At 59.4% G+C, this 91,524-nt stretch carries 86 protein-coding genes and 1 pseudogene (1 of these 87 cut by a window edge); 18 read left to right on the top strand and 69 right to left on the bottom strand.

The features are described 5' to 3' along the window. Positions 1-85, top strand: an 85-nt coding sequence (locus ABRP95_RS02450; RefSeq protein ID WP_239317516.1) for an IS3 family transposase, incomplete at its 5' end; no start/stop codon positions are given. A gap of 79 nt (positions 86-164) precedes the next feature. On the opposite strand, the gene tsf is transcribed toward ABRP95_RS02450, so the two are convergent. Next, on the bottom strand, positions 165-977 hold the full coding sequence (tsf, locus tag ABRP95_RS02445; RefSeq protein ID WP_349838897.1) for a translation elongation factor Ts: 813 nt from the start codon (positions 975-977) through the stop codon (positions 165-167). 305 nt (positions 978-1,282) lie between these two features. Next, positions 1,283-2,116 (bottom strand): 30S ribosomal protein S2, encoded by an 834-nt coding sequence (rpsB, locus tag ABRP95_RS02440; RefSeq protein ID WP_284769593.1) that lies wholly within the window; start codon positions 2,114-2,116, stop codon positions 1,283-1,285. 391 nt (positions 2,117-2,507) lie between these two features. On the opposite strand from rpsB, the gene ABRP95_RS02435 reads away from it, so the two are divergent. After that, on the top strand, positions 2,508-3,029 hold the full coding sequence (locus ABRP95_RS02435) for a M23 family metallopeptidase (RefSeq protein WP_284796013.1): 522 nt from the start codon (positions 2,508-2,510) through the stop codon (positions 3,027-3,029). Between the two features lie 7 nt (positions 3,030-3,036). Here ABRP95_RS02435 and ABRP95_RS02430 read toward each other — a convergent pair whose 3' ends face one another. The 15 genes from ABRP95_RS02430 to rimM form a co-directional block, all read right to left on the bottom strand. Beyond that, on the bottom strand, positions 3,037-3,954 hold the full coding sequence (locus tag ABRP95_RS02430; RefSeq protein WP_284850024.1) for a tyrosine recombinase XerC: 918 nt from the start codon (positions 3,952-3,954) through the stop codon (positions 3,037-3,039). Positions 3,955-3,976: 22 nt separating this feature from the next. Beyond that, a complete protein-coding gene (gene dprA, locus ABRP95_RS02425; RefSeq protein ID WP_284796011.1) occupies positions 3,977-5,158 on the bottom strand; it encodes a DNA-processing protein DprA in 1,182 nt (393 codons plus the stop codon). Next, on the bottom strand, positions 5,155-6,720 hold the full coding sequence (locus ABRP95_RS02420; protein ID WP_284864393.1) for a YifB family Mg chelatase-like AAA ATPase: 1,566 nt from the start codon (positions 6,718-6,720) through the stop codon (positions 5,155-5,157). Before ABRP95_RS02420 ends, dprA begins: the two co-directional genes overlap by 4 nt. Then, complete coding sequence (locus ABRP95_RS02415) at positions 6,707-7,105, bottom strand: YraN family protein (protein WP_284864394.1); 399 nt, start codon at positions 7,103-7,105, stop codon at positions 6,707-6,709. The genes ABRP95_RS02420 and ABRP95_RS02415 overlap by 14 nt, the downstream gene beginning before the upstream one ends. Before the next feature lie 183 nt (positions 7,106-7,288). Continuing rightward, a complete protein-coding gene (locus ABRP95_RS02410) occupies positions 7,289-7,594 on the bottom strand; it encodes a DUF2469 domain-containing protein (protein WP_005278666.1) in 306 nt (101 codons plus the stop codon). Between the two features lie 62 nt (positions 7,595-7,656). Next, on the bottom strand, positions 7,657-8,307 hold the full coding sequence (locus ABRP95_RS02405; protein WP_284864433.1) for a ribonuclease HII: 651 nt from the start codon (positions 8,305-8,307) through the stop codon (positions 7,657-7,659). Next, the gene (lepB, locus tag ABRP95_RS02400; RefSeq protein WP_284864395.1) at positions 8,285-9,022 is read right to left on the bottom strand and encodes a signal peptidase I; all 738 of its coding nucleotides are present in this window, start codon (positions 9,020-9,022) and stop codon (positions 8,285-8,287) included. The genes ABRP95_RS02405 and lepB (ABRP95_RS02400) overlap by 23 nt, the downstream gene beginning before the upstream one ends. Continuing rightward, positions 9,000-9,695, bottom strand: a complete 696-nt coding sequence (lepB, locus tag ABRP95_RS02395; RefSeq protein ID WP_349838898.1) for a signal peptidase I — start codon at positions 9,693-9,695, stop codon at positions 9,000-9,002. The genes lepB (ABRP95_RS02400) and lepB (ABRP95_RS02395) overlap by 23 nt, the downstream gene beginning before the upstream one ends. 245 nt (positions 9,696-9,940) lie before the next feature. Beyond that, positions 9,941-10,285, bottom strand: coding sequence for a 50S ribosomal protein L19 (rplS, locus tag ABRP95_RS02390; RefSeq protein WP_284864396.1), 345 nt, complete (start codon positions 10,283-10,285; stop codon positions 9,941-9,943). A gap of 172 nt (positions 10,286-10,457) precedes the next feature. Then, positions 10,458-12,665 carry a YhgE/Pip family protein gene (locus tag ABRP95_RS02385; protein ID WP_349838896.1) on the bottom strand — a complete coding sequence of 736 codons (2,208 nt, stop codon included), beginning with the start codon at positions 12,663-12,665 and terminating at the stop codon, positions 10,458-10,460. Between the two features lie 255 nt (positions 12,666-12,920). Next, positions 12,921-15,245, bottom strand: a complete 2,325-nt coding sequence (locus ABRP95_RS02380; protein WP_349838895.1) for a Tex family protein — start codon at positions 15,243-15,245, stop codon at positions 12,921-12,923. A 159-nt stretch (positions 15,246-15,404) separates the two neighbouring features. Then, positions 15,405-15,995: a hypothetical protein gene (locus tag ABRP95_RS02375; protein ID WP_284782175.1), complete on the bottom strand. Its 591-nt coding sequence runs from the start codon at positions 15,993-15,995 to the stop codon at positions 15,405-15,407. 97 nt (positions 15,996-16,092) lie between these two features. Beyond that, positions 16,093-16,467 carry a hypothetical protein gene (locus ABRP95_RS02370; RefSeq protein WP_284796006.1) on the bottom strand — a complete coding sequence of 125 codons (375 nt, stop codon included), beginning with the start codon at positions 16,465-16,467 and terminating at the stop codon, positions 16,093-16,095. 5 nt (positions 16,468-16,472) lie between these two features. Next, positions 16,473-17,363, bottom strand: coding sequence for a tRNA (guanosine(37)-N1)-methyltransferase TrmD (gene trmD, locus ABRP95_RS02365; RefSeq protein WP_284851982.1), 891 nt, complete (start codon positions 17,361-17,363; stop codon positions 16,473-16,475). Beyond that, positions 17,360-17,857, bottom strand: coding sequence for a ribosome maturation factor RimM (rimM, locus tag ABRP95_RS02360; protein ID WP_284853292.1), 498 nt, complete (start codon positions 17,855-17,857; stop codon positions 17,360-17,362). The genes trmD and rimM overlap by 4 nt, the downstream gene beginning before the upstream one ends. Positions 17,858-18,398: 541 nt before the next feature. Here rimM and ABRP95_RS02355 point away from each other — a divergent pair. Then, entirely contained in the window at positions 18,399-19,097 is a 699-nt protein-coding gene (locus ABRP95_RS02355) for a TetR/AcrR family transcriptional regulator (protein WP_284853293.1), read from the top strand. A 150-nt stretch (positions 19,098-19,247) separates the two neighbouring features. Here the strand turns inward: ABRP95_RS02355 and rpsP are convergent, their stop codons facing one another. Next, on the bottom strand, positions 19,248-19,748 hold the full coding sequence (rpsP, locus tag ABRP95_RS02350) for a 30S ribosomal protein S16 (protein WP_005283672.1): 501 nt from the start codon (positions 19,746-19,748) through the stop codon (positions 19,248-19,250). Between the two features lie 357 nt (positions 19,749-20,105). Between rpsP and ABRP95_RS02345 the strand changes: the two genes are divergently transcribed. Beyond that, on the top strand, positions 20,106-22,373 hold the full coding sequence (locus ABRP95_RS02345) for an acyltransferase family protein (protein WP_284805802.1): 2,268 nt from the start codon (positions 20,106-20,108) through the stop codon (positions 22,371-22,373). Positions 22,374-22,455: 82 nt separating this feature from the next. Here ABRP95_RS02345 and ffh read toward each other — a convergent pair whose 3' ends face one another. From ffh to ABRP95_RS02265, 16 genes are all read right to left on the bottom strand, one after another. Continuing rightward, positions 22,456-24,096, bottom strand: coding sequence for a signal recognition particle protein (ffh, locus tag ABRP95_RS02340; RefSeq protein ID WP_284851454.1), 1,641 nt, complete (start codon positions 24,094-24,096; stop codon positions 22,456-22,458). 51 nt (positions 24,097-24,147) lie between these two features. Continuing rightward, the gene (locus ABRP95_RS02335) at positions 24,148-26,280 is read right to left on the bottom strand and encodes a [protein-PII] uridylyltransferase (protein ID WP_349838894.1); all 2,133 of its coding nucleotides are present in this window, start codon (positions 26,278-26,280) and stop codon (positions 24,148-24,150) included. Positions 26,281-26,286: 6 nt separating this feature from the next. Continuing rightward, positions 26,287-26,625, bottom strand: a complete 339-nt coding sequence (locus ABRP95_RS02330; RefSeq protein ID WP_023022932.1) for a P-II family nitrogen regulator — start codon at positions 26,623-26,625, stop codon at positions 26,287-26,289. Positions 26,626-26,852: 227 nt separating this feature from the next. Continuing rightward, positions 26,853-27,221 carry a Na+/H+ antiporter subunit G gene (locus ABRP95_RS02325; protein WP_005283678.1) on the bottom strand — a complete coding sequence of 123 codons (369 nt, stop codon included), beginning with the start codon at positions 27,219-27,221 and terminating at the stop codon, positions 26,853-26,855. 3 nt (positions 27,222-27,224) lie between these two features. Further along, complete coding sequence (locus ABRP95_RS02320; RefSeq protein ID WP_005278611.1) at positions 27,225-27,515, bottom strand: cation:proton antiporter; 291 nt, start codon at positions 27,513-27,515, stop codon at positions 27,225-27,227. Further along, entirely contained in the window at positions 27,512-28,045 is a 534-nt protein-coding gene (locus ABRP95_RS02315) for a monovalent cation/H+ antiporter subunit E (protein WP_349838893.1), read from the bottom strand. The genes ABRP95_RS02320 and ABRP95_RS02315 overlap by 4 nt, the downstream gene beginning before the upstream one ends. Next, positions 28,046-29,587 carry a monovalent cation/H+ antiporter subunit D family protein gene (locus tag ABRP95_RS02310; protein ID WP_284851452.1) on the bottom strand — a complete coding sequence of 514 codons (1,542 nt, stop codon included), beginning with the start codon at positions 29,585-29,587 and terminating at the stop codon, positions 28,046-28,048. It lies immediately after the preceding gene. Next, complete coding sequence (locus ABRP95_RS02305; protein ID WP_284769575.1) at positions 29,587-30,063, bottom strand: sodium:proton antiporter; 477 nt, start codon at positions 30,061-30,063, stop codon at positions 29,587-29,589. Before ABRP95_RS02305 ends, ABRP95_RS02310 begins: the two co-directional genes overlap by 1 nt. Then, entirely contained in the window at positions 30,063-33,044 is a 2,982-nt protein-coding gene (locus ABRP95_RS02300) for a DUF4040 family protein (protein WP_284851451.1), read from the bottom strand. Before ABRP95_RS02300 ends, ABRP95_RS02305 begins: the two co-directional genes overlap by 1 nt. Before the next feature lie 249 nt (positions 33,045-33,293). Continuing rightward, on the bottom strand, positions 33,294-35,261 hold the full coding sequence (gene ftsY, locus ABRP95_RS02295) for a signal recognition particle-docking protein FtsY (RefSeq protein ID WP_349838892.1): 1,968 nt from the start codon (positions 35,259-35,261) through the stop codon (positions 33,294-33,296). Positions 35,262-35,315: 54 nt separating this feature from the next. Next, positions 35,316-38,828 (bottom strand): chromosome segregation protein SMC, encoded by a 3,513-nt coding sequence (gene smc, locus ABRP95_RS02290; protein ID WP_349838891.1) that lies wholly within the window; start codon positions 38,826-38,828, stop codon positions 35,316-35,318. Positions 38,829-38,885: 57 nt separating this feature from the next. Beyond that, positions 38,886-39,164 (bottom strand): acylphosphatase, encoded by a 279-nt coding sequence (locus ABRP95_RS02285; protein ID WP_023022945.1) that lies wholly within the window; start codon positions 39,162-39,164, stop codon positions 38,886-38,888. Positions 39,165-39,194: 30 nt separating this feature from the next. After that, positions 39,195-40,697, bottom strand: a complete 1,503-nt coding sequence (locus ABRP95_RS02280; RefSeq protein ID WP_349838889.1) for an alanine/glycine:cation symporter family protein — start codon at positions 40,695-40,697, stop codon at positions 39,195-39,197. Positions 40,698-40,750: 53 nt separating this feature from the next. Further along, the gene (gene mutM, locus ABRP95_RS02275; RefSeq protein WP_284850010.1) at positions 40,751-41,566 is read right to left on the bottom strand and encodes a bifunctional DNA-formamidopyrimidine glycosylase/DNA-(apurinic or apyrimidinic site) lyase; all 816 of its coding nucleotides are present in this window, start codon (positions 41,564-41,566) and stop codon (positions 40,751-40,753) included. Between the two features lie 3 nt (positions 41,567-41,569). Continuing rightward, complete coding sequence (rnc, locus tag ABRP95_RS02270; protein ID WP_349838888.1) at positions 41,570-42,340, bottom strand: ribonuclease III; 771 nt, start codon at positions 42,338-42,340, stop codon at positions 41,570-41,572. Next, positions 42,337-42,885 (bottom strand): YceD family protein, encoded by a 549-nt coding sequence (locus tag ABRP95_RS02265; protein ID WP_284850009.1) that lies wholly within the window; start codon positions 42,883-42,885, stop codon positions 42,337-42,339. Before ABRP95_RS02265 ends, rnc begins: the two co-directional genes overlap by 4 nt. 150 nt (positions 42,886-43,035) lie before the next feature. Here ABRP95_RS02265 and ABRP95_RS02260 point away from each other — a divergent pair, with 150 nt between their 5' ends. After that, positions 43,036-43,653, top strand: coding sequence for a hypothetical protein (locus ABRP95_RS02260; RefSeq protein WP_284864406.1), 618 nt, complete (start codon positions 43,036-43,038; stop codon positions 43,651-43,653). A gap of 102 nt (positions 43,654-43,755) precedes the next feature. Here the strand turns inward: ABRP95_RS02260 and ABRP95_RS02255 are convergent, their stop codons facing one another. Both ABRP95_RS02255 and gdhA read right to left on the bottom strand, forming a co-directional pair. Then, entirely contained in the window at positions 43,756-44,535 is a 780-nt protein-coding gene (locus ABRP95_RS02255) for an SPFH domain-containing protein (RefSeq protein WP_284864407.1), read from the bottom strand. Positions 44,536-44,774: 239 nt separating this feature from the next. Continuing rightward, positions 44,775-46,121 carry an NADP-specific glutamate dehydrogenase gene (gene gdhA / locus ABRP95_RS02250; RefSeq protein ID WP_284769564.1) on the bottom strand — a complete coding sequence of 449 codons (1,347 nt, stop codon included), beginning with the start codon at positions 46,119-46,121 and terminating at the stop codon, positions 44,775-44,777. A 201-nt stretch (positions 46,122-46,322) separates the two neighbouring features. Between gdhA and ABRP95_RS02245 the strand changes: the two genes are divergently transcribed. Then, positions 46,323-47,408: a glycerate kinase gene (locus ABRP95_RS02245; RefSeq protein ID WP_349838887.1), complete on the top strand. Its 1,086-nt coding sequence runs from the start codon at positions 46,323-46,325 to the stop codon at positions 47,406-47,408. Here the strand turns inward: ABRP95_RS02245 and ABRP95_RS02240 are convergent. Continuing rightward, a complete protein-coding gene (locus tag ABRP95_RS02240; RefSeq protein ID WP_284769562.1) occupies positions 47,405-47,803 on the bottom strand; it encodes a hypothetical protein in 399 nt (132 codons plus the stop codon). The genes ABRP95_RS02245 and ABRP95_RS02240 overlap by 4 nt on opposite strands. A 37-nt stretch (positions 47,804-47,840) precedes the next feature. Here ABRP95_RS02240 and ABRP95_RS02235 point away from each other — a divergent pair, with 37 nt between their 5' ends. Beyond that, a complete protein-coding gene (locus tag ABRP95_RS02235; protein WP_296087532.1) occupies positions 47,841-49,043 on the top strand; it encodes an amidohydrolase in 1,203 nt (400 codons plus the stop codon). Between the two features lie 69 nt (positions 49,044-49,112). Here ABRP95_RS02235 and pyk read toward each other — a convergent pair whose 3' ends face one another. From pyk to hisD, 14 genes are all read right to left on the bottom strand, one after another. Beyond that, complete coding sequence (gene pyk / locus ABRP95_RS02230) at positions 49,113-50,531, bottom strand: pyruvate kinase (protein WP_284769797.1); 1,419 nt, start codon at positions 50,529-50,531, stop codon at positions 49,113-49,115. A gap of 124 nt (positions 50,532-50,655) precedes the next feature. Beyond that, positions 50,656-51,636 carry a prolipoprotein diacylglyceryl transferase gene (gene lgt, locus ABRP95_RS02225; RefSeq protein WP_284782196.1) on the bottom strand — a complete coding sequence of 327 codons (981 nt, stop codon included), beginning with the start codon at positions 51,634-51,636 and terminating at the stop codon, positions 50,656-50,658. Between the two features lie 53 nt (positions 51,637-51,689). Next, a complete protein-coding gene (locus ABRP95_RS02220) occupies positions 51,690-52,520 on the bottom strand; it encodes an indole-3-glycerol phosphate synthase TrpC (protein ID WP_284784483.1) in 831 nt (276 codons plus the stop codon). 86 nt (positions 52,521-52,606) lie between these two features. Further along, positions 52,607-53,242, bottom strand: coding sequence for a TIGR02234 family membrane protein (locus ABRP95_RS02215; protein ID WP_349838885.1), 636 nt, complete (start codon positions 53,240-53,242; stop codon positions 52,607-52,609). Beyond that, positions 53,242-53,604 carry a phosphoribosyl-AMP cyclohydrolase gene (hisI, locus tag ABRP95_RS02210; protein ID WP_296087522.1) on the bottom strand — a complete coding sequence of 121 codons (363 nt, stop codon included), beginning with the start codon at positions 53,602-53,604 and terminating at the stop codon, positions 53,242-53,244. Before hisI ends, ABRP95_RS02215 begins: the two co-directional genes overlap by 1 nt. Further along, positions 53,601-54,371, bottom strand: a complete 771-nt coding sequence (gene hisF, locus ABRP95_RS02205; RefSeq protein WP_284769556.1) for an imidazole glycerol phosphate synthase subunit HisF — start codon at positions 54,369-54,371, stop codon at positions 53,601-53,603. Before hisF ends, hisI begins: the two co-directional genes overlap by 4 nt. Positions 54,372-54,407: 36 nt before the next feature. After that, on the bottom strand, positions 54,408-55,178 hold the full coding sequence (locus ABRP95_RS02200) for an inositol monophosphatase family protein (RefSeq protein ID WP_349838883.1): 771 nt from the start codon (positions 55,176-55,178) through the stop codon (positions 54,408-54,410). A gap of 3 nt (positions 55,179-55,181) precedes the next feature. Beyond that, a complete protein-coding gene (gene priA / locus ABRP95_RS02195) occupies positions 55,182-55,970 on the bottom strand; it encodes a bifunctional 1-(5-phosphoribosyl)-5-((5-phosphoribosylamino)methylideneamino)imidazole-4-carboxamide isomerase/phosphoribosylanthranilate isomerase PriA (protein ID WP_284782200.1) in 789 nt (262 codons plus the stop codon). 13 nt (positions 55,971-55,983) lie between these two features. Continuing rightward, the gene (hisH, locus tag ABRP95_RS02190; protein WP_349838882.1) at positions 55,984-56,616 is read right to left on the bottom strand and encodes an imidazole glycerol phosphate synthase subunit HisH; all 633 of its coding nucleotides are present in this window, start codon (positions 56,614-56,616) and stop codon (positions 55,984-55,986) included. Between the two features lie 3 nt (positions 56,617-56,619). Next, positions 56,620-57,870, bottom strand: a complete 1,251-nt coding sequence (locus tag ABRP95_RS02185) for an MFS transporter (RefSeq protein ID WP_349838881.1) — start codon at positions 57,868-57,870, stop codon at positions 56,620-56,622. Beyond that, positions 57,867-58,025, bottom strand: coding sequence for a CG2302 family histidine operon protein (locus ABRP95_RS02180; RefSeq protein ID WP_034659193.1), 159 nt, complete (start codon positions 58,023-58,025; stop codon positions 57,867-57,869). The genes ABRP95_RS02185 and ABRP95_RS02180 overlap by 4 nt, the downstream gene beginning before the upstream one ends. A gap of 12 nt (positions 58,026-58,037) precedes the next feature. Then, positions 58,038-58,640 (bottom strand): imidazoleglycerol-phosphate dehydratase HisB, encoded by a 603-nt coding sequence (hisB, locus tag ABRP95_RS02175; RefSeq protein ID WP_284784493.1) that lies wholly within the window; start codon positions 58,638-58,640, stop codon positions 58,038-58,040. Between the two features lie 3 nt (positions 58,641-58,643). Next, positions 58,644-59,756 carry a histidinol-phosphate transaminase gene (locus tag ABRP95_RS02170; RefSeq protein WP_349838880.1) on the bottom strand — a complete coding sequence of 371 codons (1,113 nt, stop codon included), beginning with the start codon at positions 59,754-59,756 and terminating at the stop codon, positions 58,644-58,646. Continuing rightward, positions 59,757-61,067, bottom strand: a complete 1,311-nt coding sequence (gene hisD / locus ABRP95_RS02165; protein WP_284784640.1) for a histidinol dehydrogenase — start codon at positions 61,065-61,067, stop codon at positions 59,757-59,759. 137 nt (positions 61,068-61,204) lie between these two features. Here hisD and ABRP95_RS02160 point away from each other — a divergent pair, with 137 nt between their 5' ends. After that, positions 61,205-62,104: a YbjN domain-containing protein gene (locus ABRP95_RS02160; RefSeq protein WP_349838879.1), complete on the top strand. Its 900-nt coding sequence runs from the start codon at positions 61,205-61,207 to the stop codon at positions 62,102-62,104. On the opposite strand, the gene ABRP95_RS02155 is transcribed toward ABRP95_RS02160, so the two are convergent. Then, positions 62,091-62,522 carry a hypothetical protein gene (locus tag ABRP95_RS02155; RefSeq protein ID WP_349838878.1) on the bottom strand — a complete coding sequence of 144 codons (432 nt, stop codon included), beginning with the start codon at positions 62,520-62,522 and terminating at the stop codon, positions 62,091-62,093. The two genes, ABRP95_RS02160 and ABRP95_RS02155, sit on opposite strands and share 14 nt — an antisense overlap. Positions 62,523-62,640: 118 nt before the next feature. Beyond that, entirely contained in the window at positions 62,641-63,402 is a 762-nt protein-coding gene (locus ABRP95_RS02150) for a hypothetical protein (RefSeq protein WP_284769547.1), read from the bottom strand. Positions 63,403-63,563: 161 nt separating this feature from the next. Here ABRP95_RS02150 and ABRP95_RS02145 point away from each other — a divergent pair, with 161 nt between their 5' ends. From ABRP95_RS02145 to ABRP95_RS02130, 4 genes are all read left to right on the top strand, one after another. After that, positions 63,564-64,097: a TetR family transcriptional regulator gene (locus ABRP95_RS02145; RefSeq protein ID WP_284795996.1), complete on the top strand. Its 534-nt coding sequence runs from the start codon at positions 63,564-63,566 to the stop codon at positions 64,095-64,097. A gap of 101 nt (positions 64,098-64,198) precedes the next feature. Then, entirely contained in the window at positions 64,199-65,578 is a 1,380-nt protein-coding gene (locus ABRP95_RS02140; protein ID WP_349838877.1) for a 3'-5' exonuclease, read from the top strand. Positions 65,579-65,650: 72 nt separating this feature from the next. Beyond that, positions 65,651-66,268 (top strand): hypothetical protein, encoded by a 618-nt coding sequence (locus ABRP95_RS02135; RefSeq protein WP_349838876.1) that lies wholly within the window; start codon positions 65,651-65,653, stop codon positions 66,266-66,268. A gap of 10 nt (positions 66,269-66,278) precedes the next feature. Next, positions 66,279-67,277 (top strand): GTP pyrophosphokinase, encoded by a 999-nt coding sequence (locus tag ABRP95_RS02130; protein ID WP_023017266.1) that lies wholly within the window; start codon positions 66,279-66,281, stop codon positions 67,275-67,277. On the opposite strand, the gene ABRP95_RS02125 is transcribed toward ABRP95_RS02130, so the two are convergent. The 5 genes and pseudogenes from ABRP95_RS02125 to ABRP95_RS02105 all read right to left on the bottom strand — a co-directional run. Next, the gene (locus ABRP95_RS02125) at positions 67,274-67,663 is read right to left on the bottom strand and encodes an RNA-binding S4 domain-containing protein (protein ID WP_284769542.1); all 390 of its coding nucleotides are present in this window, start codon (positions 67,661-67,663) and stop codon (positions 67,274-67,276) included. The genes ABRP95_RS02130 and ABRP95_RS02125 overlap by 4 nt on opposite strands. Continuing rightward, positions 67,663-67,902, bottom strand: coding sequence for a hypothetical protein (locus ABRP95_RS02120; protein ID WP_284769541.1), 240 nt, complete (start codon positions 67,900-67,902; stop codon positions 67,663-67,665). Before ABRP95_RS02120 ends, ABRP95_RS02125 begins: the two co-directional genes overlap by 1 nt. Beyond that, positions 67,899-68,543, bottom strand: a complete 645-nt coding sequence (locus tag ABRP95_RS02115) for a YigZ family protein (RefSeq protein ID WP_349838875.1) — start codon at positions 68,541-68,543, stop codon at positions 67,899-67,901. The genes ABRP95_RS02120 and ABRP95_RS02115 overlap by 4 nt, the downstream gene beginning before the upstream one ends. After that, complete coding sequence (gene ilvA / locus ABRP95_RS02110; protein ID WP_349838327.1) at positions 68,543-69,811, bottom strand: threonine ammonia-lyase IlvA; 1,269 nt, start codon at positions 69,809-69,811, stop codon at positions 68,543-68,545. The genes ABRP95_RS02115 and ilvA overlap by 1 nt, the downstream gene beginning before the upstream one ends. A 232-nt stretch (positions 69,812-70,043) precedes the next feature. After that, positions 70,044-71,223, bottom strand: a pseudogene (locus tag ABRP95_RS02105) (IS3 family transposase); the annotation flags it as partial. 72 nt (positions 71,224-71,295) lie between these two features. On the opposite strand from ABRP95_RS02105, the gene ABRP95_RS02100 reads away from it, so the two are divergent. Continuing rightward, entirely contained in the window at positions 71,296-73,131 is a 1,836-nt protein-coding gene (locus tag ABRP95_RS02100) for a choice-of-anchor I family protein (RefSeq protein WP_502880345.1), read from the top strand. Positions 73,132-73,380: 249 nt separating this feature from the next. On the opposite strand, the gene dnaE is transcribed toward ABRP95_RS02100, so the two are convergent. Next, complete coding sequence (gene dnaE, locus ABRP95_RS02095) at positions 73,381-76,953, bottom strand: DNA polymerase III subunit alpha (RefSeq protein ID WP_349838874.1); 3,573 nt, start codon at positions 76,951-76,953, stop codon at positions 73,381-73,383. 45 nt (positions 76,954-76,998) lie between these two features. On the opposite strand from dnaE, the gene rarD reads away from it, so the two are divergent. Then, positions 76,999-77,874 carry an EamA family transporter RarD gene (gene rarD / locus ABRP95_RS02090; protein WP_284795993.1) on the top strand — a complete coding sequence of 292 codons (876 nt, stop codon included), beginning with the start codon at positions 76,999-77,001 and terminating at the stop codon, positions 77,872-77,874. Between the two features lie 222 nt (positions 77,875-78,096). Here the strand turns inward: rarD and ABRP95_RS02085 are convergent, their stop codons facing one another. Genes ABRP95_RS02085 through lspA form a run of 5 tightly spaced genes read right to left on the bottom strand, consistent with a single transcriptional unit; the run spans position 78,097 to position 81,132 of the window. After that, positions 78,097-78,795 (bottom strand): HNH endonuclease signature motif containing protein, encoded by a 699-nt coding sequence (locus ABRP95_RS02085; RefSeq protein WP_349838873.1) that lies wholly within the window; start codon positions 78,793-78,795, stop codon positions 78,097-78,099. 45 nt (positions 78,796-78,840) lie between these two features. Next, positions 78,841-79,119 (bottom strand): hypothetical protein, encoded by a 279-nt coding sequence (locus tag ABRP95_RS02080; protein WP_284853319.1) that lies wholly within the window; start codon positions 79,117-79,119, stop codon positions 78,841-78,843. A gap of 60 nt (positions 79,120-79,179) precedes the next feature. Beyond that, positions 79,180-79,716, bottom strand: a complete 537-nt coding sequence (locus ABRP95_RS02075) for a hypothetical protein (RefSeq protein WP_349838872.1) — start codon at positions 79,714-79,716, stop codon at positions 79,180-79,182. Further along, on the bottom strand, positions 79,713-80,639 hold the full coding sequence (locus ABRP95_RS02070) for an RluA family pseudouridine synthase (protein ID WP_284769533.1): 927 nt from the start codon (positions 80,637-80,639) through the stop codon (positions 79,713-79,715). The genes ABRP95_RS02075 and ABRP95_RS02070 overlap by 4 nt, the downstream gene beginning before the upstream one ends. After that, the gene (gene lspA, locus ABRP95_RS02065; RefSeq protein WP_349838871.1) at positions 80,632-81,132 is read right to left on the bottom strand and encodes a signal peptidase II; all 501 of its coding nucleotides are present in this window, start codon (positions 81,130-81,132) and stop codon (positions 80,632-80,634) included. The genes ABRP95_RS02070 and lspA overlap by 8 nt, the downstream gene beginning before the upstream one ends. 32 nt (positions 81,133-81,164) lie before the next feature. Here lspA and ABRP95_RS02060 point away from each other — a divergent pair, with 32 nt between their 5' ends. Beyond that, positions 81,165-82,109 carry a hypothetical protein gene (locus tag ABRP95_RS02060; RefSeq protein WP_349838870.1) on the top strand — a complete coding sequence of 315 codons (945 nt, stop codon included), beginning with the start codon at positions 81,165-81,167 and terminating at the stop codon, positions 82,107-82,109. Positions 82,110-82,115: 6 nt separating this feature from the next. On the opposite strand, the gene ABRP95_RS02055 is transcribed toward ABRP95_RS02060, so the two are convergent. Beyond that, positions 82,116-82,751 (bottom strand): WKL family lipoprotein, encoded by a 636-nt coding sequence (locus ABRP95_RS02055; RefSeq protein WP_284769530.1) that lies wholly within the window; start codon positions 82,749-82,751, stop codon positions 82,116-82,118. Positions 82,752-82,865: 114 nt separating this feature from the next. Between ABRP95_RS02055 and ABRP95_RS02050 the strand changes: the two genes are divergently transcribed. After that, a complete protein-coding gene (locus tag ABRP95_RS02050; protein ID WP_284851959.1) occupies positions 82,866-83,780 on the top strand; it encodes an asparaginase in 915 nt (304 codons plus the stop codon). Here the strand turns inward: ABRP95_RS02050 and ABRP95_RS02045 are convergent. After that, a complete protein-coding gene (locus ABRP95_RS02045) occupies positions 83,777-85,162 on the bottom strand; it encodes a DNA polymerase IV (protein WP_284851958.1) in 1,386 nt (461 codons plus the stop codon). The two genes, ABRP95_RS02050 and ABRP95_RS02045, sit on opposite strands and share 4 nt — an antisense overlap. A 79-nt stretch (positions 85,163-85,241) precedes the next feature. Between ABRP95_RS02045 and ABRP95_RS02040 the strand changes: the two genes are divergently transcribed. Together ABRP95_RS02040 and ABRP95_RS02035 are read left to right on the top strand one after the other, a co-directional pair. Then, a complete protein-coding gene (locus ABRP95_RS02040; RefSeq protein ID WP_284769527.1) occupies positions 85,242-85,886 on the top strand; it encodes a GntR family transcriptional regulator in 645 nt (214 codons plus the stop codon). After that, a complete protein-coding gene (locus ABRP95_RS02035) occupies positions 85,883-87,115 on the top strand; it encodes an MFS transporter (RefSeq protein ID WP_349838869.1) in 1,233 nt (410 codons plus the stop codon). Before ABRP95_RS02040 ends, ABRP95_RS02035 begins: the two co-directional genes overlap by 4 nt. A 139-nt stretch (positions 87,116-87,254) precedes the next feature. On the opposite strand, the gene ABRP95_RS02030 is transcribed toward ABRP95_RS02035, so the two are convergent. The 3 genes from ABRP95_RS02030 to ileS all read right to left on the bottom strand — a co-directional run. After that, complete coding sequence (locus tag ABRP95_RS02030) at positions 87,255-88,616, bottom strand: hypothetical protein (protein WP_284849987.1); 1,362 nt, start codon at positions 88,614-88,616, stop codon at positions 87,255-87,257. A gap of 514 nt (positions 88,617-89,130) precedes the next feature. After that, complete coding sequence (locus ABRP95_RS02025; RefSeq protein ID WP_349835695.1) at positions 89,131-90,036, bottom strand: hypothetical protein; 906 nt, start codon at positions 90,034-90,036, stop codon at positions 89,131-89,133. A gap of 444 nt (positions 90,037-90,480) precedes the next feature. Next, on the bottom strand, positions 90,481-91,524 hold the 3' end of the coding sequence (gene ileS / locus ABRP95_RS02020) for an isoleucine--tRNA ligase (RefSeq protein WP_349838868.1). The gene runs 2,121 nt beyond the window's last position; only the last 1,044 of its 3,165 coding nucleotides appear in the window; its start codon lies off the right edge, out of view; it ends in the stop codon at positions 90,481-90,483.

The following is a 91,524-nucleotide window of genomic DNA, read 5'->3' as shown; positions in this document are numbered from 1 at the left end:
CAACACCGAACGCATCCAACAACGACTCAAGGGCCTGACCCCGATGCAATATCGGAATCAGACCCTTGAACCCCTCACCGCCTAGAATTAAACCAGTCCAACTTTCGGGGGCCAGTTCAGATATTCCTCCCGTGGGCTTTAAAGGCTAAAAAGCGGGCTTAAACTTAAGCGCCAACCTCGTAGCGGACGAAGCCGGTAATGGTGGTGCCGGCCTCTTCTGCGACCTGCTTGACGGTCTTCTTGTTATCGGACAAGGAAGCCTGCTCCAGCAAGACAACGGACTTGTAGAAGCCGTTCAGGCGGCCTTCCACGATCTTTAGAAGAGCAGCCTCAGGCTTGCCCTCCTCACGAGTGGTGGCCTCAGCGATGGAGCGCTCCTTCTCGACGATCTCTGCAGGAACGTCTTCGCGCTTCAGATACTCAGCGTTCATAGCTGCAATCTGCAGTGCGGCAGCGTGTGCGCCTTCCTTGTTGCCTTCGTAGGAAACCAAGACACCGACTGCAGGAGGCAGGTCAGCGGAACGCTGGTGCAGGTAGACAGCAACATTGTCGCCATCGACAGTGACTGCACGACGTGCCTGCAGCTTCTCACCGGTCTTTGCGGATTCCTGGTCAACGAACTCGGAGACCTTCTGGCCGTCGATCTCTACGTTGTTGAGTTCTTCCGGGGAGTTAGCCTTGGCTGCGGCTGCAGCTTCAACAATCTTGTTAGCGAAGGACTGGAAGCCTTCGTTCTTTGCCACGAAGTCGGTCTCACAGTTGATCTCAACCATGGTGTTGCCGGATACGGCAACGAGACCTTCGGTAGCCTCGCGGTCAGCACGCTTGGACACGTTCTTAGCGCCCTTGATGCGCAGGAATTCAACGGCCTTGTCGTAGTCGCCGCCGTTTTCTTCCAGGGCCTTCTTGCAATCGAGCATGCCGGAGCCAGTTGCTTCGCGCAGTGCCTTCACGTCTGCAGCAGTGTAGTTCGCCATAGTTAGGGCGATCCTCCTTGAAAATCAATCAGTGTTCGTTGAGACAGCGTAGCCGAAGTAGCGGTCTCGCGCCGTCTTTGGGTGGGGAAATCTACCCCATTTTGCCTTCATCAATGCGGTCGTACTGAGGCTAATTTTAGCCGCCTCCAGCATAGATAAAAGTAACCCCCACCGCCGTAGCACACGGTGGTAGGGGTCAGGTAAACAGCCTTGTACAGGAATTATTCCCTAGCTGCCCCACACCAAAATGTGCGTGGGGTATTCAATTAAGTGCAGTTAAGAAAGAATCCTCACAAGAGGCAGGCCTACTGTGCAGGCTTGTCTGCGGGTGCTTCCTCGGTCTTTTCTGCAGAAGCAGGATCGGATGCGGCTGCAGCAGCCTCAGCATCGCGCTGTTCCTTCTCTGCGGAATCGCCGGCAGCTTCCTTAGCGGCTGCAAGCTGACGCTCCTCGCGAGCCTTCTTACCTTCTTCGACGGCAGAAGCCACGATGCCGGACAGCAGCTTGGTGGAACGGATTGCGTCATCGTTGCCCGGAATCGGGAAGTCAACATCATCTGGGTCGCAGTTGGTGTCCAAGATGGCAACAACCGGGATGTTCAGCTTGTGAGCTTCCTTAACCGCGATGTGCTCCTTGTTGGTGTCAACAATCCACAGTGCGGACGGGGTCTTAGCCATCTCGGAGATGCCGCCCAGAACGCGCTCAAGCTTGGCGCGCTCGCGGTTAAGCATCAAAACTTCCTTCTTGGTACGGCCCTTGTAGCCGTCCTCACGCTCATCCATAGCCTGAAGCTCCTTCATGCGCTTCAGACGCTTGGACACGGTCTGGAAGTTGGTGAGCATGCCACCCAACCAACGGTGGTTGACATAAGGCATGCCGACGCGGGTTGCTTCTTCAGCAACTGCTTCCTGCGCCTGCTTCTTGGTGCCAACGAAAAGGATGGTGCCACCGTGAGCGACGGTTTCCTTAACGAATTCGTATGCCTCATCGATGTAGGTCAGCGTCTGCTGCAGGTCGATGATGTAGATGCCGTTACGGTCAGTGAAGATGAAACGACGCATCTTCGGGTTCCAGCGACGGGTCTGGTGGCCAAAGTGCACACCAGCGTCGAGGAGCTCGCGCATGGTTACAACTGCCATGATTCGCTCGCTTTCTTTTAATTGTCTTTCGGTTTTTCCAAATGTGCGGTGTTTTATTCCGCACCCTAGCAACGAAGGCCCTGCTAACACCTTGTTTCCAAGGACCACGTCAGCTATCGGACCGCCACATCCTTAATGCAGGATGCGACAACTTCGTCGCGCGTAGTCAATGCCTCCGTGATGATTACCACCCAGCGGACACACTGCTATAGAAGACAATAATCCCAGCCAGCTGGATTTTCCAAACCGAACGAGCACTTTTCCACAAGTTCCTCTGGCCGCTGCATCTCGATTGTCACTCGAGTTTCTTCCGCCCCAACGCTGTCAATTTATCCACAGCTAATCCACGCTTCGCAGGACAATATTGGCCCAACGCTTCACACTGTGCCCCATGAACCGTTTGCTACGACCACACAACAACGCCGCTTGCCGATGCCCCCTTCTCCCCTCCGTCACCACCATCCTGACTGGTGCGCTAGTGCTACTGTGCGCTGCGCCCGCTGCCGCATATGTCGATCCCGCCTCCGGAAAGACGCGCCCGGTTCGGGTGCTACGCGGCTTTGATAAGCCCGAGCATAAGTGGAGCGCCGGACACCGCGGCGTCGATATGGCCCTGCGAATAGGCGGTACCGTCGTCGCCGCCGAATCAGGCACCGTAGCTTTTGTCGGCACCGTAGCGGGCACCCCGGTTATTTCGATTGACCATGCCGATGGTATTCGCACCACGTATCAACCCGTGCACGCGAGCGTTACCCAAGGCCAAGAGGTGCGCGAGGGCCAAACTATAGGCAAGCTCGGCCACCCAGTAGACGGCACACCAGGGCTGCATTGGGGCGCCCGAATCGCCAAAGACAGCTATATCGACCCACTAAGCCTGCTAGATATGCCGGTCATCCGGCTTAAGCCTTTATGAGAATTACTCAGGCCCGCGGGTGCGCCTGGGAATAGACCTGCTTTAACCGCTTTGCGGAGACATGCGTATAAATCTGTGTGGTACTCAAGGATGAATGGCCCAGTAGCTCTTGGACCACGCGCAGATCCGCCCCGCCTTCTAGGAGGTGAGTAGCCGCAAGGTGGCGCACCCCGTGCGGTGTTAGCCCGCTTGTGCCCGTAACCGCTGCGGCTTTTTCCACGATACGTCGCACCTGGCGCTGATCAATGCGCGCTCCCCTACTGCCCACAAAAATGGCCTGGGTATCTCCCCGCGCCAGTTCTTTGCGCCCGCCATCTATCCACTGCTGCAGGGCATCGGTTGCGGCGGTACCGAAGGGCACGACCCTTTGCTTGTTTCCCTTACCAGTAACGCGCGCGGTGGAACGCTTAAAGTCCACGTCCCCGATATCGAGGCGGGCCAATTCCGCAACGCGCATTCCGGTGGCATAGAGCAGCTCCAAAATGGCGCTATCGCGCTGAAAATGGGCTTCATCGACTGAAACGGCGTTGCCCACAAGTTCACCCGCCTGTTGCGGCGCCATGACCGTTGGGAGATGCTGGCCCACCTTCGGTGTTACCAATCGTGCCGCGACATCACGGCTTAGGTAGCCTTCCCTTTCCGCCCAGGTAGAAAAGGCTTTAACTGAGGCAGTCCTGCGTGCCAGCGTTGCGCGCGCTTTGCCTTCTGCAACCGCGTTGCCCAGCCACCGCCGCAGGTTATTGAGATTAAAGTCCGCAAAAGTATCGATGTCTTGGGCCAGGTTTTTTAAGTCCGCGCGGTAGCCACGCACCGTGGCCTCCGCACGGCCTTTGACCTGGAGCTGGAAGTCCGCAAAATCCTCGATGGCCTCATCCATTTGTCCCACCGGAGCATTGCTTTCTGCAGCCTTCCGTTTATCACTCATACCCCATGAGTTTACTTCCTTTTCAGCCCATCTCTAAGCGAACCCAGTTATTTCCTTCCCGCACGATCACGCACATTTTCTCTAGGGTAAGCAATAAGTGGATAGTAAGAGGAAGGCGGAATCCCGCGTCGCGTGCAATATCTTCAGCGGTGGCTGCAGGGCGTCCCGGCGGCGGGGTAGCATCAAAAACACGTAACTCATTCCGCGATAGCCGCTGCGTTAAGGACGCCGCAAAATTCATCTCATATTGCGCCTCCGGATCGACCGTCCCGGCGCGGCTGACTAGGGCGCGAACTTCATCGGCGCTGGCGACCAACTGGGCCCGCCCGTCTTGGATGCGCTGGTGGCACCCGAGCGAGCCGCTCGTCGTAATTGGTCCCGGCACGGCCATGGCAACGCGCCCTAAAGCTTCCGCCCAGTTGAGGGTATTAAGCGCGCCGGAACGATACGCGGCTTCCATGACCACGATTCCTTGGCTCAGCGCTGCAACAAGGCGGTTGCGAATAAGGAAGCGATGCCGCTTGGGTGCTGTCTCGGGGGCAAATTCGGAGACGATGCAGCCATTATCGGCAATCTGATCGAAGAGTCCACCATTGCGGGCCGGATAATTCTTGTCGATTCCGCATGCGGCTACCGCAACGGTGCGCCCCGCATTGTGTAAGGCGGTCTCATGCGCCACCGTATCTACTCCCAAGGCGCCGCCGGAGACGATCGTCCATTCGTGGTTTACCAGGCCTGAGACCACGCTTTGGGTTGCCTGCCACCCATAGCGCGAAATGGCGCGCGTGCCCACGATCCCTACGGCCTGCCCTACCTCGGGTTTGAGTGCTGAGCCGCGTACCCACAAGCTATGTGGCGGCACTGCTTGTTCATCGAATGTGGCCGGCGCGTCCGCGCCATTCTGGTAGAAACCGAAGGCGGAAGAGAATTCCTCTGTCGGCCACTCCGGGCTATCGGCCGTAATCAAGCGCGCCCCTACGCGCTCTGCCGCAGCGAGATCTTCTTTTTGCCGCACCCAATCAAACCGCGAGGCGGTGCGGGCCAAAAGCGGCCCGATCCAATCGGCTCGGTGATAAATCCCGTGGGCAATCTCTTCCGCCGAATGGTGCTCCAGCAAGGCCTGCAAGGAGGCAGACGGGCCCTCAACCACGCGATTGAGATATACCCACGTGGCAAGTGGAGTGGATAAATCAAGCTCACTCATGCCGAAATCCTCCCCACCGTCTGGCTCGAGCGAAGGTCGAGGGCTTGGCCCACTTCCGCAAGATCCGGCCTAGAGCTTCCGTGCAGATCGGCCAAGGTCCACGACACGCGCAGGATGCGGTCGATACCGCGCTGCGAAATCTCGCCTTCGGCTAAGTAGGCAGACAGCATGATCATCGCGGACTCGGAAGCTGGGCGGTGTCGGCGCAAATAGGACGAGGACACGGCGCCGTTGACGCGTGCCGGAATGTCATCAGCTGCCCAGCGTGCCCGGGCGCGGTCACGGGCTGCGGCGACGCGCTCAGCAATGGCAGAAGATGATTCTTCGCCCTCCGCGTTAATGGTGGCTGACTGCCCAGACAGGGTGACCACCATGTCCAAGCGGTCACGCAAGGGCCCAGACAGGTTCGATAGATAATTAAGCCGGTCATGCGGATTGCAGGTGCATTTAGAGGGATCCTCGGCAGCGCACCGGCAGGGATTGGCGGCCATAATGAGCTGGAAACGCGCCGGGTAGTCTATTTCTTGCTGCGCGCGTGCTAGGCGGACATGGCCTTCTTCTAAAGGCGCCCGCATGCCGTCGAGGACCGGTGCGCTTACCTCGCTGACTTCATCGAGGAAGAGCACCCCATTATGGGCCAGGCTCACCGCACCTGGGCGAGGATGGCCACTTCCACCACCAAGGAGCGCTGCGCGGGTGACCGAAGAGTGCGGGGCGATGAAGGGTGCGTGGGACACCACTTCACCAGGGGTTCCCGTCAGCGAGTGGACCGCAGTGGTTTCCACCATCTGGTCTGGGCTTAGCGCCGGAAGAATGCTGGGCAGGCGCGAGGCGATCATGGATTTTCCCGAACCCGGTGGGCCGATCATCAACAGGTGGTGCCCACCGGCGGCGGCGACTTCTGCAGCCCACTTGGCATGGTGTTGCCCGGCTATATCGCAGAAGTCTAGCCGCTCCTGTGCGGGCGCCGCTGCAGGCTGGTCAGAGCAGCACTCGGCCGCGCGGGGCAGGTCGCGCTCTCCTAGCGCCCACGCAAAGGCATCAAAGAGCGTAGCTGCAACCAGCACATTCATATCGGGCACGAGGGTGGCCTCGGCGGCATTTCCTGGCGGAATAACCAGCGTAGTAATGCCCTCCTCGCGGGCGGCAAGAAGTGCTGGGATAATGCCGGGGACTGCTCTAACCGTGCCGTCCAGCCCCAGTTCCCCGAGCACCAAGGTTTCTTCGAGAACCCGGCTGGGTGCCTGCACGAAGCGCGCGTAATCAGCGCCGTGCTGTTCTACGTGGGCGGCGAGAATCGCAAGGGCCATGGGCAGGTCAAAGTGGGAGCCTGATTTTGGTAAAGAGGCCGGCGACATGGACACGATGACCTTGGTTTTCGGCCACGGCAGGCGGGAGTTCGCGGCGGCGGTCTTGATGCGGTCGCGGGATTCAGATATCGCAGTATCCGCATGCCCCACCACATGGATTCCGGGAAGCCCGTGCCCCACATTCGCTTCGACGTTGATAACGCGGGCGAGCACGCCGTGTAGGGAGACTGCTAAACATTTACCGAGAGCCATCCTCGACCCCCGTAAAGTGTTCTAGCTCAAAGCCCTCGCCTTTGGCCACGAGGGCTATGACATCAAAGCGCACTGTGGAAAATGGCTTGCCATCTAACCATTGGACGGCGGCCCTGCGCATGCGCGAAAGCTTGTGTGGAGTTACGGCCTCAGCTATGCCAAAGCTCGCTGTAGAGCGGGTTTTCACCTCGACGAAGACGATGGTGCCATCTGGCTCGCGGGCGATCAGATCGATTTCTCCCACGCGGTAGCTAACATTGGCGGCGATGATCTCGGATCCGCGCTGGCGGAGGTAGCGCGCGGCGAATGATTCGCCCCGCTTGCCTAGCTGTTGTCTATGCCGAGGACGTTTCGTGGCCAAGTGTTTATCTGATGCAAATTGCATGTGCGGTCTCCTTTTCTTTCGTGCTGTTTTGTACTGCACGCACAGAACACCGCAGGATGCGGGCAGGCTACAAGCCCGAAAACCAGAAAACCGCCGCAGCTGTGAATAACTTCGACATCACGAAGAGTTATCCACAGCTGCGGCGGAATGCAGCGGGCGCCGAGTTGACAGGCGCGCTAAGCCCTAGTCCGGCATGATGAAATCCGGCTTATCCAATTCCTCGATATTGACGTCCTTGTAGGTAATGACGCGGACGTAGCGCACAAAGCGCGCGGAACGATACATATCCCATACCCAGGCATCGGACATGCGCACCTCGTAGTACACATCGGGCCCGGCGGTATGGGGAATCAGTTCTACGGCATTGGCCAGGTAGAAACGACGCTCGGTTTCTACGACATAAGAAAACTGGCTGACGACATCGCGATATTCGCGGTAAAGGGACAGCTCTACCTCTGCCTCGTAGTTTTCGAGTTCCTCTGCACTCACTGTGGACCTCCAAAAGATGGGATAGCTCGCCCTAGCTTAGCGCGCAGAAACCACAATTTTCGCTAGGCACGCGCAGTGAATTGGGCATGGGCGCGCTGCACATTGCTGTAGCTCATGCGGTGTTCTGGGCTCGCCCCCAAAGCGGCAATCGCGGCCTCGTGCGCCTTGGTGCCATAGCCCTTATGCCCAGCCAAGCCATAGCCCGGAAAACGCTCATCCAGATCCCGCATGAGGTGATCCCGGCTTACCTTGGCCAACACGCTTGCCGCCGCGATGCATCGCGCCGCCGCATCCCCGCCAATAATGGGCAGGTGAGGTTGGGTAAGGCCGGGGATATAGAGGGCATCGGAAAGCACATAGCCCGGGCGCTTGTCCAGGCGCGCTACCGCCCTGCGCATGCCTGAGGTATTCGCGTGCTGGATGCCGCGCTTGTCGATGTCCCCTGCCGCAATATGGACCACCGCCCAGTCCACAGCCTTGTCTTTAATGATGGGAAAGAGCTTTTCTCGTTGGCGGGGCGTGAGCTTCTTGGAATCGGTTAAGGTATCCAATTCTCCCACGATGCGCTCGGGCAGGATGCAGGCGGCGATGGTGATGGGGCCGCAGCACGCACCGCGGCCGGCTTCATCCACCCCAGCGACGGGGCCGAGCCCCGTTCGGGCCAGCGCCACCTCAAAGGTGCGCTGCTGTTTAAGCCGCCGCATTCTGGATATCCGGATCGTCGATGCCACCAAAGCGCGATACGGGCAAGACCACGGCTTCTACCTTGCCGCGCACATTATCGACCGGCACGGTGCCTTGCAGGTGATCTCCGATGTGCGCGCGGGAATCAAGGGAATTGGTGCGGTTATCCCCCATGACCCACATATTGCCTTCCGGGACGGTCACGGGGCCAAAGTACTCGCCGCCACAAGCCTGCGAGCCGGAGCCAGGATCCACCGGAATCTCGGGAGGATCCAACGTGAAGCTCTGATCTATCGGTTCACCATCCACCATCACCGCGGAATCGCCCTCTTCGCACTTGACCGTCTGGCCCTCGGTGGCGATAACGCGCTTGACCAGGATATTTTCCCCATTGGGCAAAAGCCCCACGGATGCAAGGGCATTTTGGGCACCGCGCACCAGCACGTTTTCGGAGCGCTGAACTTCAAATTCGGTATTCCAGGATTCGGGTCCTTCAAAAACCACGACATCGCCTGGATCTGGGTCGTGGAAATAATAGCTCATTTTCTGCACCGCGATGCGGTCATTATCGCAGCCAGTACAGCCATGCAGCGTGGGTTCCATCGACGCGGAGGGAATGACATATATCCGGCCGACGAAAGCCTGCAGTAGGACTAAGAGCACGAAGCCGCCTATGACCGGTGCGAGGAAATCGCGGGTGCGCAGGCGCTGTTGTTGCGGCTTAGCTTTGGATGTCTGGGTCATCGACCCCACCAATGCGGTTGAACGGCCAGAATACGAACTGCACCTTTCCGCGCACATTCTCTACGGGGATCGTGCCGTGGAAATTATCACCCATGTGGTAGCGCGAATCAGCAGACGCGGTGCGGTTATCCCCCATGACCCAGATATTCTCTTCGGGCACCTTCACTGGGCCGAAATACGGGCCGCCGCATGCTTCCGATCCGGTCGACTCATCCACTGGGTAGGTCGGCGGATCCTGTACGTAGTCCTGGTTGATGGGCTTGCCATCCACCAGGACGGCGGGATCGCCCTCTTGGCACGACACCGTCTGCCCACCGGTGGCGATAACGCGCTTGACCAGGGTATTTTCATCTGGCGGTGCCAGGGAAATAAAGCTCAACGCATCCTGGATGCCATGAATGACGGAATTGGATGAGCGCGGAGACACGTAACTCCCGTTCCAGTCGTCCGTGCCCTTAAAGACCACAACGTCTCCTGGCTCTGGGCCCTTATCGCCGTAGTAGGAGACCTTTTCTGTAAAGATGCGGTCATTTGTGCATCCCTCACAGCCGTGCAGTGTCGGCTCCATGGATCCTGAGGGAATCACGTATTGGCGGCCAATGAAGTTTTGGAATAGCCCCACGACCACCAGCACGGAAATGACGACCACGAGAGTCTCCAGCCACCACGGCATTTGTTTTTTCTCCGTGGCTACCTTCTCTGTGGCCGCTTCTTTGCCCTGCGAGATGCTTTCGTTATTCACCCGTCAGATCCTAGCAACTGCATGCCCGCAATACGGATTGGCTCCCGTGACTGCGGGGCGATTCACAGGAAATCGAAATGATTTGAAGAGAACGCAATAAAAATCTCCCTCCCTTTCCCGGCACTGTGAATGTGGGAAAGGAAGGGAGAGAAACGCTGCGCGCAGCGGCGCTGGAACTAGCGACGCTCCTTGATGCGAGCCTTCTTGCCGCGCAGATCGCGCAGGTAGTACAGCTTCGCACGGCGGACGCGGCCGCGGCGGGAGACCTTGATGGAATCGAGGTTCGGGGAGTGAACCGGGAAGGTACGCTCTACGCCGATACCGAAGGACACCTTACGCACGGTGAAGGTCTCGCGAATACCGGAGCCCTGGCGGCGGATGCAGATGCCCTTGAAGAGCTGTGCACGCTCGTTGTTACCCTCAATAACCTTGACATTGACGTCGAGGGTATCGCCGGGGCGGAAGGACGGGATGTCGTCGCGCAGCTGTGCTGCATCGACCTTGTCGATAATGTTGGTCATACCAAATATTCCTTTTCAGTTTGGGACAGAGGACCCTGGCGGCTTGAAGCCTGACCGGTTCGTGCCCGTTACATAGAACGATGGACTATCTTTCCATAGGAACCGGCCAATTCCAAATTCCTCTACTTCGCAGATTTACTACCCTACCTGGGGCGAACGGGCCGGGCGCAGCTTAGGCAGGCATGGGAGAGCGGAAGCGGGAATGGTGCTCATCGAGGATCTTCGCCGTGCCCAGGTGCCGTGCTCGGAAGACGAGGTACGAGGCCCCCACCGCAATCACCGTGATGCCAAAGAGGATGATAATCCCGCTCCAGAACGTTCCATCATGAATGCCATCGGTGGCGCGGGTAAAGGCATCCTTGGCGTAGGACATCGGATGGAAGGGGTGCAGCAGGCTCAGCGCACGCGGAATCGCCACGACCGGCCATACCCCGCCAAAGACCATGACGCCCAGGGCGAAGGCGCCGGCGGCAAAGATCGAACCAATCTTGCGCCCGAAGGTAACCAGGAAGAACTGGTAGGTCGCAGCACCTACAGCGGATATCGCAGCAAGTACGAGCGCGATCATGGACCAACTTGCCGGCTGCCATCCCAGGGTAGAAGACATCAGGGCCATAAACGCTAGTACGAGGAAGTTCAGCCCGGTCAGCGCGGCAAAGGCGCCGAAGACGCTGCGGGCAGGGCTAGTTATCCGGACTCCCCTACGCGCCATGTAGTACGGCAGCGTCATCGCCAGCAGCAGCATCACGAGGAAGCCGAATACGAGTACGAAGAGCATGGAGGCGCCGCCGGTAATATTCTTCTCGGTCGGGTCCGCTGGGTTTACCACCGTTTGCACGGGGTGGACATTGGATGCGGTGAAGTTGATGGGTACCGCCATATTTTGCGCGGAATCCTCAGGACGGGAAACGGTGGGAGCTTTAGCTGCGCCCTCGGCAAGCTTCGTGGATAGTTCGCCAGAGCCTTCCTTGAGGCGATCCATGCCGCCCTTCAGCTCAGCTCCGCCTTCTGCCAGCCGGCCGGTGCCCTCCTTAAGCGCGCCCGTGCCATCGTGGAGGCGAGATGCGCCATCCTGCAGGCGGGACGCGCCGTCCTGCAGCTGCGAGGTACCGTCACTAAGCTTCCCGACTCCGCCGCGCAGTTCCTTGATACCATCAGACAGGCGGTGTGCCCCGCCGTTGAGCGTGGTAAGGCCGCCCAGATATTCCGATTGCGGATCGGACAGGTTGTAGTGCAACTGGCCGGTACCTGCGGAAAGTTTTTCCAGCTGCCCCACCATATTCCCACTCGATGCGGGATCAAGCTTGGATACGAGCGAATAAAGCTGGTCTGCTTGTTGGGTCATGCCGAGCCCGCGCAGAATGTCTACCAGCTGGGTAAGACCAGGCACCACGGCTTGGGCTTGTTTCAGCACGGGGATCAGCATGCCCGTGAACTGATTGACACCGGCATCGATTTGGCCCGCACCATCGGCGAGGCGGCCGGTACCGGCAAGGAGCTTATCGGAGCCATCGGCAAGCCGGGTGGCACCGTCATCGAGGCGCGCGGCGCCATCGCTCAGCCGGCCCGCACCATCATTCAACTGGCCGACGCCATCATTGAGCCGCGTCGTTCCGTTGAGGAGCTCGGCCGTGCCGTTATTAAGCGTTCCCGCACCGTTGTCGAGCTTGTTAATTCCGTCAATCGCGCGCCCGCCGCCCTCTTGCAGCTTGCCGACGCCTTCATCGAGTCGCCCCGCGCCGTCCGCGGCATTGTTCAGGCCGTCGCTCAACTTAGTAAGCCCTTCGATGACCTGGTCAGCGTACTTTTTGGAAATGGCGTTTTCCACGCTGGTTTGCACCTGCGGAATAAGGCTGGAGGAAATCACTGAGCCATTCGTGCCGTAGTAGTCATTGGTAGCGAAGTTTATCTCAGGCTTTTCGGGCTTTTCGCTGATAATGGTGACGGCTTGTTCGGAAAAGTTCTTCGGGATCGTCACCACCATCAAGTACTTGCCCTTGACCAGGCCCTCATCGCCGTCGTTCTTATTGACCTCAGAGAAGTTGAGGTAATCGGTATCCAGCAAGCCCTTGACCACCTGGTCGCCATAGTTGGTGTGCTTGCCCTGCTTATCCACGCCCACATCTTCATTGACCACGGCAAGGTCAATATTGCGCATGTACTTGGATGGATCCCACATAGCCCACATCATGGTTCCGGCCACGATGATGGGAGCAACGAGGAGGAATACGATAAGCACCCGCGACAAAGCGCTGCGCGGGCGCCAATCCAAGAGGCGGTGCCAGCCCAGCACTCCCCGGCCCTTGGGTTCCTCGCCGCTTATCGAAGGCATCTCTGCGGTGTCCCCGGCACCTTGACCGCTATCGGCCGCACGACTCATAGTTGTCTCCTTATGGCAGTAGTTCAGCGTCCCCCTTGCCCCGCTCTACTCAGCAGTGCCTCGCTGGAACAGGAGAAGAAGGACGCCATTTACTTAGTTTTGCCAAACTTATCATTAATGGACGCGGGAGTCCGCATCGACTGCGAAGTGGCAGTCATATTTTTCGGCGCATGCGCGGTTGGCGGTGAAATTTCCCCACCGCCGCCTCAGGCAGCGGCCCACCTTGCGGTACCGGTAGGCCGCTGCACAGAGAAGTTAGAAGCCGGCCTTCTTCAGGGCATCGGCCATGGTCCCCTTGGCTGCCGGGCGCCCGCGGGAGCCTCCACGATCGGAGTTGCGGCCACCCTTCTTCCCCGCTGCCCGCGAGGGTTTTTGACCGCCGCGCTTGCTGGATCCGCGCGGTGAATCGCCGCCGCGACGCCTCGGCGCAGGCTGGCCTGGTTCATCATCCAGCCGCAGCGACAGGCCGATGCGCTGGCGATCAACGTCAACCTCCATCACCTTGACCTTGACCACCTGGCCAGAGCGCACGACTTCATGGGGATCAGAAACAAACTGATGGCTCATGGCAGAGACATGGACGAGGCCATCTTGGTGCACGCCGACATCGACAAACGCACCAAAGGCCGCCACGTTGGTGACCGTGCCCTCTAAAACCATGCCGGGGTTAAGGTCAGAGACCTTATGTACGCCTTCTTTAAAGGTGGCGGTCTTAAACTCAGGGCGCGGATCGCGGCCCGGCTTATCTAGCTCGGCGATGATATCGCTCACGGTAGGGATACCGAAGGTCTCGTCCGCAAAATCGGCGGGATCCAGCTTGTCCAGCACCCGGGTATTGCCAATGAGCTCGCCGATGCCCAGCCCCGTCTGCTCCGCAATCCTTGTCACGATGGGATAGGCCTCGGGGTGAACCGCCGACGCATCGAGCGGGTCCGCTCCCCCATTAATGCGCAGGAAGCCGGCGGATTGTTCAAAGGCCTTCGGGCCTAAGCGCGGCACCTTCTTCAGCTCCTTACGGGTAGCAAAAGAGCCATTGTCATTGCGGTAGGCCACGATATTGGCGGCGATGGTGGGGTTAACACCCGCCACGCGCTCCAATAGCGGCGCTGAGGCCGTATTGAGGTCGACGCCGACGCCATTGACGGCGCTTTCTACCACGCCATCCAACGTCCGGGCCAGCGACGTCTGGTTCACATCGTGCTGATACTGGCCCACTCCGATGGCCTTAGGATCGATTTTCACCAGCTCTGCCAGCGGATCCTGCAGGCGCCGGGCAATAGAGACCGCCCCGCGCAGCGAGACATCCATATCGGGGAATTCCTCCGCCGCCAGCTGCGATGCGGAGTAGACCGATGCGCCGGATTCGGAGACCACGACGGGCGTTGGCTGCTGACCCCCAGCCTGTTTGAGCAGGTCAGCAATCTCGTGCGCGAGCTTTTCTGTTTCCCTGGAGGCAGTGCCATTGCCGATGGCCATAAGGTCAACCGAGTGCCGCGCGCACAGTGTGGACAGGGTCTGTACCGCCTGCGACCACTGGTTTTGCGGCTGATGGGGATAGACGATGGTGGTATCGAGCACCTTGCCCGTTTTATCCACCACGGCGCATTTGGTGCCGTTGCGGTAGCCCGGGTCAAGGCCGATGGTGGCGCGCTGGCCCGCGGGGGCGGCAAGCAGCACATCGCGCAGGTTCGTGGCAAAGACCTTGAGCGCGCCTTCTTCTGCTACTTCTTTCAAGCGCATGCGCACATCTAGGCTGGAAGAAACATACAGCTTGGTGCGCCATCCCCAGTGCACGGCGTTATCCAACCACGCGGAGCTGCGTTCCAACTCGAACCGATCCGCGATGAGGTTCTCGTAGTCGGCGTCGTCACCGGCATCGAGGTGCAGCTGCAGCACTCCCTCGTTCTCCCCGCGCAGGAGTGCCAGAATGCGGTGGGAAGGAAGCGAAGAAAAAGGTTCGTTGAAGTCGAAGTAATCCTTGAACTTCGCCCCCTCGGCTTCCTTTCCTTCCACCACCTGCGCCTGCATGGCACCCTGGTTAAACATGCGCTCGCGCACACTGCCTACCAAGTCTGCATCGAGCGCGAAGCGATCGATAAGAATGGAGCGCGCCCCCTCTAGCGCCTTCTTGGTATCCGCGAAACCTTCCGTAAGAAAACCCTGTGCCAGTTCCTCCGGCTGGGCCTGCGGCTGCGCAATCAATATGTCGGTCAGCTCTTCCAAGCCGGCTTCGCGCGCGATATCCGCCTTTGTCTTGCGCCGCTTTTTATACGGCAGATACAAATCCTCAAGCCGGGCTTTGGTATCGCAGGCAAGGATCTGGCTGCGCAGGTCATCGCTAAGCTTGCCCTGCTCATCGATGGCGGCAAGGATTGTCTCTTTGCGCTCTTCTAGCTCGCGCAGGTAGGTGGCCCTCTCTTCGATGGTGCGCAGTTGGGCATCATCCAAACCACCCGTGACCTCCTTGCGATAGCGCGCAATGAAAGGCACGGTATTTCCCTCCGCAAGGAGCTTCAGCGCCGTCGAAACCTGGGTTTCTTGAGCGCCGATCTCCGCCGCGATGGTGGCCGCAATATTCACGTAGATTCCTCACACTTCTATTTCAAAGCTTGGTACGGGACCCACCCAATCTACCGCATGCCTTGTCCACCGCCCCGGCCTGCCACCGCCGGACACACAAAAATCCTCTCTCTCCCGCACGCTACAAGCAGGAAGAAGAGGAGCAAAAGACGCGCTATTTTAGTGGATGACTACCTGGGCCCTATCGCCGCCAGAGCAGCTCACCCGCGAGGAGTTCCCGGAGCAGTACATCGTATAGGTACCACCGGTAGTCGGTGAATAGACGCTCAAGGTGACATCCGTTCCGCCACCGGACACCCAGTTATTCATAAAGGTGTTGTAGACATTTTTTGCAAATGCCTCTGACGTTTTACTGGTGGCAGCGTAATAGCTCGTGTAGTCGCCCCACGAGTGCCCATTGCCGCTACTTACAGGTGCCTGTGCTGGGGCGGGCGCAGGTGCCTGCTCAGTCTTGGTCACGGTAGCTTCACTACCCGACGACTTCTCGTCGTCCTTGTCATCAACGCTTGTGGAGTCCGCCTTTTGCTGAAATTGGGTTTCCTGCGCGGTGGCGTTGGAATTATCGCCATTTCCCTGCACGAAAAAGACTGCCGCAGCGGCAATGGCAAGAAGTGCCACAACTCCCAAAATGATCGCCGCAATCATGGCCCCATTCCCGCGGCTTTGTTGCGGCTGAGAATACGCGGGGTACTGGTTGTACTGCGGCTGTTGGTTGTATCCGCCAAAATCATTTCCATTGGGAGAAGTCATGCGAGAGAGTCCTTGGAGAGCAAGTAAAAATGCGAGTGTGTGCTGCACTTACAGTAGCACTACCCAGCACCGATACAAGTTTCTCTAGCGACTTTTCCTAATTTTCTTCGCTGGATTCAACGCTCCATACCGGCTCGGCCGACCACGCGAATTCGGTATGCCCGATTTCTGTACTTCCCAACCACGCCGCGGTGGCCGGCAAGCACTCAGCAACCATCGGCGCGAGGGAGGGCAGGGCTGCTGTGGTATCGCCATTGACGATGACCCGCCACAGCGGCGTGCCCTCCGCCGCGGTTCCATTGCTGAATTCATATTCCAGGGCCAATGGGCTAGCTTTCGGCGGCGACGGGGAAACTACGGTGGCAAAAATATTTACCGGCACAAAACCTGCGTCGCGCAGTTTCTCCGGCATACCAGCCAGGCTTTCTTCCCATTCTTCCTGGCTCATCAGCACAGAAAGATCCACGCTCACCCGCACTACTGTGCCTTGCCTTTCGGTTCACGCTCGCTCAATTGCGCTACAAATGCCTTATCCGCCTTACTCAATTCCACCTGATCCAATAACTCCGGGCGGCGCTGCCACGTGCGCTCCAACGCTTGTTCCCTGCGCCACCGATCTACCAGCCCATGATTTCCAGAGGTCAAAACCTCCGGCACTGCAAGCCCGCGCCACTCCCGCGGTTTGGTATAGCTCGGGCCTTCCAATAGGCCATCTGAAAAGGAATCTTCTTCATGCGAGCGCTTATTGCCCAATACCCCGGGGATAAGGCGGACTACGGCTTCTGCGATCACCAATACGGCGACCTCCCCGCCAATGAGCACATAATCCCCGATGGATACTTCCCGAACGCGGTAGCGCTTCTTTGCATCTTCAACCACGCGCTGGTCGATGCCCTCGTAACGCCCACAGGCAAAAACAATATGTTCCTCGGTGGACCATGCCCGCGCATCCGCTTGGGTAAACGGCACCCCAGCCGGGGTGGGAACGAGAAGCAGCGGGAGATCGCCATCTTCGTTCTCGCTATCTGGCTCGCCTTGTGACGCTTCAGCGTCATACGCCTGGGCTTCGACACCTTCTAATTCATCGTGGCGTGGGCGGTTGAGGTGCGGCAGGGAGGAGTCGAGGGTGGGGGCGGTGGTCCCGAGTGCGACATCGTCAAGCGCAGGGCCCCATACCTCAGGTTTCATGACCATTCCTGGGCCGCCACCAAAGGGGGAGTCATCGACCGATTTATGCGCATCTGTAGCCCACTGCCGCAGATCGTGCACGCCCACCTCAAGACGGCCCTGCTCGATTGCCTTGCCTAAAAGGGCATGGCGCAGCGGCTGCAGGTATTCCGGAAAGATGGTCACGACATCGAGCCTCATAGATCCAACAGCCCTTCTGGGGGTTGGATGGTGCACGTGCCGGCTTCCACATCGACCTCGGGGACGATGGCATGGACAAAGGGCACCAAGGCGGAGTTGCCCGAAGCCAGCTCAACCTCTAAGAGATCTTGGCTAGGCCCGTGCACGACGGAGGTCACAGAGCCGATGTCTTCCCCCTCGTGGATAACGCGCAGGCCTTCGAGCTCGTGGTCATAAAAGCCCTCGTCGTCATTCTCTAATGGGGCAGCGAAAAATTGGGTGCCTCGCAGGCTTTCCGCCTGTGTGCGATCGGCAATTTCCTTGCACGTCACCAAAAGCCTGCCTTTATGGCTGCGCACCGCAGAGATAGTCAACTCGTGTCCCTTGCGGCCCTGCCTTCCCCGCAGTGTTTCTCCCACCGCAAAGCGCACCTCAGGCTCATCGGTGGTGGGCTCTACCACCACTTCTCCCTTGATCCCATGCGACTTAATGACGCGCCCAATCATCAATTCCATGGCGCAGAGTTTACCGCATACACCCAGTTGCTCTTATTTCCTGCCGCGCTCCCCACAATCTCACTCTTAGGCATTACGCTTGAAGCATGAACGACTCTCCCCACCCGTCCTCCGATCCTCGCAGCGCGCATCAGGAGGCACCGAACTCCCCCTTGATCGACCTTGATCTGGTGGCTTTGGCACCTCCCACTGATCCTGAACGTGAGCGCCCTGGGGTCAAGCGAGTCTTAAACGGTGAGCGCGCAAACCTGATCCTTTTCAGTTTTGCCCCTGGTCAATCCCTGCCAGATCACAAAGCCGCCCACCCGATCACCGTGCAGGCGATACGCGGCGAAGTGAATTTCACTTGTGGGGAGAACACGGTCGCACTAGCCCCAGGTAACATTGTGCACTTACCCGCCTATATAGTGCATAGCGTTGCCGCACCCCTACCGGATGTGAACTCGGACTCACCGACAGAACAGTCAGACGGGCAACCGGCACTAATGCTTTTAACGATGCTTACAGGCTAATTGGAATACACACACCGTTAGGACAGATTTTGGATACATCGCAGTCTCATAACAAGCCTTACCACCACGGAAACCTCCACGACGAGCTGCTACGGATCGCCGTGCAATTAGGAAAGGAAAAAGGCCCCGAGGCTATTACCATCCGCGCCGTCACCCGCGCGGCAGGAGTATCCCCCACCTCGGCCTACCGGCACTTTAAGGATCAGGAAGAACTGCACGATAAGGTAGCCGAACTAGCCACCGACGAGCTCGTGCGCCGCCTTCACCACACCACCGATAAAGCTGGCAACCTCGCCTTCCCCGATCACCTCGTGCAGGTTGGGTATGCCTACCTCGAATTTGCCTTGGATGAAACGAACTTCTTCCGTTGCATGTTGGAGTGGAAGGCGCTTCGTTTTATGCTCGGCGTAGACTCCTCAACTCCCGATGATCCAAAAAGCGAGCACCTGAATCTGATTCAGCGCTACTTCGATCTCTTGGCCCGTCACGCCCAAGCCCAAGGCCAAACGCCCAATAAAGAGTATTTCCTACACAATAGCTTGCTGTCTTGGTCCGCCGTCCACGGGTTTACCGTACTTGCCATTGACGGGCCCCTGTCTAAACTGCCGCGGGAGGAAATCTATCAGCTATTCAAACCCGTCGTCGCAGGCAGCTTGCGCGGGATGGATTTTAAAGATCCAGGCGATGTATACGCCAATTACCCCGAATTGCGGCCACGCTCTGAATAGCGCTAGCCACTAGCCTCAGTGGCGGCCGCGCGCTGGCCGAGCGCGCAAAATCCCCCACTCGTTATCGCGCATAAATGCAACGATGACAGGTGGGGGATGAAGCTTATGCACAGCGCCCTAATCAGTAAAGGGCGCTAGAGACCGAGCAGATTACTCTGCGGACTCCTCAGAAGCTTCTGCTTCAGCGTCTGCCTCGCCGGCAGCAGCAGCGGCAGCCTCAGCTGCAGCAGCCTCTTCAGCTTCCTTCTTCTTCTTTGCTTCTTCCTTGGCCTTCTTCTTTTCAGTGATGGCCTCGATGGTTGGGCCGTTATTAGCCTCAGCCAGCGCCTCGTTGAAGAGGTCCAGCTTGGACTTCTTCTCTTCGGCAACCTTCAAGGTGCCTTCTGCGCCCGGCAGGCCCTTGTGCTTCTGCCAGTCACCGGTGACCTTCAGTAGTGCCAAGACAGGCTCGGTAGGCTGTGCACCAACGGACAGCCAGTGCTGTGCGCGCTCGGAGTCGATCTTGATGAGGGAAGGCTCTTCCTTCGGGTGGTAGATGCCAATGTTCTCGATGACCTTGCCGCTGCGGCGGGTACGAGCATCAGCGATAACTACGCGGTATTCAGCGGCGCGGATCTTACCTACGCGCTGCAGTTTAATTTTGACAGCCATGATGGCTCCTTTTCTAGTCACTGGGCAGTTCAGACACGCGCTTTTTAGCACGCCGGTTCAACCCTTGGATTTTATCTGCGCGTGACGTACCGGCCGACCGTAGACGGGAACGGTGTTACGCAGAATGAAACGTCTCATTATCGTCAGCAGTTCACACCACTGCGATAACCCGAACCATTTTAGCGTGTGCAGGCAGTATTTTAAAATCTCCGCGTCTCCCGCATTCTACCTTGCCTCGTTATGCCTCCGAGACCATTAAAGAGTAACCTGATTAGCCGAACGTAAACCTTTGACCCAGAAGGCTTAGAAGTACGCCACGCTTGTTTCCCCATGAGCAAGCGCACGAAATGACGTTTTATGACAAATGATTCTCCACGCAACTTTCGATACCGCTATGACCTCGATGGTCTGCGCGGTATCGCAATTGGCCTCGTAGTTATCTACCACGTCTTTGTCGGTCGTGTCTCCGGCGGCGTGGATGTCTTTTTACTGCTTTCCGGTTACTTCTTTTTAGGCTCACAGCTGCGCTATGCCGGCAAGCCCAACGCGTCATTGAACCCATGGTGGCCAATCTGGCGCACGTTGCGCCGCTTGGTACCAAGCCTTGTTTTGGTCATCGGTGTGACGTATATCTTCGTGCGCCTTTTCACGCCGCAGCTCATGCGCACTGAATTTACCCAGCAAATTTCGGCAACCATGCTGTACTACCAGAACTGGGAGCTGGCGCGCCAACACGCTGACTACACTGCGGCCGCCGCCGATACTTCCCCGCTGCAGCATATGTGGTCGATGTCCGTGCAGGGCCAGTTCTACCTGATGGGCATTGCCTTTGCCCTCATCCTGGCTGCGATAATGAAATGGCGCCCGCAGCAATCTTCACTGCGCACAAGCCGCTTCCCCACGGTCAACCAAATCGCCGGCCCCATCCTCATCGTGGTGACCATCATTTCCTTTGCCTATGCCTCGCGCCATGGGCTACACGGAACTCCAGAAAACTACTACTCCACGTGGTCACGCGCCTGGGAGTTGACCCTTGGTGCGGTTCTAGCCATCTACGGTTCTGCATGGAAGATTCCTGCGCGTTTTTATGATCTGTTTACTGGCCTTGGCCTTTTCATGCTGGTCTTTACCGGCGCCATCATCGCAGAGACCACCGCCTACCCAGGACCGCTCTCGCTTTTGCCTTTGGGCGGTGCCGTGCTCATCATCTTGGGCGGTGGCGGCAAGATCTCCAAGGCCATGGCCTCTAAAAAGGCGCGCTGGCTAGGCGATGTCGCCTATCCACTGTATCTATGGCACTGGCCGCTGCTTATTTTGTCCACCTCGTACTTGGGCCAGCAGACCCCGTCGTGGTGGCTGGGCATCATTATTATTGCCATCTCCCTGCTGCTTGCAGATATCACGCATCGCTTCATCGAGCGTCCCCTGCGCCAGCACCGCAAGCGACCCTTGGCAGAGGATCTTCCAGCCCACAAGGCAGTCTCCAGTCTGTCCACCCGTGCCGGTGCCGGTCGGGCCATCGGCGGCGTCGTGGTCGCCAGCTGCGTCACGGCGCTGCTTCTCATTCAGCCGCTGTGGCTGCGCACCCTTAATATCGCCGACGCGGAAATGCTCAACCCCCAGCAATATCCCGGCGCTACCACGTTCATCAATGACATCACCCCGCCGGATGGCGTAGAGATCAAACCTGATCCCATCGTGGCTAGAGGAATCCAGCCGCCGGTTGCTGCAAACTGGTGCTTCGTGCCCGATAGCCAGCCCGCTGATTTCTTCTTTGAAACGCGCAGGGACGGCAAGACCCCCTGCATTTTCGGCGACACTACTGCCGAAAAGGAAGTCTATTTGGTGGGAGGATCCCACGCGGAGCAATACTCGTCTGCCCTCGACCGCCTCGGCCGAGAGATGGGTTTCAAGCTGGTTCCCCTCTTGCGCCAAGGTTGCCCCATCGAGCTTGGCGATGACGTCACGGTCAGCCCCGAATGCGCCGAGTGGGGTGAACTGGTCATGGACCGCATTGCCGAAGCCCAGCCAGAGTTGGTTATCTCCAATACCACCCGCCCGCAAAACGAATTCGGGCATGGCCCAGACGCTGTCCCCGCCGGCTACCAAGCCTTTTGGGAAGAACTATCCAAGCGCGATATCCCCTTCCTGGGTTTCCGCGATAACCCGTGGGGATTCGATGAGGACGGGGAGCCGCGCGAATTCGATGAGTGCTACGTTGCCACTGAGGACTCTGTGGGCTGCGGCATGCGGTTTGAGCAGGTTTACCAACCTTACGATCCAGGTGCCGTTGTTCTATCGCAGTACGAAAACATGCTGTCCCTCGATACCGCGCCGTGGTTCTGCGATGCTAATGGCGATTGCCCGGTCATCATCGGCAACACCATGGTCTACCGCGATATGCACCACATCACCAACGCCTTTGCTGATTCCGCGATGCCGATGATCCGAGAAGCCCTCACGCCCTTCTTGAACGGTGAAAAGGTCCAACAAGAGGCGCCAGAAATCTCCCCGGAAGAGGCAGAGGCAGCACTAGAGGAATCGCCAGCTGCCCCCACCACCGGTGGCACGCGGCGCGCCAACCCGGTGCCGTATCCCAATACCCTGGAAAACGACCCGGTGTAGACGCTCCCCCGCGACGGCACACACAAAGGTGGCCCATCACCTGAGAGGTCATGGGCCACCTTCTATTTATGTCTCTGCGCGGCTACTTTTTGCCCTTGCCAAAGTTGAGGTTATCGAGGTCGATATTCTCCATGCCCTTGGGCATCTTGGGCATGCCGGGGATCTTTCCACCGCCAAGGCCACCGGCACCGCCGGCACCGCCCATTTGCTGCTGCAGCTGCTGTAGCTCTTCCATCGACGGCATACCGCCGCCCATTCCTGGCATACCACCCGGCATCTTGGGGCCGCGGTTGCCACCGCCGCCCTTGCCCTTCTTGCGCTTGCCGTTTTTGCCCTTGCGGCCCTTTGGCTTTTTCTTGGTGGCAGAACGTCCGCCACCGCCCATGCCAAATTGGCCGGCCATCTTGGACATCATCTTCTTGGCTTGGTTGAATCGCTCAATGAGCTGGTTGACCTCAGAAACGCTTACACCGGAACCATTGGCGATGCGCTTGCGGCGCGACGCGTTCAAGATCTTCGGGTTCTCGCGCTCTTCTGGGGTCATACCGCGGATGATGGCCTGGATGCGATCCAGCTGCTTTTCATCCACCATGGCGGCCATTTCATTCATCTGCTTGCCGCCAGGCATCATCTTCAGCAGGTTGCCAATTGGACCCATCTTGCGGATCATCAGCATCTGGTCCAAGAAGTCATTCAGCGTGAGCTCGCCGGAGCCAAGCTTAGAGGCTGCTTCTTCGGCCTTCTGGTGATCCAGGGTGGCTTCCGCCTGCTCAATCAGGGAGAGCAGGTCACCCATTCCCAGGATGCGGCTAGACATGCGCTCTGGGTGGAAGACATCAAAATCATCGAGCTTCTCACCGGTGGACGCATACAAAATCGGCTTACCGGTCACCTCACGAATGGACAGCGCTGCACCACCGCGGGCGTCACCATCCAGCTTCGTGAGAACCACGCCGGTAAAGTCCACGCCATCGCGGAAGGCCTCCGCCGTTTGCACGGCGTCCTGACCAATCATGGAGTCGATGACGAACAGGACTTCATTCGGATTGACGGCATCACGGATATTGCGCGCCTGTGTCATCAGGGTTTCATCGATGCCCAGGCGGCCGGCGGTATCGATGATGACCACATCGTGCTGCTTCTGTTTTGCTTCAGCAATACCGCGCTTGGCGACGTCCACCGGGTCCCCGTGCGAGGTACCCATCTCGTGGTCATTGGAATCCAGGGAGGTACCTGGGTCTGGAGCGAAGGTCGGGACTTCCGCGCGCTCGCCGACGATCTGCAGCTGCTGCACGGCTCCTGGGCGCTGCAAGTCACAGGCCACGAGCATCGGGGTGTGTCCCTGCTTCGTGAGGTGCTTGGCCAATTTACCGGCCAAGGTGGTTTTACCAGCACCCTGCAGACCGGCCAGCATGATGACGGTCGGTGGATTCTTGGCCAAGTTCAACCGGCGGGTTTCTCCGCCTAGGATCTCAATGAGCTCTTCATTGACGATCTTGACCACCTGTTGGGCGGGGTTGAGCGCCTCAGATACTTCCGCGCCGCGGGCGCGTTCCTTGATGCGCTTGATAAACCCGCGCACCACCGTTAGAGAAACGTCAGCTTCCAGCAAGGCCAAACGAATCTCACGAGTCGTGGCGTTGATATCCGCCTCAGTTAATTTGCCCTTGCCGCGCAGGCCCGCCAGGGCTGACTGTAGGCGGTCTGATAGTGAGTCAAACACTACGGATGCGCTCCCTTAAATTAGATCGATCTAAAGTTCAATTATTCAATCTTAGTCCCTAGCCAGGGCCCTGGTCACATTCCCCACCACCTGGGCGCGCGAAACCGAAGCTCCAAAGAACACATGCACAATCATCGTGGCGCCCAGGATCTCATGGCGCAGCCACATAAACTCCGGCAAAGACTCCACCAAATAGCCCAATGCACCTATTCTCTCGACGGTACGAATCTCCAAAATACCGCCCACGTTAAAGGCCGCCGTCGTGGGCTCACCTGCGATATCGGGAAGCTCTTTGTACGTACGCGAATTATAGGACTGGATAAACCTATCCGGTTCCGCGGCCTCTGTGAGCGTCTTTTGCACAGTGCGGATGACAAACTCCGCCTGATAGCTACCAGCATCACCCTGTACGAAATTGGCCCGCACAATCGTCCACCCCAAGGCTGAAATCAGCGCAAAAATGCGCTTAAACTCTGCCTTATTGGCACCGGACCAGGTCACGGTGACCACTTCCTCCTGCCAATCAACCGCAAGCCCTACCCCATACTCGTCCTGCGGAACACGGACTAAGGGGCGGGTGACTATGCGCGGCTTATTCGCTTCCAAAGCGCGGGCGACGATAAGGGCCTGCGCCTGTGCGGTGCGAGCAGACCACACGCCAGGGCCTGTTGATAAGGCATCCGCCTTGGATAAGGTCTCGAGCAGCGAAATGGTCAATTGATCATAATGGCACGCATTCAATAGGGCATCGCGCGCGGCATCCGAACTCGGATCCATCGTCGCTGCCAATCGCGCCAGGCTCGTATGCTCTGCCACCACGGTTTGCACGCGGGAAATATCTGCAAGATTAAAGCGCATGCGCGCGGCCTGCCGCGCCACCATCTCTGCTCCTACTTGCTCGTGCGGGCGGTCATGTCCCTTGCCTAAATCGTGGTACAACGCGGCCAGGAGGAGCAGATCCGGGCGCGCCACCGAGGTCCGCACCTCGGCGCAGCGCGTGACGGTGGCGACGAGGTGGTAGTCAACAGAATGCATGTGGCTGCGTTCTCTGGGCAGTAATCCGCGCACATGACCCCATTCTGGGACCAAGCGCTCCCACAGCCCATAGCGATCCAGCTCCGCAATCACCCGCGGGGTATGAGACGGCGAAGACAAAATGGCGAAAAAGTCATCCACGGCCGCCCGCGGCCACCGCTCCGGTGGAGCCGGCAGCTCCTGCAGTACCCGCCATGTCGTTGCGGAGACGGAATAGCCTGTCCGCGCTGCGGCCGCCGCGACTCGGGTCAACAGCCATGGGTCTGCACGATTGGGTGTGCGGGCCAAGGAGATAACGGCACCATCAGCCACGACGTCCACGTCAAGGGGCCTGCGCACACGGTCGCGCCCCTGCGCCGGACCAGCACCCCGGCTACCCAAAACGCCGCGGGCTGTGGCCAAGCTACGCTCTACCGCTTCATCGACAGCAGAAGCTGCAGTAACCAGTGCCGCCGTTAGCTCATAGCGGCTGCTAAAACCTAATTCATCAGCGACATCTGCGGCAAAGTCCGGATCCAAAATATCGCGGTGCCGATGAGCCTTGACGTGCAGCAGGGTCCGTGCATCGAGTAACAACCGCCGCTCTTCTTCCAGCACAGGCAGATCGCACAGGTTTCCTAGGGCCAAAGCACGCAAGAGCTGAATATCGCGCAATCCCCCGCGCCCGTTTTTCAGATCTGGGTTAGTCATGGTGGCAACGGCGCCAGAACGGTTCCACCGTGCGATGGCGGTATCGACGAAGCGGTCAAACCCCCGCTGCAACTGTCGACGCCACGCGTGTAGGAGGCGTTGACGAGCGTCATCGACAAGCGGCTTCTCGCCAGCAATATACGTCAGATCCAATTGTGCGAAGCCAGCTGAGGCATCCTGCAAGGCGATCTCGGCGCACTCCTGCGGGGTACGCAGGGCAAAATCCAACCGATACTTGGCATCCCACACCGGGTACCACAATTTTTCTACCTGGCTGGGGTCTGGCTCGTGGTCCTCCGGGAAAATCAGGATGACATCAATATCGGAATAGGGAGTCATCTCCTGCCGGGCCACAGAGCCAGTTGCAGCTAGCGCCGTGTGCGGCGGCAGATCTAAATCCTGGAGCAGGCGCACCGCCGCGTCATAAGCCTCGCTGCGAAGAGCGGATGCTGCCACCATTTTTGCTTAAAGGGCGGTCTCGCCGCGCTCCCCGGTGCGGATACGGATGACGTCTTCTACCGGGGTAATCCAAATCTTGCCATCGCCAATCTTGCCGGTATAAGCGGCATCCACGATGGCGTCAATGAGCTCTTCCACCTGGTCATCAGCGGTCAAAACTTCTAGTTTCACCTTGGGTACAAAGTCCGTCGCGTATTCGGCGCCGCGGTAGACCTCGCTGTGCCCACTCTGTTGCCCAAAGCCCTGGCTTTCGGTCACTGTAAGGCCGTGTACATCCTGCTGTTTTAATGCCTCCCGGATATCCGGCAGAGTAAACGGCTTAACGATGGCGGTAATTAGTTTCATTTAATCCTCCTGAAGAAAAGTATAAGTCGGCGGCCAGGCGCGGCGCGGATATGCTGCGTTCTAGTCTAACCCCGCCTAACTTCCGAATGTGCTCGAATTACGGTGACGATCTGCAATTACAACTGCATCCACTGCGTTAAACACCCCGGCAGCACAGGAGAAACGCGGGCCGTACATCCTCCATGGAGAAAGTACGAACCCGCGCTGCACACTAGGGAAAGATAACCCTAGATTTCGTCTTCATCAGCGTAGACGGTCTGAATTTTCTCATTATTGTGTTTGGCGTGTTTAACGTCAGTAACCGCAACACCGTAGATGGAACGCCCCAGGTAGAACGAACCCACCGAGCCGATAATCCAGACACCAAAGCACGCGATGAGGCCCTTGATAAGGAGGCCTAGTGAAAAGCCATCCTGCCCAAAATCCACCACTAGCTTGGCGAGGATAATAAGCGGCACCGCCAAACCCACGGTCGGACCCATCAGGTTGGCACGGGTCAAGGCATCCGGTGCGCGCCACAAGGAGACCACGGTTGCCACCACGAGGATCGTGGCCACAATGAGCAGAACCGAAGCAATAATCTCGTATACAGCCATGGCTTATCGCCGCCCTTTCGAAATAATGCGGGCCATAGACAAGGTCGGCAAAATACCGGCAGCGATGGCGCCAATCAGGGCAATGTCATAGGCCAATGGGGCATTATTGATCATTGACCAACCGAGGTACATGCAGATCATGCCGTAAAAGACAATGTCTGACATCACCGCGCGGGTGAGCTCGTCACGGGTGCGCAGCGCCAATAGCACCCCGCACCAGGCTGCCCCGCCCATGATGAACACGCACACCAGTACAACCCAACCGAATGGGGACAATGTTGCAAAATCAATCATCGGTCGGTCTCCTTTCTGCGTTGAATTTTCCGGGCGAGGTGCTTGGGCTTTTCGACGTCCGCCTGGCTCTCCGAAAGCGGAGTGTCCTCCGCCCGCGCGAGATCCGGTGAGCGCATATAGCGGCCGAGCGTATCCAAGGGGAATTCGTAGAAAGCCTCATCGAGTTCCGTCGTATCCCCTTGCCCAGGCACGCCATAGTCGATGCTCTTGACGCGCGGGGCCAAGTGCTCTTCCATATCGGCTAAGTCAGCCACAATCGCCGCAGGATCGGAACCCTGGACCGCTTGTACTAGCACGATGCGGGGCAAGCCCTTCCGCGGTGGTTCGCGGAGCCCCAAGGACAGCGTGCCAGGGGTAGCGGTGATGGACGAGGTGAACCAGAAGATCTCCCAGGAGCTGGTAACGCGCAGTGGATACCGGATGATGACCGGGTGGTATTCGTTATCGGGCTTAAATGCTGACATCGCCAGGGTGAACCCAGCAACGAAAATTTCTTTGATGAGCCAGAGTGCATAGGCTACGGCATGCATTTATCGGCCCTCCTGAATGTCATCGATATTAGGTAGTGCGGCTGAGTCATCGTCCAAGATGGTGTCAGTATAAGCCGTCGTGTCCAGCAATTGGTCTGCTGCGGTTTCCACCGCATCAATGACCACGCCGGAGAAAATGAACATGCCCAGCGAGACCAAGATGAGCGCTGCAGAAGGCGCCATCAATTTCTTGCGAATGATGAGCTCATCGGGAACCTTGTCCGAGGGCAAATCGTGTCCCCAGAATGCTTCGCGCCAGACGCGCAACATCGCCAAGAATGCTGCGAAGGAGGCGATGATTATGGCGGCAATCGCAATCCAGGCCCAAGCGCCGCCATTGCGGGCGACCTCGAAGACGATCATGAGCTTGCCCCACATGCCGGAGAATGGCGGGAAGCCCACAACGGAGAAAGCACCAGCGGCAAAAATCCAGGCGATTATGGTATCGCGGCGCGCGAGGCCGGATAGCTTGGTCAAGTCACCCGTGCCGTAGGTCTCTTCGATGGCACCGGAAGCCAGGATCAACGAACCAACGGTCACCATGTGGTGAATCGTGTACATGATACCGGCGGCTAGGGCGCGGCTTGGGTCTTCCGAGGTAAAGGCCAGCATCACCAAGATGAATGGCATACCGTTGAGCATCTGGTAACCCAACACGCGGCGAATGGTCTTTTCGGTCAGGCCACCAAACGCACCGATCATCATCGAGATCAGCATGAGGACGATGATGAGCACGTTCCACCGCTGCTCAAGATCGAAAAGCTGCACGTACAGCCGGTAAAGCATGTACACAGCAACCTTCGTGTGCAAGCCGGAAAAGAGCCCCATCACCGCCGCCGACGTTCCAGGATAAGTACGCGGCAGCCAGGACTGCACTGGGAATACGCCAGCCTTGGCGGTAATCGCAATGAGAATAATGCCCGCAGCGACGGTCACCGGACCGTTGCCGGCGGCGGCCCCCTGCAGGGCGGCCAAGTTAACCGAGCCGGTGACGGAATAGATATAACCGACACCAACCACCAGCAGCGTGGAGGCGAAAAGGTTAACGAGGACGAACGCGCGACCAGCTGCCAGGCGCGACCACGTACCAGACATGGTGATAAGGCCGTACGACGGCAGCAGCATGACCTCAATGAACACGAAGAAGTTAAAGAGGTCAGCGGTCAGGAGCGCACCGCACACACCGGTGATAAGAATCAGCGTGAGCGAAGGGTAATAACGGGATTTAGTCTCCCCGCCCACGATGGCGAACCAGTTGGCGCCAAAGGCAACGATCATCGTGGTGATGATCATCAGCGCGGAGAAGGCATCCGCCACGAGAGGAATACCCACATTGCCTACGTAGAGGCCCACGGTATGTGCCACTACCCCATTGTTCATGGTGTAGATCAACAGCCCCAGGCCGGCGAAGACACCGACTCCAGGGATGATGAGCATGATCGCATCGCGGACGGCGCGCCACGGCGCCAGCAAGGCAAGAGCCGCGGCAATGAGGGGAATTGCCGGGAAAAGCGGAAGAAGTTGGGCTACAACATCAGCCATTATTTTTCATCCTCCTTCTTCCTCTGTACCCCGCGCTCAGCCACAGGGGTGTCGTGGTCTACTCGGCCAATGCGATCGAGCTCATTTGCGGATTCTTCCAAGATTGCTCGATTCTGGGCATCGCGGCCCAAGGTAGAAAATGCGTGGTCGATGGTGTTGTCATCGACGGGTTCCACCACATCGGTGTCATCGTTTTTGCCCATTGCAGCCATGGTCAACAGGATGGTCGAGGTTGCCATGGAGATAACAACTGCCGTTAGAACGAATGCCTGCGGTAGCGGATCGGCCATCTGGTCATGGGGGACTTCCGAGGGAAAGGCTTCACCTCGGTAGGAGTACACGCCAGTGGCCAACAAGGTCAGGTTGGCACCGTGGCCGAATGCCATCATGCCCAATACAATGCGGACCAAGCCGCGTTGCTGAATGAGGTAGACGGCGCCACCGATGAGGATGGCGATTGTTAACGCGAGAATCATTACTTCTCCCCTCCTCGGTTGGCGTTAGAACGGCGACGTTGCTTTGTCTTTGTCTTTGCCTCTTTGGGGCTGAGCAAAGCCAGCGGATCCGTCGAAGGGTTGATTGGGTCTGGGTACGGATCGTCCGCATCCTCAACGGCAATCCGCGGCGTCGCCGGCAGGGCCGAGTCATCATCATGGACCCATGGCAGGTAGTCCCGCTCGGTACCAGGCCTGAGGTAGCCACCCAAGGCATTGATGGCCATCGTGAGCATACCCAGCACCGCCAGATAAATACCGAGGTCGAAGATGAGGGACGTCGTCCAGTGCTGGCCAAGGGCCTCACCGTGCAAGGCGGTAAGGAAACCACCATTGCCAAAGCCGTCGTGCCAGTAGCCAATAAAGCCTGCCAACAGCGCGGTAATGATGCCAATACCGGTAAGGTGCACGGGGGTCATGCGGCCGAAGACAATTTCATCGGAGCCGCGGGACAGGTAGGTAAGTCCGATGGCCGCACCCATGATGAGCGCAGCTGGGAATCCACCGCCGGAAGAATTGTGTCCGCGGAAGAACACGATGACGGACATGATGATGAGCAAAGGAATGACAATATTGATTCCCTTGCGCAGCGGCACGGAGTTCAGCTGTGACTGGCCGAACGGCGCCGGGCGCGTGCCCGAGCTGAACGGGAAGCGCGGCAGCGTGGTGGTAATGGCTGCGATAACGACGGCGGCCATGCCCAGCACGGACAGCTCGCCCAAGGTATCGAGTGCACGGAATTCCACGATGATGGTGGCCACGACGTTATCGCCACCCGTGATATCCGGTGCCTTGTCGAGGTACCACAGCGCCAGGTCCGAGCGTTCGTGCCGGCCCATCAGGCCCCAGACTCCGAGGAAGGCCGCAACACCGGCCAATACGGCGATGACGATGGAGCCCACCCTGCGAGATTTATCCGTAACCGGCTGGAAGGTCTCTGGCAGGTAACGCAGCACCATCATCATGACGACCACAGACAGTGCTTCCACCATGAACTGGGTAAGTGCCACGTCCGGTGCACCCAAGAGGAACATCTGCAAGGTAACGCCTGTACCCGCAATGCCGATCATGACGGCGCCGGTAAGGCGGTTCTTGGTGCGCACCAGCCCGAATACGGACAACGCAATAATGCCCAAAGGCAGAAGGTCCCACGGGTTGTCTAGCCCATCGACGCGCGGTTGCAGCGGTACGCCGTCGACTCCCTCGCCGAACAACGTAGTACCAGCAAGAACAATAACCACGATGACAATCGGCAAAATGTGGCGAGACGGATTGTGGGAATCGGACATTTTGCCCAATACCTGGCCGAGCTTGGCGCAGCCATCTTGCAGGCTTTGCAGGAGCTCGTTGCCGCTGCGCGGCATGAAGTTGCGTCCCTCGAAAGCCGGCCACATCTTCTTGCGGACAAAGATGGCCGCAATTCCGGCTACCAGCACGAGGATCGAAATGATAAATGGCACGTTGATTCCATGCCATACCGCAAGGTGAGCATGCGTTTCCATGCCCACGGCGCCAACGGCATGCTCCAAAGGCTCATCGAAAATGCCCAGGACGAAGACGAGCGGCAGGGACATAAAGCCCGGTAGCGCTGCAGGAAGCCACAGGGAAACTGGGGCTTCGTGGACATCGTCCATGGACCGTGGCCCATCGAAGAATGCGCCGAAGACGATCTTTGCAGAGTAGGTGAAGGTAAAGAAGGCACCGATTCCTGCCACGGCAAGCAAGATTGCTTGGCCTGCGCCGCCAATGGGGGCATCCTCAAAGGCAGTGAGCATGCCTTCCTTGGACACAAAGCCCAGCAGTGGAGGTACCGCAGCCATGGATGCGGCGCCGATGACTACAGAGCCAAACGTCCACGGCATCTTATTCCACAGCGGGCCAAGGCGTCGGATATCGCGCGAACCTGCTTCATGGTCAATGACGCCGATGAGCATGAACAGCGAGGACTTGAAGAGCGCGTGTGCCAAGGTGTGTACCAGTGCCGCACCGATGGCGAATGGGGTGCCGACACCGATAGTGGCGACAATCCAACCCAGGTGGGAAACGGTGGAATAAGCGGTCAGCTTCTTCAGGTCCGTCTTTTGTACCGCGAAGACTGCGGACATTACCGCCGTGCCCATACCGACGACGATGAGCACCCAGTTCCACACCGCGACGTCGTAAAAGATCGTGGAGAAGCGAATGAGCAAGTAGATGCCCGCCTTGACCACGGCCGCGGCATGCAGGAACGCCGAGACTGGCGTAGCGGCGGCCATGGCTTCTGGCAGCCAGAAGTGGAATGGGAATTGAGCGGACTTGGTAAAGGCAGAAGCCGCGATTAGCACGGCAACGCTTGCGGTCACACCTGGACGTTCATCCCATACCGAGGATGCGAGGATCTCAGAAATGGTGGTCGAACCAGTGGTCACTGCGGCAATGCCTAATGCCGTCAATAGCGTAAGGCCACCGATAAACGTCAGAATTAAGGTGCGCTGGGAACCTGCCTCTCCCCCAGAGCCAGAACGCGCGATGAGCATGAAAGATGCCAAGGAGACAAGCTCCCAGGCGAGGAATAGGACAACAACGTCATTGGCCAGAACCAGTAACAAGATGGACAGCGTGAATGCCGTCATCAGTGTATAAAAGCTCGTATTTCCCTCGTTTTTAGGGAGATAGGCTGCCGAGTACGTCAACACGACAGCGCCAATGACAAGAGCCAACATGGCGAAGAAGATGCTCAATGCATCTCCACGCAGAGCGAAACTTACGTCAACCCCCGGTGCAATAAAATCGCGTACCCAGGTGGCTTGGAAACTGAGTTCCTCCCCCGCTGCAATGGCAGAAAAATCCTTAGCAATGAGCACCGCTGCAATGAGAAAAAGGCCAGCTAATGGATAGCCTGCCTGTCGGTCCATGACCTTTACGGTCACCGGTGCCAAGATCACTGCCAATGCCGCAAGGAGGACAGCAAAAAGTAGCGTCACGAAATACTTGCCTCACGAACCTTGGTCTTGGATTGGTGCGAATTTCGCACCGAATCACTAAATACAGCCCTACCAGATTACCATTGCTCACCAACCCAATCCAGATCACAGTAATTCAGGGCATCCCATGCTCGCGGGGCATACATGCACGGCACATCGGCGAGAGAAAACTCCCCAGCGCCCGCGGCTTTCTCGCTTTTGTAAGCAGCCGGGGTCCTGGGGAGTTATCTAAGCCGGTTGAAGGAGTCCCTATTTCTCGCCTAACAAGGCATCGACAAATCCTTCGACTTCGAATGGTGCAAGATCATCGGCACCCTCACCCAAGCCCACAAGCTTGACTGGAACACCCAATTCTTCTTGCACCTGGAAGACGATGCCGCCCTTCGCCGTGCCATCCAGCTTGGTAAGCACCACGCCGGAAATATCCACAACCTCGCGGAAAATGCGTGCCTGTGCCAGACCGTTTTGGCCCACCGTGGCATCGAGGACCAAGAGAACCTCATCAACCTCGGTCTTCTTTTCTACAACGCGCTTGACCTTGCCCAGCTGATCCATCAGGTCGGTCGAGGTGTGCAGGCGGCCGGCCGTATCAACCAAAACGACATCGACCTGCTGCTCCACACCGGTGGCCACGGCATCAAAGGCCACGGAGGCAGGGTCTGCGCCTTCCTTGCCGCGTACGGTTTCGGCGCCCACGCGGCGCCCCCACGTTTCTAGCTGATCGGCTGCTGCGGCTCGGAAGGTATCTGCCGCACCCAGCAATACGCTGTGGTCCATCGATACGAGGACGCGGGCGAGCTTACCGGTGGTGGTGGTCTTACCGGTGCCGTTAACGCCCACGACCATCACGATGGCCGGCTTGCCGTCATTAGGCATCGCGCGAATGGAGCGATCCATTTCTGGGTGGCAGGCCTCGATGAGGCATTCACGCAGCATCGCACGTGCTTCTTCTTCGCTCGACACGCCACGCTCAGCGATCTTGTCACGCAAAGAATCGGTGACCTTCATCGTGGACTTGGTGCCAAGGTCCGCCATGATGAGGGTATCTTCGATTTCCTCCCAGGCGTCTTCATCCAGATCACCGGCGGAAAGGATCCCCATCAGTCCTTGGCCGATGGCGTTCTGGGAACGAGAGAGGCGGCCGCGCAGTCGGCCGAGGCGGCCTCCCGCCGGAGCAATGTCCTCGGTGGGCTGGCCCGTCGCGGCAGGCTCGCCATCTGGTACAGGCGTTTGTTCCTTGGCCGCTTCCGCCGCATCCGTTTGTGCATCGGCTGCAGCTGCGGCTTCTTCGGCTTCCTCGTGGCTATCGACGCGTTCTTCGATGTGGTCTGCGTCTTTATCATCTACCACCGCGTCAAAGACTGGCGATTCATCTTCTACCTCGGCGGCCTCGACGGATACAACGTCTTCTGGGGCTTTTTCTTCATGGTCCGGCTCGCCGCGTTCGCCTGCGCTCGCTGCCGCAGGTTTCTCGGCAGCAGCTGGGGCGGATTGCTCGCTGCCCTTTGCTTCTTTTTCTTCTGCTTCCTTCTCACCAGAAGCAGGTGTGGAAGCCTGCGCGGAAGCCGGTTTATCAGATTGATCCTCTGCCTGATCTGCAGGTTCCTTATCTGCATCATCTGCGGCGGATTCCTGGCGGTCACCAGAGGCTGCAGCAGCAGCGGCGCCGACTCCCCCAGCTGCGGCCGTACCGGCAGCACCCTTACCTTCGGTCTTATCGGCGGCAGGCTTGGACTTGGCTTCCGGAGTGGAAGCAGACTCGGAATCGGCCTTAGCTTCATCGCCAGCGCCGTTGTCTTTTCCTGTGTCCTTATCCTGCTTGGCTGCCTTTTCGGGTGCAGTGCTTTTATCCTTAGCCGGTGCAGATCGCTTGGCCGTCGGCGGCTCTTCACCGTTGAGCTGGGCGTTTGCGATATCGGTGGCGGTGGGCTCCGACTGCTCCGAAGTTTCCGGCTGCTGCTCCTGCTTAGCCTGCTGTGGCTTCTCCTGCGCTACCTTCTCGGGTTCTTTCGCGCCCGCTGGGGCAAAGTTGAAGCCAGACTTCGCCTGGTAATTGCCGGACTTTTGCTCTTGGGTTAACTGCTTGGGCTCTTCTTCCTTGGGTTTCTCGAAAGAAACCTTCTTGGATTCACCGCGCTTTTTGCCAATTGCAATAAAGACGACAATCAGCACAATGACAACGATTGCTATGCCGATCCATAACCATAAAGAATTCATGCCTCTATAGTGCCAGCCTTTCGGGCTTGCGGCACATAAGGGAGGCGAAATCTTTTATTCCGTTGATTGCGGCGCATCAACTCCAAGCCGCGTTGCATCCTGGCTTGCTTGCTCGGCTCCCGGCGCGAGTCCGGCTGGATTCATGCGCTGGGAAATGACCCGGGTGATGCCATCACCGCGCATGGTCACGCCATAAAGGACGTTGGCCACATCCATGGTGGGTTTTTGGTGCGTGATGACAATAAGCTGGGAATCCTTCCGCAACTCCTCGAATAAGGCGATGAGCCGGCGCAGATTGACATCATCAAGCGCTGCCTCGACCTCATCCATGACGTAGAACGGGCTGGGGCGTGCGCGGAAGATAGCCACGAGCATGGCCAGTGCGGTAAGGGATTTCTCACCGCCGGAAAGCAGCGACAGGCGCTTGACCTTCTTACCGGGCGGGCGGGCTTCTACCTCGATGCCGGTGGTGAGCATGTCTTCTGGCTCGGTAAGGATCAACCAGCCCTCTCCACCTGGAAAGAGGGTATTGAATACCTTGGGAAACTCTGCTTCCACATCCCGCCAGGCATCGGTAAATAGCTGCAGGATCTGCTTATCCACGTCCGAAATCACCCCGGCGAGATCCTTCCGGGCTTGGATGACGTCATCGAGCTGCGTAGACAGGTAGCTGTATCGCTCTTCCAGCGCCTTAAATTCTTCCAAGGCCAAGGGATTAACCTTGCCCAGCGAATTCAGATCCTTTTCCGCCTGCTGCAGCCGCGACTTTTCCGCGCTGCGGTCAAAGTCTTCGCCCGGGGTGAAATCGCGCAGCAGGTCAGCGATGGCGATGCCCAGCTGTTCGCCAATCTTTTTCTCCGCTTCATCCAGACGCACCTGCGCCTGCGAGCGCGCCAGTTCTGCTTCATGCGCCCGCGCGGTTAGCCGGTCGCTATTTTGGCGTGCAGCCGAGACCGCCTGCTTGGCCTGCTGCAATTGGGAATTTAAGGAGTTGCGCTCGTGCAAAAACTCATCGCGCTCAGAGGTGGCGCGGGTTAAGAGTTGGTTCGCCCGCGCAGCCAAGTCCTGTGCGTGTCGTGCCACTGTAGCGGCCAATTGGCCCTGTGCCTTGCGGCGGGCCATGGCTTGTTCTTGGCGAGCCTTCGCTTGGCGTTCGTGCTGGGCCTGGCGCCGCAGATTATCGGCCTTGCCGGCAACTTGGCCCACGCGCTCTTGCGCCGAGCGGGCGGCAACTTGGGCCTCCATTTCCATGGACTTTACTTCTTCCAGCGCGGCCGAGGCGGCATCCCTATCTGCGGACGAGGGCTCGTCTGGTTGATCCTCGGCGTCGACGCGGGCGAGCCTATCGCGGGCATCGGCAAGCTCTTTATTGGCTTTCTGCAGCCGCACCTCAATCTCGGTGGCGCGCTGGGCGGACTTTTCCAGCTCCGCTTTATTGGCCTCGTACTGCTTTTCCAAGCGGTGGTGATCGCGCTTCCAAGCATCAACCTCGGTATCGTGCTCCCGCAAAGCTGCCTTCGCGGACGCGGCCGTCACGCGGGCATCTTCGGCAGCAATCCTTGCTCCCTCCAGGGTGCCGGAGAGCTCGTCCAGGGCCTGATTGGCTTGCTCTAGCTCCTCTTCGGCCTCCGCGATGCGAGCGGAAACCTCCACGGTAGACGAGGATCCGGTACCGACCTCGACCCACCCTTCGCCAATGACGACGCCCGAAGCGGTCACGGCGCGCAGGCGCGGATCATCGGAGACGAGGCGCCGGCCGTGGGCAATATCGGGGACGAGGACGACATCGACAAGCAGCCGGTGCAATGCCGTCGAAACCGCAGGTTGGACCGTTATGTGATCCAGCAGCCAGGAGGTCTGCGGCGGAAGATCGGCATCGACGCGCCACGAGCTTGCAGGCGCGGTCGCTGCCGCATCCAGCAGCGCCGAGCGCGGGCCCTTCTCCAAATCCGCAATCAACCCTTCGGTCAGCTGACCCGCCTGTGCTTCAGCGAAGGTGCCCAAGGCGGCCGCAACCGCTGACTCGTAGGTCGTAGAAATGTATGCGGCCAATGGCTGGAATTCCTCACCTACCTCGACCGGCTCAGGGATAGTCTGGGATAGCGTATCGATGCGGGACCGCAGCGTATAGACACTGCGCTCGCGCTCGCGCTGGGCATCGCGGAGCTGGTCCAAGCGCTTATCGGCAGCGCCCGACTCGCTGGCAGCCCGCGTATGCGCTTCCTCCAAAGGCTGGCGCTCCGCAGCATAATTATCCAGCTTCTGCACTACCTCAGCGGCTTCTGCCTGCGCGTTCTGAGTGCGTTGCTGCAGCGAGGCCACGGCCTCTTCTTGCCGCGCCAATTCCTCTTCCGCGCTGGCCACCTGCCCCGCGGCCTTTTCCTCGGCGGCAAAAAGGCGCACCACGCCCTCGCGACGGTCCGCAATAGCGCGCACCTGCGCCATATGTTCGTGCTCTGCGGCCTCGAATGCTTGCCGACGCTCCGCCACTTCCTCCCGGATGCTTTCCAACCGCTCCGCAGCTTCTTCTGCCGCTTCCAAGAGCTCCTCGTGCTCCTCGTCCGCGCGCGTCGCCTTGGCCTCAAGATCGTCCGGATCCTGGCCGGCATAGGCGACCTGGGACCCGGCATTATCCGCCCGCTCCTCTGCGATGCGCTGGGTCGCCGCAATGCGCTCGGACAGGGTGGAGAGATCAAACCACAGTTTTTGGGCAGCCTCTGCCTGCGGATTAACCTCCTCTAGCTGGGTTTCCAGCTCCATTTGGTGCTCGGTCGCCGCTTCGAGCTGCGCCGTGGTTTCTTCCACCTGGGTGGATAGGGCCGTCGCGGTCTGCTCGGCAGCAGAAAGCTTCTGCCGCAAGCCGACGATGCGGTCTCCGGCCAAGCGCAGGCGCGCATCGCGTACATCTGCCTGCACCGTCGCCGCGCGCTGGGCGGCTTCTGCCTGCCGCGCCAAGGGCTTGAGCTGTTTTCCCAGCTCATCGGTCAAATCTTGCAGGCGATCCAAATTGGCCTGCATGCCCGTAAGTTTGCGCTGGGCCTTTTCTTTGCGGCGGCGGTGTTTGAGGACGCCGGCGGCTTCCTCGATATAGGAGCGGCGATCCTCGGGGCGCGATTCCAGGATTTCAGAAAGCTTGCCCTGCCCCACGATGATGTGCATTTCCCGGCCAATACCGGAATCAGAAAGCAGTTCCTGGATATCCATCAACCGGGCCTTCGCCCCGTTGATTTCGTATTCGCTCGCGCCGTCGCGGAACATGCGGCGGGTCACAGAGACCTCGGAGTACTCGATGGGCAGGGCACCATCGGCATTATCGATGGTGAGTGTGACCTCGGCCCGGCCCAATTGCTTGCGGTCGCCTGTCCCAGCGAAGATGACGTCTTGCATCTTGCCGCCGCGCAGGGTTTTCGCGCTGGCCTCTCCCATGACCCAGGCAAGGGCATCGACCACGTTGGATTTGCCGGAACCGTTCGGGCCGACGACGGCGCAGATGCCCGGCTCAAATTTGAGAGACGTCGCCGACGCGAATGACTTAAAGCCTTTGAGCGTCAGCGATTTCAGGTGCATTTGGGATAGTCTAGCAAGCCGTTAAGACACGAGTTATAGCAAGCATTGGGTTGGCTATTAGCGCTCGACAAAGCCGCTTTCACCCTTCGCAGCCGCCCACTGCTCAACCACGAGATCGACGCTTCCCGGACGGCGGGTGGTGCTCGGTTCCTCTTGCAACAGTTCCAAGAGCTTCTCACACTCGGTGCGCGGGCCCTCAGCAACAACCTGCACGCGGCCATCTGCCAGGTTGGTCGCATGCCCAGCAAGGCCTAGTTCCAGGGCGCGCGAGCGCGTCCACCAACGAAAGCCCACTCCTTGCACGTTGCCGTGCACAAAGGCGGTCATTCTTTCCATGTCACTGCACCTTCCTCATTAATAGCGATATTAATAGCGATCGGTCTCGCCGCGATCGCGCAAGATTTTGCGATCAGCATCGCTGCGGCGGGTCACGGGATCAGAGCCGTCCCAGCACTCCACGCCGGGCACATCCGGAAGCATATCGCGGTGGAAGACCGGATCGATTCCCTTACTGCGCTGCTCGTTGAAGTTCTTTAGCAATTGAATGGCCACGCCGGATAGCGGGACAATGGCGATGATATTCAGGATCACCATCGTCGCCGCACCGGTATCCGCCAAGGCGAAGACCAAGGGCAAAGAACCGACGGCGCCGAACCAAACGAAGAACAGCACCACGAGGCGGAAGATTTGCAGCACCGTTTTATTGGTGGTGAGGTATTCCAGGTTGGCTTCAGCCAAGTAGTAGTTGCCCAAGATGGAAGAAAAGGCCAAGAAGAACAAGATGAAGCTGACGAAGTGAATTCCCCAGTGTCCAACCTCGGCGGACAAGGCCGCCTGCGTCAGGGAAACACCCTCGGCCTCTTCGCCGTAGGCAACTTCCGGGCCAAGCAGGATCAGGAAGGCGGTAATGGTACAGACCACGATGGTGTCGAAGTACACGCCCAAGGTCTGCACCAGGCCCTGCTTTACCGGGTGGGAGACGGTGGCGGTAGCCGCCGCGTTAGGGGCAGAACCCTCGCCTGCCTCATTGGAAAACAGGCCGCGCTGGATACCCTTCATCATCGCGGTACCGATACCCGCACCGGCGATTTCCTTAAAGCCAAGCGCGTGGCCGATGATATCTCCCAGCATGCCCGGGACCTTGTCAAAGTTCGTAATGACCACAAAGCCACCGATGAGCAGGTACGCCAGGGCCATAAACGGAACGACTACCTGAGTAATGTTCGCAATGCGCTTCACGCCGCCGAAAATGATGAGGCCCGCGGCAATCGCGATGATGATGCCAATGATAGATCCAAAGGTGGCATCGTCTTCGCGGCCGAAGGAAAAGGCCACGGCTTCAGCGATCGCGTTGGTCTGGAAAGAGTTATAGACCAAGCCAAAGGTAAAGACGATGGCAATAGAGAAAAGAACGCCGAGCGGGCCCCAGCCTAGGCCGCGCTTCATGTAGTAGGCCGGCCCGCCGCGGTACGTATCACCATTGCGCACCTTCCACAGCTGCGCCAGGGTGGATTCCACAAAGGCGGTCGCGCCACCGAGCAGGGCGATGATCCACATCCAAAAGACGGCGCCAGGCCCACCTACGGAGATGGCCACCGCGACGCCGGCCACATTGCCGGTACCCACCCGCGATGCCGCAGAAATGGTAAATGCCTTAAACGCGGAGATTCCCCCACTTCCTGCGCCCTCATCCTCATCGTCGCCTTTGGGGCGCTCGACGACGGCGCGCAGCATATCGGGTACCTTGCGAATCTGCACCACCGCGGTGCGAGCGCCAAATAACAGGCCTGCGCCGATGAGCAGCCAGGGCAGGATGTATGTCCACACGCCATCGTTAAATGTCGTGACGACATTTTCGAGAAATTCCATGCGAATTAATTTACTGCCTAAAGGTGCACAACGTGAATCTCACGGGTGCAGGCTTATTGACAGTGGGGGCAATAATGGCTCGAGCGTCCCCCGATTACACACCGCTCAATAGGTGTGCCGCAGCGGGAACATGGCTGGCCAGCGCGGCCATAGGCGGCAAGCGAGCGCGCGAAATAGCCAGATTCACCATTGACGTTAACGTACAAAGAATCAAAGCTGGTTCCCCCCGCTTTGAGGGCGGCCGACATCACGGTCTGCGCCGCGCTTAATAGCGCCACCGCGTCTTTCTGACGCAGCACAGAAGCCTTCTTGCGCGGTGAAATACGTGCTGCCCACAGCGCTTCATCTGCGTAGATATTGCCAATGCCAGATACCAGCGTTTGATCCAATAGCGCCGTTTTTGCCGCGGTTTTCTTCTGCCGCAGGCGGCGCGCGGCGCTGGCGATATCAAAATCGGGTTCCAATGGATCCAAGCCGATATGCGAAATCTTGGACCACGGCGCATACAGCCAGTATCCAAAGGTGCGCTGATCCACGAAGTGCAGCTCGGTGCCATCGCTGAGCTCTACCGTGATGCGGCGATGCGGGGAGTCGGTGTGGCCGATGCGCAGCTGCCCCGACATGCCTAGGTGAATAAAAAGCACGTCGCGGTGGCTATCCATCGGGTCCTCCCCCACGAATTCCAGCCACATGAATTTGCCACGGCGGGCGACCGCGGCGATTTCCTTGCCCACTATAAGGCCCGCGAGCGGCTCATCTTGGCCGCGGTTCGCCCGCGGGTGCGCAATGTCTACCGCCGTAATCTCTTGGCCCACGACGTAGGTTTCCACCCCGCGGCGCACCGATTCTACTTCGGGCAACTCTGGCATTATTTAGCCTTCTTTATGAGCGGTCCCTTGCACCAGCAACGGGGTTTCGCGCAGGGTTTGGCATGCCTCTTGCGCGGCCTGCTGTTCCGCTAATTTCTTATTGTGGCCCTGCCCGTGCCCCACGGTCAGCCCGGCGACGGTGGCAACCGCGCTGAAGGTTTGATCGTGTTCTGGGCCGGTAGCGGTTGCCGAATACACCGGCATGGGTGCCTTCAGCTCGGCACACAGCTCCTGCAAGGTGGTCTTCCAGTCCAAGTGGCGGCCACTGACGGAGGCATTATCGATCTTTTCCGCGAAGAGGCGCAGGATCACATCGCGGGCGGTTTCAAAGCCGTGCTCGCGATAAATGGCGCCGAAAATCGCCTCGGTGGTATCCGCAAGGATGGAATCCTTATCGCGCCCACCGGTGGACTGTTCACCCTTGCCCAGTAGGATATGCGGGCCTAGGTTGATTTCACGCGCGACATCGGAAAGACCATAGCGCGAGACGATGGACGCGCGCATCTTAGAGATATCGGATTCGGGGCGCGATGGATACATCACGTATAGTTTCGCGGCCACCGATAGCCCTAAGACGGCATCGCCCAAAAACTCAAGGCGCTCGTTATTAGGCAGGTGCCCGTTTTCATTGGCAAAAGAACGGTGCGTGAGCGCCAAGCGCAGATTGTCCGGTTCCAGGGCAACGTCGAGCGATTCCAAGAGCGGGGTGTGATCGACCGCCGCAAAGGTAGCTTCCCACGCCTCTTGCCCCGTTAGCTTCTTCTTGCGGCTCATAGGAATTTCTCCAGACCTGCCCAGCGCGGGTCTATCTTCTCCGCTTCCTCTTCTTCCCCGGAGATTCCGGTGGTCACACCCTCTGGGGTCTGGATATCGCAGCCGTCTTCGCAGACGGGGGCGAAGGGAAGATTCAGGCCGGCTTCATCGATAACCGCCTGGAGTAGATCCAGCTCATCGTCTTGGATTTCGGGAATTTCATCGCCCGAACCGGCATCGTCAGAATCGGCTTCATCGCCGCTGACAAAGGACTCATCGGCGGCAAAGACCTGAGTCACGTGCAGATCCAGCTGCGGGTGTAGCTCATTTAAGCAGCGCGCACATTCGCCCGTGAGAACACCGGAGATATCCGCATCAACCAACACCCCTGAGCCCAGCGGGGTCAGGGTCGCAGCAACGGTGAGATCTTCGCCTTTGGGGATGGCGATCATTTCCACGCCAATCCTTTCCGGTGCAGGGCCCGTCTGGGTGCGTTGTTCCGGCAGTGCGTCAGCGCCTTGGGCGTTTAATAAATCGCCCACATCGAACTTCAATGGAGATGTCATAACAGTTGGTAGTCTACCCTGCCTCGCAAACTCCGCGTAGTTGCTGGCATGACCGCATTTTCTGGCAAGAAACTGAAGGTTTGGGCATAAAGCGCTATGGCTTGCCGGTTTTCCCTTTCCCGCAGGCCGCGGCGGCCTTAGCCTGAAAGCATGACTTACAACTTGGCCGCGGCCTCAGGAGATTTGAGCGCTATCGCTCCTAGATTCGGAGTGTTGTGCTGCCTTCCCGCCACCTTCTTGGTCATTTCTGGGGCAGTCCTCCACCGCCTGCCCAAGGCTGACCACTCTGGCATCTACGGCGACAAGGGCCTGCGCCTGTCCTCCGCCCTTAGCCTCAGCATGTGCGCGGGGCTGATTGCCGGCGCGATTTTGGTCATCCCCTCCGGCCTCGACCTCACGGTGCTTACCGGCGCCCTCGTATTTTCCGCCAGCGCCGCCGCCATCACCTGGCTCTCGCGCGAAGCCCTTGCCTGCACGCTGCTTAGCGTCGGCGCCATGTTCCTTACCGCAGGCGCAGTTATTAGTCTTAGCGCGATGTTCTTCCCCCAAGACTTTATGAGCGGCTCGATGACCTCGCTAACCTCCTACTTCACCACGGCGCTAGTCACCTTCCTCTTCCCCGGCCTGGTCAGCGCAGGGATCGTGGCCTTCGTGGCAGTCCAAAACCAGCGCCCTCACCCTGCTACGAATGCTGCTGATGCCACGCTTGCCGATGCCCCCTCATCATCCCCCACGCCGCGCTACTCCACCTCGCGCAGCTCGGTTTAGCCTCCCACAGGCACAATGAGTCCTGCTACACGGTGACGCGATTTGAGCAAATCACCCGTGCAGCAGGACTTTCTTAAGCGTCGTGCCTTGTAATTTAAGCCTTTAGCGCTCGGTATAACGGCGCTCGTAACCGTCGTCGCCGCCATAGCGTGCAGCACCGGTACCACCGGTAGCACCACCGCGGGGTACGCCAGCGTTAGTGGACGGCAGGTAGTCGCCGCCGCGAGAGCGCACGCCTGCCCCTCCGCGCAGCGCGGAACGATCGGAGTTTACGGTGCGCAGGAGGCCGCTGAGGGAACTTTCAAATTCGCTGAGCTTGCTATCTACAAAGTCATCGCACTCCGTGCGCAGCCGGTTGGATTCGGTGTATGCGGTTTCCACGATCCGATTGGCTTCTTCGTTGGCGCGGCGGACGACCTCAGACTCGGAGACCAAACGCTCTTGTTCTTGGCGGCCCTCCGCCACCGAGCGCTCGTATTCCTCGTTTGCCTGCGCAATGGTGCGGTCTGCATCTGCGCGGGCTTGCTCAACTGTGGCCTGGGCGCGCGCCTCGGCATCGGCCACCAGCCGCTGGGCATGTTCTTCTGCCTGCGCGACCGTGGTATCGGCCTCTTGGCGCGCCTGGTTCACCATGTCAGTGGCCTCCGCAGACGCCTCATTAATGGTGTTATCTGCGCGCTCTTCGGCGCCGCGGATAATCTCGTCTTGCTTGTCTAAAACGTCCTGCGCGTCGTCGATTTCTACGGGCAGCGCGTTGCGCAGGTCATCGAGAAGCGCCAGCATCTCATGGCGGGGGACCAAGCAATTGGAGGTCATGGGAAAGCCAGAAGCCTGCTCCAAATGCTGAACTAATTCATCAAGGGATTCAAAGACACGGTACATGCTGGGAATTCTACAACGCAGCACCCTGCATTGTGTGGAGGGCGCGCCTTGGATCCTCAGGCCGGTGCAACGAAGGCCAAAGCCCTCTGAGTTCGATCCGTTTCCCGTGGGCGATTAACCCATTTTCCCTCCACATACCCGCGGCACAGGCGCATACGGCCGCCGAGTCCTCGCAGCAATGCAGAAACTCCCCACCTCCTCGCGGATGCGGAGAAATGGGGAGCGTGGGTTAAGGGAGTTTAGATAACGCCCTGTGCCAGCATGGCGTCAGCCACCTTCTTGAAGCCGGCGATATTGGAACCAGCCACGTAGTCGCCTTCACGGTCGTATTCCTTGGCCGTGTTGTCGATGTTTTTGAAGATGTTGCTCATGATGCCGCGCAGGCGGTCATCGGTGTACTCGAAGGACCAAGAGTCGCGGGATGCGTTCTGCTGCATCTCCAGTGCGGAGGTTGCCACACCACCGGCGTTGGCAGCCTTGCCGGGTGCGAAGTTGATCTTGGAGTCCTGGAATACGTGTACTGCATCCGGCGTAGACGGCATGTTAGCGCCCTCTGCAACGTAGCGGACGCCGCCCTCGACGAGCTTCTTAGCGGATTCGCCGTCGAGCTCGTTCTGGGTTGCACACGGAAGTGCAACGTCTGCCTGGACATCCCAGATGTTGCCACCTTCGTGGAACTCCACGCCGTTGCCAGCTTCCTTGGCGTAGGTGGAGATGCGCTCGCGGCGAACTTCCTTGACATCGCGAAGCAGTTCAACGTCCACGCCATTCGGGGTGGAGATGTAGCCGGAGGAGTCAGACATCGCTACGACGGTAGCGCCCAATTCCTGCGCCTTTGCGGCGGCGTAGATGGCAACGTTACCGGAGCCAGACACGATGACCTTGGCGCCGTCGAAGGACTCGCCGTGGGTCTTCATCATTTCTTCGGTGATGTAGACTGCACCAAAACCGGTCGCCTCGGTACGTACCAAGGAACCGCCCCAGGTCAGGCCCTTGCCGGTCAGGACGCCGGACTCGTGCTGGGTGGTCAGGCGGCGGAACTGGCCGAAGAGGAAGCCGATTTCGCGGCCGCCGACGCCGATGTCACCGGCAGGAACGTCGCGGTACTCGCCGATGTGACGGTGCAGCTCGGTCATAAAGGACTGGCAAAAGCGCATAACTTCCTGCTCAGACTTGCCCTTCGGGTCAAAGTCGGAGCCACCCTTGCCGCCACCGATGGGCAGGCCGGTCAGGGAGTTCTTAAAGATCTGCTCAAAGCCCAAGAACTTAATGATGCCCAGGTTTACCGAGGGGTGGAAACGCAGGCCACCCTTGTACGGGCCGAGCGCGGAGTTGAACTGCACACGGAAACCGCGGTTGACCTGCACCTCGCCGTTGTCATCAACCCATGGGACGCGGAAGATGAGCTGGCGCTCCGGCTCGCACAGGCGCTCAACCAGACCGTAGTCTGCGTAGTGTGGGTCCTTATCCAGGACGATCTTGAGCGAATCCAGCACCTCGGACACCGCCTGGTGGAATTCCGGTTCACCGGCGTTGCGCTTGAGTAGCTTGTCGTAGTACTCAGAAATCTGGCTATCAACAGACATAGTGTATAAATCCCATTCTCGTGGAGTTTGACTAGCAGGAACTAGTTTCCTATCAATCTACCGATAATGCAAGTACAATTATTTCTCACTCCCCCACTTACCCGCTTTTACCTGCGACAATAAAGTTAAATATTTTCTGTAGAACGTTCGGATTCCTAGCAAAAAGCCGCCGCGCGGGTCGCGGGCTTTATAATCGCGGGCATGCATATTGTTGTCGCGCCTGACTCTTTTAAAGGTACCGCTTCTGCCACGGAAGCCGCAGCCGGAATCGCCAATGGAATCCGCCAGCACTACCCCAACGCCACTGTCACCACCTTGCCGATGGCCGATGGCGGGGAAGGCACCGCCCAAGTGCTGGCCCAGGCCGCCGCGGCGGGCGGGCAGGAAACCCAGACCATTACCCTGCCCACAACGGATGCGGTGGGGCGCTTGACCGAGGCGCAGTATTTCCTCGCTGGACACACGGCTTTCATCGATGTCGCCGCAGCCACTGGGCTGCCCGCGGTCCGCGACGCGCTCGATCCCCTCCACGCGGATTCTTATGGCACGGGCGTGCTGCTTGCCGATGCCCAATCCCGCGGCGCCACCTCCATCGTGCTCGGCCTTGGCGGCACGGCCAGCATTGACGGCGGTATGGGCATCCTTGCAGCCCTTGGCGCCGCCGCCCACGACGCACGCAGCTATGCCCTACCCAAGGGCGGTGCCCCGCTGGTGCAGCTCGATTCCATCGATACCGCGCAATTAAATATCAAAGCGGGCATGGTTGATTTCACGCTCTTGGCCGATACCCGGGCTAAGGCCATGCAGGCTGCCACCATGTACGGGCCACAAAAAGGCGCAGAGGGCGAACAAATAGCTCTGCTTGCCGGGGCACTGCTCCAATTGTGCAAGGTCACCGGCACAGATCCAGAGACGGAATTTACCGGTGCGGCAGGCGGCATTCCCATCGGGCTTACCTGGCTTTCTCGCACCCTATGGGGCACCGATGAGCACGCCCACGTCGTTTCTGGCGGGGCCCACGTGGCGAAGGCCCTCGGCCTCGCGGATGCCATTTCTCAAGCAGACCTCGTCATCACCGGGGAAGGCGCCTTTGATGAGCAATCCTTAACTGGCAAGGTCGTCGGCACCGTCGCGGACTTGGCGGCGGAGTCCTCTACCCCGGTCGGTATCATTGCCGGGGCCATCAATCAGGACACCGAGCACTTCACCGCGGAGCTAGACCAAGAAGGTGGGATGCCGGAGCAGCTGGCTAGGGCTGCCCGGGACATCGTCAAGCAGCTGGGCTAAGGGCGAATCTCGACCGTCCACGGAAAGATGGCCGGGCGCTCATGTGCCAATTCATCTTCCAGCAGCACGTGGTCCTTGGGCAATACAGCGTGCGGCGTGAGCAAGCGCGACAGCACCATAGCCAGCTGGTTCACAGATCCGGTCGCCCCCTCCACCGCAATGTTGTAACGGTGGGCGTGCGCGCCTTCTAAATCGCGCTCTTCATGTTCATCGCGATAATTTTGCTGCAGCTGTTCCTCCAAGCCCTCAGGGAATTGGGGATCTGCCGGGCGAGTAACCTCGGCGGAGGCAAGCGATCCGCCCGCTACCAGCTTATCGGTGGCAGTGGTAAAAATTTCCTCCACGCGGTCCGCTTGCTCATCTGGAACCAATACATCGAATTGAATAGTCGGCATATAGCTGACCCTACCCTAACCAAAAGGGATGAAAACTATGTCTTATTCCACAAACATCGCTTCCGTGGTCCACTCTGCGGATACTGACCTGGCGTGGCAACGGGATTTTTACGAAGATCTGCACCGCCACCCCGAGCTCTCCCACGAGGAGGAACGCACCGCGGCGCACATCCGCGCAAAGTTGGCGGCGTTTGATTGCGAAGTAGAAGAAAACATCGGCGGGCACGGCATGGTTGCTATTTTCCGCAACGGCGATGGACCCACCGCGCTCATGCGCGCCGATTTCGATGCCCTGCCGGTCAAGGAAGCCACCGGCGTGGAGTATTCCTCGACCAATGACTACATGCACGCCTGCGGGCACGACATGCACACCACCGCCCTGCTCGGTGCCTGCGCGCTTCTCGATGCCTCCCGCGACACTTGGGCCGGCACCTTCCTTGCCCTGTTCCAGCCGGCGGAGGAATCATCCATGGGCGCGAAATACATGATCGCCGATAACCTCACCGAGCGCATCCCCCACCCCGATATTTGCCTGGGCCAACACATCATGCCCGGCCGCGCCGGCACGGTACGCCATACCGCCGGCCCCATCATGGCCGGTTGCGATTCCCTGCGCATCCGCATCTTTGGCAAGTCCGCACACGCCTCCATGCCGCATAATTCCATCGACCCAACCTATACCGCGGCGATGATCGTCACCCGGCTCCAGGCCATCGTCGGCCGCGAGGTAGCCCCGCACGAGTTCTTCGTCATCTCTGTAGGCGAGCTGCATTCCGGCGATAAAAATAACATCATCCCGGATTCCGCCGAGCTCGTGCTCAATACCCGCTTCTATGATCCAGCCCTGGCAGAAAAAGTCTATGCCTCCTTAGAGCGCATGGTAAAAGCCGAGTGCGTGGCCTCCGGCTGCGAAAAAGACCCCACCTTCGAGTACTACGCGCACGGCGAGGTCACCGATAACGACGCCGCCGCCTACTCGCCCATCAACGAGGCCTTTAGGGCCACCTTCGGAGAATCATCCGTTACCGCCTCGCCCTCGACCGCTTCTGAAGACTTCTGTTACCTCCCGCAGGCATGGGGCGTGCCGTACGTCTTTTGGCACGTAGGGTGCACCCCAGATGCCGAGTTGGCCGATCCCCCGGTCAACCACCAGGCCAACTTCCTGCCGGATTACGAGCCCACGGTCAAGGCCTCCACCCAGGCCGCCCATGCAGCGGTGCTGGCGTACCTGGGCGCTTAACTCAACATAAAAAATCCGCCGCGTCCCCCTTTTCACTGGAGTTGGGGGCGCGGCGGCTTTTTCAGTGCGCTAGTCCTTGATAGTTTCTCCCAAAATGTGGCACTGAATCATGTTGGTATTGCCGGAGATTCCCGGAGGGGTACCTGCAACGACGACGACCAAGTCATTCTCGTCGTACTCGTCCAAGTCCAGCAAGTACTTATCGATGGCCTCCATCATCTCATCCGTGGACTTGACGTCAGGGCTCAAGAAGGTCTCTGCACCCCAAGTCAGCGCCAGCTGGGAGCGCACATCTTCATTCGGGGTAAATACCAGCAGTGGCAGGTCAGAATGTAGGCGAGCAACACGCTTTGCGGTATCGCCGGAAGAGGTAAAGGCAACGATGGCCTTGGCGTTCAGGCGCTCTGCAATATCGCGGGCGGAATAGGACATCACGCCGCGCTTGGTGCGCGGGACGTGCGCCAGCGGCGGGACCTGGCCATCGGTCTCGGAGCGCTTGACGATGCGAGACATGGTCCGCACGACGTTGTGCGGATCCGCGCCCACGGAGGTCTCGCCGGACAGCATCACCGCGTCGGCGCCGTCGAGCACAGCGTTGGCCACGTCGGAAGCCTCCGCGCGGGTCGGGCGGGAGTTCTCAATCATGGAATCCAGCATCTGGGTGGCCACGATGACCGGCTTCGCGTTCTCGCGGGAAATCTGGATAGCTCGCTTCTGGAAGAGTGGCACCTCTTCCAGCGGAACCTCGACGCCCAAGTCACCACGGGCAATCATCACGGCGTCGAAGGCCAAGATGATGGATTCGAGGGCATCGACGGCCTCCGGCTTTTCCAGCTTGGCGATGACCGGCACGCGGCGGCCTTCCTCGTCCATGATCTCGTGGACCTTGTCGACATCGGCAGGCGAACGCACGAAAGACAGCGCAATGTAGTCCACACCGAGTTGCAGGGCAAAGCGCAGGTCCTCAATGTCCTTCTCAGACAGCGCCGGCACCGAAATGCTCATGCCGGGCAGGGACACGCCCTTGTTATTGGATACGGGGCCACCCTCGGTGACCTCGCACACCACGTCATTGCCGTCTACTTCCTTGCAGACGACAGCGACCTTGCCGTCATCAATAAGCAAGCGATCGCCAGGCTTTGCGTCTTCTGCCAAGCCCTTGTAGGTGGTGGATACGCGGTCGTGGGTGCCTTCTACATCGTCTACAGTGATGCGGACGATTTCACCGTTATCCCATTGCTCTTCGCCGTTCTTAAAGCGGCCGAGGCGAATCTTAGGGCCCTGGAGATCGGCCAAGATACCTACGTTCCGGCCGGTCTTTTCGGTGGCTTCGCGGACCCACTTGTAATTGGCTTCGTGGTCCGCATGCTCGCCGTGCGACATGTTAAGGCGCGCGACGTTCATGCCGTCTTCTACAAGGCGCAAAATTCCGTCCCCGCTAGCTACCGCGGGGCCGAGAGTACAGACAATTTTGGTTCTTCTATCCAGCATTATTGGCCTATTCCATCGGGGAAATTGAACAACCCCCAACCTACTCCCTCGCGCGCCGACAGGCCACAATTTTTTGGCGCCTTAACTAGGGCAATCGGACACGATCACACATAACCGGTCATTAGCGGCCGCTTGCTGTACCCGAGGTGCCTTGAGCACGCGCTGTTCCCACGCGTTTCTCGTCTTCCTCGACGCCGTTTTCCGCAGCACTCTCGGCCTGCTCGCGGTAGTAACGCGGGTCGACTTCTGCTGGGGTTTCGGGGCCCTTGCGCTGCCTGTCCAGCAAGAAGAAGACGATGAGACCGGCGATAAAGACAACGGCGGAGACGATGAGGTTCACACGGACGCCAAAAATTTCGGTGGCTTCGTCAGATCGCATGCCTTCGATGAAAAAGCGGCCCAGCGTGTAGCCCACGACGTAGAGGGCGAATACCCGTCCGCGGCCCAGCTTCCATGCTTTGTGCGCCCACAACAGGAACAGGCACACCAGCACGTTCCAGATGAGCTCATACAAAAACGTTGGGTGCACTGAAGCGATCACCTCACCGGTAGAGTGCCCGGAAACCGGTGCGTATTCCCCCGCTTCATCGACGCGGTAGTAAATATCCAGCGCCCACGGAACGTCGGTCGGCCGGCCGTAGAGTTCCTGATTAAACCAGTTACCCAGCCGGCCAATGCCCTGGGCAAGGATGAGGCCAGGCGCCACCGCGTCCGCAAACGGTGCCAGGGGGATCTTCTTAATCCGAAACATTACCCACAGCGCTACGGCGCTTAAGGCGACCGCGCCCCAGATGCCGAGACCACCATTGGTGACCTTGAGGGCATCGACGGGATTGCAGGTATCGCAGAAGTACTTCTGGTTATCCGTGATGACGTGATAGATCCGCCCGCCCACGATGCCCGCGGGGATAACGACGATGGTTGCATCCCACACGGTATCGGGATTGCCGCCCCGGGCTGTGTACCTCTTCAACGTCATCCACATACCCACGAGGATGCCGGCGATGATGCACAGCGCATACGCATGGATTGGAATGGAGCCAAGATGCCACACCACGCCCTGCGGCGGAGAGGGAATATTTGCAAGATTCTGAGTATGCACGTAGATAGTGTGCCTTATCAGCGTGCCCTTGAGCTAGTTTGGGGTGATTTTTCCTAGGGACTTTTACGCGAGGGGCAGGCTGGGTGTTGGCCCGCAGCCACCAAAGAGCGTGCCAAGGCGGTGGGATCCTGAGCCGCCATGACGGATTCGCCGACCAGTACCGCATCCGCTCCGCGGGAGGCATAGTGGAAAAGGTTGCGGGCATTATTCACCCCGCCCACGGCGATGCGCAGGAGCGATTCCGGCAGCCCCGGGGCAATATCATTGAAGGCCTCCCGGTTGATCTCATCCGAGGCAAGGGACCACGCATTGATCGCGATGACACTGCTGCCGGCCTTGATGGCGCGGTTGACCTCCCCGCAGGTTCGCACCTCCACGATGGCGGTCATCCCCAGCGATTCCGCGCGGTCCAAGAGGGCTTCCAATCGAGCTTGTTCTAAAAGCTCGACCTGCAGCGGGATCGCATCGGCACCAAAGCAGCGGGCCTCGTGAATCTGGTACGGATCCACGATGAGATCGCGCGCCATCATCGGGATATCGATAGCAGCGCGCGCGGCCGCCATATCCTCAAGCGATCCGTTAAACCGCCGCGTATCCGTCTGGCAGGCCATCAAATGCACGCCGCAGTCCTCAAAGGTGCGAGCCCATTCGGCCATCTGCTCGGCCGAGCCCACGTGGGCGATTTCTCCGGTATAAGGAACGGCACGTTTAAGTTCAGTAATGACTGAACAACCGGGTTTTAAAAGGGCCGCGCGGGCATCGCGGGGAGGCTCCATGTCCCGTGAGCGCGCCTTAATATCTTGGAAAGAAACGCGGGCTTCGCGCGCGGCGACATCCTCTAACACCCCAGCGACCAGGTGATCGACGGCAATGGGTGTGGGCATGAGCACCTCCCTCCAAGCGCGATTAAAATCACACTTAGATTAACGCTATTCGGGGCGTTTCCGGAAATTGTGCTGCGCGAACGGGGCTATTTACGGCTCACATCAGTCGGGTCGATATCGCTATCGAGCGCGTCCCACATCACACGGCCGGAATCGGATGAGGTCTCCAAATCTTCCGCCAGCTTTTCTTGGCGGGCGGCAGGGGTTTCGTATTTGCTCGACGCCTTGACCTTGTCCTTGCCTGGGTTCTGGGCCAAGAGTACGGCGCCGAAAAATGCCAGTGCGGCCCCGATAATGGCGACGATGGGGCCGAGCTTGGTGATCTCCGTGGAAATGACGGTCGCCCAATCAGAAATTGCGGCAGAATCCACCGCGTTTTCATTTGCAGACGCGCCTTGCAATATTTTTTGCGCGCGCTCGGCATCGGCGCCGCTGGTCAGCAGGCTAATAGGACTCCACGCGGCGCCTGCGGCGGCGAGGGCGCACACGATGGCCACGATGCGGCGCCCCGTTCGGCGCAACGCTAGGCCCGCGAGTAAACCGGCGAGGAGGACCAGCGTCAAGGCCATAAGCTCTAGGGACCAGGCGGACCCTACGATCTCATTGGTTGCTGAGCCTGATTTATCGTCCTCGCTTACCGCTTTTACCCAGGTGCTGCGGGAAGAAAACCACAGCACTGCCGTGCCCACCGCGATAAGGAGTGGGCCAAGTCGCCTCGTCATTAGGAATCATCCCCTAAAAGAACTGTCGCATCGAAGCAGGTCCGGTCGCCGGTGTGGCACGCGGCACCGCGCTGACGCACGGTCAGCAAGATGGTATCGCCATCGCAATCAAGGCGCACACCAAGCACCTCCTGCGTATGTCCTGAGGTCTCGCCCTTAATCCAATACTCGCCGCGCGAGCGCGAGAAGTACGTGCCCTTGCGTGTGGCCAGCGTGTGGGCCAGCGCGTGGTCATCCATCCAGGCAAGCATCAGCACTTCGCCGGAATCGGCCTGGGCAATGGCTGGCACGAGCCCTTGCTCATTGCGCTTGAGCAGCGCAGCTATCTGTGGGTCTAGTTCAAAGTCTGCGGGATTGCTCATCGGCGCACCTCGTAGCCAGACTCTGCCAGGGCCTTTTTGACCTCGCCAATTTCTACCTCCCCAAAGTGGAAAATGCTGGCGGCCAGGACGGCATCGGCACCCGCTTCAACGGCGGGTGGAAAATCCGCTGCCGCGCCCGCTCCACCGGAGGCAATGACGGGAATATTCACTGTTTCCCGCACCACGCGCAAAAGTTCGAGGTCGAATCCGGCCTTCGTGCCATCAGCGTCCATGGAGTTTAAAAGGATCTCCCCTACGCCCAGCTCGGCGCCGGTCCGAGCCCATTCCACTGCATCGATGCCAGCCGATGTCGTCCCGCCGTGCGTCGTGACTTCAAACCCCGACGGTGCGTGCGCTGCGTCGGTGCGCCGTGCGTCCACGGATAAGACGATGCACTGCGAGCCAAAGACTTCCGCCAATTCGCGCAGCAGGTCGGGATTGCCTATCGCGGCGGTATTGACCGATACCTTATCCGCGCCAGTGCGCAAGAGCTCGCGGACATCGTCAACGCTGCGCACTCCCCCACCCACGGTGAGGGGGATAAAGACTTGATCGGCGGTGCGGCGTACCACATCGAGCATGGTGGACCGGCCGTGCTTGGAGGCGGAGACATCAAGAAAAGTCAGTTCGTCTGCGCCCAATTCTTCATAGCGTGCGGCTAATTCCACGGGGTCTCCTGCATCGCGCAGGTGAGCAAAATTCACGCCCTTGACTACGCGGCCTTGATCCACATCAAGGCACGGGATTATGCGAACGGCTACGGCCATGCGGGGCTTACTCCTTCACAGGTCGGTGGGGTGGGATTAATTTGTGTGGTGAGATAGGATTTCCAGGATTGTCTCGTGCACCTGCGGAGTACCAGAGACCATACCCCGCGACTTCACGGTCCACGGATTGCCCTCCGGATCCGTGACGATGCCTCCGGCTGCCTTGATAAGGAGCGCTCCCGCCGCGTTATCCCACGGGTGTGGCGAGAAATTGACGGCACCGTCAAAAACTCCCTGGGCAACGAAGGCATTATCCAGCCCCACTGAGCCCGTGATGCGTGGGCGCAAGCCGGTTTCGCGCAGCTCGTGGAATGCCGCGGTGGGCAGGTTGGAAAAACACCCCACGTGCCCACGGGCATCATCGAATTCTGGGGACTCCTCCCCTCCACCGAATCCGCCGAATGGTCCACCCGCAGAGCGCAGCGGCGATCCATCGCTGGCAACCAAGCGCCTGCCTAAAAGAGGAAAATCTGAGATGGCCGCAACCGGCTGGCCTTCGTGAACTAGGGCAACCAATATGCCGACCATGGGATTGCCCGCGGAATAATTTGCGGTCCCATCGATTGGATCGACCACCCACACGGTGTCATGGATGCTTCCGCCGGATTCCTCCCCATAGACCGGGATACCGGTCATCTGCTGCAAGATTTCGCGCAGCTGCTTTTCGATGGCCAAGTCCACCTCTGTGGCGAAATCGCCCCGGCTCTTAAAGTGGGCCGGTGGCGCCCCGATGCCGGATCGAAAGATGGGTTCGACTTGGTCAACGGCCGCCTCCGCGAAGGCCACCAACTCGCGCGGATCCATCATCGTTTACTCTTCCTCGGGGTCATAAGGATCGATGGGCACCTCTGCGGGAAGCGGCTCTACCTCTGCCACCGCCGCTAGCGCCTCATTCAGGCTGAAGTTTCCCTCATATAACGCCTTGCCAATGATGGCCGAATCGATGCCCTCATTTTCATACCGGGCCAGCTCGCTAAGATCTGCCAGGGAGGAAATGCCGCCGGAGGCGGTCACCTTGGCATCGGTTGCCATAGCTACCTCGCGCAGTAATTCCACATTGGGCCCAGTCAGCGTCCCGTCCTTGGACACGTCCGTTACCACAAAGCGTTGACACCCAGCGGCATCGAGACGCTCGAGTACCTCCCAGAGATCCCCGCCATCTGAGACCCAGCCATTGCCCTTTGTGCGCCACTCGCCATCTTCTAAGCGCACCGCCAAGTCCACGGCAACTTTCTCGCCATACTGCCCCAGGATCTTTTCTATCCACTCTGGGTTTTCTAAGGCGGCGGTGCCAATATTGATGCGGTTCGCGCCAGTGGCCAGCGCGCGCTCTACCCCGGCATCATCGCGGATGCCGCCGGTTAGCTCGACATTAATGCCGAGTTCTTGGGTAATCCCCGCCATCTGCTCGTGGTTGGAACCGCGATTAAAGGCAGCATCGAGGTCAACAAAGTGCAGCCACTGGGCGCCTTGGCGCTGCCACTCGAGTGCGGCGTCCCGCGGGGCGCCGTAGACCTTTTCGGTGCCGGCTTCTCCCTGATCCAAGCGCACGGCCTTGCCGCCAGCGACATCGACTGCGGGCAAAAGCGTAAAAGTCATGGTTTCATCCTACCTAGAGAGTCTGCATCCAGTTTTCCAATAGCTGCGCGCCCGCATCTCCGGATTTTTCGGGGTGGAATTGCGTAGCCCAGAGAGCGCCATTTTCCACCGCCGCCACGAAAGAATCCCCGGCGTGCGTGGACCAGCTCACCAGCGGCGGGCGGGTAATGACGGTTTCTAATTCCCAGCGGCGAACGCCGTAGGTATGCACGAAATAAAATCGCTCGCCGGCATTAAGTCCAGCAAACATAGCGCTGTCATCCGGCATCTCGACAGTATTCCAGCCCATATGCGGCAAAACGTCGGACTGCAGGCGCTCGACCGTCCCTGGCCATTCGCCGCAGCCTGTGGAGGGGATGCCGTGCTCGAAGCCGGCATCGAAAAGCACCTGCATGCCCACACAAATGCCCATGACCGGCCGCTCCCCTGCTAGGCGCTGGCCGATGACCCTTGGCCCATTCACTGCCCTAAGCCCTTTCATGCAGGCATCGAACGCGCCCACGCCGGGAACCAGCAGACCATCCGCCTCGAGGGCCTGATAAGGATCCGCCGTGACGGTTACCTCCGCCCCGACGCGCTCGAGGGCACGCTGGGCGGAGCGAATATTGCCCGCGCCGTAGTCCAATAACACCACTGATTTTGTCATGGGCTATACCTTACGCATTCGACGCAACCGGGTGCGGATATCGTTGGTATCGCTGATGCGAGTCCGGCCCAGGATGAAGTCCGCCGTGGTCAAGAGCAACCCGGCGATGAGGATCGCAACCCCCGCTCCGAAAGCACCGTCGTATCCGTAGCCTGCCACCATGGCACCGAGCAGGGTCGAACCCAAGCCGGTGCCACTATCGTAGAAAATATTCCAAATGGCCGAAGCCTCTGAAACCCGCTCGCGGGGCAGCCGGTCAAACATGGATAGCAAGGCCTCGTTTTGCGCGATACCGAATGCGCCACCAAAAAGAACGGCGCCGAGCACCAGCCACCAGATGGAGCTTTCCATAAACAGGGTCAGGGAAATCGTCCCGACGCCGATGATCGCCATGATCTGGCTTGGAATGTACAAGCTACCTGGGGCCCCCGTGCGGTCAGCGACCACGCCGGCGAAATACCGGAAGATCATCGCCGCGCCGCCCACGATGGAAAGCATGACACCGGCTAGGCTGGCGCCCTTTACGGCATCGAGCTCCTGCATTGCGGGGGACAAGAAAGAGGAAATGGCGCCGTAGCTCATGGAGAAAGTGGTCAAGGCCAGGGCCGGGACCAATACCAGCTTCCAGGTGGGAACGCGGATGATATTGACTTCCTCGTCATTATCCTTGGCCAAGGTAACCTTGATCTTGGGAATGCGCAGGCACATAGCAAAGCCCAAGAAGCCGATGAGACCGGCGGTGATATAGGTAGAGGCGTACCCTAGCGAATCCGCCATGAACAGGCCGAGCGGCAAGAAGATCATCTGCCCCAAGCCTGTAAATACACCAATCATGCCGGTGGCCTTGCCCAGCAGACGCACCGGGGAGAGCTCTGCAATCAGCGCGGATTCGGACACGGTGAGGGCACCGAAGCCCACCCCGCGCATGGCGGAAAATAGCAAGACGATCCAGGCGTCGGTGCCCAGCAGGTGGCCAAAGGCCGGGACGCCTAGGGTAAAGGCGGATAGCGCCATCACGCGCCGGTAACCCCAGCGGCGCAAAAGCCACGGGGACATGATCTGCGTGGCTACGGTAAAAGCCATAAAGATACCGGTGGATCCACCCGCCAAGGTCGCGGAACCGCCAGAATCAATGACGGCCAGCGGCACCACGGGAAGCAGGATGGACCAGGCGCCAAAGGCGGCTGCGATGGCTACCATCGTCGGCGTATAGCCGGGGACCTTCCAAATATTGGTCTCTTGGGACTCGCTCATTTACTAAAGCCTCCAACCATCCAGGCGATGGCCGCGGCCACGGTAATAACGGCTAAAAGCGCGGCGACGACCGTAAAAAACTTCGAGTCCTGCTGATACGCGGACCAAGCCCCTCCTACCAAGAGGCCTGCCACCAAAAACAGGATGAGGATCATAAACTGCACGGGCTACAGGGCTCCCTTCGTCGAAGGGATGCCAGTCTGGCGCGGATCTTGGTCCACGGCAGCGCGCAGCGCGCGGGCTACAGCCTTGTATTCCGCCTCGGTCACGTGGTGCGGATCGCGGCCGTAGCGCACGTTGACGTGCAGGGTAATGGCTGCGTGCGTGGCCAGGGATTCGAAGAAGTGGCGGTTAATCACCGTGGCATAGTGCCCGCCGATGATCTGCCACTGCAGGTGTTCCGGCTCGCCATTCATCACGAAGTATGCACGGCCCGAAAAGTCCACTACCGCCTCTACCAGCGCTTCATCCATGGGTAGTAATTGGGAGCCGAAGCGGCGAATCCCGGCCTTGTCCCCCACGGCTTCCCGCAGGGCCTGGCCTAGCACGATGGCGGTATCTTCCACGGTGTGGTGGGCGTCAACCTCCACGTCACCAGTAGCCTTTACCCGCAGGTCAAATAGACCGTGTGTGGCAAATGCGGTAAGCATATGGTCAAAGAACGGCAGCCCAGTGGAAATATCGCTTTTCCCGGTGCCGTCTAGGTCGATGGAAACGGTGATATCCGATTCCGATGTTGCTCTTTGGGCACGCCCCACACGGTTTGTCATATCTCACTCCTTTGAAGTATCCGCTCCTACTGTAGTCGCTAGCTTTTCCGCCGCAGCCAGAAAGGCCGCATTTTCTTCTGGCAGGCCGATGGTCACACGCAAGTACCCGTCGATCCCTACATCGCGGATGAGCACCTCTTCGTCCAAGAACTGTTCCCACACGCGGTGTTGGTCTGCAAAATTGCCAAAGAAAAGGAAATTCGATTCGCTCGGCATGACGGTATAGCCCATCTCGTGCAGGCGCCCTGCCACCATGTCGCGTTCGGCGGCGATGGTCGCCACGGTGGCGAGGGTATCTGCGCTGTGACGCAGGGCCACAGTGGCCGCTGCCTGGGATAAGACGGACAGGTGATACGGCAGGCGTACCAGCATGATGGCCTCCACAAAGGCCGGGTCCGCCACGAAATACCCCAAGCGACCGCCGGCAAAGTCGAAGGCCTTCGACATCGTGCGCGAGACCACGAGCTTGGTGGGGTATTTTTCTAACAGGCTCGTCGCAGACGGCGAGTCAGAAAACTCGGCGTAGGCTTCGTCGACGATGACGATGCCGGGGGCGGCATCGATAAGCGCGGCAATATCCTCCAGGCTGGTTACCCCGCCGGTGGGGTTATTTGGGGTAGTAACAAAGATGACGTCGGGCTGGTGCTCGGCCACCGCCGCCAAGGCGCGCTCCATGTCGATGGTGAAGTTCTCATCGCGCGGGCACTCGATAAAACGCGTGTGGGTACCAGCAGAAAGGATCGGGTGCATGGAATATGACGGCGTAAATCCCAGCACGCTGCGCCCGGGTCCGCCGAAGGCCTGCAAAAGCTGTTGCAGGATCTCATTGGAACCGTTGGCTGCCCAGACCTGCTCGTAGGTGACATCCACTCCGGTTTGCTGCGAAACGTAGCGGGCTAACTCGGTGCGCAGTTCGACCGCATCGCGCTCTGGGTAGCGGTTGAGCGAGCTGGCGCAGCGGCGGACCTCGTCCACGAGGGCATCGACAAGCGCGGGCGAAGGCGGGAAAGGATTCTCGTTAGTATTGAGTTGGTAGGCCACCCGCAGCTGCGGGGCACCGTAAGCGGTCTCGCCGCGCAATTCCTCACGCAGCGGTAGGTCATGTAGCTGGGCCATTTATTTCTCCTCGAATCGGGCTCGAATGGCCTCCCCGTGGGCGGGAAGGCGCTCGGCATTAGCAAAGGCAATGACGTTGGGGGCGATTTCTTCCAGGGCGCCGCGGTCATAATCGATGAGATTGACCGGCCGGAGGAAGGTGTGGGTAGAAAGCCCAGCCGAAAACCGCGCCGTGCCCGAGGTAGGCAGCACGTGGTTGGAACCGGCCGAATAGTCCCCTAAAGGCACCGGGGAATACGCCCCGACGAAGATGGCGCCGGCATGGTTGATGCGCTCTGCCACGGCGTGCGGCTCCGCTGTGTGGATTTCTAGGTGCTCGGCGGCATAAGCATTCGCCACCGCGATGCCCGCGTCCACGGAATCCACCAGCACGATGCCGGATTGCTCACCGGTTAAAGCCTCGGCGGCGCGGGCGGAGTTCTCCGTCGCCGTATAGCGGCGCTCAACCTCCTGATTTACCTGCTGGGCCACGCTTTCCGATGCCGTAATTAACACGCTTGCCGCCATCGGATCATGCTCCGCCTGAGAGATGAGGTCATAGGCAACGTAGACGGGATTTGCGGTCTCATCCGCCAAAATGGCGATTTCGGTCGGGCCAGCCTCCGCATCGGTGCCGACCACCCCGCGCACCGCCCTTTTCGCCGCCGCGACAAAGATATTGCCCGGCCCGGTAATCATGTCCACGGGCTCTACGTCTTCGTCCGCATCGCCGTAGGCCAAAAGCGCTACCGCCTGGCCGCCACCAACGGCCCAGACTTCCTCCACGCCCAGCATGTGGCACGTGGCCAAGACCGTAGGGTGTGGCAATCCTCCGTGATCTTTTTGGGGCGGGGAGGCGACCACCAAGCTGGAGGCACCGGCCTCTTGCGCGGGCACGGTATTCATGATGACTGAAGACGGGTAGACCGCCTTGCCGCCGGGAACATAGAGGCCAACGCGCTCGATGGGGCGGAATACCTCTGTCACGGTGGCGCCGGGTGCCAGCTGCGTCGTGTGCGGATCCGGCTTTTGGTCAGCATGCACGCGGCGCACTCGCGCAATGGAGGCCTCGATGGCCGAGCGCACCTGGGGATCAAGATCTTCGGCGGCCCGCTCCAGTTCCGCCTGGGGCACGCGCAGGGACGACGGGCGCACCCCATCGAATTGCTCCCCATAATCCAACGCCGCTTGGACGCCTTCGTCGCGCACCTTATTCACCATCGGCACGACGGTGCCCATAACGGAATTGACATCGGTGCCACCGCGCGGAAGGACGCGGCGCAGCGTGGCGGGGCGGAGCTGTTGACCGCGGAGATCGATGGTTCGAAGCATTCCTGGCTCACTTTCTGGTTGATCACCGTGGGCTATATCTGTAGACAAACCAATATACTATCGCCCAAAGCGCCGCGGGGACACCCTCTTGAACGATAGACTCAGATCAACTTTCAGCGAAGGCGAGTGTGCGGTGCATGATGATCGAATTTGAATCCACCAGTCTTGAGCGGCACCTGCGCGCCATCGTCCGCGAGCTTGATTATTCCTATTGGGCGCTACCTACTGGGGAACTCGTCATTTCCCATGGGCAGGAGGGGTCCACGCTGGTATTTGTATCGCAGGCCGACGATGTGGTTATCCACCTGCACACCACTCTGCGCGGCGCGGTTGACTTGGGCGAGGCCGCCGCGCTGTCCCGATTTATCACCGCGTGGAATGCCGATTGCCTCTACCCCACCGCCGTGCTGGACTATGACGAGGCAGGTTCGCTAGTGCTGAGTGGGCAGAGCCACTTCAGTACTGGAACTGCACCAACGCACGATCAATTGGCCGCTTTTGTGCCCGCCGCACTCAACGGCGCAGAGGTACTCATCAGCGTGGCGACGCGCGAGTTTCCCACCCTGGCCCAAGAACCAGAACTTGTGCTCGCTCCAGACGATGCCGCTATACAGCCCGCGTTCACTTTGGATCTCCTTGCCGCCGCTCTGCCACAAATAGGCATCGACCGCTTCCATAGCGATGGGGAAATCTGCCTATTTGCCCTAGTCAATTCCATCGCTTGCACCTTTACCCTCGACTCTGGGCCAAGCCTCATCATCACAGGCCGGTGGGATCTGAATGCGGATGAGGACGATTTCACCCGTTTGTTTTTGATCTGCAATGACTGGAACCGAGCGAACCACAGCGCCACGGCCTACTGCCGCTCCACCGACGACGGCCTCCATATCCATGTCGATGTGCCGACCCTGACCGGGGCGGGCCTTAACCAAGGCCAACTGCTGCGGGTTTTAAGCCACAGCCTCGATGCGATCCTGCACGCAATCGATGACATCGCGCGAGAATTCTGTGGCAGCTCCCCGGTTAAGTGGGCGTAACTACTTCACGTTGCGCACTGGCCTCTTGAGCGGACTCATTGCCGGCAGCTTCCCAGTCCGCGTCGGAGCTAATAAACGCGGTACACCAGTAGGAAAACATGGCCAAAAATGGGGCTACCGCCCAGGCCACGGCCGGCGAAAAATTCGGCGCAAATTCCACGACGTCCCCTGGGTTCTCCGGCGGGTGCGTTGCGGTGATGCCACCAAAGACGTAGAAGGAAGCCGCACCGGTAAGCGCGCATAGCCCTACCCACAGCATCATCGAGAGACCGCGCCCGCGGCGCTGGGAAAATGCAGCCAGTCCGAGGCACAGCCCCAAGAAACCCGTGACGAGTGCAAAGGTCATAAACGCGACGAATTGTGCGTTGCCCACCGCTTCAATGGCGTAGCCGCCACCGTCAACAGCATGCCCGGTCATCGTAGGGCGCATAAACCCCCAAAGCGCGCCACAGATGCCGAAAACGAACAGGGAACACGCCAGGAGCCCCGCACCGAAACCGAGAGTGCGGGGCAAGCGAGCTTGGCGGAAAGACAATTTAGTTACAGAAGGTCCAGTTACCGTCCTCGCGGCGGAAACGAACGGTGGAGGTATCGGTACCTTCCGGGTTCGACACGCTCACGGTAGCGGAGGCATCATCGCCATTGACCACAACGTCATTGATCGATTCCAGCTTGGTGGAGGTAGGGATGGCCTCTAGCTGGTTGGCAAACTCGTTAATCTTGGCATTGCCCTGGCTTTGCTGGCGCATGGAGTTTGCGTATTCCGCAAAGGACTGGTTGGGCAGGCTATCGACGTAGTTGAGGTACTGCTGAAAATCCCCGGACTCGCCTTCGCGCACGGCCTTGCAGGCATGTGCTGGCATGTAGCCAAAGTAGTCCTTGACATTGTCAATCTCATGCTGTCCGCGCACCAACTGCTCAATGGCCTGCTTATCGCCATCGCTTGCTTCGTGCCCACCTTCAATGGGCTTGATGTCCTGGGCGTTGGCGAAGGGATCGTCCCCATTCTCAATGGGGTTTGCGTTGGCGCCCGCATTGCCGCCTTCTTCACCCTTCTCCTTAGGGTCCTCGGCGGCCTTTTTCTTGTCCTTTTCTTCCTTCTTGTCCTTATCGGCGTCTTTGTCCTCAGACTTTTTCGCCGATTCCTTCGCGGAGGTCTCAGAGGACGTGGTAGCAGGCGAAGACGACGTGGTCTTCGTCGAATCGTCCTCATCGTCCGAGCTACATGCAGCTAAGGCAAGCGGGGCAACCATAGCGACCGCGAAAAGGGACTTCTTTGCAGGGGTCAAAAAGGACAAGGGAGAGCTCCTGAATCAATCTTTCGAATGCGAAGCCGCCTCACGACGGGTTCTGTTGTCCCCGCAATCCTAACAATGCAAGTTTGCAAGAGACATTATTGCAGTCTTAAAAGTACCTGTGAGCTATTCCTTGCCGCGCTGAAACACGTACAATTTCCACTGTGCAACTACATCGCGAGAGCATCATCGAGGCCGCCACGACCCTATTGAATACTTATGGGCTTGCCGATGTCACCATGCGCCGCGTCGCTTCCTCCCTCGGCGTTGCTCCAGGCGCATTGTATTGGCACATCGCCAATAAGCAGGCGCTCATTGCCGCTCTTGCCGAAGATACTATCGCCCCCGTCGCCGGCTCCACGCTGGAAGAGATTAGCCTGCACCTGCGCGAATTGCTCCTGGCCCGCCGCGATGGAGCGGAGGTTGCCATAGCTGGGCTCTCCCAGCCTGATTCCCCGGCATGGGATCACCTCGTCGCGCAGTTTAGCTCCGCCACCTGCCCTGATTTCGATGATACTGCTCGCAAGGCCGCTGCCCTTTCTGCAGTTCACCTCGTCCTAGGCGCCACGCTGCTCGAGCAATCTCAGCGCCAACTGCTAGAAACCACCGGCGGGACCACCGCGGCCGACTATCGCGCCGATTTGGTGCATGGCGTGCAGATTATCAATGCCGGTTTGCAGCACAGCGGGGCGGATTAAAACTCTTCACCCCCGCGGCGGATTTCCCATCAGCACAAGCGAGTACGATCTCTGTGCAGCAGCCCTCTTTAGATTGTCACCTCAGAAGAAAGGCCATTTTCGTGTCGTATCCCGCGCATGGCGTATTCATCGATGTCACTGCGGAAAAAATCGTGCTTCACCGCAGCCTGCTCTCCCGCAGCTTGGGCGCGCCTGTCACCGCAGAAATCGCGCTCGATGCCATCGATGACCTGCGCGTCCACGAACCCACCGCCACCGGTTTTGGTTCGCTGTCCCTAGGCAGTGCCGGCAGCATTGCCTTCGCGCCGCACCAGGATCCCCACCGCGTGGCGCGCGCCATTGAGGCGGCACAAAAGGGCTACGCACCGCCGGAAGCAGCAGCCGCTCCCGAACCCGCAGCAGCTACAACCCCAACCGCTAGCGAAGAAAACCCAGGGCTTGATTTCGTTGCGGTAGATGTAGAAACCGCCAATGATAATTGGGGATCCATCTGCCAGATCGGCGCCGTGCGTTACCGCGATGGCCAAGAAACCGCGTCCCAGTCGTGGCTGTGCACCCCTCCCCCAGGTTTGGAGCACTTTGCCGAAATCAATATCTCCATCCACGGGATTACTGCCGCCGATGTCGAAGGTGCCATGCCCTTTGCCACAGCGGCCGCAGAGCTCTTTGACTTCATCGGCAGCGATGTCATCGTCGCGCACAATGTCCAATTCGACTCATCCGCGCTGCGCTCCGGGTTGCTGGCAGCCGGCGCCGATGTCCCCACCATCCCGCTGGCCTGTTCGCTCGCTTTGTCCCGCGACGCTTCCAAGCAAGGTGTTATCTCGGTGGCCAACCACAAGCTTCCCACCGTGGTGAAACACCTAGGCGGTGCCTCTTTTACCCACCACGATGCCACCGAGGACGCCCGCGCAGCCGGCACCATCATCACCAGGCTGGCCCAACGCTTCGGGCATACCGGAAGCATCACCGATCTCTTTACCAGCCGCGAGTTTCGCCTCGGCTGCCTCGGATCCTCGGCCATCCTGCCGGTCCTGCGCGCGCATACTGCGCCCACCTCCGGCGACGATCTGGGCGCCGGCACCGATTTCCGCGATTCCACCCGGTCCGCGGGAACCAGCAAGAAGTCGGCTTCCTCCAGCCGGGCACCGTGGCAGGCCGTTGCCACCCCGGATACCATCCCGGATCCCAATCCCGACGCCGATCCTCAAGGCGCACTCTACGGCCAGCACGTCACCCTGACCGGCGATTTCGATCCATACGATAAGGGGCTGCTGTGGCAGGGCATCGCCAAGCGCGGTGGGCAAGTGGGCAAAAACGTCACCAAGAAGACTACGCTGCTCGTCGTCGGCGAATGGGCGAAGAAGACCTCCAAGGAAAAGCGCGCCGAAGAGCTGCAAGAAAAGGGCCAGGACATCACCATGTGGACCGGCGCCCAGCTCTTTTCCGAGCTGGAGCTCGACGCCGAGCCGCCTTTTTAAACCCGCAGGGAACCACCCGGCCATTTCTCCAGTCCTATAAGGGCGGATACGCACTACCTTGGAGAAATCGCCATGACCCTTACGCTCGACGCACCCCGCCCCACCACCACTAATTTGCTGCCGGCGCTATTCGCGCGGTCGTGGATTAAGCACCAGCGGCTTTCCGATGACGGCTTTTGCGACTCCCTCGCCACCATCCAGCTCTCCCCCAACCTGTCGATGGCGCTGGTCTTTCCCGGGCAGCGCACTTTTCGCCGGCTCAGCCACCGCGGCCTCGCGGACCTGGATGTCTCGACCCGCCAGGCGTGGAATTGTGCCTCGCTGAATCTGCAGCGCTCCGCGCTCGACTCGCAGGGCCTGCGCTTTTGGACTCGCCCTGCCCACTGCGCCCTGCCTGCCGCAGCGCCCTATGGCGGCCTGCAAGTCCGCTCCCACGGCGCCCCGATTTCTTCGTGGTTAGCGCACCCAGAAACCTTCACCGTGCTGGATAAACACATGCGTCGCCTCATGCGTTCGCATTCTTTGACCTACCTGGTGCCGGATTCCGCGACGGTTTTTGTCTTCGCCCACCTACCCGATGAATATGCCCGCGACCTCGCCCACACCGCCGCCGAACAACTTCCCCGCCATCGCACCGTTTTACATTCGCGCCCGCTAGTATGGTCTAACGGATTTCCCCGCGAATTATGAGAGGAGCACCATGGCGGAAAGCAGGATGTCGCGGCTGAGCAATCAGTACCATGCCTGGACCCGCAGCCACCCCACGGCGGCGGAGGATTTTCGCACCGCCATCGAGGATCTGCTCAATGACGCCGGCATCATCTTTGACCGGGTATCCACCCGCGTCAAGGCGTGGTCCTCACTCAAGCGCAAGGCCAAGAAGCGGGGCGAGGGCGGCGATTTTATCTACCCCACCCCGTGGGATGATATCCACGATGTCATGGGCGTGCGCGTCACCTTGTACCACTCCACCACCATTCCCAATGCGCTAGACGTGCTGGGCGAGTCCTTCAAGGTCGTGCGCTCTGTGGATAAGGCGGCCGAGACCCGCATTTCCGGCGGCTTTGGGTACGGCTCCCACCACCTGGTGCTCACCGTGACCGACGATAGTGCGGCGGCCATGGAGGAGCTCGCCGATTTCGTGGGCTGGACCTTTGAGGTACAAATTCGCACCGTGCTGCAGCACGCATGGGCGGAATTCGAGCACGATATCCGCTATAAGCAAGGCCCTACCCCGCCCTCGCCTGAGGTGGACCGCCTATTTACACTGGCCGCCGGCCTCATCGAATTAGCCGATCAGCAATTCGATGAGATCGCCGCGCTCAAAGCCCCGCGCACGGAGGCGGATACGGACGTGGAGCTTACCCCGGAAACCTTACCTGGCGTCCTGGCCATCATTTTGGGCAATCGCTTCCCGCTTTCACGCTCGGAGCACTACCGCTTCCTCGCGGAAATCTTGGAGGAAAACGATATCCGATCCTTAGACCAGCTCGAGCAGCTGCTTGACGATGACGCCATTGCCCACGTCCACGACACCATGCGCTATCGCTTTCGGCCCGGCCAAGTGCGCCTTATCGATGATCTGCTGCTCAATAAGTTTGGCAAGCAGCACATCGAAGCCACCGCTGAATCTGGCGACCGCGCCGGCCGGCGGCGCCGCCTGAACGCGCGCCTTAAGGCGCTGCGCGCAAACTCTTAGCGGAATCCGCCGCGGAATTTTTCCATATCGCGGCGTTCCTTCTTCGTCGGCCTACCCGCGCCGCGGGGGCGAACCGGCACCGCGGGCTGGAATTCCTTGGGCGGTGGTGGCGGCGCGTGATCGGTATAGCAGGTGCGCGCCACCGGCGCGCCCACGCGCTTAGCGACGGTAGCCAGCACCTCCAAATCGTGCTCGTGGTGGTTGCGCCACACGCGCACCCTATCGCCCGGCACGACTTGTTGGGCGGGTTTTACCGCTTCACCGTTTATTTTCACGTGCCCGGCGCGCACCGCGGTGGCTGCGGCGGATCGGGTTTTGAACATGCGCACCGCCCATACCCAAGCATCAATGCGGACGGGGCGGCCGCTTGGCTGCGGGGTAGGCATTAATAATTATTGTGGTTCTCGTTGACGATTTTGCGGATCTTCAACCAGTTATATCCACCGCCTACCACGGCGATGATAAGGCCCAAAATCATCCAAGCGGCAAAATTAGCAGAAAGCACACCTAAAACGACTCCTGCGCCGACACCACCGGCAACGGAAATAACGGCGTTGCGGGAGTGCTTGCGCACCTGCTGCTTACGCTGCGCAATGGGGTTATTCGGTCGCTGCTGCATAGTCATGACCGAGATCCTACCTCAACCCAGGCAGAACCTGCTTCGCGCGCGCTGATTTCACCTTGGGAAAGCGCGGCGAGCATAGCCTGGAGCTCATCGAGCCCACCCGGGCGCACGGCGACCGTAAAAGTCACGGCTGCGCCGTATTCGGTGTCGGTAATATCGATGCCGCGCCCGCGCAAATCCGCCTCGAGACGCCCGGCCGTGGCGTGCGGGCATTCCACCGTATAAAGCTCCCGGCGAGCCCGGGTGACCGCCTCGACCTTCTCCATGGCCTCGCTAACCGCCCCGCCATAGGCATGCACGAGGCCGCCCGCGCCCAACTTGATACCGCCGAAGTACCGCACGACCACCGCACAAATATCAAGCATTCCAGAGCCCTTTACCACATCCAGCATGGGCTTTCCGGCCGTCCCGGAAGGCTCGCCATCATCGGAGGAACGCTCCACGGGGTTCGCATCGTCGACGTGGTAGACATATGCGGAGCAGTGGTGGCGGGCATCGGGAAAGCGCTGTCGGGCGGCATCGATAAACGCCCGTGCTTCTTCCTCATTCGTCACCCGGCCGATCAAGGTGATAAACCGCGAGCGTTTGATCTCAATTTCGTGCTCCACCTGGCCGGTGGGACGCCGATACGAATCGCGCATTAGGCCACCAAGAAATCGTACTCGGGGGTATTCGGCTGCAGGTGCTGCACCGAAATCTTGGACTCAGCCATCCGCTCCTTCAGCCCTGCCAGGTCTTCGGCGCGGCTAAGCTGAATGCCCACCAGCGCGGCACCGGTCTCGCGGTTATTGCGCTTGAGGTACTCGAAGAGCGTGATGTCATCGCTGGGCCCCAGGATTTCAGACAAGAAGTGGCGCAGCTGGCCCGGTTCCTGCGGGAAATTGACCAAGAAGTAGTGCTTTAGGCCGCGGTGCACCAGCGAGCGCTCCATGATTTCGGCGTAGCGCAACACGTCATTATTGCCCCCAGAAATCACGCAGACCACCGTCGAACCCGGCTCCAGCGGCACCCGCTGCAGCCCAGCCACGGACAGTGCACCCGCGGGCTCGGCGATAATCCCCTCATTTTGGTACAGGTTGAGCAGGTCCGTGCACACCGCCCCCTCAGAGACCGTGTCCCAGTGCAGGCGCTCTTGGTTGGCCTCCAAAATCTTATACGGCAGCGAGCCCAGGCGCTTGACTGCCGCGCCATCGACAAACGGATCCACGCTGTCTAGTGCCACCGGCCCGCCGTTGCGGAAGGCTGCTCTTAGCGATGCCGCCCCTTCCGGCTCCACTCCTACCACCTTGGCGTGCGGTGCCATATCCGCCATATAGGAGGTGATGCCAGAAATCAGCCCGCCGCCGCCGACGGGCACGACGATGGTGTCGACCGAGGCGCCCTTTGCCGAAAGCTGCGCCAAGACTTCCGCCGCGACAGTGCCTTGGCCGATGATGGTATCGCGGGCATCGAAGGGCTCGATGAAGGTGGCGTGGCGCTCGGCGGCATCGGCATGCGCGGCGGCCGCGGCCTCGTCAAAGTTGGCACCCACGACGACGAGTTCCACCTGGTCTCCGCCGTGCACGTGGATGCGGTCGCGCTTTTGCATGGGTGTGGGCTCTGGGACGAAAATCTTGCCCGGAATCCCCATGGTGCGGCAGGCATAGGCCACGCCTTGTGCATGGTTGCCAGCCGATGCCGTCACGATGCCCCGCTCCCGCTCCTGCTGCGACAGACTGGAGATGCTATTGAGCGCACCGCGAATCTTATACGAGCGCACGTCCTGGAGATCTTCGCGCTTTAAATAGACCTCACAGCCCGTTTCCGCAGAAAGCCGGGGGCAATACTGCAACGGCGTCGGCGCGATTTCGGAGCTGATGCGTGCCTGCGCCTGCTGGATATCGGATGCGTGGATGGTCGATTCAGTCATGATTGCAGAGTCTACCCGCCCTACCTAGTGCTCGACCGATTCACCTATATTTCATTCCGGTTTAGCGCAACGGTTACGTGGGATCGAGATAATGGAGTGCTCCACAAGAAAGGACTCTCTCTATGTTTAAGCGCACCTCCATCGGCATGGCCGCCTGCCTTGTGCTCAGCTGCGCCCCTGCTGCCAACGCGTATGGGCCCGACCCCCGAAAAGTGGACACATCGGGGGCTAGCTATGCTGCTGTGGTCAGTATAGCCGAAGACTTGGTTTCAAAGACATCAGGCGCTACGAGATTGCACCAGGAGTGCCGCCGGCGCGTGTTATAGCGCATGCACCACCGGAAGACCTCTTGGCGACAGGTAATTGGGTTGTCAAAGACTTTCCGATCACGTAGCACTTCACGTTTTAAGGTGGCGTTAAATGACTCTGCCAGGGCATTATCGGCACTAGTTCCCACCGCTCCCATGGACTGGCGGACACCTAACGACGAGCAGTAGTTCCTAAAGGTTTGTGAGGTGTACACACTGCCGTGATCAGAATGGAAAATAGCCCCGTCAAGACTGCCGCGCACGTCGTGTGCGTGGGCTAGGGCATCGATGACCAGTGAGACACGCATGTGGTCTGCGAGTGCATAACCTGCAAGTTTCCGTGAGTAAGTGTCACTGACTGTGGCCAAATACATGTTCTTGCCGCCCTTACACGGCAGGTATGTAATGTCGCCGACATACACACGATTCGGCTCGTTGGCGGTGAATGTACGGCCTAGTAAATCCGGCATGACACGGTGACCAGGCTTGCGCCGGGTGGTGATGCATCGACGCCGTTTGCTAAAGCCTTTTAGTCCCATGGTTTTCATGATGCGTGCAACCTTCTTGTGATTGACCGGGGTATACGCCAGGTCTTCCTTAAGGCTTGCGGCGATGCGTTTAGCCCCATAAAGACCATGCTCATCATCGAAGATGGTTGTGATCCTTGCACCAATAAGACCGTCAGAATATATCTTTAACCTGCGCTTTTTGCGGGTGCTCACCCACTTGTAAAACGAGGAACGATTCAGCTTTAAAACGTGGCACATCCGCATAAGCCGAGTATTCGGTTCGGTGGTCATCGACAAACTGGAAGCGGATCACCAGTGAGTTGCTTTAAGCAAAATATTTCGCGGCCTTACGCAGGATATCGCGTTCTTCGCGCAGCTTAGAGACTTCCTTTTCCAGCTGGCGGATTCGCGCAGAATCATTCGCCGCTTGGGCTTTATCATGCACTGCTTTTATGCGGGCACGTTTGCCGGTGCCGTACTTTTTGACCCAAGCATGTAGCGAGGCTCGATTGATACCGAGCTCTGCTGATGCTTTGTTCAGCGAGAGGTCCTCATTGTTCTCATAGAGGGCTACGGCATCGCGTTTGAACTGTTCTCAGTACCTGGACATGGTGGTAGATTACCAATCTTGCCAGCTCGACTGGGCTGGATATCAGGTGTCCACCAAATGGGGGTCAGGTCCCATATCGTCGATAATGTTGTAGAACACTCCGCCGACAATGCTGCGGTAAGGCTAAGCCCCATCGGCTCCTATGAGGCCGGGGTGATCGGCAAATCAGCAGCGGAAATCGTGGCCTACCACGCCGCCTCCCAGCGTATTCTCACGGTGAATGCGCAATCGGGCAAGGTGGATATACTGGACGCCTCCGACCCCACCAATCCTAATAAGGTTGCTGAGGTCTCCGCCGGCGGCGATAAGGAGATCAACTCCGTGGCGGTGCGTCCCGATGGCCTCGCCGTCGCCGCCGTGCAGCAGGCAGACAAGACCGAAAACGGCGAAGCCTTGATTTTCGATGTTACTTCCGCCGAAGAGCTTGGCCGCGTGCCGCTCGGCGCGCTGCCAGATAACGTGCACATCACCAAAGACGGTGCCTATGCCTTGACCGCGAATGAGGGTGAGCCCTCCGATGAGCTCAACTCCGACGGTACCGAATACGCAAAAGACCCAGAAGGAACCGTGTCCGTCATTTCCCTGCCAGACGGCGTTGCGGCCCCCTCTGTTGCCGATGTTCGCACCGCCGATTTCCGCGCCTTCGATGGCGCAGATGCAGAACTTGACCCGTCCATTCGCGTCTTCGGCCCAGAAAACCACCACAACAAGCCTTCGCTTGACTTTGAGCCGGAGTATATTTCCTCCGCCGATGGCAAGGCGTATGTCACCTTGCAAGAAAATAACGCTATCGCAGTGGTCGATATTGCCTCCGCCACCTTAGACAAGGTGTTGCCCGCCCACATCGCGGACCACTCAGATGTCCCCATTGATCCCTCCAATAAGGACGGCGCGGCAAAGCTGCGTACGATCCCTGTGCATGGCCTGTCCATGCCGGATTCGATTGGCGCCTTCCAGACCAACGGCGAGACCTACTTCGCCACCGCTAATGAGGGCGATGCCCGCGAATGGGGCGGCTATACCGATGAGGTCAAGCTGAAAGATCTTGTTGAAGAGGGCCAGATCTGTGATTCTGTCGACCTGCCAGAAGGCATCGAGGACAAGAAATACGCCGGCAACCTAAAGTTGAGTAATGCCTCTGGATGGAACGAGGAAAAGGGCTGCTTCGATGGCCTGTATTCCTACGGGTCCCGCTCCTTTAGCATTTACGATGCCGAGGGCAACGTCGTCTTCGATTCCGGCTCCGACTTCGAGGAAATCACCAAGGACATCGAGGGACTTAACTTCAATGCCGATAATGAGGATCCCGACTTTGACGATCGCTCCAATAATAAAGGCCCCGAACCGGAAGCTCTGACGATTGGAACAGTTGGTGACCGAACCTATGCCTTCATCGGTATGGAGCGCGTGGGCGGCATCTTTGTCTATGACGTCACCGACCCCGCTCATGCCGAGTTCGTCACCTATAGCAATAACCGCGATTTCGCCGTGGACTATAACGAGGACAATGCCGCCGCCACCAGGTTGGCCGGCGACTTGGGCCCCGAGGGGCTAGCATTCGTTAGCAAGGAAGACTCTCCTACCGACGATGCCCTCCTTATCGCCGGCAACGAGGTGTCCGGGACCACCACGGTCTTCTCTGTCGCCGATCTCGTAGGCGGCTCCGAGGACGAAGGCGACAACGCCTCCGATGAAGACGGCGACGTTCCTGACGATGCCCCCGGGGCATGGCTGCCGGGAGACGGCTCCAGCAGCATCGCGAAGGGCGTTGGAATCATCGCTGGCGTCATTGCCCTCGGCGCCATGTTGAGCGGTGTTCTACACTTCATGCCGCAGGTAGCCGATCAATTCTATAAGATGCTTCCAGAACCGGTCCGTCAGCTACTTCCGTAGATTTCGGTATTAAAGCGGTGGCATTTGGGGCGCGCGATCAGCTCCCCAGCCACCGCCTGCCTGCTCTTCTTGTACTACATTGCCAGCGGTGACCGCGCGGGAACTTGTGCGCTTTCACAAATCCGACCCATGGACGGCACGCCAACTTCTGAAACAGAAGCGGGCGTTTTCTGCTGTCACCGCAGGTGCAGCGATATTGCTTTCCCTGGACTGCGGTAACAGTGTATGTAAAAGGTGCAGGAGGAGTTTCTATCCCAAAATACCTGCGCCCATCGTGGCCTTCAGGTCTCCCATGAGGTTGCCGGATCGTTCCACGCGGAGGTGCTCACCGAGGACCATGGTGGTGGATTGGTCGCCCTCGACAAGCTCAAGGTAGACATCGGACTCACCGTGATTTTTAACCAAGACCTGCTTGAGTCGGGCGATATTTTCCATCGTGCACTGGTCTGTACGCATGGTCAGGCGCAGTGGCAGGCTCGCGCCACCGCCTGGCCCCAGCTCGGGAACGCGAATATCGGAACAAAACAGCGACCGGCGCTCATCGCGCACCTTCACGTTGACGCGCGCTAAGATGATGTTGTCTTCCACAATATGCGGCGCTGCCAGCGAGTAGACCTTGTTAAAGACCAAGATCTCTACCTGCGCGCCGTTGTGGTCTTCTACCGTGACAATCGCCCACGGGGAACCATCGCGCTTAGAAAAGCGGCGGTCCACACCGGAAATGATGCCGCCGATGATGAGTTCCTGCCCATTGTGCACCTCATCGTTGAGGATCTTGGTCAACGGCGTATTGGTCTGTGCAGCCAGGGCCTCTTCGAACCCGTCGAGTGGGTGGCCAGAGACGTAGAGCCCCAGCATCTCTCGTTCTAGCGCCAACTCGTGCTTGCGATCCCATGAATCGTCCGGCACATCAATGGCAAAGGCGCCCTCCGAGGAGGCATCGTCGCCACCGCCAAAGCCGGCAAAGAGGTCGAATTGCCCCTTATCCGCCGCCTTCTTGGTGGTCTGCACGGCATCGACGGCGTCCTCGTGAATCAGCATGAGGCCCTTGCGCGGCTGCTGGAAATCATCAAAGGCACCGGCCTTAATCAGCGCCTCGGTCACGCGTTTGGAACACGCTGCCAAATCGATCTTGTCAAGGTAATCACTAAAGGACGTAAACGCCCCCTTTGCCTTGCGCGAAGCAATGATGGATTCGACGACTTCCGAGCCCACATTGCGGATAGCGCCCATGCCGAAGCGAATATCCTCGCCCACAGCCTGGAAGTCCTCTTCGGATTCATTGACCGAGGGCGGCAAAACGTTAATGCCCAAGTGGCGGCAATCCGACAGGTAGATGGCGGACTTATCCTTCTTATCGCCCACAGAGGTCAACAGCGCTGCCATGTATTCCGGTGCGTAATAGGCCTTGAGGTAGGCCGTCCAGAACGAGACCAACCCGTAGCCCGCGGCGTGGGACTTGTTAAACGCGTACGACGCGAAGGGCTCGATGGTCCCCCACAGGGCATCCATGGCGGATTTAGAGTAGCCATTTTCTTGCATGCCACCCCAAAATTTATCGTATTGCTGGGCTAGGACCTCGGGCTTTTTCTTACCCATCGCCTTACGGAAGCCGTCTGCCTCACCGGCGGTGTAGTTCGCCACCTTCTGCGAGATACGCATGATCTGCTCCTGGTAAACGATGAGACCATACGTCTCATCCAGGATTTCCTTCAGCGGCTCTTCGAGCTCAGGGTGAATCGGGGTGATTTCCTTACGCCCGTTCTTGCGGTCGGCGTAGTCCCAGTGAGCATTCACGCCCATCGGGCCGGGGCGGTACAGGGCCAAGGAGGCCACGATGTCTTTGAAGCCGGTAGGCTTCATGCGCTTGAGCAGCTCCTGCATACCGCCGGAGTCCAGCTGGAACACGCCCAAGGTATCCCCGCGCGAGAGCAGGTCATAGACCTTGGAGACCTTGGGGTCATCGGCATGCAGCTGCTCGAGCTGCACTTCTTCGCCGCGGTTGCGCTTAATGTTTTCGATGGCATCGCCAATAACGGTGAGGTTGCGCAGGCCCAAAAAGTCCATCTTCAGCAGGCCAATGGCCTCGCAGGCGGGGTAATCCCAGCCGGTGATATAGGCGCCATCGGCAGGCCGCTTCCACATCGGGATGTGGTCCATCAACCGCACGGAAGCCATAATCACCGCGCAGGCGTGCACGCCGGCCTGGCGGACGACGCCTTCCAAACCGCGCGCGGTGTCATAAATCTTTTTCACATCCGGGTCGGTTTCCACCATCTGGCGGACCTCGGCGGCCTCGGAATAGCGCTCGTGGTCGGGGTCAGTAATGCCCCGCAGCGGAATATCCTTCGCCATAATCGCCGGGGGCAGCGCGCCGTTGATGCGGTCGGCCATCTGGAAGCCGGGCTGGCCAAAGTGCACCTTGGCGGAGTCCTTAATGGCCTGCTTGGTTTTCACCGTGCCGAAGGTAATGACCTGGGCTACCTTATCCTCTCCCCAGCGCTCGGCGGCGTAGGTAATCATCTCGCCGCGGCGGCGATCGTCGAAGTCGATATCGATATCGGGGGCGGACGGGCGCTCGGGGTTCAAAAAGCGCTCGAAGAGCAGGTCGTGTTCCAGCGGATCAATATTGGTAATGGTCAGCGCGTAGGCCACGAGCGCGCCCGCCGCAGAACCACGGCCGGGCCCCACACGGATGCCTACAGAACGCGCGTACTTAATAAGCTCCGCCACGATGAGGAAGTAGGACGGGTAGCCCTTCATCTCAATCACGGAAATCTCGTACTTGGCGCGCTCAATGTAGTCCTCCGGCACCTCGCGCCCGGGGAACCGCCGCTGCAGCCCCTCCATCACCTCGTGGGTCAGCCAGGAGGTGGGCGTGTGGCCCTCGGGGACATCGGCAATGGGCATGCGGTCGTGGGTGTGTTCCTCCCACACCTCGCTGTAGTCCTGCACGCGCTCGGCAATCCACAGGGTGTTATCGCAGCCATCCGGAATCAGGTCGTCCCAGGTATCGCGCATCTGCGCGGCGGACTTGATGTAGTAGCCGGTACCGCCGAACTTGAAGCGGTCTGGGTCCATAAACGTCTTACCGGTCTGCACGCACAGCATGGCCTCGTGCGCCGGCGCCTGGGATTCCAGCACGTAGTGGCAGTCATTGGTCACCAGCGGCGGCAGGTCCAGCTTGCGGCCGATTTCGAGCAACCCATCGCGCGTGCGCTTTTCGATGTCCAGCCCATGGTCCATCAACTCCAAGAAGAAGTTGTCCTTGCCATAGATGTCTTGCCACATGGCCGCGGCCTCGAGGGCCTCATTGAATTGACCGAGGCGCAGGCGGGTCTGTACATCGCCGGATGGGCAGCCGGTGGTGGCGATGATGCCATCAGCATGCTCAGCGATGAGCTCCGCATCCATGCGCGGCCACTTGCCCAGCTGGCCTTCGTAGGAGGCGAGCGAGGACAACGTGAACAGGTTGCGCAGCCCGGTGGCGTTTTCCGCGATCATCGTCTGGTGCAAATACGCACCCGAGGCGGAGACATCGTCGCGCTTTTGATCCGGAGTGCCCCACAACACGCGTTTTTTATTAAAGCGCGATTCCGGGGCCATGTAGGCCTCGATGCCGATGATGGGTTTCACCCCGGCGCTGGTCATGCGCTTGTAAAAGGCATCGGATCCATACATATTGCCGTGGTCTGTCATGCCCACGGCGGGCATGTTTTGCTTGACCGCCTCATCAGCCAACATATCGACCTTGGCCATGCCGTCCAGCATGGAGAACTCGGTATGGTTATGCAGGTGGACGAAGGAGGAATTTTTGGCCATGCGGTCATCTTAGCGGGGCGGTCAAGATGACGATATTATGCGGGGATGATCTACACGCTTGCCGCATACATCATGTGGGGATTTTTCCCCGCGTTCTTCCCGCTCCTGCTGCCGGCCACGCCGCTGGAAATCCTCGCCCACCGCGTGTTGTGGACCGCGGTTATCGTCACGGCATTTTTAATCTGCAACGGCGGCTGGCGCGAAATGGTGCGCTTGTCCAAGCGCACATGGGGCTGGCTTGCCGCCGGGGGCGTATTCATCACGGTCAATTGGGGGACCTATGTGCTGGCGATTAATACCGATCACGTAGCCGATGCCGCTTTAGGATATTTCATCAATCCCCTGGTATCGGTGGCGCTCGGCATGATCCTCTTAAAGGAGCAGCTGCGCCCATGGCAGGCGACCGCCGTCGCCGTGGCGGCAATCGCGGTGCTGTATCTGACCTTCTTTACCGGACAGGCGCCGTATATCTCGCTGTTGTTGGCGGCATCGTTTGGCATCTACGGGCTTATCAAGAAACAGGTGCGGGTATCGGCGGCGGTCTCGGTCGCGGCAGAGTCTTTGGTGGTCTCCCCCGTTGCCATTGCCTATATCGTGTGGATTGAACAGGCAGGCCGAGGCACCTTCGTCACGGAAGGCACGCCACACATGCTGCTCTTAATCAGCGCCGGCCTTATTACCGCGCTGCCACTATTGTGCTTTGCCCAGGGCGCGCAGACGCTGCGCTTGTCGACGATCGGCATGCTCCAATACCTCACCCCCATCATGCAGATGCTGTGGGCACTCTTTGTCACCCAAGAGCACTTCTCCACACACCGGTGGATTGGCTTCGGCATCATCGGCGTAGCAGTCAGCATCTACATTGCAGATCTCATCCGCGTTCGCCACAACGCGCCGCGCAAGAGTGCGCGGCGCAGGTAAACCTGCGCGCAGAAATTCGCAGCGCGAAAGACGGTGCGTGAGCCGCGCGCAGTAGTGCACGGCGCGAGAAAACGGCACGCAAAAGTTAGCGGTGTGGAAGAGGGGTGTGCAAAAGCGCGCGGCAACGGGGCGCAGAAATGCGCTGTGGATGAGCTCGGCGCTTAGGAATTCGCGGGCGGGAAAGTCGCCGCTGAGGGTTGGGGCCCGGCTCAACGTTGTGAGCTAACTGGGTCCGGTATCGACGAGGTCCGGCGGTGGCGGCTGCCAGGGTTTAATCCACCGCACGCCGCTGTGCACGCGTTCGAAGCGGCCATTGCGGGGACGGGCGGCGCGGTCGTCGTCATTGCGGCCGTTGTGATGCGGGCACGCGACGGTGAGGTTCTTGGCATTGGTCCACCCGCCGCCGGCCCAGCTATAAATGTGGTGGACTTGGCACTCATCGGCTGGGCGGTGGCACCCGCGCGCCGGGCAGACGGGGTTTTCGGCGGCGGCCATCATAAATTGCTTCCACGTTGCCCCGCGCTGCATGCGGTACAGGTTCACCGGCCCCTCCACGGGGTGGAGAAGAGTGATAAAGCCTTCCTCCGCCATTGCGCGCTGGGCCAGCTCGGCGCCGCTAATTTGCGCTCCGTTGGTCATGGTGACCGTGACGTCTTTATCGCCCTGCGCGATGGCGCTCAACTTATCCAGCGGGATTACCACGTTGGTGCGCACAGTGGAGATGGAGGCGCCGGAGTGGAAGAGGGCGGCGACATCGGCAAGCGTGCCTGCTTGGTTATGCAGCTCCGCGACGAGGCTGGAGCTACCTGTAATCGTTAGCGTCCATGGTTTGCCCGCGGCGCGGCGGCGCAGCCTCACCCCTGGTTTAGGCTCGCGCGGCGGGCGCAGCGCGCGCACCTTCTTGCGGGCGAGCTTGTCCATCGCCTGGGTATCGGCGGATACCTGGGTAAGCTCCGCGCGCAGGGCCTAGGCGCGGGCTTGGGTGGGCGCGCGGCGGGCGTGCTTTTCGATGACCTCCAACGTCGGCAGCGAATGCCCATTGCGCCGCGCTCCCTCGACCGCCCGACGCTGGCGGCGCGTGAAACTGGTCGGCCCGAAATAGATCTGAGAGAGGTGGGCTATCGACGCGGCGGCGGCATCCGGCATGCCGGCGGCGGTCAGCTCGGAGGCGGGCATATCAGCGGCCTCGGCGAGGATATCCATCGCCGAGTTTAAAGCCGCAATATATGCCCGAATGTGTTCCATGCCCCCCATGCTAAGCCTGCACCCCGCACCCCGCGCGGCGAAGCGTTCAGGATGGCAAATTTAGCTGGGTGGGCGCACGGCGAAACTACCCCAGGCGGCATCGGCAGGCGCGGGCTCGACGGCGGCGACGGCGGGGAGGGAGGCGACATCGGCAAGCTGGGCGCCCGTCCCCCACACCACGGCGGCGCTGACGGCGCTGGGGCGCTGGCCGTAGGAGGCACCGATGCGGTCGAAGGTGCGGTTAATCACCGCGGCGCGGTCCTCGCCGGCAACAGGCTCCGGCACCGCGATAGGCGCGGTCGAGCCCATCAGGATGGCGTCCATGCGCGGAATATCAGTCAGCGCGGCGGCGACGGCGACAGGGGGCAGCTCGGTATCGAAGGTGACCAGTGCATACGTGGCGGCATCCGGATCGATGTCCATGGAATTAACGCGCTCAATATACTCCGCGCGCGATTCCCCGTCCGGGCCCAGCTGGTCGCCTTGCACACGCGTGGATGCCTGCGTGCCCAGCGTGCCAAAAAGCACCAGAGCCACCACGCCCGCCACCAGCACCAGCACCAGTGCCGCTAGGCGGCGCCAATAAAACTTCCTCATCCCTGCAGTCGCTCCAGGGCATGCTGCAGGTCATCGGGGTAGGGCGCGCGGGCCTCGAACCACTTCCCGGTGCCGGGGTGGGTAAAGCCTAGCTGCACCGCATGCAGCCACTGGCGCTCCAAGCCCAGGCGGGCAGAAAGCTGCGGATTCGAGCCGTACATGGGATCGCCGACGCAGGGATGCCCGGTGGCGGACATGTGGACGCGGATCTGGTGGGTGCGGCCGGTTTCCAAGTGCACCTCGATGAGGCTGGCCTCGCGAAAGGCCTCGATGAGGCGGTAGTGGGTGACCGCGGCCTTGCCATCGTCAAGCACTGCGAATTTCCAGCCCGATTTCGGGTGCCTGCCGATGGGAGCATCGATGGTGCCTTCGATCGGATCGGGCAGGCCCTGAACCACCGCGTGATAGGTCTTTTTCACGGTGCGGGACTTAAATGCCTGCTTGAGCGCCGAGTAGGCGCGCCCGGAAGAGGCCACTACCATGACCCCGGATGTGCCCACGTCCAGGCGGTGGACGATGCCCTGCCGCTCGGTGGGGCCAAGCGAGGCCACGTTGTACCCTGCCGCGCGCAGCCCGCCGATGACCGTCGGCCCATCCCAGCCCACGCTCGGGTGCGCAGCGACGCCCACGGGTTTGTGCACGCAGATGATATCGGCATCGCTATATAAAACGTCCATGCCCTCCACCAGCTCCTCGCGCGGCAGCAGGGGCTTTTCCGGCTCCGGAAGCAGCACCGAGACCACCTGGCCGGATGCCAGGCGCTCGGATTTACCCAGCTCCTGCGAATCCACGGTGACCCCGCCCTCGGCACACAGCTGGGCAGTAGCCGAGCGGGAGAGGCCGAGGAGCTTGGCAAGCGCGGCATCGGCACGCATGCCCTCCAAGCCTTCTGGAATGGGGAAACTGCGCAATTGCCTATTCATTTTCCGCCCTCCGTTCCGCAATTAGCATGGCGCCGATGAAGATGACGACGCCGCAGGTAATCGCCGCATCTGCGATATTAAAGACCGCGAACGAGCCGACCGAGATATAGTCCACGACGTGACCGAACCAAAAGCCTGGGTCGCGGAAGATGCGGTCTGCAAAATTGCCCAATGCCCCACCGGCAATGAGCGCCAGCCCCAGCGCTTGGCCCGTATTGTGGATGCGCGGGGCGACGATGGCAACGCCTAAGACGAACGCCAATTGAATGGTGGTAAACAGCCAGGTCGATCCCTCGCCACCGATGGAAAACGCCGCGCCGGGGTTAAAGAGCAGGTTAAACCTGAACCAGTCCCCGATGAAATAATGCGGCTCGCCCTCCGTCAGGACGGTAAGCATGAGTTGTTTTACGGCTTGATCCACAACCGCCACGGCGATGACCAACGCGGCGATAAGTCCTGTCTTACTCCTTCGTTTTTGGCTCACCCACATCATTCTAATCTGGAGTGTCCGGTATTTTGGTAAGCGTGTTTCGAGTCAAAGTTTTTACAGCCCTTTCCGCCGTCGCCGTAGCGCTAAGCGCCTGTTCTTATGAGACCCCCGGCCCTGCAGTGGAGCAGCCGGTCGGCCTGACTATCGATGCCCCTCGCCTGACCGTCGAAGATGCCGGAACTGGTGAGAAGAAACTGCTGGAATATCACGACATCGACTCCTCGCAGGAGGTAACGTATCGCGCCACGGAGGGATTTTCGCAGGACTTGCTGAATAAATCCGCCGCCGCTGATTTCCAGGCCGCCGATGTGGATAAGGCGACCACTACCCTGCCGCTTTCGGCGTCCGTGGATAAAGCCACCGAGGACGTCGAGGATCAATTGCCGGCCTCGCGCAACGCGTTTGTCACCGCGGGGGATCCGGATTATTCCGGCGATACCGATATCTCTTCTGCGTCTGGGTTCCAATTCGGCTGGCGCGGTCAAGATAATGGCCAGATGAATTCCCTGCGCTTGGCCGCCCCGCAGGACGCGAGCGATGAGGCGCGCGGCACCGTCGAACAGGCCATCATGAAGCTGACCGCGCTGCCCATCGTCTTCCCAGAGGAAGAGGTGGGCACCGGCGCGACGTGGACGGTGGATTCGCGCGTCACGGGGGAATCCACGCTCCTGCAAACGACACGCTATACGGTCAAGTCCATCGATGGTGACCGCGTCACGCTATCCGTCGAGGTGGAACAACGCCCCACCCTGGGCGCTTTATCCTTCGAAGGTCAGGCCGCGGGCACGGAGTTGGAGGATAAGGAACTCGACGTGCTGGATTCTTCTACCAATTCCTCGGGCAACGTCACGGTGGATCTGACCAAGCCGCTCCCCGTGGGCGGTGACGTGTCCTTCGATACGAAGGTAACCTACGGCACCGCCGATTCAGACCTGCGCGTCGTGCAATCAAGCCTGACGGAGCTGGCGTTTTCTGAGTAACAGGATTTACTCGGCGGGGGCCTCTACGGGGGCCTCGGCAGGCGCCTGCTCTGCGCCGGCTGCGGGGGCATCGCCCTGGGCAGGGGCAGCGTCGCCTTCATCGGCAGGCAGCGCGCCCGCACCGGTATCGGCACACATCTCCGGAACCTGCTCAGGCGGCACCGTGTTTTGAATCAGCGTGCAGGCCCAGGTCTTCGACAGCTTCCAGGTGCCATCCTGATAAATGAATTCCACCTGGTCCGCGGTCTGCTCCTGGCCATCGGCGGTGGTGAAATTCACCGTGGTCAGCACGGATTGCGGGTCATAGCCGGGCAGGACGGGATCCACGACCGCAAATTCCGCGCCGGATTCTTCCTTGGAGCGCGCCATGGTGTCAAAGATCTCTGGGGCGGATTCGCCGCCTTCTACCGTGGCGGTCTTTTCTTCCTGCGATGCCGCCGGGTCCGTGGCCTTTGCCAGGATGGCGTTCAAGTCAGCGGCGGACGGCAGCGCGGGGGCCGCGGAATCGCCGTCAGCGGACGCGGATTCGCTGGATTCACTGTTCTTGGTGGTATCTTCTTGCTCGTCATCAGAAGAGCAGGCGGACAGGGCGGCCGCCGCGCTCAATGCGAGGCACGCGGCACCAAATTTGCGGAATTTCACTTCTCACTCCTCACGTCTGGGATATAAACTCCCATCAGTTTACATTTGCCCCAGCTGTTCTGGTTCGCGCCTGCCGCCTCGGCGCGTCTTCTTTTATTATGGATTATGGAATGCATGACTCATCTCGCCCTCATCGCCACCGGCGGCACGATTGCCTGCACCACGATGCAGGATGGTTCCCTCGTTCCCACCGTCACCGGCGCGCAGCTCGCGGCCGATATTGACGCCGAAGTGGTGGAATTTCGCCAGCTTGATTCCTCTTCTATTACGCTCGCAGACCTCGATGAGCTCATTGCGGTGGTCAACGAGCAGACCGCCCGCGCAGACATTGACGGCGTCATCATTACCCATGGCACTGATTCGATGGAAGAGACGGCGATGGCGCTGGAGATTTTTTGCGCAAGCAATACGCCCATCGTGCTCACCGGCGCGCAGCGCTCCTACGATCACCCGCACCCGGATGGCCCGCGCAATCTCCGCGATGCGCGCGAGCTCGCCCTTAGCGGGCGGCCCGGCGTCTTCATCTGTTTTGGCGGCATGACCATCCCGGCGCGCGGGGCCCGCAAGCAGCACACCTCTGACCTACGCGCTTTTGAGTCCCTTCGGGTACCGGATACCACCCCGCGGCTGCAGCCGCGCCCCTTAGCGCCGCACCCAGTAGAAATCATCCCTGCCTACCCGGGTGCGGGGCGCGTGCTTGTCGATGCCGCCCGCACTTCCGCCGTCGGCCTCGTCATTGAGGCCATGGGCGCGGGCAATATGAGTGGGGACATGGGCCGCGCGGTTGCCGATGCCCTCTGCGACGGCCTCCCCGTCGTCATTTCCACCCGCACCCCGTATGGGGAAACCGCGTTATCCTATGGCGGCGACGGCGGCGGGGCGAACCTGCATAGCCTGGGCGCGATCAACGCGTGGGCCTTCCGCCCCAGCCAGGCGCGCATCTTATTGGCCGCGGCGCTGGCCACCGGCACGGACCCCGCCGAGGTATTCCGGCAAAACCCTGACCCCAAGCGCTATGTTGCTATCTAATCTTGGGTTTCCAGCCAGTCGTGCCAGTCTAAGGAATCGAGCGGATCGGCTGGCACCAAATCGGGGTCGCTGGCGGCAAAGGATTTCGTGCGGCCGGGTCCGGTGGCACGTGTTTCAAAACGCACGCTGACCACCCCGTGCCCGGTGCCTTGGATCCAACCGTGGCCAAATTCCGGGTGGTAGACGTCCTGGGTGGCGTGCCACTGATCCTCCACATCGTCTTCGACCACCACGGTGGTCGGCGCCGGTGGCGGGGAGTCATCGCTCACGCCCGTTTCATAGTCACTATCCGGCAGCACGGGCCGCACGATTTCGCGGTCGAGCTCCGGAAATAGCACGTCTTGGCGCGCGGCTTCCAGGCCGGAATAGCTCACCCCCACCAAGCGGATGGGGCCCAATTCATCCGGGTAGCGCGCCAGCTTGAAGGCGGCTGCGGTCAATACCTCCAGGTCATCGGTGGCATAGGCCAGGGTGGTCGAGCGCGATTCGATATGGAAGTCTGCCATCCGCAGCTTTACCGTCACCGTGCGCGCCCCGCGGCCATCCTTGAGCAGGCGGCGGTGTGCGCCCTCGGCCGCGCGGGTAATTGCCGCATCGACATCGGCAACCGTGAGCAGGTCCTTGGGGTAGGTGTGCTCCGTGGAAATCTGTTTGGATATCGCGCGCGGTGCCACTTCCCTATCGTCAATGCCTTGCGCGAGCTGCCACAGCTGCACGCCGACGACGCTGCCGATGGAGATTTCCACCTCCTTTTGGGTCATGGCGGCCAGCGCACCGATGGTCTCCACGCCGATGCCCTTGAGCTTGGCCTCCGTGACAGGCCCCACACCCCACAGCTTTCCCACCGGGAGCGGATGCAGCATCTCCAGCTGCTTTTCCGCTGGGATGACATAGGTGCCATCGGGCTTGGCTTCACCGGAGCCAATCTTGGCAAATTGCTTGCCGGAGCCCGCCCCGATGGAGCACGGCAGGCCCGTTTCCTCTCGGATGAGCGCGCGCAGGCCATCCGCCCACTGTTGCACCTCGTCCGCCGTCGCACCCACCAATGCCTCTGGCTCCATAAAGGCTTCATCGATGGAGAGCTGCTCAATCACCTCCACGTGCTGGGAGATGATCTCAAATACCCGGCGCGAGGCCGCCGAATACACCGCCCGGCGCGGGCTTACCACCACCGCGCGCAGGCCCACCAATTGTTGGGCGCGATACATCGGCATCGCCGAGTGCGCACCGTATTCGCGCGCCTCATAGGATGCCCCGGCGACGACCCCGCGGCCGCCGACCCCACCGACGAGCACCGGCCGGCCCTGCAAAGTCGGTCGGGTCATTTGCTCGACGGAGGCAAAAAACGCATCCATATCGATGTGTAAGACCCAACGCTGCATGCCTTCCAGTCTAAGACACTCCAGCCCCAGAATTGGGAATAGGTTGACGCTTAAACTATCTTGTATGCAAGATGTATGCATGAGCGATACAAGCATGCAGCCTGCCGCGGAGCGGGTTTATGAATTAGTCAAAGAAAGGATCATCGACGGCACCATCGATTCCTCGCAGATGCTGTCAGAGGCCGCACTCGCAGCCGAGGTAGGAGTCAGCCGCACCCCAGCCCACGAGGCTTTCCTGCGCCTGGAGCTCGAGGGCTTTTTGCAGCTTTATCCCAAGCGCGGCGCGTTGGTCGTGCCGATTAGCCCCCAAGAAATCCGGGAGGTCTACGAGGCCCGCCTGCTTGTCGATGCCCACAGTGCCGAGAAGATCTGCCAGCTGGGCGAGGAAGAACGCGGGGGCATCGCCAAGCGCCTGCACGAAAACATCGCGGCCCAAGACGCCGCACTGGATGCCGAGGACCTCCGCGAATACACGCGCCTAGATGCCCAATTCCACCAAATCATCATGGACAGCGCCGGCAATAGCCTGCTGGCCAACGTGGGCCACCAGCTGCGCGAGCGCCAGCAGCGCTTTACCGCCACCGCCATCGGGCGCAATGTGGCACGGGCCCGCGCGTTCGTCGACCAGCACCGCACGCTTGCCGATGCCCTCCTCACCGCCAACCTGCCCGACTACCTCTCCGCACTCCGCTCGCACCTGAAGAATTCGAAGGATCAACTATGAGTCAAGACACCGCCAATCGCGATTGGTTACCCGTCGCCGGCAGCATGGTCGCCGTTGCCTGGGGCGGCAATGAATTTACTCCTCTGCTCGTGATGTACCGCGAGCAATCCCACTTCTCACAGGTCACCGTCAACGGCCTTCTAGCGGCCTACGTCATCGGTATCGTGCCCGCACTGCTCATCTCCGGACCACTCTCGGACTACATCGGCCGCCGGCCCACGATGCTGCCCGCGGCACCGCTCTCCCTGGCCGGGTCGTTCCTGCTATCCATCGCTCCCGAAGAACCCCTCATCATTGCCGCCGGCCGCGTACTGTGCGGCCTCGCCCTGGGCATCGTCATGGTGGTCGGTTCCACCTGGATTTCCGAGCTCATCACCCGGTCCGGCGGTGACCCCGCCGCAGGACCGCGCCGGACATCAATGTGCCTTACCGTCGGATTCCTCATTGGCGCCGCCTTGGCCTCGGTACTAGCCCAATGGGGACCGTGGCCCACGCACCTTGCCTATGTCCTGCACATCCTGCTCACCGTCATCACCGCGGTCTGGCTATTGAGAACCCCCGAAACCCGTCCACCCCGCGGCGAGACGGTCAAAGACACATTCTTGGAATTAAGCATCCGCGATATGCTGCACATGCTGCACATTCCATCCGCTGCGCACCGCCGCTTTTCCCGCATCGTCCTTCCCGTCGCCCCTTGGGTATTCGGCTGCGCGGGTGCGGCCTATGCCCTGTTGCCGCAGCTGCTTTCCGATTCCGCCGGCGATGCCCCCATCGCCTTTTCCGGCCTCATGACCGTCATTACGCTGGGCTGCGGGGTTGGCATCCAAATGTTTGGCAAGGTCATTGACACCCACCGCTCCGCCCGGGCCTCCGCCGTTGCCATGGCCGTCATTACCGTCGGTACCATTTTCGGCGCCATCGCCGCACGCACGCTTTCCCTCCCGCTCGGCATCACCAGCGCCGCCGTCATGGGCGCTGGCTATGGCCTAGCACTTGTCGCCGGTCTTTCCGAGGTCCAGCGTATCGCCGGAAAAGATGACCTCGCCGGCCTTACCGCCGTGTTCTATTCCGTGTCCTATACCGGCTTCTTTATCCCCATGGCCTTTAGCGCGCTCGCGCCCTACATAGGCTTCACTGCACTATTCCTCATCGGCTCCCTGCTGGCCATGTGCTGCCTCATCAATGTGATTCACGGCTGGCGCGCCCACCTTCCCGGCCCAGTGCGCTAAGCCAAGACCCGCAACATTCGGCCAGAAAACGCAGAAACCGGAGCACCTCCTCATGGAGGGCTCCGGTTTAGTCACTGCCAGTAGCCGAGTCTGAGCATCAAGCTCACACTAATCCGCCCATCTGCTTATTCAAACAAGATTAGAACTTGAACAGTGAAAAGAAGTTACGCAGTGGTTGCAAGAGACGAGCGAGGCCCGAGTTCTTGTTGAAGAACTTGGCAACACCTTCAACCAAAGCAGCCAAACCAGGAATTACTTCAAAGACCTTGCCGAACTTAGAGCTACCCTCTCCAGCACCAGGGGTGCCTTCAGCGCCCGGAACCGATGGCTGTGCCGGCTTTGTGGAACCGCTGCCTCCCTCCTTGCCCTTGCCATTACCGTTACCAGGGGCCTGCTCGGGTTGCGACTCGCTGCCCTTATCAGCAGCCTTCACGATGAGCTCTACGCTGTTGCTTTCACCGGTTTTCGGATCCGTGACGTGAGGAACTGGGGAAACAGTTACCTTGTCACCTGCCATTAGCTTGACGTCCGCAGGTACATCGATTTCGAACGAGACAAACTCACCTTCAGGAACTTGGCCCTTCTGTGCAGACTTTTTCTCTAGCTTGACGACAGTCGTCTGAATCTTTCCGCTGGGGAAAGAAGCCTCAATTTCCACCTCTTGGCCTGGGTACAAACGAACCTTACCGGTAACCTTTTTGTCTCCTGCCTTGATGTCATTTACTTCCGCGGTAACAGCAAACGGGAATTCGCCTTCAGAGTCCCCAGAATCTGGACGCTCTTCCTCAGCCACATCCGCAGGCTTAACAACTACTGGTATGGATTTGCTCTTACGATCGTCCGGAGCGAAGGAATCATATAGCGAACTAAAGAATAGTGTTTCACCTGCCTTTAAGGTAATTCCTTCAGGGACGTCGAATTTAAAGGTGACAGCCTTACCATTAGAGGCTCCACCCTCTTCAACAGAGTTTTCCTCAAGCTGTACGTCCGTAGTTAAAGTCCTGAAGCTTGGGAAAACAGCTTCAACTGTCTTCTGTTGACCTGGGAGCAAAAACACCGAGCCAGTGATTTCCCTGTCCCCTGCCTTGACATCATTCACCATTAGAGGAGCCTCAGACTGCTGTCCGCCTTCAGTAGGCCCTTTGCCATCATCGTCGGAAGCGCCATTGATCCGCGCTTCCCTGACAACCTCAGAATGTGACAAACGCTTCAACTCTTCTTCAGAATAAAGAGGAGTGTTGTCCTTCCCCAGGAGCTCCTTAGCTGTCTGTGTCATTTCACCAACACTTAGCTCAGTTATCTGACCCACACTCAACTTGCAGTTACGCTGCAGATGCTCCGCAACGTTGGCATTGATGCGAGCATCAAAATCGACGCCGGCTCGGAAGTTCTGTGCGCAGTTAAGATGCTCACCAGCAGCCCAAGCAACTGGGGTAACAGCGGTAGCCATGAGAGATCCAGAGATAGCTGCAGAAGCGAGAACACGCTTATTGAGTTTCATACGAACCTTCCAAGGGATACTTCGAACTACGGGTCCTGTATGCCTCGTTACGCTTTCAAAGAAGGTAAAGCATGGGGCGAACACCGCAGAAAGTGGGATAACACGATCTTTATCGTGCTATTTACGTTTTTAAACGCAGGATTAGTAAACCATATTGGTTTTTCATCCAAAAGTGGCCAATCGGAAAAGTGTGCGAGATCACTTTATGACCACGCCTTTAGTGCAACAAAACAATCGCAGGAGATGGGCACTACTCAACAGAGGCCGACACCTTTTACTTCGACTCCTACGACACATGCAGGATCAAACTCAGCTTGGGTCGCATAATCGCTGCAAAACATAAGGCCATTCAGGTAGCACGAGATTTAAATTAAACAACCAAAACCCGCTTTCCTGACCCTATTCGTCAAATAGAAACCGGAGCTTCCCCGCAAAGAGGTGCTCCGGCTTTAATTAATGCCTGAAGCATTAGTCAGGGCATCGAGCATCCGTATATCCGCTAATCCAGACGGGATTAGAACTTGATATTAAACTGCGACAAAAGGTCACGGAGTGGCTGCAAGAGACGACCGAGACTTGAGTTCTGGTTGAAAATTTTAGCAACCCCTGCCACCACAGCAGCCAAACTAGCAAAGCCACCAATTCCGCCAAAGATATTGCCAAAATTAGAGCTGCCCCCTCCAGAGCCAGGGACACCATCGCCCGGAGACTTACCACTTTCTGCAGGCTTAACAATAACTTTAACGGGTAAGTCCTTGTTAGTGGCCTCTTCTGCGGCAGCAAGGAACCGAGTAACCATTATTTCATCTCCGGCGTTTAATTGAATTTCTTCAGGAACACCGAATTTAAAGGTGACAACTTTACCTTCAGCGGTTTTGCCCCCTTCACCAGGCTTTTCGTCAGATTTTAGCACTTTAGTCGAAACGATCCGGCTTGGAAAATGTGCCTGAATTGTCTTCTGCTGACCTGGGAGCAAATACACCGAGCCAGTAATTTCCCTGTCCCCTGCCTTGACATCATTCACCGAAAGAGGAGGCCCGGATTGCTGTTCGCCATCAGCGGGCCCCTTGCCGGTATCACCCGGAGAAACGTCGATATCCTTTGCTAGAGCGATGACGTAAGAGGGCGACAGACGGTTCAACTCTTCTTCAGAATAAAGAGGAGCACCGTCCTTCTTAAACTCCCTAGCAACCTGTTTCATATCTTCAACATTCAGCCGAATGATCTGGTCCACACTCAAATGACAGTTACGTCGCAGATGTTCCGCTACGTTGGCATTAATACCAGCATCAACGCCGGCCCGAAAGTTCTGTACGCAGTTAAGATGTTCACCAGCAGCCCAGGCGACTGGAGTAACAGCGGTAGCCATGAAAGATGCAGAGATAGCTGCAGAAGCGAGAACACGCTTATTGAGTTTCATACGAGCCCTCCAAGGGGTACTACAAGCTACGGGTCCTATACACACCACGATTTACTTTCAAAGAATGCAAAGCATGGGAGGCGGACACCGCAGAAAGCGGGATAACACGACCTCTATCGTGTTATTTACGGTTTTAAACGCAGGATTAGTAAACCATATTGATTTTTCACTCAAAAGTGGCAAACCGAAAAAGTGTGCGAGATCACTTAATGAACACGGCTTTCATGCATGCTGTCAAGGTTGGCAATGGCGTCCTCGCTAAACAAAGACCACGATTACTTCAGCTTCTCCGGCCCCCTAAAAACAAAGTGCACAGCCCCATCTCTTGTTTTATTTTCATTCTTGCGCATATTGGACGCACTGATTGATAAGCGCAAAGCGGCCCGGCCGGACGCTGTAGATAGCATCAGGCAGGGCCGCTTAACGATTAAGCTTTGTGCGCTCTTAGTTCTTGGCTACGGTGGCGGTGACTCCGGTGAGGATATCGTGGGCACCCGCAAGCGGCTCGGTGACCACGGAGAACTCCGTAGCCAGCACTTCGCCTGCGATGGTGTCAGCATGACGCTGCGCCCACTCCTTCTTATCTTCGGCAACGCAAAGGACCACGGAGATGCGGTCAGATACGTCGAAGGCGGAGTTCTTGCGGGCATCCTGCAGGCCGCGGATGACATCGGCGGCCCAGCCTTCTGCCTCGAGCTCTTCGGTGACCTCGGTATCCAGGACGACGAGGCCATCCAAGCCCTCGATGCGGGCCGTGGAGTCTGGGTTCGCAGCCTGCAAACGCTCGGTGTATTCCTCAGGGCTCAAGACGATGTCGCCATCTACCACGACCTCATCGCCGCGGCGCTCGTAGTTGCCCGCCTTGAGATTCTTGATGGCGCGCTGGACATCCTTACCCAAGCGTGGGCCGGCAACCTTGGCGTTGCAGACCACATGGAAGGTGCCGACGGAATCGACATCATCAGTAAGCTCAACCTCTTTGACGTTGACCTCGTCGCGGATGATGTCCGCGAAGTCCGCCAGGCTCTGCGAGCCCGCGAAGGCCACGGTGAGCTTTGGCAGTGGCAGGCGGTTGCGCAGCTTATTGGCCTTACGCACCGAGGACGCAGCCGATGCCACCGCGCGAGTGGCGTCCATGGCAGACACCAGGTCCGCATCCGCGGGGTAGTCCTCGGCCTTCGGGAAGTCCGCCAAGTGCACAGAGCGCTCACCGGTCAGGCCGCGGTAGATGACCTCGGCGACGTGCGGCAACAGCGGGGCCACCACGCGCGTGGTGGTCTCCAAAACGGTGTAGAGGGTGTTGAAAGCCTCTGGGTTGGTGTCCTCGCCACCCCAGAAGCGGTCGCGGGAGCGGCGGACGTACCAGTTGGTCAGCACATCGGCGAAAAGGCGAACCTCTTCGGTGGCGGTAGCGATATCGGTTCCCGCCAGCGCAGCATCGACATTGGCCACAAGATCGTGGGTCTTAGCCAGGATGTAGCGGTCAAG

This window comes from Corynebacterium sp. KPL2895, assembly GCF_040225815.1.
Classification (GTDB): domain Bacteria; phylum Actinomycetota; class Actinomycetes; order Mycobacteriales; family Mycobacteriaceae; genus Corynebacterium; species Corynebacterium rhinophilum.
The sequence above is the reverse complement of the archived record's forward strand: the minus strand, read 5'-3'. Positions and strand labels throughout refer to the sequence as shown.

Excerpts from the sequence above, each read along its gene's own strand:
- tsf (WP_349838897.1), bottom strand. The coding sequence starts at position 977 with ATGGCGAACTACACTGCTGCAGACGTGAAGGCACTGCGCGAAGCAACT.
- ABRP95_RS02100 (WP_502880345.1), top strand. The coding sequence starts at position 71,296 with ATGGGGGTCAGGTCCCATATCGTCGATAATGTTGTAGAACACTCCGCC.
- ABRP95_RS02345 (WP_284805802.1), top strand. The coding sequence starts at position 20,106 with ATGACAAATGATTCTCCACGCAACTTTCGATACCGCTATGACCTCGAT.
- ABRP95_RS02265 (WP_284850009.1), bottom strand. The coding sequence starts at position 42,885 with ATGACATCTCCATTGAAGTTCGATGTGGGCGATTTATTAAACGCCCAA.
- ABRP95_RS02280 (WP_349838889.1), bottom strand. The coding sequence starts at position 40,697 with ATGGAATTTCTCGAAAATGTCGTCACGACATTTAACGATGGCGTGTGG.
- mutM (WP_284850010.1), bottom strand. The coding sequence starts at position 41,566 with ATGCCAGAGTTGCCCGAAGTAGAATCGGTGCGCCGCGGGGTGGAAACC.
- rplS (WP_284864396.1), bottom strand. The coding sequence starts at position 10,285 with ATGACCAACATTATCGACAAGGTCGATGCAGCACAGCTGCGCGACGAC.
- rpsP (WP_005283672.1), bottom strand. The coding sequence starts at position 19,748 with ATGGCTGTCAAAATTAAACTGCAGCGCGTAGGTAAGATCCGCGCCGCT.
- ABRP95_RS02310 (WP_284851452.1), bottom strand. The coding sequence starts at position 29,587 with ATGGCTGATGTTGTAGCCCAACTTCTTCCGCTTTTCCCGGCAATTCCC.
- ABRP95_RS02320 (WP_005278611.1), bottom strand. The coding sequence starts at position 27,515 with ATGATTGATTTTGCAACATTGTCCCCATTCGGTTGGGTTGTACTGGTG.
- ABRP95_RS02315 (WP_349838893.1), bottom strand. The coding sequence starts at position 28,045 with ATGCATGCCGTAGCCTATGCACTCTGGCTCATCAAAGAAATTTTCGTT.
- gdhA (WP_284769564.1), bottom strand. The coding sequence starts at position 46,121 with ATGTCTGTTGATAGCCAGATTTCTGAGTACTACGACAAGCTACTCAAG.
- hisH (WP_349838882.1), bottom strand. The coding sequence starts at position 56,616 with ATGACAAAATCAGTGGTGTTATTGGACTACGGCGCGGGCAATATTCGC.
- smc (WP_349838891.1), bottom strand. The coding sequence starts at position 38,828 with ATGCACCTGAAATCGCTGACGCTCAAAGGCTTTAAGTCATTCGCGTCG.
- ABRP95_RS02415 (WP_284864394.1), bottom strand. The coding sequence starts at position 7,105 with ATGCAATTTGCATCAGATAAACACTTGGCCACGAAACGTCCTCGGCAT.
- rimM (WP_284853292.1), bottom strand. The coding sequence starts at position 17,857 with ATGGAATTGATGATTGGGCGCGTCATTAAGTCGCATGGGATCAAGGGA.
- ABRP95_RS02170 (WP_349838880.1), bottom strand. The coding sequence starts at position 59,756 with ATGGCCCAGCTACATGACCTACCGCTGCGTGAGGAATTGCGCGGCGAG.
- ABRP95_RS02255 (WP_284864407.1), bottom strand. The coding sequence starts at position 44,535 with ATGTACCGTGTCTTTGAATCCCTTGATGAATTAGTTCAGCATTTGGAG.
- ABRP95_RS02420 (WP_284864393.1), bottom strand. The coding sequence starts at position 6,720 with ATGGCTCTCGGTAAATGTTTAGCAGTCTCCCTACACGGCGTGCTCGCC.
- ABRP95_RS02285 (WP_023022945.1), bottom strand. The coding sequence starts at position 39,164 with ATGGAAAGAATGACCGCCTTTGTGCACGGCAACGTGCAAGGAGTGGGC.
- lepB (WP_284864395.1), bottom strand. The coding sequence starts at position 9,022 with ATGACCCAGACATCCAAAGCTAAGCCGCAACAACAGCGCCTGCGCACC.
- ABRP95_RS02025 (WP_349835695.1), bottom strand. The coding sequence starts at position 90,036 with ATGAAACTCAATAAGCGTGTTCTCGCTTCTGCAGCTATCTCTGCATCT.
- ABRP95_RS02220 (WP_284784483.1), bottom strand. The coding sequence starts at position 52,520 with ATGCCCACACCCATTGCCGTCGATCACCTGGTCGCTGGGGTGTTAGAG.
- ABRP95_RS02200 (WP_349838883.1), bottom strand. The coding sequence starts at position 55,178 with ATGATGGATCCGCGCGAGTTGGTGGCCTTCGCGGAGGCGGCCGTTGAC.
- ABRP95_RS02375 (WP_284782175.1), bottom strand. The coding sequence starts at position 15,995 with ATGACTTCTCCCAATGGAAATGATTTTGGCGGATACAACCAACAGCCG.
- ABRP95_RS02030 (WP_284849987.1), bottom strand. The coding sequence starts at position 88,616 with ATGAAACTCAATAAGCGTGTTCTCGCTTCTGCAGCTATCTCTGGATCT.
- dnaE (WP_349838874.1), bottom strand. The coding sequence starts at position 76,953 with ATGGCCAAAAATTCCTCCTTCGTCCACCTGCATAACCATACCGAGTTC.
- ilvA (WP_349838327.1), bottom strand. The coding sequence starts at position 69,811 with ATGACTGAATCGACCATCCACGCATCCGATATCCAGCAGGCGCAGGCA.
- ABRP95_RS02160 (WP_349838879.1), top strand. The coding sequence starts at position 61,205 with ATGATGATCGAATTTGAATCCACCAGTCTTGAGCGGCACCTGCGCGCC.
- ABRP95_RS02180 (WP_034659193.1), bottom strand. The coding sequence starts at position 58,025 with ATGATCCTCATCCTGTTTTTGGTGGCAGGCCTCTTGGTAGGAGGGGCT.
- lspA (WP_349838871.1), bottom strand. The coding sequence starts at position 81,132 with ATGATGTGGGTGAGCCAAAAACGAAGGAGTAAGACAGGACTTATCGCC.
- trmD (WP_284851982.1), bottom strand. The coding sequence starts at position 17,363 with ATGAGGCTCGATGTCGTGACCATCTTTCCGGAATACCTGCAGCCGCTG.
- ABRP95_RS02085 (WP_349838873.1), bottom strand. The coding sequence starts at position 78,795 with ATGGACAAGCTCGCCCGCAAGAAGGTGCGCGCGCTGCGCCCGCCGCGC.
- hisD (WP_284784640.1), bottom strand. The coding sequence starts at position 61,067 with ATGCTTCGAACCATCGATCTCCGCGGTCAACAGCTCCGCCCCGCCACG.
- ABRP95_RS02330 (WP_023022932.1), bottom strand. The coding sequence starts at position 26,625 with ATGAAACTAATTACCGCCATCGTTAAGCCGTTTACTCTGCCGGATATC.
- ABRP95_RS02260 (WP_284864406.1), top strand. The coding sequence starts at position 43,036 with ATGACTTACAACTTGGCCGCGGCCTCAGGAGATTTGAGCGCTATCGCT.
- ABRP95_RS02135 (WP_349838876.1), top strand. The coding sequence starts at position 65,651 with ATGACCCTTACGCTCGACGCACCCCGCCCCACCACCACTAATTTGCTG.
- rarD (WP_284795993.1), top strand. The coding sequence starts at position 76,999 with ATGATCTACACGCTTGCCGCATACATCATGTGGGGATTTTTCCCCGCG.
- ABRP95_RS02070 (WP_284769533.1), bottom strand. The coding sequence starts at position 80,639 with ATGAATAGGCAATTGCGCAGTTTCCCCATTCCAGAAGGCTTGGAGGGC.
- ABRP95_RS02385 (WP_349838896.1), bottom strand. The coding sequence starts at position 12,665 with ATGAGTCGTGCGGCCGATAGCGGTCAAGGTGCCGGGGACACCGCAGAG.
- ABRP95_RS02335 (WP_349838894.1), bottom strand. The coding sequence starts at position 26,280 with ATGGTGGCAGCATCCGCTCTTCGCAGCGAGGCTTATGACGCGGCGGTG.
- ABRP95_RS02185 (WP_349838881.1), bottom strand. The coding sequence starts at position 57,870 with ATGAGCGAGTCCCAAGAGACCAATATTTGGAAGGTCCCCGGCTATACG.
- ABRP95_RS02245 (WP_349838887.1), top strand. The coding sequence starts at position 46,323 with ATGCATATTGTTGTCGCGCCTGACTCTTTTAAAGGTACCGCTTCTGCC.
- ABRP95_RS02240 (WP_284769562.1), bottom strand. The coding sequence starts at position 47,803 with ATGCCGACTATTCAATTCGATGTATTGGTTCCAGATGAGCAAGCGGAC.
- ABRP95_RS02325 (WP_005283678.1), bottom strand. The coding sequence starts at position 27,221 with ATGGCTGTATACGAGATTATTGCTTCGGTTCTGCTCATTGTGGCCACG.
- dprA (WP_284796011.1), bottom strand. The coding sequence starts at position 5,158 with ATGAGTGAGCTTGATTTATCCACTCCACTTGCCACGTGGGTATATCTC.
- rnc (WP_349838888.1), bottom strand. The coding sequence starts at position 42,340 with ATGAGCCGCAAGAAGAAGCTAACGGGGCAAGAGGCGTGGGAAGCTACC.
- ABRP95_RS02430 (WP_284850024.1), bottom strand. The coding sequence starts at position 3,954 with ATGAGTGATAAACGGAAGGCTGCAGAAAGCAATGCTCCGGTGGGACAA.
- hisB (WP_284784493.1), bottom strand. The coding sequence starts at position 58,640 with ATGACAAACCGTGTGGGGCGTGCCCAAAGAGCAACATCGGAATCGGAT.
- ABRP95_RS02125 (WP_284769542.1), bottom strand. The coding sequence starts at position 67,663 with ATGCCTACCCCGCAGCCAAGCGGCCGCCCCGTCCGCATTGATGCTTGG.
- hisI (WP_296087522.1), bottom strand. The coding sequence starts at position 53,604 with ATGAGCAATCCCGCAGACTTTGAACTAGACCCACAGATAGCTGCGCTG.
- lepB (WP_349838898.1), bottom strand. The coding sequence starts at position 9,695 with ATGCCGTGGTGGCTGGAGACTCTCGTGGTCGTCATTTCCGTGCTGGTG.
- ABRP95_RS02235 (WP_296087532.1), top strand. The coding sequence starts at position 47,841 with ATGTCTTATTCCACAAACATCGCTTCCGTGGTCCACTCTGCGGATACT.
- ABRP95_RS02080 (WP_284853319.1), bottom strand. The coding sequence starts at position 79,119 with ATGGAACACATTCGGGCATATATTGCGGCTTTAAACTCGGCGATGGAT.
- ABRP95_RS02050 (WP_284851959.1), top strand. The coding sequence starts at position 82,866 with ATGACTCATCTCGCCCTCATCGCCACCGGCGGCACGATTGCCTGCACC.
- ftsY (WP_349838892.1), bottom strand. The coding sequence starts at position 35,261 with ATGAATTCTTTATGGTTATGGATCGGCATAGCAATCGTTGTCATTGTG.
- rpsB (WP_284769593.1), bottom strand. The coding sequence starts at position 2,116 with ATGGCAGTTGTAACCATGCGCGAGCTCCTCGACGCTGGTGTGCACTTT.
- ABRP95_RS02435 (WP_284796013.1), top strand. The coding sequence starts at position 2,508 with ATGAACCGTTTGCTACGACCACACAACAACGCCGCTTGCCGATGCCCC.
- ABRP95_RS02040 (WP_284769527.1), top strand. The coding sequence starts at position 85,242 with ATGAGCGATACAAGCATGCAGCCTGCCGCGGAGCGGGTTTATGAATTA.
- ABRP95_RS02035 (WP_349838869.1), top strand. The coding sequence starts at position 85,883 with ATGAGTCAAGACACCGCCAATCGCGATTGGTTACCCGTCGCCGGCAGC.
- ABRP95_RS02045 (WP_284851958.1), bottom strand. The coding sequence starts at position 85,162 with ATGCAGCGTTGGGTCTTACACATCGATATGGATGCGTTTTTTGCCTCC.
- ABRP95_RS02215 (WP_349838885.1), bottom strand. The coding sequence starts at position 53,242 with ATGACGAGGCGACTTGGCCCACTCCTTATCGCGGTGGGCACGGCAGTG.
- hisF (WP_284769556.1), bottom strand. The coding sequence starts at position 54,371 with ATGGCCGTAGCCGTTCGCATAATCCCGTGCCTTGATGTGGATCAAGGC.
- ABRP95_RS02115 (WP_349838875.1), bottom strand. The coding sequence starts at position 68,543 with ATGCGCGATTCGTATCGGCGTCCCACCGGCCAGGTGGAGCACGAAATT.
- ABRP95_RS02075 (WP_349838872.1), bottom strand. The coding sequence starts at position 79,716 with ATGAGGAAGTTTTATTGGCGCCGCCTAGCGGCACTGGTGCTGGTGCTG.
- ABRP95_RS02155 (WP_349838878.1), bottom strand. The coding sequence starts at position 62,522 with ATGACCGGGCATGCTGTTGACGGTGGCGGCTACGCCATTGAAGCGGTG.
- ABRP95_RS02305 (WP_284769575.1), bottom strand. The coding sequence starts at position 30,063 with ATGATTCTCGCGTTAACAATCGCCATCCTCATCGGTGGCGCCGTCTAC.
- priA (WP_284782200.1), bottom strand. The coding sequence starts at position 55,970 with ATGACTTTTACGCTTTTGCCCGCAGTCGATGTCGCTGGCGGCAAGGCC.
- ABRP95_RS02130 (WP_023017266.1), top strand. The coding sequence starts at position 66,279 with ATGGCGGAAAGCAGGATGTCGCGGCTGAGCAATCAGTACCATGCCTGG.
- ABRP95_RS02120 (WP_284769541.1), bottom strand. The coding sequence starts at position 67,902 with ATGACTATGCAGCAGCGACCGAATAACCCCATTGCGCAGCGTAAGCAG.